We start from the raw sequence: 111,471 nt of genomic DNA, 5'->3' as shown, positions 1-111,471 counted from the left end.
AGGACTTCGCCCGCTCCCAGTCGCAGTCCACCGAGGACGCCGACCTGGCGCGCGCCGAGCCGCGCTTCAACTTCGACAACAAGAGCTGGGCGCTGCCGTCCTCGGAGTCCGAGTACGCCGAAGGCATCAAGTCCCTGGACCGCTACCTCGGCCGCCTGTCCGCCGATCCGGCCGGCGCGCAGTTCTACGCCCGCGCCGACAGCCTGAACAACTGGCTGGGTGACGTCTCCACCCGCCTGGGCTCGCTGTCCCAGCGCCTCTCGGCCAGCGTTGGCCGGGTCAAGCTGAACACCAACATCACGCCGATGCAGCCGGTCGCGCCCGGCCAGGCGCCGCAGGTCGAGGAAGTGGTCCAGGAAACCCCCTGGATGCAGATCGACAACGTGTTCTACGAAGCCCGTGGCCAAGCCTGGGCGCTGTCGCACATCCTGCGTGCCATCGAGGTGGACTTCGCCGACGTGCTGGCGAAGAAGAACGCTACCGTCAGCGTGCGCCAGATCATCCGTGAACTGGAGGCCGCCGAGGCGCCGCTGTGGAGCCCGATGGTCCTCAACGGCAGCGGCTTCGGCGTGCTGGCCAACCACTCGCTGGTGATGGCCAACTACATCTCCCGCGCCAACGCCGCGATCATCGACCTGCGCCAGCTGCTGGCCCAGGGCTGATCGATGGAAGGCATCAGCCGCAAGGAGGCCGCCCACCGGGCGGCCTCGGACGCCGAGAAGATCGCCTGGGTCGACGATGACGACCAGTTGCTGGGCAGCCTGCCGCGCGCCGAACTGCGCGCGCGCGGGCTGATCGGCCGGGGCACCTTCATCCTGCTGTTCAACTCTGCCGGCGAGCTGTGCGTGCACCGCCGTACCCTGAGCAAGGCGGTCTACCCCGGCTACTGGGACCCGGCAGCCGGCGGCATGGTCCAGGCCGAGGAAAGCTACGCCGAGTCCGCCGCCCGCGAGCTGGAGGAAGAGCTGGGCATCGCCGGCGTCGAGTTGCGTCCCCACGGCACGTTCTTCTTCGACCAGCCGGACAACCGCCTCTGGTGCGCGGTGTTCTCCGCCGTTTCCGATGCGCCGCTGACATTGCAGCCCGAGGAAGTGCTGGAAGCGAAATTCATCGACCCGCACCAGGCGCTGGCCGAGGCCAAGGCGGGCACACCTTATTGCCCGGATTCGCTGGCGGCGTTGCGCAAGTACCTGGTCAGTTTCTGACGTCGGGTTGCTTTTCGTAGTAGCGAGCCTGCTCGCGAACTGAGCCCCGCTGCGGGGTTTGTTCGCGAGCAGGCTCGCTCCTACAGGCACCCCAAGACTCCGGCCGGGTTGGGCATGTCGCCAAACCACCGATCAATGACGCATTTTCGCTCTTAGCATTTGCCTCCAATGCTGCTAAATTGCGCGACCTTTCCGGCAGGGTCCTCCGCCGGGAATTGCGCAGCCCCTGCCTGAGTGGGGCGTCGCGGTCGGTACCCGCCGGCCATTCGTTGACCTGGCCCGAAGAGGCCAATCCTGGGGAAACGCCCGGTGGTCAAGAAAGCATCCTCCCTGTCCGCCCTCGGCGGGCTCGTCTACTCCACTGATTCCGGCCGGCATTGCCCGGACTGCAATCAGCCCGTTGGCGCGTGCATCTGCAAGCAGGCCGAAATTCCGGCCGGCGATGGCATCGCTCGCGTGCGTCGTGAAACCAAGGGCCGCGGTGGCAAGACCGTGACCACGGTGACCGGCGTGCCGCTGGCGGCCGATGCGCTGAAAGACCTGGCGACCGCGCTGAAGAAGCGCTGCGGCACGGGTGGCGCGCTGAAGGACGGCATCATCGAAATCCAGGGCGACCACGTCGACCTGCTGCTCGAAGAGCTGACCAAACGCGGCCTCAAGGCGAAGAAATCCGGCGGCTGAGCCGTCTCTCCCGAACGATTCTCCTCTGCAGAGAAGGGGTTCCAGGCGATGTGCGTTGCGTGCATTGCCGGCAAGCCCTTTCCCTAGATGGGAGATTTATCGGCGCGCCCTGGGCGTGTCGTCGGATTTTCCTAAACTTACCGCCAACCCCGGCGGTCAACACGGCAACGTCACGAGGCCCGGCTAGGTTTACACCACCAGGCTTTGACGACTCACCCGCACGCCGGGCGGGCGCCTGCACACATTCGCGCAATTCATTCGTGCTACTTGAGGAGACCACCCCGCATGGCCGCTAGACGGACCCGCAAAGACGACGGCAGCAACTGGACCGTGGCAGACAGCCGCAGCATCTACGGAATTCGCCACTGGGGCGCTGGCTACTACGCCATCAACGACGCCGGTAACGTGGAAGTTCGCCCGCAGGGCGCCGATGCCCAGCCGATCGATCTGCACGGGCTGGTCGAGCAGCTGCGCGAGGCCGGCCTGTCGCTGCCGCTGCTGGTGCGTTTCCCGGACATCCTGCAGGACCGCGTGCGCAAGCTCACCGGCGCCTTCGATGCCAATATCGCGCGTCTGGAATACACCAGCCGCTACACCGCGCTGTACCCGATCAAGGTGAACCAGCAGGAAGCGGTGGTGGAAAGCATCATTGCCACGCAGAACGTCTCCATCGGCCTGGAGGCCGGCTCCAAGCCAGAGCTGATGGCCGTGCTGGCGCTGGCGCCCAAGGGCGGCACCATCGTCTGCAATGGCTACAAGGACCGCGAGTTCATCAAGCTGGCGCTGATGGGGCAGAAGCTCGGCCACAACGTGTTCATCGTGATCGAGAAGGAATCCGAGGTGCAGCTGGTGATCGAGGAAGCCGCCGTGATCGGCGTGCTGCCCCAGGTCGGCCTGCGCGTGCGCCTGTCCTCGCTGGCGTCCTCCAAGTGGGCCGATACCGGCGGCGAGAAGGCCAAGTTCGGCCTGTCCGCCGCGCAGCTGCTGTCGGTGGTCGAGCGCTTCCGCGCGGCTGGGCTGGACCAGGGCGTGCGCCTGCTGCACTTCCACATGGGCTCGCAGATCGCCAACCTGGCCGACTACCAGCACGGCTTCAAGGAAGCCATCCGCTACTACGGCGAACTGCGTGCCCTCGGCCTGCCGGTGGACCACGTGGACGTCGGCGGCGGCCTGGGCGTGGACTACGACGGCACCCACTCGCGCAACGCCAGCTCGATCAACTACGACATCGACGACTTCGCCGGTGTGGTGGTGGGCATGCTCAAGGAATTCTGCGACGCGCAAGGCCTGCCGCACCCGCACATCTTTTCCGAGAGCGGCCGCGCGCTGACCGCGCACCACGCGGTGCTGATCACCCAGGTCACCGACGTCGAGCGCCATAACGACGAAGTGCCGAAGATCACCGACCTCGCCGAGCAGCCGGAGATCGTCCAGTGGCTGGCCGACCTGCTCGGCCCGACCGATGCCGAGATGGTCACCGAGACCTACTGGCGCGCCACCCACTACATGAGCGACGCCGCTGCGCAGTACGCCGAGGGCAAGATCAGCCTGGCGCAGAAGGCCCTGGCCGAGCAGTGCTACTTCGCCATCTGCCGCCGCCTGCACAACCAGCTCAAGGCACATCAGCGTTCGCACCGTCAGGTGCTCGACGAGCTCAACGACAAGCTTGCCGACAAGTACATCTGCAACTTCTCGGTGTTCCAGAGCCTGCCCGACACCTGGGCCATCGGCCAGGTGCTGCCGATCCTGCCGATCCACCGCCTGGGCGAGGAGCCGACCCGCCGCGCGGTGCTGCAGGACCTGACCTGCGACTCCGACGGCAAGATCACTCAATACGTCGACGAGCAGAGCATCGAGACCAGCATGCCGGTGCACGATGTGAAGGAAGGCGAGGACTACCTGATCGGCACCTTCCTGGTCGGCGCCTACCAGGAAATCCTCGGCGACATGCACAACCTGTTCGGCGATACCGATTCGGTGAACGTCTACCAGAACGCCGACGGCAGCTACTACCACGCCGGCATCGAGACCCACGACACCATCGAGGACATGCTGCGCTACGTGCACCTGTCGCCCGAGGAGCTGATGACCCACTACCGCGACAAGGTGGCCGGGGCCAAGCTCACCGTGCGCGAGCGCACGCAATTCCTCGACGCCCTGCGTCTGGGGTTGACCCGGTCGGCTTACCTGTCGTCCTGATGGAGTAGCAGTCCGCGAGAGAAAAGCCCCGCATCAGCGGGGCTTTTTTTCTTCAGGGGCGTCCCAGAAAGCTAGGTTGTAGGGCAACTCTTGTTAAGTATTGAGATTCTTCCTTGAAGTTGCTTGACCACTTTGAATTGATTTTCTCCGCACCAGTATTGGCAGGGCCAGAATACGCTGGCGCTTTCAGTAGGGACCCATTATGAACAAGGCACCTTTGGCTACTACCACAAAGACTGGTGAAAAATGTCCAGTGAGTGGTATCTGGACGTCTGAAAACTCTCCTTCCAGGGCCGTGCCGATTGCGAAGGGGAACGTAATGCCTTCTCACAATGGAATAGCGGTTGTATGGCGCTTAATTCAACACGCTTAAGGGGGCGGTGTAAGGGTGCCTTAGTCAATGTGCCCCACCAATGTGGGGCACATTGAGGCCTGCAATGGCCTCTGCATATGGTCTGGAGAAGCGTCCAGGTCTCAGTCGCCGCGTAACTCAAAACTTGGGAAAAGCGCTGCTAGCTGCTGCCAAAGCTCCTGGGTTCCTTGAGGAGCTGGTTTGGCAATCAACTGACGATCAAATTGCCGTCCGCTTCGTGCCAACTGCACCACGAACCTCTCCACCCCCGCCTTGCGCAGATGCAGCGCCAACTGACGCAAGCGCTCCAGATCGAACAACTGCCAATGCACGGTCGTCCGGCATTCGTGGTTCACGCCGCTCTCCAGCAACAGTTCCAGGCTGCGCCAGTTGGCTAGTCCACTGCGTTTTACGCCGGTGATGGCGTCCATGTTCTCGGCCAGCCCCTTCACGTCGAACCCGACCCAGTCTGCCTGGGGCAGTGCACGGGCAAAGGAATCCGGACGGATACCGGCGCTGTGCAGGCCGATGCGAAACCCCATCTCGCGGACGTTCGCCATGGCATCGGGCAGGGCGTTCTGCAACGTTGCTTCGCCGCCGCTGAAGACGACGCCCTGCAACAATCCCTGGCGACGACGGAGGAAGGCGAGGATGTCGTCCCAGTGGATTTCCGCTGGGCCCCGCGCCGGGATCAGCCCCGGGTTGTGGCAGTACCGGCAGCGCCACGCGCAGCCCTGGCAGAACAGCACGCAGGCGAGCAGGCCGGGATAGTCGAGGGTAGTCAGGGGCACCAGGCCCCCGACCCTGAGCGTGGCGCTCATCGCGTCTCGCGGAAGTGGCGGCGCTCGCGGTGCTCGGATTGCTTGCCGGCGTTGAAGGCCGACACCGGGCGGTGATAACCCATTACGCGGGTCCACACCTCGCAGCGCTGGCGCTGGCTTTCGGGCAATTGGTTCGCGGTCATCGGTAGTGCTCCTTTTTGCGGGGATGAAAGTGAACGGAGGATCAGCCGCCACAGCAGCTCTTGGGCGCGGCCTTCTGCAGCGCGGCTTCGTCGCACCTCGGGCAGAACTCGTGTTCGCCGGCGAGGTAGCCGTGTACGGGGCAGATGGAGAAGGTCGGCGTCACCGTCAGGTAGGGTAGGCGGAAGCGCCCGAGGGCGGTGCGCACCAGGGTCTTGCAGGCCTCGGCGCTGGAGATGCGTTCGGCCATGTACAGGTGCAGCACGGTGCCGCCGGTGTACTTGCACTGCAGCGCGTCCTGCAGCTCCAGCGCCTCGAACGGATCGTCGGTGAGGCCCACCGGCAACTGCGAGGAGTTGGTGTAGTAGGGCGCATCCGGCGTGCCGGCCTGGAGGATGCCGGCGTGGCGCTTGCGGTCCTCGCGGGCGAAGCGGTAGGTGGTGCCTTCGGCCGGGGTGGCTTCGAGGTTGTAGAGGTGGCCGCTGTCTTCCTGGAAGCGCACCAGTCGCGCCCGTACATGGTCCAGTAGCTCCAGTGCGATCTGCCGGCCGGACTCGGTGTGCAGGCCTTCGCGGCCACCGGTGAAGTTGCGCACCATCTCGTGCAGGCCGTTCACACCGATGGTGGAGAAGTGATTGCGCAGGGTGCCGAGGTAACGTTTGGTGTACGGGTAGAGCCCGGCATCCATGTGCTGCTGGATGACCTTGCGCTTGACCTCCAGGCTGTCGAAGGCCAGCTCCAGCAGGTAGTCGAGCTGGGCGTAGAGGGCGGCAGCGTCGCCGCGATGGCGATAGCCCAGGCGCGCGCAGTTGAGGGTCACCACGCCCAGCGAACCGGTCTGCTCCGCCGAGCCGAACAGCCCATTGCCGCGCTTGAGCAGCTCGCGCACGTCCAGTTGCAGGCGGCAGCACATGGAGCGCACCTGGTTGGGCTGCATATCCGAATTGACGAAGTTCTGGAAGTACGGCAGGCCGTAGCGCGCGGTCATCTCGAAGAGGCGCGTGGCGTTGTCGCTGTCCCAGGGGAAATCGTGGGTGATGTTGTAGGTCGGGATCGGGAAGGTGAACACCCGGCCGTGGGCGTCGCCGGCCTGCATCACTTCGATGTAGGCGCGGTTGATCAGGTCCATCTCGGCCTGCAGGTCGCCGTAGGCGAACGGCATCTCCACGCCGCCGACGTAGGGAACCTGCTCGCGCAGGTCTTCCGGGCAGACCCAGTCGAAGGTCAGGTTGGTGAAGGGCGTCTGGGTGCCCCAGCGCGACGGCACGTTGAGGTTGTAGATGAACTCCTGCAGCGCCTGGCGCACCTGTTGATAACTCAGGCCGTCCTTGCGCACATAGGGCGCGAGGTAGGTGTCGAAGGAGCTGAAGGCCTGGGCGCCGGCCCACTCGTTCTGCAGTGTGCCGAGGAAGTTGACCATCTGCCCCAGCGCGCTGGACAGGTGCTTCGGCGGCCCTGCCTCGACCCGCCCCGGTACACCGTTCAGGCCTTCGCTGAGCAGGGTGCGCAGCGACCAGCCGGCGCAGTAGCCGGCGAGCATGTCGAGGTCGTGGATGTGCAGGTCCGCCTCGCGGTGGGCGACGGCGATGCCCTCGCTGTACACCTCGTCCAGCCAGTAGTTGGCGGTGACCTTGCCCGACACGTTGAGGATCAGCCCGCCCAGGGAGTAACCCTGGTTGGCGTTGGCGCGCACCCGCCAGTCTTCGCGCGACAGGTATTCGTTCATCGAAGCGGCGACATCCACCAGCGTCTTGCGCTCGCGCCGCAGGCGTCCGTGGCGTTCGCGGTAGACGATGTAGGCGCGCGCGGTGGGGTAGTGGCCGGCTTCCATCAGGGCGCGCTCGACCACGTCCTGCACCTGTTCCACGTCGAGATCATTCTGCGCGGGCAGGCGCGCCAGCACGCGGCGGGTCAGCTCCTGGGCGTGGGGCGCGGAGAACTCGCCGCTGGCTTCGCCGGCGGCGGCAATGGCGCGTTCGATCTTGCTCGGGTCGAAGACTACGGCGTTGCCATTGCGCTTGCGCAGGCTGGCGGGAAGGGGGGCGGTCCGTGTCAGAGGCATTGGCTGGATTCCACAACATGATGTGTCTCGATTTATTCAAGACAACAAGATGTTGTGGAAATCTAACGACTTCGTCTGAAGGGAAATTGACCTCGGTCAACGTCACCTGTCAGCCAAGTTTCGCCATCGGAGGTATTGACCGCTGCTCGGCGTGAATCAGTCCAGCAACGGCGCCAACCGCTCTGCCAGGCGTCCTGCGAGCTTCTCGTCGCTGACGTTGGTGAAGCTCATGAGCAGTGCCGGCTCGCGCCTGGCCTCCACGCACCAGGCGTTCAGCGCTTGCAGACCGAGACCGTCCGCGTGGGCGCGGCGGGCGACGGCGAGGTCATCCTGTTCCAGCGCGCCGACCAGGTGCAGGCCCCCGGGCGTGTCGGCGAAGCGCAGGCGCTCGCCGAGGCGATCTTCCAGCGCGCTGCGCAACCACTGGCGGCGCAGTGCGTAAAGCGTGCGGGTGCGCTTGAGGTGACGGGCGAAATGGCCTTCCTGCATGAAGTCGCAGAGGGTCGCCTGGAGCAGCTCGGCGCAGCCTGAGGTGAATACCTGCTGGGTGCGCACGAAGTCTTCCACCAGTTCCGCCGGTACCACGAGATAGCCCAGGCGCAGCGCCGGGTAGAGCACCTTGCTGAAGGTGCCGGTGTAGAGCACGCGGCCTGCGCGGTCGAGGCTTTTCAGCGCCGGCAGGGGGAAGCCGGCATAGCGGTATTCGCTGTCGTAGTCGTCCTCGACGATCCAGGCGCCGCTGCTCGCCGCCCAGTCCAGCAGGGCCAGGCGCCGCGGCAGGCTGAGGGCGACGCCGGTGGGGCTTTGCTGCGACGGCGTGATCAGGGCGAAGCGCGCATCCGGCGCGCGGGCAATGCCGTCCTCCACACGCAGGCCGTCTGCATCCACCGCGACCGGCACCGGCACGCCGCCGGCGCGGCGCAGCAGTTCGCGGCCGCGCGGGTAGCCGGGGTCCTCGTGCCAGAAGCGCTGGCCGGGCTCCAGCAAAGTGCGGCTGATCAGGTCCAGCGCACCCTGGTAACCCGCGCAGATGAATACCTGTGCCGGGTCGCAGGCGATGCCGCGGGAGATGCCCAGGTAGCCCGCCACCGCCTCGCGCAGCGGGCCGTAGCCGCAGGGTTCCGGGTATGCCAGCATCGAGGCGCCCTGCTGGCGCAGGCGGCGTGCGCACAGGCGTGACCAGAGCGCGCGGGGGAAGGCGTCCAGCGCCGGCACGCCGAGCTGGAACGGCCGCAGGGCTGGGCCGTGGGCGATCAGGCCGGGCAGACTGCGCTCTACGGTCGCAGGGGGGGCGACGATGGGCAGGGCAGCCTCCGTGCGGCCGGCGAGTTGCGGGGAGACCACGGTGCCGGCCGGCCCGCGCGCTAGCAGGTAGCCTTCGCTGGTCAGCAACTGGTAGGCCAGTTCGACGGTGCCGCGCGCCACGCCCAGGTCGCCGGCCAGCCCTCGTACTGGGGGCACCCGCTCGCCCGGCCGCAGTGCGCCACGGGTGATGGCGTCGCGGATGCGCCCATAGAGCTGCCGATAGATCGGCAGCTCATGGCTGGGGTCCAGCGGCTGGCGGAACGAGTCGGTGGGTGTGCTCATGGCCTGGAAGGTTCGTGGCTAGGTGGGGGAAATGACTATGCCATGACCGGTATCAAGTCGTCCCGGCAGACCCGATGCAGGATCAGCGTCTAGGCTTGCAGGCAGTGTTGAAAAGCGGGCGCGACGCCTCCATCTGGTAGGTCAGAACCTGCTTTTCCCACCTGTTCGCCTCGCAGTGCGCGCAGCGGCTTCGGCTGCCCGCGCGAATCCCCCGTGTCCCAGGCGCCGACAGGTCCAACGCATGTGAGGAGTGACCGCTACCGATGGAATTCAAGGATTACTACGCGGCGCTCGGGGTCGAACCCGACGCCGATGAGAAGGCGATCAAGACCGCCTACCGCAAGCTCGCGCGCAAGTACCATCCGGACGTCAGCAAGGAGCCGGACGCCGAGACGCACTTCAAGGAGGTCTCCGAGGCCTACGAAGTGCTGAAGAGCCCGGAAAAGCGCGCCGAGTACGACGAACTGCGTCGTTACGGTCCGCAGGGGCCGCAGTTCGAGGCGCCCCCTGGCTGGCAACCGCGCGGAGGCTTCGACGGCCCGCCGCCAGGGCACGAGCAGGACTTCAGCGACTTCTTCGAGCAGATTTTCGGCGGCCGCGCAGGTCCCCAAGGCGGCTTCGGTGGCGCTCGCCAACCGCGCCAGCACCGTGGCCAGGACATCGAGATGGAGGTGCCGCTGTTCCTCGAGGAGACCTTGTCCGGCGAGAGCCGGCCGATCAGCTTCAGCCTGCCCAGCTACGACGAGTACGGTCGCAAGCTGCCGCCGCAGAACAAGTCGCTGAACGTGAAGATCCCCGTGGGCACCGCCGACGGCGAACGCATCCGCCTCAAGGGGCAGGGCGCGGCGGGTATCAACGGCGGGCCGGCGGGCGACCTGTACCTGGTGATTCGCCTAGTACCGCACCCGGTGTTCGACGTCGATGGCCGCGACCTCATCGTCACCGTACCGGTGGCGCCCTGGGAAGCGGCGCTCGGTGCCAAGGTGGAAGTGCCCACCCTCGGTGGCCGAATCAACCTCGGCATCCCGGCCAACAGCCAGGCCGGCCAGCGCCTGCGCATCAAGGGCAAGGGCCTGCCGAACAAGGGCGATGCCGCCGCCGGCGATCTCTACGCCGTGCTCAAGGTGGTGATGCCGAAGACGGCGGACGAGGCGACCCGCAAACTCTGGGAAGAACTGGCTGCCAAGGCGGCCTTCGACCCCCGTGCCGAATGGGGTAAACGCGCATGACGACGACAGTGATGGTGGTGGACCTCGACGAGCTCTGCCAGTCGGTGAACCTCCCCCGCGACGTGCTCGTCGAGATCGTCGAGGTGGGCATCGTGGAGCCCCGTGAGCAAGGCGCAGGGCACTGGGTTTTCGATTACCAGGCGGTCAGCGTGGTGCGCCGTGCCGTGCGCCTGCGCCGCGAGTTCGAACTGGACTGGCCGGGCATCGCGCTGGCGCTCCGGCTGCTGGACGAAGTCGACGAACTGCGCGCGGAGAACCGTTATCTGCGCCAGCGCCTGGCGCGCCTGCTGGAAGACTAGGCCGCTACTGCGATGCCGCCGCCGTGGCGGCATCCAGCGGGATGAACTGCACCAGACCGATGATCGGCGCGGCGAGGATACCTTGCACATAGTTGATGCCGCTGCGGCGCAGGCTTTCGTCGCTGGTTTGGGCGAGCAGCTCCAGACGCCCGATCATGCGGCCGAACTCGCGCTCGAAGGACAGGTTGCGCCCGGCGGCACTGATCTCGTTGGAGAGCAGCAAGGGTTGGCCACTGGTATCGGTCCGGCTGGCCAGCAGCCAGGCGGCGACCTCGATGTTCCAGGCCGCGTTGGCGGTCTTCTGCGAATTCAGCCCGCTGAGCAGGTGCTGGGTGGTGGTGCCGCCATAAAGCTCCATCAGCATGCTGCCGATCCCATAGATCAGGGCGCCGGCGCGATCGCCCTGGAACTCCATTTCGAAGGCCACCGGCAGGGCGGCGACGGAACGCTTGTCGCCCAAGCCGATCAGCGGGCGCTGCTCGACGATGGCCTCCATCACGTTCTGGTGCGCCTCTTCGCGCGACCGGGCGCCGGTTTTCCTCCACTCCCTCGGGTTGCGCTTGTAGAGCTTGTCCAGCAGCCGTGAGAGGCTTTCCAGGTTATCGCCCATCGCCAGGTTGGCGGCGCGGTTGGCATCGTTCTGTAGCAGCTGCCCGGCCTTGAAGCTTTCACCATCGATATCCTTCTTCACCGGCGGCGATGTGCAGCCAGCGAGCAGGGCAAGGGCGAGGGTGCAGAACGAGACGTGGCGGGGGAACATGGATGGTCCGGGCGGGAAAGGCGAGCCTGAACCATGGCGCGCGCGAGGCTGTGCAGCCAGTTGGATCAACGGTGAATGGCAATCTGAGCAGAGGCCTGCGACCGGCTGCTCAGATTGGTGAGGCGGGAAGGCGCCGGCGAGTGTCGGTGCCTGCGGTGTTCAACGTGGCTGGTTCTGTTCGATCCAGCCGGCGAAGGCGTCGATGATGCTCTGCAGGAAGGGCTGGGTCTTTTCCGACAGCTTGCCGGCTTCGTCGAAGAAGCCGCCGGCACCGCCCAGGTAGGCCTCGGGTTGCTGCAGCACCGGCATGTTGAGGAATACCAGGGACTGGCGCAGGTGGTGGTTGGCGCCGAAGCCGCCGATGGCGCCTGGCGATGCGCTGACCACGGCGCAGGGCTTGGCGTTCCAGGCGCTCTTGCCGTACGGCCGGGAGCCGACGTCGATGGCGTTCTTCAGCACGCCCGGCACCGAGCGGTTGTACTCGGGCGTGACGAAAAGCACCGCGTCGGCTCGGCCGATGCGCTCGCGAAAGGCAGCGTAGCTGGCGGGCGGGGTGCCTGCGTCGAGCTCTTCGTTGTACAGCGGCAGGTCGCCGATCTCGACGATTTCCAGCTTCAGGTTGGTCGGCGCCAGTGCGGCGAATGCCTTGGCGATCTTGCGATTCAGGGATTCCTTGCGCAGGCTGCCGACGACCACGGCAACATCGAAGACTTGGCTCATGACGACTCCTCGGGAAAGCGGTAGTTGAGTCGTTTGTTATAGACGATGCCGGCGGTCCTGGCCGGACCTGGATCAAGAAGGCCGGTCGCATGTCCCAGTCATTCGGCGCGATCTTGGCTCTGTGGGGTAGGGCATCACGCTCCTAGAGTGAGGCCATGTCCTGAATTGCCCGAGTCGAGGTCCACCATGTGCATGAAAGTGTTTTTCGCCGGCGCCAGCGGTGCCATTGGCCAGCGCCTGCTGCCCTTGTTGCTGGAGCGTGGCTATGAGGTGCTGGCGATGAGCCGCTCGCCCGAGCGCGCCGCTCGCATCGAGGCTGCCGGCGCTCGGGCGCTGGTGCTGGATGTCTTCGATGGCGACGGTCTGCGGGACGCCGTACAGGCGTTCGGACCGCGCTGGGTGATCCATCAGCTGACCGATCTGCCCGCCGGTCTTGATCCGGCGCAGATGCCCGCCGCCCAGCCGCGCAATGCCCGCGTGCGCCGCGAAGGCACTGCCAACCTGGTGGCGGCTGCGCGTGCCGCCGGCGTCGAGCGCATGGTCGCGCAGAGCATCGCCTGGGCCTACCGGGCCGGCGAGCAGCCATTGCACGAGGAGCAACCGCTGGACCTTGGCGCCGAAGGCCCGCGCGCCATCAGTGTCGGCGGCGTAGCAGCGCTGGAAAATGCCGTGCTCGGCGCCCAACCGATGGAAGGCATCGTGCTGCGCTACGGCCGGCTCTATGGTCCCGGAACAGGAGCTGAAACGGCTGATCCGCGGCTATCCGTGCATGTCGATGACGCGGCTCGTGCCGCGCTGCTGGCGCTGGAGTGGGGCGCTCACGGTGTCTACAACATCGCCGAGCAGGACGTCGAGGTCAGCTCTGCCAAGGCCCGCCACCGGCTTGGCTGGCAGCCGGGCTTTCGCCTGGCGGGGACACCGGCATGAATCCGGCCGCGGGCCGCGAGTGGCGCATCGGGCTGGCGCTGGCGGCAGCTGTTGCGGCGGGTGCATTGCTCTGGCATCCCGCATCGCGCCCCGTGATGCTTCTTGCCGAAAGCCATGGCGGGCACTCCGCCGACGTGCGGCCGGCTACGCAGGTGAAGCGCCTTTCCTGCGAGCCGCTGGCGGATATGCCCGGCAAGGTCGTCACCACGTTGCAGGTGGATTTCCCGCCCGGGGGCTTCACGCCCGCTCACCGCCATCCCGGCGCGGTGACTGCCATCGTGCTCAGCGGCCAGGTCCGCTCGCAGATGCAGGGCCTGCCGGCGCAGATTTACGGACCGGGGGAAACCTGGTTCGAGCCCAGCCGCGAGCTGCACCTCTTCGCCGAGAACCCCAGCGCCAGCGAACCCGCGCGGCTGCTGGCGGTGATCGTCAGCGAGGAGAATTGCGGGCCGCTGGTGATTCCCGAACCCACTGCCCGGAGCACGCCTTGATGCTTCGCGAAAGGAGACTCGCATGACCCCGCTCACCCCCTTCGACACCGCCCAGCTCGATGCCACCCTGGCGCGCCTTGGCCTGTCGTCGGAGCGCCCCGCCCCGACCCTGGAGAACCTCGACCGGCTGATCGTTGCGGCATTGCACCGGTTGCCCTTCGAGAACCTCGACGTCCTGCTGGACAAGCCGGTGTTGATCGAGCCGGACGCGGTGTTCGAGAAAGTCGTCGAGCGCCATCGCGGCGGCTACTGCTTCGAGCTCAACAGCCTGTTCGCGCGCCTGCTGAACAGCCTGGATTACCGGGTGACGCTGCTGGTGGCGAGGGTGCGCTGGGGGCTTGCGGCGGATGCGCCGCTGACGCCGCAGACCCACCTGCTGCTGCGGGTCGACCTGGAGGAAGGTGCGCACCTGGTGGATATCGGTTTCGGCGGTCCGGCCTCGCCGCGTGCCCTGCCGTTGCGCGTGGATGTGGAGCTGCCCGGCGGGTGGCGCATCAGCCAGAGGGGAGATGGGGAACTGGCGATGGCGACGCGCTCTGCCTCCGGCTGGCAGACGCTTTACCGCTTCACCCTGGAGGCCCAGCACTGGGCCGATTACACCATGCGCAACTGGTACACCTCGACCTACCCGCAGAGCGTGTTCCGCAATTCCCTGCGCGTGGCGCTGAGCGAAGAGGGCGCACGGTTGTCGCTGCTCAACGGGCAGTTCAGCCGGCGGACGACGGAAGGTGATGTCGAGCAGTCCAACATCGCTGATGTGGATGAACTGCTGGCAGTCCTGCGCCAGCGCTTCCACCTGCAGCCCGTGCCGGCAGAGATCGAGCCCCTGCGCATGCGGCTGGCGCAACTGTTGCCGCCGAACAGCTGAGAGGGGTTATTGACCGGAAGCGGTGACGGTGGCGGGTACGTCGGGTGCCGCACCGATGGCCAGGCGCACGGTCCGGCCCGCCAGGTCACTGCGTCGCAGCGTACCGCCCGGCGTGGCATCGAACCAGCGGCCTTGCAGGTCTGATGCACTGCATTGCAGTCGCCGCTCGATGGTGCTGCCCGCTTCGGCCGGCGGCAACAGCCAGCGGCATTGGCCATCGAAGATGATCGCTCCTTGGCGCGGTGGTTCCCAGGCGGAGGCAGGCAGGTGATCGCGGAATGACAGGATGGCGAAGGCCTGGTCCGGTTGGACCACATCGTTGGGGTGAGAGGCGGACTCACCGTCGAGCTGGATCTGGATGCGGCTGAGCTGGCGCGTGCAGCCGTCAGCGCGAGCGATCAGTGGCACCTGGAAACTGACGCGCTGGGGTCGCGCAGCATGCCCCGGCGTATTGAACAGGTGATGACTGACGCTCTGCTTCGTCGCTCCGGAGCAGGTACCGCCTGGGGACGGAAGATATTGGGCGTCGCCGCGGAGTTGGAAGTCTCCCGGCAGGTCTGCTTCCAGCGTGAATTCATCGCTGGCGCAGCCGCCCAGGACGGCGAAGGCCAGGAGGATACTGAAGCGGAAGGCGAAGTGGGGCATGTATGAAGCCTGCGGCAGTCGTAGCTGCGCAGAAGCATCCACTCCTCGCGGAAGCGCCTGAAGCGGATCAGTCCTTTTCAAATGTAGGAAAGTGGCAAACCGCACGAGTCATGTGACTCGGCTCAACCGATCATCCCGAAACCGCGCGCCATCAGGCTCGCCAGCAGCGGCAGGATCAGCAGCGCGAGCAGTTCGACGCGGATGGTCATGATCACCCGCTTCGCCTGGCGCTCGCTGGGCGCCGGCACGCGCCCGGCCTTGAGCTCGTTGCGCCAGTTGAGGAAGGTCATGGTTGGCAGGATCGACAGCAGCGCCACCAGGACGAACAGGCCGATCTTGGCGTGGAAGATACTGTTGTGCAGGTAATACTCGGTGCCCTTGGCGAACCACACCACGCGTGCCGCGCCGGTCAACAGGACCAGGCCGGCGCAGGCGCCGTAGGCGAGGTCGACGATGACCAGGCTGCGCGCCCGCGACAGGTCCAGGGGCAGGCGGAACAACTGGTGCTCCAGCACCAGCAGGGCGAACAGGATGAAGATCGACAGGTAGTGCAGGTACGCGGCAATGGCTTGGGCCATGGAGGCTTCCTCGGATGGGGCCTTCTTATTGGGGATTCAGGCTTGGGCCGATGACGCGTGGAAAACCACCCGGTTGCGTCCGGCCTGCTTGGCACTGTAAAGCGCGGCGTCGGCGCGTTCCAGTGCCTGGTCCACGGCTTCCTCGCCGACCAGCAGGGTGCAGCCGATGCTCAGGCTCACCGGCAGTGGCCCGCTGGCCAACGGCACCGGCTCGTTGCCGATCAACTGGCGCACGCGTTCGGCGACCCGCTGCAATTCCTCGCCGTCCTTCACCTTGAGCAGCGCGACGAATTCCTCTCCGCCCTGGCGCACCAGCAGGTCGTCGGGGCGTAGCGCGGCGCGCAGGCGTCGGGCACATTCGCACAGCACCTGGTCACCGGCGGCATGGCCATGCTGGTCGTTGATCGACTTGAAGAAGTCGAGGTCGGCATACAGCACGCCCAGCTGCGCATGGCTTTCCCGCGCCATCCGGCATTCGCGCTCCTGGAAGGTCAGCAGGCCGCCCCGGTTCCACAGCTGGGTCAGCGGGTCGAGCAGGGCCTTGCGCTGTTCGCGGTCCATCTCCACGCGCAGGTCGCGGTTGTTCTGGATCAGTGTGCGCAGTTGCAGGTAGCCCTCGGCTAGGGTGGCGAGGTCGCGGAAATTTGCCTGTTGCGCCTGGGTCATGCTGCGCGGGCGCGGGTCGACCATGCACAGGGTGCCGATGGCCTGCCCATTGCCGGCGCGCAGCGGGCGCCCGGCGTAGAAGCGGATGTAGGGCGGGCCGAGCACCAGCGGGTTGTCGGCGAAACGTGCGTCGAGGGTGGCGTCGGGTACCAGCAGGGTGTCCTCGCCAAGAATCGCGTAGCCGCAGAAGGACACGTCGCGCGTCGTCTCGTTGGCGTCGAGGCCGACGCGGGCCTTGAACCACTGGCGGTCCTGGTCGATCAGGCTGATCAGAACCGTGTCGACCTTCACCAGGTCCTGGGTCAGCTGGACCAGCGTGTCCAGGTAGTGCTCGGCCGGGGTGTCGAGCAGGTTCATCTCATCCAGGGTCTGCTGACGCAGGGTTTCGTCAACGGGAATGGGACAAGCCGGCATGGCGTCTCCTCAACTGGTCAGGGGCTGGCAGGCACCTGCCAGGCATCTTGGCGCGTGAGCCTCCAGGCGTAGAGGGCGAGGATCACGCCGCGCAGCAACATGAAGCATAGGAAGGTTAGCCATAAACCGTGATTTCCCCAGCCCTGCAGCGCGATGCCCAGCGGCAGGCTGGCGGCACAGGCGAGCAGCATGGCGTTGCGCATCTCGCGGGCGCGGGTGGCGCCGATGAACAGGCCGTCGAGCAGATAGCTCCACATGCCGATCAGCGGCAGGCAGGCGAGGTAGGGCAGGTACTGGTCGGCGGTGGCGCGTACTTCGGGGATGTCGCTCTGCAGGGCGATGAACAGGTGCCCGGCGAAGGTGAAAAGGGCAACGAACAGCAGGCTGGCGATCAGTGACCAGCCGCAGGCGACCACCAGCGAACGACGCAGCGCGGTGCGGTCGCGGCTGCCGATGGCATGCCCGCACAGGGCCTCCACCGCATGGGCGAGTCCGTCGAGGGCGTAGGAGGTGACCATCAGCCCGTTCAGCAGCAAGGCATTGGCGGCCACCGTGGCGTCGCCCAGGCGGGTGCCCTGCACCGTCAGCAGGAAGAACACGCCCTGCAGCGCCAGGCTGCGGATGAATATATCGCGGTTGACCATCAGCAGTGGGCGCCAACTGGCCCAGGCGCGCAGGCGAGTCCAGTCCGGCTGGCCGGAGTAGCGCGCCAGGGTCCCGCGGGTCAGCGCCAGGCCGAGCAGGGCGCCACTCCATTCGGCGAGCACGGAGGCCTTCGCCGCACCGGCGACGCCCCAGCCCAGGCCGATCACGAACCAGAGGCTGAGAACGATGTTGATGACGTTGGTGGTCAGCAGGATCGCCAGTGGCGCGCGGGCGTTCTGCGTCCCGAGGAACCAGCCGACCAGCGCGTAGGTGGCCAGCGCTGCCGGCAGGCCGAACAGGCGGATGTGGAAGAACTCGCGAGCCAGGGAGTCCAGCTCTGCGGAGGGGCGCATCAGCGCGAGCACGGGGCCGGTCAGCGGGATCGCCAGCAAGCCGAGCAGCAGCGCCAGACCCAGGGCCAGCAGGAGACTCTGGCCGAGTATCCGCCGCAGCGCGCCGCCATCGTCACGCCCGGTCGCCTGCGCGGCAAAACCGGTGGTGCCCATGCGCAGGAAGCCCAGTACGCCCACCAGCAGGGTATAGAGCCCGCCGCCGACGGCCACCGCGCCGAGTTGGTGCGCGTGCGGCAGGTGACCGATCACCGCGCTGTCGACCAGGGTAACCAGCGGCACGGAGACGTTGGAAAGGATCATCGGCGCGGCGAGCGCCCAGACACGGTGGTGGGTTGGCGAATGCCGCCAGGCTTCGAGCAGGGAATTCATTCGGGGCTCCTGAGCAGGCCCGCAGTATAGCGAGCCGGGAGCCACCGATTTCAGCGGACGAAGGTCAGCCGGTTCTCTTGCGATAGGCGCAGTAGCCAGGGCGCGGGCCGACCTGCGGGTGGTTGCGACAGGTGTCCGGGCGCTTGGCGTAGACACTGCAGAGGCGGGTCTTGCGGTCGAGGAAGTAGCAGTCGCCGTTGCTGGTGCGGGTCAGGGTGAAGATGCCGCTCTTCTGGTTGAAGCGCTCGACGATGCCTTCCTTCAGCAAGCGTTTGGCGATGTTCTTTGCCGGCTCGTCGCGCTCGAATTCGTCGACGACGCCGATCCGGATCAGGTCGTTGACGTTGACTTCCGCCGGCATAGTGCAGCAGGTGGCGTTGCAGTCCTTGCACAGGCCCGAGGTGTACTTGGCCCAGGTTTCCAGGCGGTCCAGTTCAGCGTTGGCGATCAGCGGTGGTTTTCTCATGGGGGCATTCGGCGGGGCGTTGCAAAGGTGCGCATCATAGTGGTGAGGCAGGGCAATTGCGCGCTCTTTCGACGAAGGGCCTCAGAGTGCCGTCAGCCCGCCGTGCTCCCGAAGGTGGGCGTTGAGCGCTGGATAGCAGAGGCGGAACCAGGGGGTGAAGCGGTCCGGGGCGGCGGCCATTTCCATTTCCAGGTCGGCCAGGGTGATGTAACGAAAATCGTCGGCCTCCTCCGGATCGGGGTGGGGTGGCTGATCGTCCACGGCGGCGAAGATATGCCCGTACTCGTTCTCGATGAGGCCGCCGGGCAGCTCGAGGCAGTAGCTGAACTCGAACAACTTGTGCAGGTGTACATGGACACCCATCTCCTCGCCCAGCCGGCGTTCGGCGGCGTCGAGGGCGGTTTCGTCGGGGTAGGGGTGACCGCAGCAACTGTTGCTCCACAGTCCGCCGCAGTGGTATTTGGCTTGCGCGCGGCGTTGCAGCAGCAGTTCCCCTGCCGGATTGAACAGATAGACCGAGATTGCCCGATGCCGCAGGCCCTGTCGGTGCGCCTCGAGTTTTTCCAGTGTGCCGACGGGGTTGTCGTGCTCGTCGACCAGAATCACCTGGATATCCGTCATGCAAGATCTCCCTCGGGGAATCCGAAACGCAGCCGGCCCAGACGCATCAGACCCAGTAGCAGGCAACTGAGGTGGCCGTTGTCGAGCAGCGAGCCGTCCAGCAAGCGCGTCTGCACCTCCGCCAGCGGCAGCGTCAGCACGACGATGTGCTCGTCGTCGTCCGGCTGCGGTTCGCGTACGCGTTGCCCGCTTGTGGCGAGGAAGGCATGCAGCAGGTTGTCATGGGTGCCGGGGTTGGGTGAGAGCGACAGCAACGGCTCGACCTGGTCGAACACATAGCCGGTCTCTTCCAGCAGCTCGCGCCGAATGGCTTGCTCGCGGTCGGCGTCGTCCGGCTTGACCCAGCCGCCGGGCAGCTCCACTACCCAGCCTCGAACGCCATGGCGGTACTGGCGCACGAGGAGCAGCTCGCCATCGCGGGTCAGCGCCGTGGCATTGACCCAGTCCGGGTACTCGAGAACGTAGGCGGTTTCCGGCTCGTCACGGCCGGGCCAGCGCAGGCGGTCGCGACGCAGGTTGAAGGTGCGGGAGCCGAATAGCCATTCCGACGGCTCGTCGCTGTGCGGGAGTGTATCCATGACGTGACTCGGCACGGTCCGGGTCCCAGCAGCATAGCCAGTGTGGCTTGGTTGTCGGGCCCGCCCGTCGGTCCGCTCAGCCCCTGCGGATCATCCAGATACCGATGGCGATGGCGACCATGCCGGCGACCTTCATAGCGCTGACCGGCGCTTCCTTGAAGCCGGCCCAGCCGAAGTGGTCCAGGGCCAGCGCCATGCCCAGTTGCCCGGCGAGCACCAGCACCATGAACATCAGCGCACCGACGCGCGGCGCGGCGAAGGCGGCGATGAAGATGAAGAACATCCCCAGGAAACCGCCGCACCACTGCCACCAGGGCATCCCGCGCATCGCTGCGAGGCTGGGGAATTCACGGTTGGCCAGGGTCAGCGCGAGCAGGCCGAGCATGCCGACAAAGAAGGAAATCAGCGCGGCGGCCAGTACGCTGGACACTTGCTTGGCCAGTTGACCGTTGATGCCCGCCTGCAACGGCAGGCAGGCGCCGGCGATCAGCGGCAGGACGAACATCCACCAGGGCGGCGTAGGCATGGGAAACTCCGGAAACGGCTCGCGGGCAGGGCGGCGAAGGGCCGTCCTGCGATCGAACGATGAAATGTAGCCGCGTAGTATGCACCAGACCGGAGCATTGCTCCCGTCCCGATGGAGGTGCCGATCATGGCCACCCGCGCTTCCCGCGTCCTCAGCGTCCGCATCGAGCGGACTCGCGATGCGGCCTACGACTTCCTCGCCGACCCGAATAACTTCCCTTACTGGGCTTCCGGGCTGTGCAGCGCCATCGCGCCGCTTGAAGGCGACCTGTGGCTGGCGCAGACACCCCAGGGGCCCCTGCGCGTGCGTTTTTCGCCGCGCAACGGGTTCGGCGTGCTGGACCACGACGTGCTACCCGAGCAGGCTCCGGCCATTCATATCCCGCTGCGGCTGATCCCCAATGGCGATGGCTGCGAGTTGCAGTTGACCCTGCTGCGTCAGCCGCAGATGGACGACGCCACCTTCGAGCGCGATGCGCAGTGGGTGGAGCGCGACCTGCAGGCGATCAAGGTATTGCTTGAGTCGGCGTGAATCAGCGGGATCAGGCGACGGCTTTCAGCCGAGCGATGGGCGGGTGAGCTTGCTGGCTGACCTGCCAGAGGTCGTATGCGGCCTGCATGGCCAGCCAATGGCGGGCAGTCCCCAGGCCCGCCTGCTCCAGGCGCCAGGCCAGGTCGGCGCTGATCGGCGCGCGGCCATGGAGAACCTTGGACAGGTGCGGGCGGCTTATGCCGAGGTGGGTTGCCAGTGCCGTCACGGACAGGCATAGCTCCGGCAAGACATCCTCGAGCAGGACTTCTCCGGGATGAGGCGGATTATGCATCGCCATGCTCTGCTCCTTCGGTCAGTGATAGTCGAGATAGTCCAGCAACTCTGCGTCGCTGTCGATGAAGCGGAAAATCACCCGCCAATTGTCCGAGACATTGACGGCCCAGTAACCGGCCAACGAGCCTTTGAGTCCATGCAGGCGGTAACCGGGCAGGTCCATATCTCTGGGGCCATTGGCTGTATCCAGAGCGGCGAGGATGCGTTGCGCCCGCACGCCGCGAGGATCACCGTACTGATAAAGGGCGCGCAGCCCTTTGTGGCGGGAGCTCCTGAACATCGCTGGACTGTAATCTAACAGATTACAGTCTCCCTGGCTGAGATACTTGTGGGAAGTCTTCACTGGCCGGGCGCATGTCCTACAACCGCGCGGCCAGTTCGGCGCCCTCGCGGATGGCCCGTTTGGCATCCAGCTCCCGCGCCACGCTGGCGCCGCCGATGACGTGGTAGCGCAGGTTCTCCGCCGCCAGTGTCGGTTGCAGTTCCAGCAGGGGTTCCTGGCCGGCGCAGATCACCACATTGTCCGCGGCCAGGCATTGCTCTTCGCCATCGATGCGGATGTGCAGGCCGTCATCGTCGATGCGCAGGTACTCGACGCCGCCAAGCATTCGTACACCGTGATGCCTGAGGTGCGCGCGGTGCACCCAGCCGCTGGTCTTGCCCAGCCCGGCCCCCGGTTGCCCGGCCTTGCGCTGCAGCAGCCAGAGCTGCCGGCGGGGAGCGGCGGCGACCGGCGGGATCAGCCCGCCACCCGTGGCATTGTCCAGATCGATGCCCCACTGGCCGAGCCATTCGCCCAGCGGTTGCGGCCCATCGCGGTCGGTCAGCAGGAAGCTGGCGACGTCGAAGCCGATGCCGCCGGCGCCGATCAGTGCGACCTTCGCGCCCACCGGTGCGCCGCGCAGCACGTCGAGGTAGCTCAGCACCTTGGCGTGGGCGATGCCCGGGATCGACGGCGTGCGCGGCTGGATGCCGGTGGCGACTATCACCTCGTCGTACTCGCCGCTCAGTTCGCCGCGCTGGATACGCCGGCCCAGTTGCACCTGGACGCCCAGCTCGCCCAGTCGCACGGCGAAGTAGCGCAATGTCTCGTGGAATTCCTCCTTGCCCGGCACGCGCTTGGCAAGGTTGAACTGCCCGCCGATCTCCCCGGCAGCCTCGAACAGCGTCACGCGATGGCCGCGCTCGGCGGCGACGCAGGCGGCGGACAACCCGGCCGGTCCCGCGCCGATCACCGCGATGCGTTTGTGGACGCGCGCCTTGCGGTAACGCAGTTCGGTCTCGAAGGCTGCACGCGGGTTGACCAGGCAACTGGCGCGGCGATTGGCAAAGGCGTGGTCCAGGCAGGCCTGGTTGCAGGCGATGCAGGTATTGATCGATTCCGCGCGGCCGGCGGCAGCTTTTTCCACGAACTGCGGATCGGCCAGCAGCGGACGGGCCATTGAGACCAGATCGGCGTGGCCCTCCGCGAGCAGGCGTTCGGCGACTTCCGGCGTGTTGATGCGGTTGCTGGCGATCACCGGCACACGCAACTCCCGGCGCAGGCGTGCGGTGACGTCGGCGAAGGCGGCGCGCGGCACCGAGGTGACGATGGTCGGCACCCGCGACTCGTGCCAGCCGACGCCGGTGTTGAGCAGGTCGATCCCCGCGCCTTCGAGGGCTCGTGCAACGGTGCGGACTTCGTCCCAGTTGTTGCCGCCTTCCACCAGGTCGAGCAGCGACAGGCGGTAGCTGATGACGAAGCGTTCGCCCAGCGCGCGACGCGTGCGGCGCACGATCTCCAGCGGCAGGCGCATGCGGTTGCCCAGGTCGCCACCCCAGCGGTCGTGGCGCTGGTTGGTGCGTGGGCAGAGAAACTGGTTCAGCAGGTAGCCCTCGCTGCCCATGATCTCCACGCCGTCGTAGCCGGCGGCGTGGGCGAGCTTCGCGCAGCGCACGAAGGCGGCGATGGTCCGCAGGATGCCGCGCTCGGAGAGCTCGCGCGGGGCGAACCAGCTGATCGGCGATTTCAGCGGCGAGGCCGAGACCACCAGCGGGTGATAACCGTAGCGCCCGGCATGGAGGATCTGCAGGAGGATGCGCCCGCCCTCGCGGTGCACCGCCTGAGTCAGGCGGCGGTGCGCCGGCACCTGCAGGCCGCTGGTCAGGCTGCTGCCCAGCGGCAGCAGCCAGCCTTCGCGGTTGGGGGCGAAGCCGCCAGTGATGATCAGACCGACGCCGCCGCGCGCGCGCTCTCGATAGTAGGCGGCGAGCTTGCCGAAGTCCCAGAGGCGATCTTCCAGCCCGGTATGCATCGAGCCCATCACCACGCGGTTGCGTAGCTGGAGGGCGCCCAGGTCGAGCGGGGCGAGCAGGTGAGGAAAAGGCGAGGCGGCGGACGGCATGGAAGCACTCATGGGCAATCAGGTCCTGCCACCCTAATGGGCCGGCGGTGGGTCGGTTAACGGCCCGGCTGCCGTTCCGTTCGGGCATTTCGGTCAAGCGTTTCGATTTGACAGACTGGCCACAGGTTCCAGACTTGTCCCATGGCAGGGCTTCGTGCCCCGAACGCTGGCTGAAGTGACGGAGGTCGTCATGAAAGCGATAAGAACAAGACATGCGCGCCATTACCTGCTCGCTGCCCTCATCGGTGTGGCACTGCTCGGACTGCACGAAACCCTCCAGCCGGATCGCGCGCAGTCCGCCTGTCGTTTCGATGGGGCCTCTATCTCCTGCGCCTACCCGCCCGTTGCCCATTTAGGGGTACTCGCCAGTCCGTTCTGAGTGACGCACTGACGCGCGTCAATGCGCCGCAAAGTCTCCGCGTGCATGGTCTGCCCCGCTCAAAGCTGGCGCATTGCGTCCGCTTGGCTATCTTTTAAGCAGCAAGGGTCCGGCTATGCACCGGACGTACGCTGCCTGATCAGGAGACGCACGATGGATATGAACCGTCGGCAATTTTTCAAGGTCTGCGCCGTGGGCCTTGGAGGATCGAGCCTGGCGGCACTCGGGATGGCACCCCCGGATGCATTCGCCGACCAGATCCGCCATTTCAAGCTTGCGCGCACCGTCGAGACCCGCAACACCTGCCCGTACTGCTCGGTAGGCTGCGGCATCCTCATGTACAGCCAGGGTGATGCGGCGAAGAACGTCTCGCAGAACATCATCCACATCGAGGGTGATTCCGATCACCCGGTCAACCGCGGCACGCTTTGCCCAAAGGGCGCCGGCCTGCTCGATTTCGTCCACAGCCCCAATCGCCTGAAGTACCCGCAGATTCGCGAAGCGGGTTCGAGCGAGTGGAAGCGCATCGGCTGGGACGAAGCGCTGGACCGCATCGCCAAACTGGTGAAGGAAGATCGTGACGCCAACTTCATCGAGAAGAACGCCCAGGGCCAGACGGTGAACCGCTGGCTGACCACCGGCTTCCTGGCCGCGTCGGCGTCTTCCAACGAAGCGGGCTACATCACCCACAAGGTGATGCGTTCCCTGGGACTGCTGGCATTCGACAACCAAGCGCGTGTCTGACACGGCCCGACGGTGGCAAGTCTTGCCCCGACGTTTGGCCGTGGCGCCATGACCAACCATTGGACCGACATCAAGAATGCCGATCTGATTCTGATCATGGGCGGAAACGCCGCTGAAGCGCATCCGTGCGGCTTCAAGTGGGTGACCGAAGCCAAGGCGCACAACAAGGCGCGCCTGCTGGTGGTCGACCCAAGATTCACCCGTTCCGCTTCGGTGGCCGACTACTACGCGCCGATCCGTACCGGCACGGACATCGCCTTCCTCGGTGGCCTGATCAATTTCCTGCTGGAAAACGACAGGTACCAGAAGGAGTACGTGCACAACTACACCGACGTCTCCTTCATCGTGAAGGAAGGCTTCGGCTTCGACGACGGTCTGTTCAACGGCTATGACGCCGAGAAGCGCACCTACCCGGACAAGTCCTCCTGGCAGTACGAGCTGGGTGAGGACGGCTTCGCCAAGGTCGACCCGACCCTGACGCATCCGCGCTGCGTGTTCAACCTGATGAAGCAGCACTACAGCCGCTATACGCCGGATGTGGTGAGCAACATCTGTGGCACGCCCAAGGACATGATGCTCAAGGTGTGGGAGGAGATTTCCACCACCGCCGCACCGGGCAAGGTGATGACCATCATGTACGCCCTGGGCTGGACCCAGCACTCGGTGGGCGCGCAGATGATCCGTACCGGCGCGATGGTCCAACTGCTGCTGGGCAACATCGGCATGCCCGGCGGCGGCATGAACGCCCTGCGCGGTCACTCCAACATCCAGGGCCTGACCGACCTCGGGCTGCTGTCCAACTCGCTGCCCGGCTACCTGACCCTGGCCGGCGATGCCGAGCAGGACTTCACCGCATACCTCGCCAAGCGTACGTCCAAGCCGCTGCGTCCGGGGCAGTTGTCCTATTGGCAGAACTATCCCAAGTTCCACGTCAGCCTGATGAAATCCTGGTTCGGCAAATCCGCGACCAAGGAAAACAACTGGTGCTACGACTGGCTGCCCAAGCTGGACATGCCCGGCGCCGGCTACGACGTGCTGCGCTACTTCGACATGATGTACCAGGGCAAGGTCAACGGTTACTTCTGCCAGGGCTTCAATCCCATCGCCTCGTTCCCCAACAAGGCCAAGGTCAGCGCTGCGCTGGCCAAGCTGAAGTGGATGGTGGTGATGGACCCGCTGGCCACCGAAACCTCCGAGTTCTGGCGCAATGCCGGCGAGCACAACGACGTCGACACCCAGGCCATCCAGACCACGGTGTTCCGCCTGCCCACCAGTTGTTTCGCCGAGGAGGACGGCTCCATCGTCAACTCCGGCCGCTGGCTGCAATGGCACTGGAAGGGCGCCGAGCCGCCGGGTGAAGCGCGCACCGACATCGCCATCATGAGCGGCCTGCTGCATCGCCTGCGCGAAGCCTATCGCAAGGACGGCGGCAAGTTCCCAGACCCGATCCTGGGCCTGGACTGGCCGTACCTGACGCCCGACGAACCGACTCCGGAGGAGATCGCCAAGGAGTACAACGGCAAGGCACTGGCCGACCTCGTCGACCCCGCCAATGGCATGGTACTGGCGAAGGCGGGCGAGCAGTTGCCCGGCTTTGCGCTGCTGCGTGACGACGGCAGTACTGCCAGTGGCTGCTGGATCTTCGCCGGCTCCTGGACGCAGCAGGGCAACCAGATGGGCCGCCGCGACAACAGCGATCCCTACGCCATGGGCCAGACCCTGGGCTGGGCCTGGGCGTGGCCGGCCAACCGGCGCATCCTCTACAACCGCGCCTCGGCCGACGTCAGCGGCAAGCCGTGGGACCCGCTGAAGAAGCGCCTGGTGTGGTGGAACGGCAAGGCCTGGGGCGGCACCGACATCCCGGACTTCAAGCCCGACTCGGCGCCGGAAGCGGGGATGAACCCGTTCATCATGAACCCCGAAGGCGTGGCGCGCTTCTTCGCCGTCGACAAGATGGCCGAGGGCCCGTTCCCCGAGCACTACGAGCCGTTCGAGACGCCGATCGGCGTCAACCCGCTGCACAAGAACCCGCAGGCGATCAGCAGCCCGGCGGCGCGGGTGTTCAAGAACGACATGGAGCTGTTCGGCACGGCGAAGGAATTTCCGTACGCCGCGACCACCTACCGGCTCACCGAGCACTTCCACTTCTGGACCAAGCATTGCCGCCTGAATGCCATCGTCCAGCCGGAGCAGTTCGTCGAGATCGGCGAGGCGTTGGCCAAGGAAATCGGCATCAAGGCCGGCGACCGCGTGAAGGTGTCCTCCAACCGCGGCTTCATCAAGGCGGTGGCGGTGGTGACCAAGCGCATTCGTCCGCTGCAGGTCAACGGCCAGACCGTGCACCACGTGGGCATTCCCCTGCACTGGGGCTTCTCCGGCGTGGCGCGCAACGGCTATCTGACCAACACCCTGACCCCCTTCGTGGGTGACGGGAACACGCAGACGCCGGAGTTCAAGTCCTTCCTCGTCAACGTGGAAAAGGCGTGAGGTGACCCATGAGTAGCCAAGACATCTACGCCCGCTCCGCCACCACCTTGCCGTCACCCTCGGTGCGTCACGAGGAGGAAGTGGCCAAGCTGATCGACGTGTCCAAGTGCATCGGTTGCAAGGCCTGCCAGGTCGCCTGCTCGGAATGGAACGAGCTGCGCGACGAGGTGGGCCACAACCATGGCACCTACGACAACCCCATCGACCTGACGGACCAGTCGTGGACGGTGATGCGCTTCACCGAGTACGAAGCGCCAGCCGGCAACCTGGAATGGCTGATCCGCAAGGACGGCTGCATGCATTGCGCCGAGCCCGGCTGCCTGAAGGCCTGCCCGAGCCCCGGGGCGATCGTGAAGTACGCCAACGGCATCGTCGACTTCAACCAGGACCACTGCATCGGCTGCGGCTACTGCATCACCGGCTGCCCGTTCAACATCCCGCGGATCTCGCAGAAGGACCACAAGGCGTACAAGTGCACCCTGTGTTCCGACCGCGTGGCCGTGGGCATGGAGCCGGCCTGCGTGAAGACCTGCCCGACCGGCGCCATCGTCTTCGGTACCAAGGAGGACATGAAGGAACACGCTGCCGAGCGCATCGTCGACCTGAAGTCCCGTGGCTTCGAGCACGCCGGCCTGTATGACCCGGAAGGCGTCGGCGGTACGCACGTGATGTACGTGCTGCACCATGCCGACCAGCCGTCGCTGTATGCCGGGTTGCCCGACAAACCGGCGATCAGCCCGCTGGTCAGCCTGTGGAAAGGCCTGACCAAGCCGCTGGGCCTGCTGGCCATGGCCGGCGTGGTGCTGGCCGGGTTCTTCCACTACACCCGCATCGGCCCCAACCGGGTCGAGGAGGACGAGGAAGACGGCCCCGACCCGCAGGCGCCGGTGCACAAGGTCGACCCATCGGTGCATGACTATGATCCGCGCGATCCCCGCTGACTGACGTCCGCCCTCCTCGCGGGGGGGCGGAAAAGGGCAGCAAGGAGCCCGACGACATGAAAAAAGATATCCAGCGTTACAACGCCAACGAACGGAGCAACCACTGGATGGTGGCCATTCTGTTCTTCCTCGCCGGCCTCTCGGGGCTGGCGCTGTTCCATCCGGCCATGTTCTGGCTGACCAACCTGTTCGGCGGCGGGCCGTGGACGCGCATTCTCCATCCCTTCCTCGGGGTGGCGATGTTCCTGTTCTTCCTCGGCCTGGTGATCCGCTTTGCCCACCACAACCTGGTGGAAAAGCGCGATGTGCAGTGGCTGAAACAATGGCGCGACGTGGTGACCAACCGCGAGGAGAACCTCCCCGAGGTCGGGCGCTACAACGCCGGGCAGAAGCTGCTGTTCTGGACCCTGCTGCTGTGCATGCTGGTGCTGCTGGTGACCGGCTTCGTGATGTGGCGGGCGTACTTCAGCCACTTCTTCGGCATCGACATCATCCGCATCGCCTCGCTGCTGCATGCCTTCGCCGCCTTCGTACTCATCTGCAGCATCCTGGTGCACATCTACGCCGGCCTCTGGGTGAAGGGTTCGATGGGCGCCATGCTCTACGGCTGGGTCAGCCGCGGCTGGGCGCGCAAGCACCACGCTGCCTGGCTCAAGGACGTGGACAAGGGCAAGGGCCACTGACCCTCGACGTAATCGCCGGCTGAGGCCAGTGCACTCGCCGGCACGAACCATACCCTCTCTCTTCCGGGAGAGGGCTAGGGAGAGGGGCTATTCAGGCCCCGCTCCGAACCCAACAAGGAGTCCTGCGTGTCAGGCCGAATTCTTGAACCCGGGCAGATCGAAGCTGCCGCAAACATCCCGCCGCTGTTCAATCTACCTCTCCAAGACCTGTTCTCCCGCCGCGCCGCACGCCTGCGCGAACTGGCACCGGATAATCCGCTGCAGGGCTACCTGGAGCTGATTGCCGGGGTCTGCGACGCTCAGCAGGTGCTGCTGGACCGCAAGCTGTTCCTGCCCACGCCGGATGCCGCCGCGCTGGCCCGCAGCCAGGAACACCGCATGCCGCCGCTGGCCTACGAAGTCCTGGTGCGCGAAGGTGCGTGGCTGCCGCTGCTGGATGCTTTCCTCGATGCCTATGAGCTCACCGCCAACCCGGCCGTGGTCGAGGCGCTGAAGACACTGCGCAACGCCGACTCCGGCCAGCGCAAGGCCTGGGCACTGGGCCTGCTCAACGGCCAGTTCGACCTGCTGCCGCCAGCCCTGGTGCCCTTCCTCGGCGCCGTACTGCAGGTCGCCTTCAGCCAGTGGCTGCTGCAACTGCCGGAAGACACCCTGGTGGAAACCGACAGCCAGGCCCTCTGCCCGGCCTGCGGCGCGCCGCCGGTGGCCGGGATGATCCGCCACCAGGGCAAGCACGCCGGGCTGCGTTATCTGGCCTGCTCGCTGTGCTCCTGCGAATGGCACTACGTGCGCGTGAAGTGCAGCCACTGCGCCGAGAGCAAGGGGCTGGCCTACTACTCATTGCAGCGCGAAGGCGTGGCCAGCGACCAGGCGCCGCTCAAGGCCGAAACCTGCCCTGGCTGCCAGTCCTACCTCAAGCAGTTCTACCTGCAGCACGACAAGCACGCGGAACCCCAGGCGGACGACCTGGCCAGCCTCGCCCTGGACATTCGCCTCGCCGAAGACGGCTATCTGCGCACCGCACCGAATCTGCTGCTCGCACCGGGTGGCTCTTCGTAGGATGCGGTGAAGCGAAGCGATACCCATCAAGCACAGCATGGGTATCGCAGGCTCCACCCATCCTATGAACGCCGAGCGACAACGGCGGATAACGCGTTCCGCGTTATGCGCCCTACACTGACTCCAGCCATCGACTCCGCATTAAGGTTCGTCCATGACCTCGGTACGTTTGCCCTCCATCGACCGCCTGCTGCGCAGCCCGGCCTGCCAGCCTTTGCAGCAACGCTATGGCCGTGAGGCCCTGCTCAAGACCCTGCGCGACCTGCTAGACGAGCTGCGTGACCCCGCGCGCCATGGCCAACTGGCAGCAGTCGAGTTGGAAGAGTCCGTGCTCGCCGGCCGTGCCGGCGAACGCCTCGCCGCGCACCACGCCAGCCGCGTGCGGCGGGTATTCAACCTCACCGGTACCGTGCTGCACACCAACCTCGGCCGCGCGCTGTTGCCGGAGGAGGCCATCGAAGCCATCACGATGGCGGCGCGCTACCCGCTCAACCTCGAATTCGACCTCGCCACCGGCAAGCGTGGCGACCGCGACGACCTCATCACCGGGCTGATCCGCGAGCTCACCGGCGCCGAGGCCGTCACCGTGGTCAACAACAACGCCGCCGCCGTGCTGCTGGCGCTCAACAGCCTGGGCGCGCGCAAGGAAGGGGTCATTTCCCGTGGCGAGCTGATCGAGATCGGCGGCGCCTTTCGCATCCCCGATATCATGTCCCGCGCCGGGGTGAAGCTGGTCGAGGTCGGCACCACCAACCGCACCCACGCCAAGGACTACGAAGCCGTCATCGGCCCGCGCTCCGGCCTGCTGATGCGCGTGCACACCAGCAACTACAGTGTGCAGGGCTTCACTGCCAGCGTGTCGACGCCGCAACTGGCACAGATCGCCCACGCCCATGGTTTGCCGCTGCTGGAGGATCTGGGCAGCGGCACCCTGGTCGATCTCACCCGCTGGGGCCTGCCCAAGGAGCCGACCGTGCAGGAGGCTCTGCGCGACGGTGCCGACATCGTCACCTTCAGCGGCGACAAGTTGCTTGGCGGCCCGCAAGCCGGGCTGATCCTGGGCAGCAGGGAGCTGATCGGTCGGATCAAGAAGAACCCGCTCAAGCGCGCCCTGCGCGTGGACAAGCTGACCCTTGCCGCGCTGGAGGCCGTGCTCAATCTCTACCGCGACCCCGACCGCCTCGCCGAGCGCCTTACCAGCCTGCGCTTGCTCAGCCGGCCGCAGGCCGATATCCGCACCCAGGCGCAACGACTTGCGCCGGCCTTCGCTGCGCTGCTTGGCGATCGCTGGAGCGTCAGAGCCGTGGATGCCCTGGGCATGATCGGCAGCGGCGCACAGCCGGTTGCGCGGCTGCCCAGCGCTGCATTGTGCCTGCGACCGAACCAGCCCAAGCGCCAGCGTGGCCGCGCATTGCTGGACCTTGAAGAGCGCCTGCGCTGCCTGCCGATCCCGGTGCTCGGCCGCATTGACGACGACGCGCTGTGGCTCGACCTGCGCCAGCTCGACGACGAGCCCGGCTTCGTCGGGCAACTGCCTCTGCTGGCCGAGGGCGAGGCGTGATCGTCGGCACCGCCGGGCACATCGACCACGGCAAGACGTCCCTGCTGCGCGCCCTCACCGGCGTCGAAGGCGACCGCCGCCCGGCCGAACGCGAGCGCGGTATCACCATCGACCTGGGCTATGTCTACGCAGAGCTCGGCGACGGTGCGTTGACAGGTTTTATCGACGTGCCGGGGCACGAGCGCTTCGTCCACAACATGCTCGCCGGCGCCAGCGGCATCGACCTGGTGTTGCTGGTGGTCGCCGCCGACGACGGCGTGATGCCGCAGACCCGCGAACACCTGGCTATTGTCGAACTGCTCGGGATACGCCGCGCCATCGTTGCGCTGACCAAGGCCGACCGCGTGCTGTCCGAGCGGGTGGAGCAGGTTACGGACGATCTGCACGAACTGCTGGCGGCCGGGCCCTTTGCCGGTGCACCGGTCATTGCGGTTTCCAGCGTCAATGGCGAGGGCATCGACATCCTGCGCGACGCTCTTCGCGAGGCGGCCCGCGAGACTCGCGAGCTGGCGGCGAACGGTGGATTCCGCCTGGCGGTGGATCGCGCGTTCAGCGTCAGCGGAGCGGGCATCGTCGTGACCGGAACGGCTTTTGCCGGCCACGTCCAGGTCGGCGATGAGCTGTTGCTGGGCACTGCCGGCCGCCGCGTTCGCGTGCGTGGCCTGCATGCACAGAACCGCGAAGCGCAGCAGGCCCACGCCGGCCAGCGGGTGGCGGTGAATATCGCCGGCGAGCGGCTGAGCCTCGAGAAGATTCACCGCGGCGACTGGCTGATCGCCCCGGAGCTTTACGCACCCACCACGCGCATCGATATCGACCTGCAGTTGCTGCCCGGCGAAAGCCGTGCCTTTGCACACTGGACGCCGGTGCATGTCCACCTTGGCGCGCAGGACGTCACCGGCCGCGTCGCACTACTGGAAGGCGAGCGACTGCAGCCTGGCGAACGTGCCTTCGCGCAGCTGGTGCTGAATGCACCCAGCCATGCCGTACACGGCGACCACCTGGTGCTGCGTGACCAGTCCGCGCAACGCACCCTTGGCGGCGGCCGTGTGCTCGACCCGTTCGCCCCGGCGCGCAATCGGCGCAGCCCGGAGCGCCTGGAGCAGTTGCGCGCACTGCAGGGCGACAGCCTTGAAGGTGCCTTGCCAACACTGCTGGCGCACGCCGGCAATGGCCTCGATCCGGCGCTCTTGGCGCGCCAGTTCAATCGCCCGCGCGAGGGCTGGCAACTGCCCGGCGAACTGGTTGAGATCCATACACGGCTCGGAGCACGGCTGTTCGCAGCCGAACGCTGGTCTGCACTGCAGCAGCAACTGCTCGATGCCCTGCAACGCTTCCACGCCGAAGCCCCCGACGAACTCGGCCCCGACCGTGATCGCTTGCGCCGCTACGCTTTCTCTTCTCTGGAACGGCCGGTCTTCATCGCCCTGCTGGAAAGCCTGCTGGCGACCGGGCAGGTTGCCAGCAGCGGTCCCTGGCTGCACTTGCCGGATCACCGGGTACAACTGGTCGAGGCCGACGAGAAGCTGCGCGAACGCCTCTGGCCTTTGTTGCTGGCGGGCTCCTTCGACCCGCCCTGGGTACGCGACCTGGCGCGGGAGCTGGAGGAGGAGGAGGCCGACGTGCGCCTGTTGTTGCGCAAGCTCGCCCGCCTGGGCCAACTGCACCAGGTGGTGAAGGACCTGTTCTACCCCGAGCAGACCCTACGCGAACTGGCCGGCCACGCCCTGCAACTGCGCGACGAAGCCGGCATCATCCGCGCCGCCACCTTCCGCGACCGCATCGGCATCGGCCGCAAGCGCTGCATCCAGTTGCTGGAGTACTTCGACCGCATCGGCTTCACCCGCCGCTTCGGCAATGAGCGAGGGATCAGGGAGGATTCGGCGTTGGCGCAGGGCCCGTCCGACGACAATTCCTGACTATTGGTCGGAAGCGGATTCCGCTGAACAGCGGGGATCGCCTACAGTGAGGTGGGTGTATACAAGGTATATACTTTTTCATCACCAGGTAATTCCCCATGAGCAAAGAAGCCGTATTCACCATGAAGCTCGAGCCCGAGTTGCGCGCCGAGTTCATGGCCGCCGCCGAGGCGGCTCATCGCCCTGCGTCTCAGGTCATGCGCGAACTGATGCGGGATTTCATACGCCAGCAACGCCAGGCTCAGGACTACGACGAGTACTTGCAGGCCAAGGTCGAGGCGGGGCGTGCTTCGATGGCTGTGGGAGACGGGCGTTCGGACGAAGAAGTCGAGGCGGTATTTGCGGCGCTTCGATCAAGGGCAACCGAGCGTAAATGAAGGTCTTCTGGACGCGGGATGCCCAGCAGGATCGCCTCGATATCTGGGAATACCTTGCCTCCGAAAACCCAGGCGCAGCCGCGCACATGGACATCCTTTTCAGCACTACCGCCGCCAGGCTCAGGAGCTTCCCGATGATGGGCAAGCCCGGCCGAATTCCCGGCACGCGTGAGCTGATCCCCCATGAGAGCTACCGGCTGGTCTATCAGATCGAGGCCGACGTCCTGTGGGTTCTCGCGCTGGTGCACACATCCAGGATGTGGCCGCCGTTGGGCGATGATCAACGCCATCAACAGTGAGCCGCGCGGTTAGCGCCAATGCTCGGTTGGTACCGCCGAAGATGCCTTCTGAACACTCTATTCCCCGCATCCTTCGAGAGCCTTGTTCTCTAGCGGGAAGTGGGCCCAACGCGTTCCTGGCTGATTCGGCGGTTCATCACCGACAGCTGACTGCCGCCTTTCCGGACATGGGCAGGCGTTAGCGTGATGGCAAAACCTGATCCACCCGCTGCACGAGGTAGTCATAGAACGGGTTGGACGTCACGCGCTGGAACAGGTCCAGCCCGACGATCAGTACGCCCCGTTCACCGCGGGGCGTGAGGGTGCCCAGGTGGATGCCGAAGTCTTCCGATGGGTCCGGGTGCTGGCCATACAGCGCATCGTTGGGCGGGAAGGGCAGCGCCACGTGGGACAGAGAGAACAGGTCCGGTGGGTAGCTTACCGCTAGCGGCTGGCTCTCCTGTCGCTGGCTGTGGGTAGGCGTATGCAGAGCTGCAACCTGGCTGCCCAGCGGGCTGTTGGAGATTACCGTCAGGTCGTAGTTGCGCTGGCGCTCCGGCAGCAGGCGGTCGCCCAGTGTGGCCATTTCCGGGCGCAGCAGTGGGCCGTAGTTCAGCGAGCGGTTGAGGTCGAACAGCACCAGTTCGCTACCGTTGTCCGGCAGCCGGTCGTACAGGTTGCTGATCACCGCTGGAGTGCTGACGGTGCTGTCGGCCAGGGACTGGAACGTGAGGATCGATGGCAGGCGAGCGAGGCTGCCGCGGCGATTGGCGCTCTCCAGACTGCGCTGGACAGCGTCGGTCAACTCCACCGTCTGGCGTGCTGCGGCGATGGGGAAGGAGTTGTATTTGAAGGGGTTGAACTCCGGGAGTACGTTGAGCCACGCCGCCTTGGCGAAGGCCGGCAATAGCGCTGGCAAACCGGCGAACCCGGCGAACTGGGCGTAACGGGTGACGCCGATCATCGGCGAGATCAGCACCAGTTGCTTCGGCATGACCAGGCTCGCGTCGTCCAGTGCATCCAGGCTGTACTTCATCGCCAGTGCGCCACCGTTGGAGAAGCCCACCATCAGCAGCGGTGCGCCCTTGGGCAATTGCGCCGATGCCTCGCGCACAGCCAGCCGGGTGGCAGCCATCCAGTCTTCCCAGTCCGCATCGGTCAGCCCGGCGGGTACCGTGCCGTGGCCCGGCATGCGGATCGCGATGACCACGAAACCCTGTTGCCGCAGGTGCTCGCCCAGGTGGCGCAGGCTATAGGGTGAATCGGTCAGCCCATGCAACAGCACTGCCGCGCCGCGCACTTCGCCGGCTGGATGCATCTCGTAGGAACGGTTCCAGTCGGTGGCGAAGTGGCCGGGGTAGACCTCGCTCTTATCGAAATAGCGGTTGTAGGCCACCCGCTCGAAGGGCTGCAGGCTGGCCGCCATTTCCTTGCGCATGGCCTGCATGAGCCTGTCTTCGGCGGCCAGGTAACCGGTCCAGTCCAGGTGGTCGATTTCGTTGCTGCGCAGGTCGTTCGGTACCCAGGTATGCCAGGGCTCCAGCGGCGGGATGTTGCGCAGCGCGGCGACCCGCAGCCCCAGTGCCAGTACGACGATGGCGAGGATGGCGATGACTACCCAGAGCAGTGCCCTGGTGAGTTTGGCGTTCAGCATGGAGTTCCCTTGTCAGCGTGCGGGACAAGCATAGAGCCCCAGTCGCCACAAAGTCCGCCAGTGGCTCAAATGGCCGCGATCGCTTCGGCATAAGCGGAGTTGCCGATGCCCACCTGGGCCCCAGACAGGGCGCGTCTCGTTGCCCTGGCGGTCGTATTGTTCGTCCGCATCCCACAACGTGATGATCTGGCCGGGGAACAGGTATTCACTGTCGGTGAATTCGTGGGCGCCGGAGTCATCCGTCGAGGCGATCAACGAGAACAGATCGCCGGCTGACAGCGAAAACACGTCCACACCCTGGTAGCGAGCGAGGTATCGCTCGTTCTGGGAGATACCGATGAACCAGACCAGCCCTTGCTCATCGCATTCGGCCTGGATCGCCGCCTGGCAGAAGTAGTCCGTTGGCCCGTTGGACGATTCCAGCGGGAAACCGGCGGCAGCCAGCGCGTCGCGCGCCATGGCTCGCGTGTCGCCCAGACAGACCGGGCCGATGCCCTGATGTGGGCAAATCTCGAGGATGGGTAGAGTGGGCTTCATGCCGTTGTAGCTCCCTGGGTTACTGCTAGCGAGGTTAGAGCACGGGCAGCCAGATTGCCGTCTTTTTCTGGCCAGTAAATAGCAATTTGATTGTACTTGGCCATATTTGTATGACGGACTGCGGGGAATGGCGTCACGTTCCAGCTAGCGTTGCGGCATCACTGCGCTGGCATCCAGCGTGGCAACAATGGCAACATCCGGGCTCCCGCTTTCGCCGCTGCATTCGCGCAGCCGGCTTCTGACCAGGGAAGGCAATCACGCCCGGTGGCGTGGCCGGGCTTCAAACCCGGTGGGGGACGGCAGCCGTTCCTGGGTGAGTTCGACTCTCACTGCCTTCCGCCAATTCCCCAGTTTCGACTTCTTCCTCCCTCGGCACAGGCTGAGCAGGCATGAGCTATTGTCTGCCTGGGATCATCAAGGCTGCGCCGTCAGGAGGGCTCTGGCCATGGTCAGGCTGGACCAGTTCACCGAAGAGCACCTGGAGTTGGGCGATCTTTGGCGGTTGCAGGATGGGCGACGGGAAGAATGTTTTCTGATCCCGCTGATGGCGACTCAGGCCGGGCAATTGGGCCCCTTGCTTGTTCGCGCATTGTTTCGATTACCGTCCGGTGCTCAGCTACAGGGCTTGATGGCTTATGACGCAGAGCGCGATGACGTCTACGCGCTGCAGGTGCTGATTGGCGGAGAAAGTTTCTCCTTCAACAAGTACCTGCCGGAAGTGTCCTTCGAAGAAGTACTGGCGCTGGCTGATCGTCTGGGCGTCGGAGCGGGTGGGGTCCTGCCCGTGCGTTACAGCGTTGTACGGGGCGCCATGCCCATTCGCGACGGCCGCTTTACTCTGTGGATCGGTTGTTAACGAGTGGTCGCGCAGCCCCTGCGCCGCCGCCACTCATCGACCACCGCGCCCATGTCCGCTGGCGCGCCGCTGCGTATCCAGGTCATGAAGGCGCGGTCGAAATGGAAGTCGTCGCCGCAGTGCTGGGTCATGAAGCGGCGGACGTTCTGGGTGTTGCGGTAGTGGCTATCCAGCGGGGTCTGCCGGGTGATCGGGGCGCTGTGCCAGTCGAAGGCCATGGCGTCGATTCCTGTGCCTTGGGGAGTTGCCGTTATAGCGCACTCGGCAGCCGCTGGCGCGGTCTGCCGAGGTGTTGCGACGTCACTCGCCCCACATCATCCGCTGTTGCTGCGCCGAATAATCGTCGCTTTGCAGGCGCACGCGGGTGGGCTGGCGTTCGAGGTTGTCTTCGCCGAAGGATTCGCGCACGGGCGATTCGATGGCACCGAAGTGGTTGTAGTGCGGGGCGTCGGCGCAGCCGACCAGGGTGAAGCAGGCGAAGGTGACCACGGAGAGCTTGAGCATGGGACTTCCTCCTGAGGGGAGCCCCGAGCTTCGGCCGGCTGGATTAACGGCGGATTAACGCCGGCTGTCCGGTCCCTGGATTTCGCCGCCGTGGGCTGCGTCGCCGTCGCGGTGGTGCTCCGGCGGGTTGAGCGCGCGCCCCAGTATCTGCGCGACGACCTCGTCCTTGCCTTCGGTGTAGGCGTCGCGGTCGGTGGGGAAGCGCTGTGCCAGGTCGTGTTTCACCTGCGCGTAGAGTCGGGCGTCGTCGGGGTGGGTGCGCAGCCAGTCGCGGAACAGCAGCCGCCGCGAGGCTTCGTTCAGCTCCATGACGTGGACATGATGGGTGCGCCCGCTGCCCAGCGGCGGCATGCCTTTGACGAAGAACAGTCGCGAGGTGTCGGGATTCTCCGCCCAGTACTGGTAACCCAGCCCTTGCAGCGGTTCGATGAGCCGGTGCGGGTCGCTGCCCGGCGGCGGCAGCAGGAGGATGTCGATGATCGGCTTGGCATCCATCCCCGGTACGGCGGTGCTGCCGATGTGCTCGATACCCAGGCCGGGGAGCTCGACCTGTTGGGCGATGGCGGCGGCTTCCTCGGCGAATCGTTGTGGCCAATGGGGATCGGCTGCAACGACTTCGATGCGGTCGTCTTCGGCGTTGCTCCAGCGCTGGCCGTCGAATTCGGGGGCTTGCGGGCTCATGTGGAAACTCCGGCGATAGCGGTGGGAGGGCGAGGATTGGAGGCTGATCGGGCCGACGGAGTTCCGAGTCAATCCTGCAGGAGCGCCCCGTGGTCGCGATCGCGGCATCACCCTCTCCTGCAGCTCAAACCAATCAATCCAGCACGTTATGCAGCACTTCGTAGATGACGCCGGTGGCGATGGTCACCAGCAGCAGGTCGGTGCCTGCCTGCTGCCACTCGTAGCCGTCGTAGTGGGGCAGACGGCCGATCAGGCGGCCGTCGAGCTTCTTCGCGATGCCTGGTGGCAGAGGCTTGCCGCGCGCGAGGTTCTTCTGGATGCCCGGCGGTAGCGTGGCGCCCGGATTCCAGTAGTTGCGGTTGTCGTTGAGGATGACCTGCACGCCGCTGACGTCGATGCTCGGGCCGCCGCCCTGCCAGTTGTTGCCGCCCTGGCCGGCGTTGCCCCGATTGCCGTGCTGAGCGTTGTTGCCGTGCCCCTTGTTCTTGCCCGGGTCGGCCAATAGCAGTGGGCCGCTACCCAGCAGCGTGAAGCCGATGACGGCAGCCAAGAGGGTGTTGAGTCTGGACATATCCGTGTTGCTTCCCTGTTTAAGTTCCTGTGAGGTACAGCGTAGCCGTTATGACGCTACCGCGGCAGCGATGGAGTTGGCACCGGCGTGCTGGCATTTCGTCGGCAGGCCACGAACTGCGGGGGCTGTAGCAAGTCATACAGGTATCTCAACCCCCCGCCCCTGGAGGCGATAACAAGATGAAAATGTCCCTGGTTGTTGCGGTAGCCTGTGCATTCGCACTCGGCACGACAGCCTTGCTGCCCGCCGACCTCTCGCCGATCGGTTCGGTCTATGCCAAAGGCGGTGGCGGTGGTGGAAACGGTGGTGGTAATGGCGGCGGTCACGGCGGTGGCAATGCCGGCGGCAACGGTGGTGGCCATGGCGGCGGCAAGGGCGGCCCCGGCGGTAACCACGGCAGCAACAGCAATGGCGCGAACGATGGCGGCGAGCATGCCGGCAAGGCCACCCGCGACCATGGCCTGAGCGGTAATCACTACGGCAGCACCAAGAACGACAGCAAGGGCCACGGCCAGACGACTTCCTCGGTGGCGCATTCCAAGGACACCCGTGGCCTGTCCAAGGCGACGGCGATTTCCGCGACGACGCCGGGCACCCACAACACCAAGGGACTGGACGGCGCTGGCGACAACTCCAGCAAGCACGACGACGATTGATTTCCCGCGGCCAGGGAAGGCCGCTATCGCTTACTGCACCGGGAAATCGAAGTAGGTCTTCGGGTAGGGCTCGGCCTTCAGGGTGTAGTGCCACCACTCGGCGCCATAAGGCTCGAAGCCGTGGCGCAGCATGGCCTGGCGCAGGGTTTCTCGGTTGCGCGTCTGCTGCACGCTGACCAGCGCGGTGCCGTGATGGGAGATGGGCCCGAAGAAGTCGAACGGGCTGCCCATGTCCAGTTCTTCCCCGGAGCTGGAGTCCACCAGCGTGAGGTCGACGGTGCTGCCGCGCGAGTGGCCGGAATGCTTGGCGATATAGCCGTCGCGGAACAGTGCAGGCTTGTCCAGCGCGGGGTAATAGCGGGCCTTCTGGCGAATGTCCTGCGGGTCGGCGGCCCAGCGGCGGAACTCATCCACGGCGCGCTGCGGGCGATAGCCATCGAAGATCTTCAGTGCCAGACCGCTCAGGGCGACGTCCTTCTCCACCGCCGCCAATGCGCTGGCTGCTTCGCGGGTCAGGATGATCCGCGCTTTCTGGTAACCGTCGATGGGCTCGCCGACGAAGTTGTCGGCGCCGGCGTAGCGCACCTCATAGCGCGCGGACTTCAGTACCTGGTCGAGATAGACGAAGCCGTCCTGCGTGGGCTGGTCTGCGTACAGTGCCGGGCTGGCCAGCAGGCAGAGCAGTAGCGCGAGGCATCTGCCTTCCCGGCTCATGGGCGCAGCGCCTGGACCCCGTCGTCATCCGGGTCGAAATTGTCCAGGTGCATGCGCTGCTCGAAGGCTTTCAGCGCGGCCTCGCCGTACAGGAAACGGCCACGGGCGCTGGCCCAGTCGTCGGGCTTCAGGCGCACCATCCAGCCCTCGCCGTAGCAGTCCTGGTTGATCAGGCCGGGGCGACGCACCACGGCTTCGTTGCTGGCGAGAACGGTACCGTCCAGCGGGCTGCGCGCCGAGGAAGCAGCCTTGGCGAACTCCACCACGCCGAAGCTGCGGTCGCAATCGATGTGCCAGCCATCGCGCTTGGGGGTGAAGGCGAATATCTGCCCGTAGATCGCACAGCCGTATGAGGTGAGGCCGAGTGTGACGGCGCCGCTTCCTTCCTCGCGCAGCCAGAGGTTGTACTCGGGGGCGTAGAGCAGCTGATCCGGGAATTCGAGGCCTTGCAGCTTCACAGGGTCAGTACCCGGTCATACTCGAGGATCATGCGCGCCATCTCGCCGCCGCTGGCGATCTCGTCGACCTCTTCGATCAGTCGGCTCTCATCGATGTTGATACCCGGTGCGCGGCACATCAGCAGGCGCGCGCCGGCTTCCTTGGCCTGCTGGATGAAATGGCTGATGGGCTCGCCACCCTCCGCGGCATAAAGGTGATCGGCGATGTCCTGAAAGGCCAGGCGCGTGCCTTCGCCACTGAGGAACAGGGTGACCTGTGCGTCCATGCAGGCCAGCAGCGTGGCGGTGTAGAAAGGCGCGGCGCAGCGCGCCGGGGTGCTCGGGCCGCTGCTGACGATGATCAGCACCCGCTGGACTTCAGGCGTGGACAAGGGATTTCTCCAGTTGGACCAGGGCGACGCGCCGGCCTTGCGGGTCGGCGCGCTCGACGATGCCCTGCGGCCGATAGCCCAGGCGTGCGTAAAGCAGCAGGCCGGCGGCGTTGGCGTTGAAGCAGGACACTTTCATGACCTGTGCCTTGTACTGGTCGCGGGCGAGATGCTCCATGACCTCGATCAGGTACTGCGCCACGCCGCTGCGCCGTGCCCAGGGCGCGACCATCATGTTGCCCAGCGCGCAGGACTCATTGGCTTGCCACTGGTAGAAGTTGGCGAAGCCGGCGACCCGGCCATCGAGCAGCGCCACGGTGCTTGCGCGCCGTTCGGCCATGGCGGCGGCGAGCTGGCCGATGGTCAACGGCCAGCTCGCCTTGGGGTAGCAGTAGAAGAGTTCGTCGGCGTCCCGGGGAAAGCCGACCACCTCGCCGAGGTCGTCGGCGAGGGCGGGGCGGTGTTGCAGGGCGGGTTGCTTCACGTGCTCACCAGACTCAGTGCGGCGGGTACTGGGCGATGATCTTCTGCACCGTCTCGCGGATTGCCGCTTCGCGCTCGGCGGGCGTCGGTGGGCTGCTGCGCATGATCTGCTCGCCGCTGCCGCGCCAGACCAGCTTGCCGTCCTTGCCGTCGAGCATGTCGACCTGGATGGTGGCGACCTTGTAGGTCACGCTGCGGGTCTCGGCCATGGGCGGCGGGCCCCAGTAGCCACCCCAGTAACCGCCCCAGTAGCCGCCGGTGTAGGTGGTCACCTGGTCCTGGCGCTGGTCGACGATCAGGTAGGCGCGGATCTTCACATCGCCCGGGTTGCCGTCCTGGGCCTTGCGCAGGCCGCGCTGGTCGAACTGGTCGGCAACCGCATCGCTGATGCGTTGCTCGGTGAGGTCGCTCTTGATGCGTGGGTCATCCGGGCGGTATTCGAACGCTGGCTGAGCCCAGCTCCAGGTCTGGTAGCGCGAGAAGTCGCGGGTGGTGTCGTAGTCGCGGCTGACACTGGTGGTTTCGCAGGCGGCGAGGCCGAGCAGCAGGCCTAAGAGCAGCAAACGGCGGATCATGGTTGGATTACTCCTGACAGAGCTTTCATCCAAGCGCAGAGTCCGCGCAAAGGCAAGCGGCAGACGGGGCGCGGCGCGAAGGATGAATTCTGGCAAGGTTTCCGGCCAGCCGGCGATCAGCCCGGCGGGTAACCGTCCATGGCCTTGCGCGCGGCTTCGCGCAGCGCGCGGGCCTGGTCGGCCTGGCTGCTGCCGTCTTCGTACTCGGCGCTGCCGCTCCATACCTGCTGGCGGTTGTGCGCATCGAAGAGCGCGATGCGCACCACGCTGACGGTGACCACGTAGGTGCGGGTGACCGGGTAGGAGGCGCCGTAGCCGCCATACCACGGGTCGTTCCAGCGGCCGTATCCGCCGTAGTAACCGCCGTTGTAGTAGTCGGTGGTCTGGCGGGTGCGCTGCTCGCTGTATAGATGGGCGCTGACGGTCAGGTCCGCCGGCGTATTCGGGCGAGCCGGGCGCAGGCCGCGCTGATCCAGTGCCTCACTGACGGCATCCTGCAGCGGGCCACCGAAGCCGGTGCCGTCCATCCAGCTCCACGAGCGGAAGCGCCCGTAGTCCAGCGGCGGCGCGGGATAGCTGCCCGGATCGAGACCGGGATTGGCCGCCTGCGCGGGTGCCGGTGGCATCGGCAGCGAGGTGGCGGTGTAGGGGTTCTGGCCCTGGCAGGCGGCGAGGGCGGCGAACAGTGGCAGGACCAGCAGATGACGCGGCATGACGGACTCCCGCACGCTCACTTCGATTGGCGTGCGCAGTGGCAACTATGCACCTAATCCTGCGGCCGGCACAGCCAGTGCAGGTAACGGCCGAGGCCGGCGAAGGCAGGATGTCGACGGTATTGCAGTTCCATCTCCACCAGGTCCAGCGGCTCGGCCTTGTGCTGGAATTCCACCGGCATGTAGTCGTGGAACACCCGCACGCCGCTGCGCACCTCGATGCTCCAGTGACCGGCCATGGCAGCCTCCAGTACGCGCGGATCGAGCGGTTCCTGCGGGGTCAGGCTTTGGCCCTCGCCGGCGAAGCGGTTCTTGCGCAGCTTGCGGAAATGCCCCTTGAGCAGGTTGCGGTAGATCAGCGCATCGCGGTTGTAGAAGGCCAGGGACAGCCAGCCATCGGCGCGGGTCAGTTGGTGCAGCACGGGAAGTATGGCCAGCGGCTCGGCCAGCCATTCCAGCACGGCGTGGCAGATCACCAGGTCGTAGGGCTCGTTGAGCTGGCCGAGCAGGTCCTGCCAGGGAGCCTCGATGAAGGTGGCGTTCAGACCCGCTTCCTCGAAACGCTGGCGCGCGGCCACGAGCATCGGTGCGGCCGGTTCGGCGAGGGTGACTTCATGGCCGCGCCCGGCCAACCACAGCGACATGTGGCCCAGGCCCGCGCCGATGTCGAGTACCCGCAGCGGGCGATCGGGCAAGGCTTCGGCCAGGTCGGCCTGGAGCACGGCGAGGCGGATGGCGCCCTTGGCGCCGCCGTAGATCTTCTCGGCGAAGCGGGTGGCCAGTTCGTCGAAGTGACGGTCGCCGGTCTTCGGGGATTCGCTCACTTGGCGCCTCCTTCGATGAAGCGCCGTTCGCTGTCGGCCAGCTTGGCGAGTACCGCCTGGTTCATGTCGATGCCCAGTTCTGCGCACATCAGCAGCAGGTAGAGCACGATATCGCCGACCTCCTGGCCGGCGTGGGCGAGTTTCTCCGGTGGCAACTGGCGCGATTCGTCCTCGCGCAGCCACTGGAAGATTTCCACCAGTTCGGCCATTTCCACGCTGGCCGCCATGGCCAGGTTCTTCGGGCTGTGGAAGCGACTCCAGTCGTTGTGGTCGCGGATGGCGTGCAGGCGTGCGGTGATGGCTTCGAGGTTCATTGCAGATGGGGCTCCAGCGTCAGCCCCATAGCTTCAAGCCTGGCGCTTCAAACGTCCAGCGGGCCCCAACTGCCGGCCATATGCGGCAGGTCGTCCTTGCCGCGCAGGCTGAATTGCCCGACAGGCGCGGGCTCGCTGGCCAGCAGGGTGACGGAGGAGGGCAGCAGGACGGGCTTCTGGAAGCGCACATCGACCCGATAACCGGCGGCCGGCAGACGCTCGCCCAGGGCGGCCAGGCTGCGCGCCTTGTTCCACAGGCCGTGGGCGATGGCGCGAGGGAAGCCGAACAGTTTTGCGCTGGCAGCCGACAGGTGGATCGGGTTGTAGTCGCCGGCGACGCGGGCGTAACGCCGGCCGATGTCCGCCGGGCAGTTCCACGCGTCGATCTGCTCCAAAGGCAGCTCGGCCTCTTCGTGGCGCGCCGCTGGCGAGCCGTCCAGGCGCATGCCGCGGAACAGGATGCGGCTGTCGCCTTCCCAGAGCAGGCCGAGCTGGTCGTGCAGCTGGGTGATGATGCTGAAGGTCACGCCTTTCTCGTGGGGCTGCAGGTCCGCCACCCGCACGCTGACGTTGAAGGGGCCCAGCCCGCCCAGCGGTCGCAACACGCTGATACGGTTTTCCAGGTGTACCAGGCCCAGCAGAGGGAACGGGAAGCTCGCGTCGGTGAGCAGTCCCATCTGCAGGCCAAAGGCGAGGATGTGCGGATAGGTAGGCGGCAACAGGTGGTTATCGGTGAAACCGCAGACCTTGCGGTAGCGCTCCAGCTGCTTCGGGTCGACCGTGACCGGGCAGCGCACGCCGCGGGTTGGCAGGCTGCGGCCACGCACGCCACGGCGCAGCGCCGCGCGAACGAACAGGCCGGTGAGGGCGGGTGGGGCGGACAGGTCGAGCCAATCGCGGGGCATCGGGTATCTCCTGAGGGGCATTCATTCAGCTTAGCCAGTGCTCGGCCCCAGGCATTGGCCGTGGCAACGCGGCGCGCGGCAGGCAAGTCAATCTGACCCGCCATTGCCTGGATATTTCCCTCAACCTGCTTCCTGATTCTCTTGAGGGGCGATAAGAAAGCTGCCTAAGATGGGCCCGCCCCATGGATAACTAGAAAAAACACCATGCGTGATCTGACCGACGATGTGGCGCTGATGCGCCCGGTGATCGACGCCCTGCGCGCCAGCGGTACCGACCCCGACCGCGTGCTGGCCCGCGTCGGCCTGCCCGCTGGCAGCCTGCCTGCCGGACGATTCCCCCACAGCGCTCAGAACCTGTTCTGGAAAGCCGCCGCCGAAGAGTGCGGCGAAGAGCATGTCGGCCTCTACCTGGCCGGACACCTGCCCGCATTCCATGGCTTGCTGCTGGAATACCTGTTCCTGTCCAGCGCCACGTTCGGCGAAGGGCTGCGCCATGCCCTGCGCTACGTGCGCCTGCTCTCCGACACCCTCAACGCGCGCCTGGAAGTCGAGGGCGAGAAGGCCGTGCTGCTGCTCGGCCACAGCGCCGGGACCAACCGGCACTTTCCCGAAATGCTGGCCGGTGCGGTCGTGCGCCTGTTCCACGCCCTCACCGAAGGTGACTTCAAGCCCCACGAAGTGCAGTTGATGCATGCGGAAGGCGCGCCGGCCGGGCGTTATCGCGAAGTCTACGGCTGCCCCGCCGTGCTGGGTGCCGAGCGTTATGCCCTGGTCTTCGACGCCGCCGTGCTGGACAAGGCCTCGCGCCATGCCGCTCCCGAGCTGCTGCGCATGCACGAGTCACTGGCGCGCCGGCAACTGGCGGAAGTGGAACGGCTGGACCTGGTGCGCAAGGTACGCGAGCTGATCGGCGTGCTGCTGGTGGATGGCGGCGCAACGCTGGAACAGGTCGCCGCGCGGCTGGACATGCCGGCCCGCCGCCTGCGCGAACGCCTGGCCATGGCGGGAGTGCGTTTCAATGACCTGGTGACCGACTACCGCTGTCGCCTGGCCAAGGAACTGCTGCTCAAGACCGACGAGCGCATCGAGGTGATCGTCGAGCGGACCGGCTTTTCCGAGCCCAGCACCTTCTACCGTGCCTTCAAGCGCTGGGTCGGCGAGACCCCCGTGGAGTTCCGCCGCCGCGGTCGCCCGCAACCGCCGGCGGAGTGATCGAACCCTTTCGAGCCCGCCTGTGGATAGGCTTTGCCGGTCAGTCCCACCTTGGAATCACCGATGCAAAGCCGAATCCGCCACGCCTTCCTGCTGTCTGCCGCTCTGTTGTCCGCGCCCTGCGCCTTTGCGGGAGAAATGGGCGAAACGGCCTTCTCCCGCCTGGATGCCAACGGCGACGGTTACATCGAGGCCAGCGACATGGCGCCGATGCGCGCGCGCATATTCCACCGGCTGGACCGTAATCAGGACGGCTTGCTGACCCGCGAGGAAGTGACGCCGCCAAATCCCAGCGTGCAGGTCTCGCCCAATGCCATCGCCTGGCCGGACCATGACGGTGACGGCAAGGTCAGCCAGGCGGAGTTCATGACCCAGGAGCCGGCGTTGATCGTGCGTGCGGACCGCGATGGCGACCACCGGGTGAGCGCGGAGGAGTTTCGCGAGTTGATCGCGGCGCGACATTGACCGGCCGGCGCGACAGATGACCGGTTTGATGGCCGGATCGAGAGCATGGCGGGGGCAGGGGAGAGCGGCTTTATGTAGGGCGAATAACGCGCCAGCGTTATCCGCCATCAAGGGGCCGGCGGATAACCTGTTCCAGGTTATCCGCCCTGCGGCCTGTGGCGTGGTTCGTAGGATGGGTGGAGCCCAAGCGATACCCATGCTGTTGCAGGGATTGATGGGTATCGCTTAGCTCCACGCCATCCTGCAGATGGAGTCAATTGGAGCGGATCAGGCGCCCAGCAGACTCTGCCCACACACCCGCAGCACCTGGCCGCTCACCGCGCCGGAGCCCGGCTGGGCGAACCAGGCCACCGCTTCGGCGACGTCCTGCGGCAGGCCGCCCTGGCCCATGGAGTTCATCCGTCGGCCGGCCTCGCGAATGGTCAACGGGATGGCGGCGGTCATCTGGGTTTCGATGAAGCCCGGCGCCACCGCGTTGATGCTGATGCCCTTCTTGCCCAGCGTCGGCGCCCAGGCCTGCGCCAGGCCGATCAGGCCGGCCTTGCTCACCGCGTAGTTGGTCTGGCCCATGTTGCCGGCGATGCCGCTGATGGAGGCGAGCAGCACCACGCGGCCATCGTCATGCAGCTTGTTCGCGTCCAGCAGGGCCTGGGTCAGCACCTGCGGCGCCTTGAGGTTCACCTCGATCACCGAATTCCAGAACGCTTCGCTCATCTTGGCGACGGTCTTGTCGCGGGTGATGCCGGCGTTGTGCACCACGATATCGACGCCATCGGGCAGCGCCGCCACCAGTTGCTCTCCAGCATCAGCGGCGCAGATATCCAGCGCCACGCCACGGCCACCCAGGCGCGCGGCGAGGGCGTCGAGCGCGTCCTTGGCCGGTGGCACATCCAGCAGCACCACCTCGGCGCCGTCACGGGCCAGGGTCTCGGCAATGGCCGCACCGATACCGCGAGCGGCGCCGGTCACCAGTGCGCGCTTGCCCACCAGCGGGCGGCTCCAGTCCTGCACCTGCTTGTCGTAGGCAGACAGGCGCACGACCTGCCCGGAGACATACGCGCTCTTTGGCGAAAGGAAGAAGCGCAATGCACCTTCGAGCTGGTCCTCGGCTCCCTTGCCGACATACACCAGTTGCACGTTGCCGCCGCGGCGGATTTCCTTGCCGAGCGAGCGGCTGAAGCCTTCGAGGCTGCGCTGCACGCTGGCGGCGATGGGGTCTTTGATCGATTCCGGCGCGCGGCCGAGGATCACCACGTGCGGGCATTTATCCAGGCCCTTGAGGGCGCCCTGGAAGAAGGTGCGCAGTTCGATCGTCTGCTCGAAACGGGTCAGGCCGCTGGCATCGAAGACGATGGCCTTGAGCTTGGGGCCGTGCTCGGCGGTCCAGCGCGGCAGGCCGTACTGGCCGTCGCTGAAGGCGAAGATCGAATCGGTCAGGCACTCGGCGAAGGGCAGCACGGCCTCGTTCAGGTTGCCCTCGCCACCGAGCAGCAGCGCCCCATCCACCGGCCGCGTGCGCCCGGCGCTCCAGCGCTCCAGGCGAACCGGCGCAGGCAGGCCGAGGGCGCCGACCAGGCGGCGGCCGACGTTGGAGTTGGCGAAGGCAATGTAGCGATCGGTCATGGAACGGGCTCCTGAACGGATTCTCTAAAGTGCTGACCACTCTACGCAGGCAGGGGTTCGACGCAATTGACCGCGCTGACCTGCGCAACGGCGGGGCGGCCAATGCGACACAAGCGGCTAAGGTTAGCCTTGACCGCACTTTAACGCTCATCCATCCAGGAGCTCTGCATGACCCAATTGCGCCGGGTCGCCATCGTCGGCGGCAACCGTATTCCCTTCGCCCGCTCCAACACCCTGTACTCCACGGCGAGCAACCAGGAGATGCTGACCTCCGCGCTGGACGGCCTGATCGAGCGCTACAAGCTGCACGGCGAGCGCCTGGGCGAGGTGGTCGCCGGCGCAGTGCTCAAGCATTCGCGCGACTTCAACCTGACCCGCGAGTGCGTGCTGGGCACGCGCCTGGCGCCGGAAACTCCGGCCTATGACATCCAGCAGGCCTGCGGTACCGGCCTGGAAGCGGCGATTCTCGTGGCCAACAAGATCGCCCTCGGGCAGATCGACTGCGGCATCGCCGGCGGCGTGGACACCACCTCCGATGCGCCCATCGGCGTCAACGAAGGGCTGCGCAAGATCCTGCTGGAAGCCAACCGCGGCAAGTCCAACGCCGAGAAGATCAAAAGCCTGCTGAAGATCCGCCCGCGCCACCTGATGCCGCACATCCCGAAGAACGGCGAGCCGCGCACCGGGCTGTCGATGGGCGAGCACTGCGAGCTGATGGCGCAGACCTGGGCCATTCCCCGCGACGAGCAGGACAAGCTGGCCTACGAGAGCCACCACAAGCTGGCCGCCGCCTACGACGAGGGCTGGCAGAACGACCTGATGACGCCGTTCCGCGGCCTGGTGCGCGACCAGAACCTGCGCCCGGATATCAACCTGGAAAAGATCGGCACCCTCAAGCCGGTGTTCGAGAAGGGCCCGCGCGGCACCCTGACGGCGGCCAACTCCACACCGCTGACCGATGGCGCTTCCGTGGTGCTGCTGGCCAGCGAGGAGTGGGCGAAGGCGCGTGGCCTGCCGATCCTGGCGTACTTCAAGGATGGCGAAGCTGCGGCGGTGGACTTCGTCGGCGGCCACGAAGGCCTGCTGATGGCGCCGGTTTACGCAGTGCCGCGCCTGCTGGCGCGCAACGGCCTGACCCTGCAGGACTTCGACTTCTATGAAATCCATGAAGCCTTCGCCGCCCAGGTGCTGTGCACCCTCAAGGCCTGGGAAGACGCGGACTACTGCAGGGAGCGCCTGGGGCTGGATGCGCCGCTGGGTTCCATCGACCGCAGCAAGCTCAACGTGAAGGGCAGTTCGCTGGCAGCCGGCCACCCGTTTGCCGCCACTGGCGGGCGCATCGTCGCCAACCTGGCCAAGCTGCTGGATGCCGCCGGCAAGGGGCGCGGGCTGATCTCGATCTGCGCCGCGGGCGGCCAGGGTGTGACCGCGATCATCGAACGGTAATCCAATACAACGGGGCGGCCCTCTTCGCCGCCCCGCGATGTAGCAACTCCGTGACTTCAGGCGGCACCGCGCGAGCGGCGCCGCCTTTTTTTATCCTACGAAGAGCAGAGCGTAGGGCGCATAACCTGGAACAGGTTATCCGCCGATAGGGGAGTGGCGGATAACGCTGGCGCGTTATGCGCCCTACGAAACTGCGAGGGAGCTGTAGGAGCGAGCTTGCTCGCGAATACCGGTTACGCCGAAGTTCGGGCTGCTCGCGAGCAAGCTCGCTCCTACAGAAAGCCGGCGAGCGGGGCCTCGCCAGGTCGCTTCCGTAGGAGAGAGTCTTCCCCCTGCAATTGCCTTCTAGAAAGGTCCTCAGCCACCCTGCAACATCGCCGGATGGATTCGCCGGGAGAAGGGCGTGGAGAGCACCAGTGAAGTCTTGCTGGTGCCGAACTGGGCGAGGCGGTCGATCAGCTCTTCCAGTTCCTGGGTGCAGCTCACCGCCACCTTGAGCATCACGCAGGCTTCGCCGGTGATGCGGTAGCAGTCGATGATCTGCGGGATTTCCAGCAATGGGTCGAGCATGGTCTTGCTGCGATGGTCGTTCAGGCGCAGTTCGATCAGGCACTGGATCGAACGGCCCATCTTCGACAGGTCTACGCTGGCGTGGTAGCCGGTGATCACGCCTTCGGCCTCCAGGCGCGCCACGCGGTCGGCCACGGCGGGAGGCGAGAGGTTGATGCGTCGGGCCAGTTCGGCGAAGGACAGGCGGCCGTCTTCCAGCAGGGCGGCGAGCAGGGCGCGGTCGTATTTGTCCATCAGTCTTGCCTCGGCATTCTGGTTAAAACAGATTCAACGGAAAATGACCGGAAAATCCATCGATTGAAAAGTGTTACGCCGCTATTGGCGTTGTCTGTGCCTTATCCGTGGGTGGATGCCTGCATAAAATGAATCGCCCCACCCGCCTTGTCGAGCCCCTTTCATGACCACCCTGCCCATGCCCAGAGCCCGCGTCTCCCTGACCCTGATCGCCGCGTTTTTCGCCCTCTATTTCATCTGGGGCTCGACCTACCTGGTCATCCGTATCGGCGTGGAATCCTGGCCGCCGATGCTGATGGCCGGCTGCCGCTTCATCATTGCCGGGGCGATCCTGTTCGCCTGGATGCTCTGGCGCGGCGCGCCGCTGCCGAGCCTCAAACAGTGCTTGTCGGCGGGCGCCATTGGCATCCTGCTGCTCAGCTGCGGCAATGGCGGGGTGACGGTGGCCGAGCACTGGGGCGTGGCTTCGGGTGTGGCGGCGTTGGCCGTGGCAACCGTGCCGCTGTTCACCCTGGTGTTCGGGCGCTTCTTCGGCAACAGGACCAACGCGCTGGAGTGGGCCGGCATCGCCCTGGGCCTGCTCGGCATCGTGCTGCTCAACCTCGGCTCGAACCTGCAGGGCAGCCCGGCGGGCGCGGCGCTGATCATCTTTGCGGCGGCCACCTGGGCCTTCGGCTCGGTGTGGAGCCGGCGCCTGGACCTGCCCGCCGGCGCCATGGCCAGCGCGGTGGAGATGCTGGTGGGTGGCGGCGTGCTGCTGCTGGGCAGCCTGCTCAGCGGCGAGCGCCTGGAGCAGATGCCCACCGCCGCCGGCTGGGGCGCGCTGGCCTACCTGGTGGTCTTCGGCTCGATCATCGCCTTCAGCGCCTACATGTACCTGCTGGCCAATGTGCGCCCGGCGGCGGCGACCAGTTACGCCTACGTCAACCCGGCGGTGGCGGTCATGCTCGGCGTGGTATTCGCCGGCGAGCACATCGGCCTGGCGGAATCCCTGGCGATGGCGGTGATCATCAGCGCGGTGGTCTTGATCGGCCTGCCGCAGTGGCGACGCGGCCCCGCGAACTGATCCCGGAACGCAAAGCGCCCGCCCACAGGAGGCTGTGGGCGGGCGCTGTGTTTTCCGGCTCAGGTCAGATCACGAAGAAGCCGTGGGTGCCGTCGCGGCCCAGTTGCTCGACCAGGCCGAACTCCCAGTCCAGATAGCCCTGCATGGCTTCTCGGGGGTTGTCGGTGCCTTCGTACGGACGGCGGTAGCGGTCGATGCGCGGCGCCGCCAGATGGCTTTCGCCTTCCTCGGTGGGCAGGCCGGCGGCGACCCAGGCACCGGTGCCGCCATCGAGCAGGAACACCGGCTTGTTGCTCAGGGCCTCCACTTCCGCCACGGCGAAGCGCGCCAGCAGGCTGCTGCCGCAGGTGAGCACATAACGCTCGGCATTGCCCAGTTGCGCCACTGCCTGCTTCAGCTGGCTGCGCAGGGCCCAGGCGGCGCCGGGGATGTGGCGCTTCACGTAGTTGGCGCTGGCGGTGAAGTCGAGCACGGCGGTGCCCGGTTCGCGCAGCCAGTCGGCCAGGGTCTGCGGGCTGATGGTCTCGGCCTGCGGCTTGGGCGGCAGCGGTGCACTCCACGCGCCCTGTTCGCTGAAGTCGGCGGCAGTCAACCCGTCCAGCACTGCCACCTGCCAGCCCATCTGGGCCAGCCAGGAAGCGCTCATGTTGGCGCGTACGCCGTCGTTGTCCACCAGCACCAGACGCGCACCGCGCACGCTGGCGACGTGGTCGGTTTCCTGCACCAGCTGGCCGCCGGGAGTCGAGCGCGAACCCGGCAGGTGGCCGGCTTCGTATTCTTCCGGCGTGCGCACGTCGAACAGGTAGGTGGTGCGCTCGGTTTCGCCCTGCCATTGGCGCAGGCCGGCCAGGTCGATACGCGCGACGTTTGCGCGGTCGGCCACGGCGCGGGCGCGCTGGGCGGCGGATTCGCGGGTACTGGCGGAAACCTCGGCGAAGCGCCGTGCCTGCCCGTGTTCCAGCTGCTGGCCGGCCAGGGTCCAGCCGATGGTGCCGTTGCGCAGCGCCGACACCGGGTTGGGAATGCCGGCGTTCACCAGCGACTGGGTGCCGATGATGCTGCGGGTGCGCCCGGCGCAGTTGACGATGACGCGGGTGGCCGGGTTCGGCGCCAGCTCGGCGACGCGCAGCACCAGTTCGGCGCCCGGCACGCTGACGCCGCTGGGGATGCTCATGGTCTGGTATTCGTCGAAGCGGCGGGCGTCGAGCACCACCACGTCGGCCTGGGCGTCGAGCAGCGCCTTCACTTCCTCGGCGGCCAGCGACGGGGTGTGGCGCTCGGCCTCCACCAGTTCGCCGAACGACTTGCTCGGGACGTTCACGTCCTTGAACAACTCGCCACCGGCCTCGCGCCAGCCGGCGAGCCCGCCGTCGAGAATGGCCACGTCGCTGTAGCCCAGCGCCAGCAGGCGCTGCGCGGCGATCTGCGCCAGGCCTTCGCCGTCGTCATAGACGGTGACCGGCGTATCGCGGCGCGGCACGCGGGCGTAGATCTCCAGCTCCAGCTTGGACAGCGGCACGTTGGCGGCGAACAGCGGGTGTTCCTGGGCGAATGGGTCTTCCTCGCGCACATCCAGCAATGCCAACTCCTGGCGGGCGAGGAGGGCGGCGCGGATATCGTGGAAGGAACGACGGATGATCTGGCTCATGCAGGGTTCTCTTTCGACAGGTCCCAGATATTGGGCAACTGGCTATTGGAATAGCCGGAGATGAAGGGTTTCTCTTCACCTTCGGCACTGAAGACAGCACGCCGAACCGCGCCGATGTTGGCACCGTAGACGTGGATGCTGATGGACGGCCGGTCGGCGAAGGCGTTGCTGACCTGGTGGATGTCGCCGATGCGGGGTGACACTGCCTCCACTTCGCCCGGCTCCAGGCGATGCGGCTCGCCCACGGGCTGCAGGCGGCCATCGGCGGCGAAGGCGAACGGCTGCGAATACTCGGCGCCGCGCAGCATGCCGATCAGACCCCAGACGCGGTGGTCGTGCACTGGCGTGCGCTGACCCGGGCCCCAGACGAAGCTGACCACCGAAAAGCGCTGCCGCGAATCGGCGTGCAGCAGGTACTGCTGGTAGCGCTGCGGGTCGGGGCGGGCGTAGTCCTCGGGTAGCCAGTCGTCATGGCGCACCAGTTCGGCGAGCAACGGGCGGGCTTCGGCCAGCAGCGCGGCTTCGTCGGGAGCGGTGTCGATCACGGCTGCCAGATCGCCGATGAACTGGCGCAGGCGGTCGAGGCGAAGGGAGGCTGACATGCGGGGGATTCACTCCGGAAGGTTCTGGCGCTACGGTAGCAAACGCATTTTTATTCCTGAAATGCATTTTGAATCTAAGCTAATATGCGAGAAATGCAATTGGTGCCAGCCCCATGAAGATCGACGACATCGATGCCTTCGTCGCGGTGATCCGCAACGCCTCCCTCAGCCAGGCCGCCGAGAGCCTTGGCCTGACCCAGTCAGCCATCACCCGGCGGGTGCAGAGCCTGGAGGAGTCCCTCGGGGTGGAGCTGCTGGACCGCAACACCAAGCCGCTCAAACCCACTGCCGCCGGGCGCCGCGTGTTCGAGCAGTGCTTGCGGGTGATGCGCGAGGTGGACGGCCTGCGTGAGCTGGTGGCCGGCGACAGCGCGCCCAGCGGCGTGTTGCGCCTGGGCGTGCCGCAGAGCATCGGCGAGGTGGTGTTGCTGGAGGCCCTGCGGCGGCTGACCGGTGAATACCCGGAGCTGCGCGCGCAGGTCAGCAGCGGGTGGGGCAGCCATCTGCTGGCTCGGCTGGAGAATGCCGAGCTGGACGCGGCCGTGGTGCTGTTCCCGCCGAGCAAGGTGTTCCCCGATGACCTCGGCGCCACCGCGCTGGGCCGCATGGAATTGTGCGTGGTGGCCGCGCGCGACAGTGAGGTGAAGGCCCGCCGCCTGCTCGACTGCTACCAGCACGGCTGGGTGCTCAACCCCGACGGCTGTGGTTTCCGCGCCGGCCTGCAACGCGCCTTGGCCGACCAGGGGCTGGGGTTGCAGCTGAACCTGGAAACCTTCGGCAGCGAGCTGCAGCTGGGCCTTGTGGCCGAAGGGCGCGGGCTGGGCCTCGTGCCGGCGCCGGCCCTGGCGCGCAGTCGCTACCGCGACCAGTTGCGCGTGCTGCAACTGGACGACTTCCAGCCGCTGATCCAGCTCTGGCTGGTGCGCCCGCGCCTGCTGGGCAATCTCGAATCGCCGGCGCGGCTGTTCGGTGATGCGGTGGCTGAAGGTCTCGACATCGCGGCGGCCTGATTCGCCGCACCTGCTGCCCTTGTAGAAACGCAGAAAATCCCGCTCTGCAACTTGGTCGCGCCTGAATATGCGTATTTAGCATATTAGGATATGACAAAAATGAATTTCCATCATGAATAACTTGCCTATAGCTTCTAAGAACAACGTCAAAACCGACGCTTTCCTTATAACGAAAGCCGCCGACCTTATGCAGCGGCCCAGGCGAGGGCAACACAGTGAGCGTGGAAATTCTCGGCATGATCACCGCCACCCCGAGTTCCGAGGTGGACCAGCCGCTGGGGGAGGCGGTGGATGCCGGATTCGTCCGGCGCTTTGCCCAGGCCCATGAGGACGCTGGTTTCGACCGCGTGCTGGTGGGGTATTTCAGCAATGCCGCCGAAGGAGCGGTGGTCAGTTCCTTCGTCGCTGCCGCTACCCGGCGCCTGGGCATCCTGCTGGCCTATCGACCCGGAGTGATCGCGCCGCCCCTGGCTGCCCGGCAACTTGCCACTCTCGATCAGTTCAGCGATGGGCGCCTGGCCCTCAACGTGGTCAGCGGCGGCAACGACGAAGACCTCGCCCGCGACGGCGACTACCTCGAACACGACCGCCGCTACGCCCGCACCGATGAATACCTGCAAGCGCTGCGCGACATCTGGAGCGCTGAAGGCCCGGTGGACTTCGATGGCGAGTTCTATCGCTTCCAGGGGGCCTCGCCCGCCGTGCGCCCGCAGCAGAAGCCGCACATCCCGATCTACTTCAGCGGCTCCTCGGATGCCGCCATCGACGTCGCGGCGAAGCACGCGGACACCTACATGCTCTGGGGCGAACCGCTGGCCGCCGTCGACGGTCACATCCGCCGCGTGCGGGCTGCCGCGCATGCCCAGGGGCGTGATCCACGCTTCTCGGTGTCCTTCCGCCCCATCGTCGCCGATACCGAGGAAGCTGCCTGGAAGCGCGCCGCCGAAGTGCTCGAACAGGTGCGGGAGAACCGCACCCGCCTGGGCCTGCCGCTCAATGACCACCAGCCGGAAAACGTTGGCTCCCAGCGCCTGCTGGCCGCGGCGCAGCAGGGCGAGGTGCTCGATACACGCCTGTGGACCGGCGTGGCCCGGCTTACCGGTGCGCGCTGGAACTCCACCGCGCTGGTCGGCACGCCCGAGCAAGTCGCCGCCGCGCTGGGCGAGTACTACCGCCTGGGCGTTTCCACCTTCCTGATCCGTGGCTTCGACCCGCTCGGCGATGCCGTGCGCTACGGCCAGGGTCTGATTCCCGCCATCCACGACCATATCGCCCGTCTGCCGCAACTGCGGCGCGCCGGCTGAGGAGCTTTTCGATGAACCTGAAGCAACGCCTGCGCGCCACCTTCGCCGCGCTCATCCTGGGCGCGCCGTTGGCCCAGGCCGCCGACCTGCCGACCTTGCGGGTGGGCGACCAGAACTACTACAACGTGCGCGCATCGATGGAAGCGTCCGGGGTGCTTGAAGGCGCGCCCTACACCGTCGACTGGAAGCACTTCCAGTCCGCCGCGCCGGTGGCCGAAGGCCTGCAGGCCGGTGCGCTGGACCTGGGCTTCCTCGGCGACTCGGGCTTCATCTTCCTCGCCGCCAAGGGCGCGCCGGTGAAGCTGATCGGCATCTCCCGGCAGAACCCGGACACCATTGCCCTGCTGGTGCCCAAGGATTCGCCGGTGAAGACCATCGCCGACCTCAAGGGCAAGAAGGTCGCCTACTGGCCGGGCGCCTGGAGCCAGCAATTGACCCTGCGTGCGCTGGAGAAGGCCGGCTTGCCCAGCGATTACGTGGAGTTCGTCAAGCTGATGCCCATCGACGCCGCCGCCGCATTGCCACGCGGCAGCATCGATGCCTTCCCGGTGTGGGAGCCCTACATCTCGCAGCAGATCGTGTTCTCCGGCGCGCGCCCGATCCTCACTGCCCGCGACCTGATGCCGGGGCTGTCGAGCATCGCTGCCAACGCCAATTCCATCGATCCCAAGCGCGAGCAGATCGCCGATTTCCTTGGCCGCCTGCAGAAGGCCCGCGCCTGGGTCGAGGCGCACAAGGAGCAGTACGCCGAAATCTGGGCGAAAAAGGCCAACCTCGACCAGTCCGTGTCGCGCCACTGGATCGGCCAGGCCGCCATGAGCGTCGGCCCGGTGGATAAACAGGCCGCCGCCGATTACCAGGGCACCGCCGACTTCCTCCTGCAGACCGGCGCGCTGCCCAAGGCTTTCGATACCTCCAGCGTGATCGATACCTCCTTCGCCACCTCATTCCACTGAGTGGCGGGTTCTCAGCTAAGGCAAAAAGGTTATTTAACCTTGTGGCGGTGCTTGGATATGGTTCTAAGTGCCGCCCTGGCCGTCGGCTCTGCCCGACGGCGTAACGGGGTTGTTCCAGGCTCCGTTTCCGCTTCAGTCCACCCGCGCGCCCAACGCCCAGGCCACTGATCCTCGCGTCTTTCCAGAGGTGTCCATGAGCGTTGTTCCATTCCGGCTGGCTGCGACCCGGCCGGTCGCACCGCCTGTTCCCAGCACGGCCGGAACCTGGGCTCGCGCCCTGCGCGAGTCCGGCCTGCTGCGGCTGTCCCTGCCGGCTCAACTGGGCGGTAGCGCCAGTCCCTGGCAGGACATCCTGCAAACCCTGCGCGATCTCTGCGAGCGGGACGGCGGGCTGGCCCGGCTGTTCGCCGTCCACCACCTGCAGCTGGCGCGGGTCAGCCTGCTGGGCAGCCGCGAGCAGGTGCAGCGCCTGCTCAACCTGACGCTGTTGCGCGAGCCGCTGTGGGGTGCGCTGGGGGACGGGCAGTCGCTGCAGGCCGCCGAACATGTGCGCGGTGGTTTCCGCGTCAATGGCGCGGAGTGGGACGCCTTCACCGTCGAAGCCGCCGACTGGCTGGTGCTGCGCGCCTGGTACGAACCCGGTCGCGATTTCCTCCTCGCCGCGCTGCCCGGCGCCCGTGCGGGCCTGGTGCTGCGCGGCGGTGCGCAGTGCAACGAACTGCGTCTGCACCCGGAAGACATCCTCCTGCCGCCGGGGCTGGCGATCACGCCTCGGCGTTCGCTGTGCGATGGCCTGGCCCTGCTGCTGGAAGCCAACGTCGCCCTCGGTCTTGCACTGCATGCGGCAGAGCGGCTGGAACTGGCGCAGAGCTCTGAGTTGTTGCGGCTTCTCGGGCTGGGGCTGGTGCTCAGCGAACAGGCCGCCGCGCAACTGGACGACGACATCGCCGCTGGCGCCGGGCTGAGCTTCAGCCGCAGCAGCCATTTCTCCAACCTGGCCATCCAGGCGCTGGCGGTGGCTCGTGAGGCCGCGCAGTCGAGTCTCCGCGCGGAAGGCTTGAGGGCCCGGCTGCTGGGGGCTGCGCACTGATCGGCGGGTAAATCCGTCCGGCATTAGTTAAGAACTAAAAATTATTTATTTTAGATTTTTTATACCTGTAATCTTCGCTCTACCGGACCACCGGACTCATCCAGCATCACCTGACCTGTCCAGTGGTCCGCCTCGCTCTGCGGGCGGCCAACCCGTACCCGAGGAGCCGTATCCATGTCCCGCAGTCATTTCCTGCGCCGTTTCGCCGTTGGCCTCAGCGCGTCGGTCGCCCTGTTCGGCGCCCTGTCCGCCCAGGCTGAGCAGACCCTGCGCATCGGCTTCCAGAAGTCCTCCACGCTGCTGACCGTGGTGAAAGCCCAGGGCAACCTGGAGCGCGAGCTGGGCAAGCAGGGCATCAAGGTCACCTGGCATGAGTTCCCCAGCGGCCTGCCGCTGCTCGAATCGCTGAATGTGGGCAACGTCGACCTGTCCGCCGACGTCGCCGATACCGTACCCGTCTTCGCCCAGGCCGCCGGCGCGCAGCTGACCTATTTCGCCCGCGAAACCCCGTCGCCCACCGCGCAGTCGATCCTCGTGCCGCACGATTCGCCGCTCAACTCCCTGGCCGATCTCAAAGGCAAGCGTGTGGCCGTGACCAAGGCCGCCGGCAGCCACTACCTGCTGATCGCCGCCCTGCAGAAGGCCGGGCTGAAGTTCTCCGACATCCAGCCGGCGTACCTCACTCCCGCCGATGGCCGTGCCGCCTTCGAGAACCACAAGGTCGATGCCTGGGTGACCTGGGACCCGTACGTGGCCAGCGCCCAGCGTCAGCAGAACGCCCGCGTGCTGGTCGATGGCAAGGGCCTGGCCAGCTACCAGCGCTACTACCTGGCGTCCACCGAGTACGCCAAGGCTCACCCGGAAGTGCTCAAGCAGGTCTTCGCCGAACTGCAGAAGACCGGCCGCTGGGTGAAGGAGCACCCCAGCGACGCCGCCAAGGTGCTCGGCCCGCTGTGGGGCAACCTCGATGTCGCCACCGTCGAACAGGCCAATGCCCGCCGCAGCTATGACGTTCAGCCGGTGCGCAAGGACGGCCTCGACGAGCAGCAACGCATTGCCGACGCCTTCTACGCCGAAGGCCTGCTGCCCAAGCCTGTCGATGCCCGCGCGGTGCCGGTGTGGCAGCCGGACGTGGCGAGCAACTGATCCCCTATTTCCCGCCGCTCTCCCGAGCGGCCCGTCACGGCCCGGCCGGCCGCCTTTGTACGCATTTCCAGGAGCTCCACATGAAACACATCAGTGCCCCGCGCCGCCTGCTGGCCGCGCTTGCCCTGGTCGGCGTCGCTGGCGCCGCCCAGGCCGATATCACCCTCGGCTACCAGACCGGCATCGACCCGACCAAGGTGCCCCAGGCCGACGGTACCTACGAGAAAGTCATCGGCGAGAAGCTCGACTGGCGCCGCTTCAACAGCGGCCCGGAAGTGGTCGCCGCCATTGCCTCGGGCGACGTGCAACTGGGCAACCTCGGCTCCAGCCCGCTGGCCGCCGCGACTTCCCGTGGCCTGCCGATCGTCGCCTTCATCGTCTCCGCGCAGATCAACGCCGCCGAGGCCCTGGTGGTGCGCAACGGCAGCAAGATCGAGAAGCCCGAGGACCTGGTCGGCAAGACCATCGCCACGCCCTTCGTGTCGACCTCGCACTACAGCCTGCTGGGCGCGCTCAAGCACTGGAACATCGACCCCGGCAAAGTGAAGATCGTCAACCTCAACCCCACCGAGATCGCCGCCGCCTGGCGCCGTGGCGACATCGATGGCGCCTTCGTCTGGTCGCCCGCCCTGGGCGAGATCAAGAAATCCGGCAAGGTACTGACCGACGCCGCCGAAGTCGGCAAGTGGGGCGCACCGACCTTCGAGGTCTGGGTCGCTCGCAAGGACTTCGCCGAGAAGCACCCGGAAGTCATCGCCAAGTTCGCCAAGGTCAGCCTGGACTCCTTCGCCGACTACAACGCCCACAAGGCCGAGTGGACCGCCGATTCCGAACAGGTGAAGAAGATCGCCAAGCTGACCGGCGCCGATCCGAAGGACGTGCCCGAGTTGCTGGCCGGTTCGGCCTTCCCCGAGTCCCAGGCGCAGCTGTCTTCCGCGCTGCTGGGTGGTGGCACCGCCAAGGACATCGCTGGCACCGCTGCCTTCCTGAAAGAGCAGAAGCGCGTGCCTTCGGTACTCAAGGACTACTCGCCCTACGTCAGCGCGGAATACGTGCGCCAGGCGGAGAGCGTGCAGGTGGGGCAGCGCTGATCGACCTGCAGCGGGGCACCCTCTCCCCAACCCTCTCCCTTCCAGGAAGAGGGTTGGGCGGAGGGTTGGCACCGCAGCATCCCTTTCTCACCCTACGGAGGGCAGAACATGAGCCGTCTGACGGCCGAGGCGGTCAGCCTCACTTTCCAGCAGCGCGGACGCGAGCGCGTCGTGCTGCAGGACCTCACTCTCAGCCTGGCCAAGGGCGAATCCCTGGTGGTGCTCGGCCCGTCCGGCTGCGGCAAGTCCAGCCTGCTCAACGTGCTCGCGGGCTTCCAGGCGCCTGACAGCGGTCGCGTGCAGATCGATGGCCGGACCCTCGAAGGTCCTGGCGGCGAACGCGGCGTGGTGTTCCAGGATGACGCCCTGATGCCCTGGCTCAACGCCCTGGACAACGTGGCCCTGGGCTTGCGCATTCGCGGCGTCGGCGCTGCCGAGCGCAATGCCCGTGCCCACGAAGTATTGAAGCTGGTGGGCCTGGGCGAGCACGCGGACTACCGCATCTCGCAACTTTCCGGCGGCCAGCGGCAGCGCCTGGGCCTCGCCCGCGCACTGGCGGTGGAACCGGATTTCCTCCTGCTCGACGAACCCTTCGGCGCGCTCGACGCGCTGACCCGCGAACGCATGCAGGTGCTGACCCTCGACCTGTGGCGCAAGACCGGCAAGGGCCTGTTCCTGATTACCCACAGCGTCGACGAAGCGCTGTTCCTCGCCACTGACCTGGTGGTGATGGACGGGCCACCGGCGCGCATCGTCAAGCGCCTGTCGCTGGACTTCGCCCGCCGCTACGCCGCCGGCGAGCCGGTGCGCAGCATCAAGTCCGACCCGGAATTCGCGCGTCTGCGCCAACTGCTTCTCGATGAGTTCCTCGAAGAACCGGAGGCCGAGCATGCCCACTGAAACCCTCGCCGCCAAACTCCCCGCCGCCGCGCCGAAATCCCGCAGCGTACCGGGTGATTACCGCCGCTGGGCTGCCGCCGGCAGCATCGTCGGCGTCTTCGTGCTCTGGTGGCTGGCCACGCATCTGGGCTGGGTCGACACCCTGTTCCTGCCGGCCCCGGAGCAACTGGTGGAGGCCTTCCAGCGCGTGCTGGCCGAAGGTTACGTCGACGCCTCGCTGTGGCAACACGTCGGCACCAGCCTGATGCGTGTGCTGCTGGCGCTGGGCGCGGCGGTGCTGACGGCGATTCCGCTGGGCATCCTGATGGGCCTCAATCCGCTGGTCAGCGCGGCGTTCGATCCGCTGGTGGAGTTCTATCGCCCGGTGCCGCCGCTGGCTTACCTGCCGCTGATCGTCATCTGGTTCGGCATCGGCGAGCTGTCCAAGGTGCTGCTCATCTACCTTGCCCTGTTCGCCCCGCTGCTGATCGCTACTGCCGCCGGTGTCCGCCGCGTGGACAAGTCGCGCATCCAGGCCGTGCGCTGCCTGGGCGCGAGCCGCCTGCAGGTGGTGCGTCACGTCATCCTCCCCAGCGCGCTGCCGGAAGTCCTGACCGGCCTGCGCATCGCCCTGGGCGTGGGCTGGTCGACCCTGGTCGCCGCCGAGCTGATCGCCGCCAACCGCGGCCTGGGCTTCATGGTGCAGTCCGCCGCGCAGTTCCTCGCCACCGACGTGGTGGTGCTGGGCATCCTGCTGATCGCCGCCATCGCGCTGAGCTTCGAGCTGGGGCTGCGCTGGCTGCAGAAACGGTTTGCTTCCTGGGAATAACCGCTTCCTTCTTCGAGAACACTGATCCGACGCCCTCACCACGCAGGTGAGGGACAGGGCAGAGCACGCCTCTTCCCGTGAACCTCACGAGAGAACACGAACATGACCACCCTGAGCATCGAACCCATCAGCCCGGCCCTGGGCGCCGTCGTTTCCGGCGTGCGCCTGGCCGATCCGCTGGACGACGCGGCGCAGCGCCAGATCGAGCAGGCCCTGCTCGATCACCACGTGCTGTTTTTCCGCGATCAGCCGCTGACGCCGAGCCAGCAGGCGAACTTCGCCGCGCGCTTCGGTGACCTGCACATCCACCCGATCTACCCCAGCTCGCCGGAACAGCGCGAAGTCATCGTCCTCGATACCGCCGTCACCGATGTGCGCGACAACGCTATCTGGCACACCGACGTGACCTTCCTGGAAACCCCGGCCCTGGGCGCAGTGCTCGCCGCCAAGCAGCTGCCGCCCTACGGTGGCGATACCCTGTGGGCCAGCGGCATCGCGGCGTTCGAGGCGCTGTCGAAGCCACTGCAGCAACTCCTCGACGGCCTTACCGCGACCCACGACATCAGCAAGTCCTTCCCGCAGGAGCGCTTCGGTGCCACCGACGCGGATCGCGCGCGGCTGGAAGAGGCGCGGAGGAAGAACCCGCCGCGCAGCCACCCGGTGATCCGTACGCACCCGGTCACCGGGCGCAAGGCGCTGTTCGTCAGCGACGGCTTCACCACCCGCATCAACGAGCTGGAGCCGGCGGAAAGCCGCGCCATTCTCGACCTGCTGTTCGCCCACTTCGCGCGTCCTGAGTTCACCGTGCGCTGGCGCTGGAAGGAAAACGACGTGGCCTTCTGGGACAACCGCGTGACCCAGCACTACGCGGTGGATGATTACCGCCCGCAGCGGCGGGTGATGCACCGGGCGACGATTCTCGGGGACAAACCGTTCTGACCGGCTCTTCTGTAGGAGCGAGCTTGCTCGCGAACGGATTTCATCGGTGTGTCGGTGTTGTGCGGTTCGCGAGCAAGGACTGGGCGTCCCTCTCGCTCCTGCAGGGGCAATTTCCCTTCATCCCCGTGACTTAAGGCAACAAAGCCGCACGGCAGACCGCATTCGTCGCCATTCTGGGTCGCGGCGGCTGGCGCACTGTCCTACGCTTTGGCAGTTGCGCTTTATGAAGAGACTGCCTACATGCAAGAACGGATTCCCGACGAGTCCAACCTCGCCGAGCTGACGGTTCGCGGCCTGATCCTCGGCGCGCTGATCACCGTGGTGTTCACCGCTTCCAACGTCTACCTCGGCCTCAAGGTCGGCCTGACCTTCGCCTCGTCGATTCCCGCGGCAGTCATTTCCATGGCCGTGCTGCGCTACTTCTCCGGCTCCAACATCCTCGAGAACAACATGGTGCAGACCCAGGCCTCGGCGGCCGGCACCCTGTCCTCGATCATCTTCATCCTTCCGGGCCTCTTGATGATCGGCTACTGGAGCGGCTTCCCGTTCTGGCAGACGGCGGCCATCTGCTCCATCGGCGGCATCCTCGGCGTGCTCTACACCATCCCGCTGCGTCGGGTCATGGTGGTGCAGAGCAGCCTGCCCTACCCCGAGGGCGTGGCGGCGGCGGAGATCCTCCGTGTCGGCAGCCAGGACGAGGAAGAGGAGAAGGCCGGCAAGCCCGCGAAAGCCGGCGGCCCGGGCCTGCGCGACATCCTTGCCGGCGGCGTGGTCGCGGCGGCCTTCAGCCTGTTCAGCAGTGGCTTCAAGGTGCTCGCCGAAGGCTTCAGCTTCTGGATCACCGCCGGGCAGGCGGCGTTCCGCCTGTCCACCGGCTTCTCCCTGGCGCTGGTCGGCGCCGGCTACCTGATGGGCATCACCGCCGGCATCGCCATCCTGATCGGCGTGGTCATCGCCTGGGGCGTGGCCGTGCCGCTGCTCTCGGTGAACAGCGTGCTGGCGGCGGGGCAAACGCTGCCGGAGCTGGCCACCAAACTGTGGAGCAGCCAGGTGCGCTTCCTCGGCGCCGGCACCATCGGCATCGCCGCACTGTGGACCCTGGCGACGCTGTTCAAACCCATGGTGCAGGGCGTCTGGTCGTCGCTCAGTGCCGTGCGCGGCCGCGGCGAAGCCAGCGACCTGCGCACCGAGCAGGACCTCTCCGCCAAATGGATAGTCGCCATCGCCGGCTTCCTGCTGGTAGCGCTGTTCGTGGTCTTCTCCTACTTCCTCAGCGACGCCGCGCCGGACCTGAAGGGCGTCGGCTTCTGGGGACTGGTGGCGGTCTGCGTGATCTTCGCCTTCTTCTTCGGCTTCCTGATCGCCGCCGCCTGCGGCTACATGGCGGGCCTGGTCGGCTCGTCGAGCAGCCCGATCTCCGGCATCGGCATCATCGCGGTGATCCTGGTGTCGCTGCTGATTCTCGGCGTCGGATCGCTGGAGACCGGTTTCCTCGACCAGCAGGGCGGCAAGCTCGCCATTGCCCTGGCGCTGTTCACCACCTCGGTGGTGATCGCCATCGCGGCGATTTCCAACGACAACCTGCAGGACCTGAAGACCGGTTATCTGGTCGGCGCCACGCCGTGGCGCCAGCAGGTGGCGCTGATCGTCGGCTGCCTGGTCGGCGCGCTGGTGATCCCGCCGGTGCTGGAGCTGCTGTTCAACGCCTATGGCTTCACCGGCGCATTGCCGCGCGAGGGCATGGACCCGAACGCCGCCCTGGCTGCACCGCAGGCAACGCTGATGACCGCCATCGCCAGCGGGATTTTCCACAACGCGCTGAACTGGAACATGATCCTCATCGGCGTGGCGCTGGGCATCGCGCTGATCCTGGTGGATGTGCTGCTGCGCCGCACCGGCAAGGCCAGCCTGCCGGTGCTCGCCGTCGGCCTGGGCATCTACCTGCCGCCCACCATCGGCATGACCCTGGTGGTCGGCGCGGTGATCGCCTGGCTGCTGGAAACGGCGCTGGCCAAGCGCGCGGCAGCCGCCGGCAAGGATGTGGAGAAGTACTCCGACGAGCCCAAGCGCCGTGGCGTGCTGCTGGCTTCGGGCCTGATCGTGGGCGAGAGCCTGATGGGTATCTTGCTGGCGGCCGTGATCGGCACCACTGGCACGGACGCACCGCTGGCGCTGGTCGGCGGCGGCTTCGAGGACACCGCGCAGTGGCTTGGCTTGGTGGTCTTCGTGGCGATCTGCGTGCTGTTCTACCGCAAGGTGCTGGGCGGCGCACGCGGCTGATCCATCGCCGTGATGTGAAAAAGGCGCCTGTGGGCGCCTTTCTCGTTTCAGCCTGGTTCAACGTACCAAGTGCAGGAACTGCAGGTGCCGCTCGTACTGGTCGAGCATGTCGTTGATGATCTGCTCCTTGCTGTAGCCCATCAGGTCATAGTCCTGGCTGCCTTCGGAGAGGTGCACCTCGGCGCGGAAGTAGCGGCGGTTCTTCAGGTGCAGGCCGCCCATGCCGGCGCGGGCGAAGGACGGGGTGAAGTAGCCGCGCATCGACACTTGGTAGAGGAACGTGTGCTGCTCGCCGTGGCCGATTTCCAGGACCAGCTCCAGGTTGCCCAGGTCGAGATCGGATTCCACCTGCAGGCCCTTCTCGCGGAAGACCTCGGAGACCTCGGCGATCGCCGGGCTGACCACATCGACCATGAAGCGGTACACCTCATCCCGCGTGGGAAAGTGCACGGCCTGGGAGATACGCCGCTTCCAGCCGCCGGGCTTGGCCGAGGGCGGTGGCGCCAGGGAGTGGGTGCGCGCGCGCTGGCGCTGGGATTCGAGGTAGAACGCCTTGTGCAGGCCCCACATCATCAGCAGCAGGATCAGCGAGAAGGGCAGCGAGGTCAGCACCACTGCGGACTTCAGCGCATCGATGCTGCCGGCGAACAGCAGGCCGCCGGTGACCAGCGCGGTGGCCACGCCCCAGAACACCCGCAGCCACTTCGGGCCGTCATCGTCGGCGTTGCCGCCGTGGGCGGAGAGCGTGGAGAGCACCACGGTGCCGGAGTCCGCCGAGGTGACGAAGAAGACGAAGCTGACCAGCACCGTCACCGCGATCACTACACGGCTCGCGGGGTAGTTCTGCAGCATCTGGTACAGCGCCATGGACGGATCGGCAATGGCCACGCGGCCCAGTTCGCTGAAGCCATGGTTGAGTACCTGATCCAGTGCGCTGTTGCCGAAGATCGACATCCACGCCAGGGTGAAGCCCAGCGGGATGAAGAGCACGCCGAAGACGAACTCGCGGATCGTCCGCCCGCGCGAGATGCGCGCGATGAACAGCCCGACGAAAGGCGCCCAGGCGATCCACCAGGCCCAGTAGAACACCGTCCAGCCACCCAGCCAGTCGCTGCCGTCCTTGCCGTAGGCGTAGAGGTCGAAGCTCTTGGTCGGCAGGCTGCCGAGGTAGTCTCCGATGTTCTGCACCAGGGTGTTGAGCAGGTGCTGGGTGGGGCCGGCGAACAGCACGAAGAGCAGCAGCGCGCAGGCCAGCAGCATGTTGATGTCAGAGAGCAGGCGGATGCCCTTGTCCACGCCTGATACAGCGACCAGGATCGCCGCGCCCATCATCAGCGCGATCAACGTCATCTGCACCGGATGGCTGTGGGCGATGCCGAACAGGAAGTCCAGCCCGGCGTTGAGTTGCAGCACGCCGAAGCCCATGTCCGCGCCCAGGCCGAACACCGTGGCGATGATGCCGAAGCAGTCCACGGTGTAGCCGATGGGGCCGTTGATGCGCTTGCCGATCAGCGGGTAGAGCGCCGAGCGCAGCGCCAGCGGCAGGTTGTGCCGGTAGGCGAAGTAGGCCAGGGCCATCGCCACCAGGGCGAATACTCCCCAGCCGTGCAGGCCCCAGTGCAGGAACAGCAGCTGCATCGCCTGCCGCGCCGCTTCCGGCGTGCCGGCTTCGCCTTGCGGTGGCTGGGCGAAGTGGGTCAGCGGCTCGGAGACGCAGAAGAAGAACAAAGTGATGCTGATGCCGGCGGCGAAGAGCATGCCGGCCCAGGACAGGTAGCTGAATTCCGGCTCGTCGTGGTCGGCACCGAGCTTGATCTTTCCGTAGCCGGAAAGCGCGGTGACCACCACGAAGATCAGGTACAGCGTCATCGCCAGCAGGTAGTACCAGCCGACGGTATCGGCGGCCCAGGACTGTGCGGCGAGCAGCCATTCACCGGCCCGTTGGGGCTGGCTGATGACGATCAGGGCGAAGAGAAGGATCAGCGCGGCCGCACCGTAGAAGACCGGTGGGTTCATGCGCATGGAGGGTGAGGGTGTTACGGACGGGGGCGATTGTGCAACGGACAAAACGGGCGGGGTCCCTCTGACTTTTCCTTGAACAAGCATTCAATGAAAACACGGGATGGCCCTGGAAAGCCAATCGGCGGGACCGATGGTCCCGCCGCCGGCCCTGTCAAAAGGGCCGAGCGGAGCGGGTACTGCTTACTTGCGGCGGTTCTTTTTCGCCTCACGGATCTCACGGCGTTCCGGGTCGGCCTTCGCGGGCGCAGTCAGGAAAGCGGTGGCGGCGAAGAAGTTAGCAAGAGCGGCAAAGCTGGTCACGATAGTCTCCAATGGCGCCGGGGAAAATGGGTCCCGACCGCCTGTTAGCCATTTTCCCTGAAGATTGTGACAAAAAGAAGTGAATGATCTCGATGGCAGGTATTGATATGGTCGATGAGACTGATTTTTACGATATTTGCGAGTAATAGTCATGTTTTTGACTGTTTGCTCAGGATTCCCTCCTGCCGACCTGCGGGTCGGCCCGGCCTTTCACTGCGACCATTCGTCGCCAAAGGTGAAACGGTTCAGCGCAGGCTCTGGCTTTTACGCGATAGACGGCTGTCAACGGCGAGAAACAGGTATTCCCTTAGCACAATCGCCGAAATAGAGCGGGTTCAAGTCTGGAAGCTTGAACGAGTGTGCAGTTTTTCGTGAAAAACTTGTGAATCGGCTATGGCGATTGACTTGTTGATTCCGTTAGTCTCCCCCGGCAGGACAAAAAACCACCAACAGGGAGCATCATCGAGATGGACTTCAAACGCATCGCCCTTGCCACTGCACTCTTCGCTTCGCTGGCTGGCTGCCAGACCATGACCACCAACCAGGCCATCGTTCCGCTGCAGGCCGCCACCGCCCAGATGATCGGTCTGGCTTCCTCCGACGAGTTGGTCGTCAGCGACGTCAAAGCCGGTCAGCCGGACGCCCTGGGTGGCCAGGAACTCTCCTACGTCGCCACCACCACCAAAGGCCGCGTGTTCAACTGCACCTCGCGCATGATGCCGGGCCTGCTGACCGATCCGGCCAAGCTGACCAACCCGTCGTGCACTCCAGTGGTCGCGCACTCCAACACCGCCACCAAGTAAGACTGCCCCGTCGCCCGTGCGCGGCCCTTCGGGTCGCGCTGGCGACTACAGCGCGGCATCAGCCGCGCTCGCGCTCCAGGCGTTGCAGCAGCGCACGCAACTGCGCCTCGACGCCGGGCTGGCGCACCAGGCGCTCCAGTGCCGCTTCGTTCACTTCCGTTTTCCCGCCTGGCCCCGCTACGCCGCCTGACCCGGCCGCGCCGCCCGAAAAATTCAGGTGCTCCGGGCGAATCTCTTCGTCCGGGCTGACCAGCAAGGCGAAGTGGATGACGTTCTCCAGCTCGCGGATATTGCCCGGCCACGAATAGCTTTCCAGCGCGCGCTGGGTGTCGCTGGCGATCTGTGGCACCGACAGTTCCAGGCGTTGCGCGTGCACGCCTAGGAAGTACTCGGCCAGCGGCTGGATATCGCCGATGCGCTCGCGCAGCGGCGGCAAGGTCAGGTTGCCGTCGTGCAGGTATTGCTGCAGTCCTTCGAGGAATTTCCCCGCCTTCACCGCCTGCCCCAGGTCGATACTGGTGGCGGCGACCAGACGCACGTCCACCGGCACCGGCTCGCGCGCGCCGACGCGCAGCACTTCACGTTCCTGCAGCACGCGCAGCAGCTTCTGTTGCAGCGACAGCGGCAGGTCGGCGATCTCGTCGAGATAGAGGGTGCCGCCATTGGCCGAGCCGAACCAGCCGGCGCGGCTGCCCACCGGGCCGTTGTGCGCGCCTGGCGCGTAGCCGAAGAGCTCGGCGTCGGCGTAGTTGCGGCTCAGCGCGCTGCAGCTCACCGCGACGAACAGGCCGGGGCGCTCGCTGGCGCGGTGGATGTGACGGGCCAGCAGCTCCTTGCCGGTGCCGGTCTCGCCATGGATCAGCACCGGTTGCGGCAATGGCGCCAGGCGCTCTACCTCGTCGCGCACTTCGTGGGAGCGAGGGTCGAAGAACACCAGCGCCTTGGCGCGGATGCTCAGCGGGCTCTTGTCGGCGTCGGGGAAGGTCAGCAGTGGTAGCGGTGCGTGGGGGGCGTTCATGGAAAATCTCCTTCTGCTCTTACAGCGCGTCCAGCGCCTGCAGGAAGTCACTGACGATGTCCTCGCTGTCCTCGATGCCCACCGAGACTCGGATGGTGCCGTCGTGGATATCCAGCGCGGTCAGCGCCTCGGCGGACAGCGCACGGTGCGAGGTCTTGCCGGGGTGGGTGATGCTGCTGGCGACACCGGCCAGCGACGGGGCGAAGGCGGCCAGTTGCAGCGCGCCGATCAGCGCGTCGACCTGGTCCAGGCCGCCCTTCAGGGTGAAGCTGAGCATGCCCGAGTGGCCTTTGCGGAACAGGCGTTGCGCCAGTGCGTGGTCCGGGTGCGAGGGCAGGCCGGGATAGTAGACGCGCTCCACCTGCGGGTGCGCCTCGAGGGCCTCGGCCAGTGCCTGGGCGTTCTGCGAATGCGCGCGCATGCGCAGTGCGAGGGTTTTCGCGCCACGGAAGTTCAGCCAGCTCTCGAAGGGACTGGCGCTGCCGCCGGCGTTGATCTGGAAACGCCGCGCCGCGGCGATCCATTGTGCGTCGCCGACCAGTGCGCCACCCATGGCGTCGCTGTGGCCGTTCAGGTATTTGGTCGTGCTGTGGATCACCAGGTCGGCACCATCGCGCAGCGGCTGGTAGAGCACCGGCGAGAGGAAGGTGTTGTCCACCACCAGCTTGAGGCCCTGGCGGTGGGCGAGATCGGCCAGCGCCGGGACATTGCTCACGCGCACCAGCGGGTTGGAGGCGGTCTCGGTGTAGATCAGTTTCGTGGTCGGGGTGATCGCCGCTTTCACCGCGGCCAGGTCGTTGAGGTCGACCAGGGTGGAGGCGATGCCGAAGCGTGTCAGCTCTTTCTCGATCAGGCTCTGGGTGGTGCCGTACAGCTCGCGGCTGGCGATCAGGTGATCACCGGCGCCGAGCACGCCGAGCAGCGCGGCGGAAATGGCCGCCATGCCGGAGGCGGAGAACAGCGCGTCCTCGCCGCCTTCCAGGTCGCGCAGCAATTCCTCCACGGCGCTGTGGTTGGGGTTGCCGATGCGCGTGTACATGTAGTTGTCGGGGTTGCCGGCGAGAAAGTCGTCGACCTGCTCCAGGGAGTCGTAGACGAACACCGAGCTCTGGTAGATCGGCTGGCTCTTGGCACGGGTGACCATGCGCCGGTCGGCGTCGTGGCCGCTGTGTACGGCGCGGGTGGAAGGGCCTTTGGCGTGGTCGCTCATGGCAAGTCCTTGGGAAAGAAAAACGCCGGTGGAACCTGCCCACCGGCGTTGAAGCGGGTGCGCCAAGGGCGCGCCCAGCGTGGGAGTCGTTGCGCCCGGCGGATGGCCGGGCGACGGATCAGAAGGCTGGCACCACGGCGCCGTTGTACTTCTTCTCGATGAAGGCTTTGACTTCCGGGCTGGTCAGGGCGGCGGAGAGCTTCTTCAGCGCATCGCTGTCCTTGTTGTCCGGTCGCGCCACCAGGTAGTTCACGTAGGGCGAGTTGCGGTCTTCGAGGATCAGCGCGTCCTTCACCGGGTTGAGCTTGGCTTCCAGCGCGTAGTTGGTGTTGATCAGGTCCAGGTCGACCTGGTCCAGCACGCGCGGCAGCAGGGCCGATTCCAGCTCCTTGAACTTCAGGTGCTTGGGGTTCTCGGCGATGTCTTTCGGGGTGGCCAGGGCGTTGCTCGGGTCCTTGAGCTTGATCACGCCGGCCTTCTGTAGCAGGAGCAGGGCGCGGCCGCTGTTGCTGCCTTCGTTGGGCAGGGCGACGGTGGCGCCGTCCGGCAATTGGCCGATGGACTTGTATTTCTTCGAGTAGCCGCCGAAGGGCTCGACGTGCACGCCGGTCACGGTGACCAGGTTGGTGCCCTTGCCCTTGTTGAAGTTATCCAGGTACGGCTTGGTCTGGAAGTAGTTGGCATCCAGGCGCTTTTCGGCGACCTGCACGTTGGGCTGCACGTAGTCGGTGAAGACCTTGATCTCCAGGTCCACGCCTTCCTTGGCCAGGGTCGGCTTGATCAGCTCGAGGATCTCGGCGTGGGGGATCGGGGTGGCAGCGACAACGAGCTTCTCGTTGGCGAAGGCAGAGGTGCTGAAGGCAGCGGCGAGGGCGGTCAGAAGCAGCAGCTTTTTCATTGCGATGTCCTTGTGGGGCAGATGACCGCTGGCGTCCGGGCCGGCCGGGATGGGGCCTTCGTACGGGCGGTGGATTCTAGTTCCGCAGCTCACTTGGCAGCGGTTGAGACGAAAGTTACCCGGCTTTTTTATTCCAATAAAATATTAATTTTTCATTTTCATATTCGATTTTGTTCATATCGAACGGCCTGATCGGATGAGACATCCTGTCGCGCGACACCCCGTCGCGCGGCAACCCACCACTCCAGCCCGCGCCGCGGGCACGCGTAAAATCGAGTCGTTTTCTTGAGCGGCGTCAATGCGGATGGCGGTCCATTCTGATTGGGCGGCAAAAGAAACCCGAACCGACAGGAGATCGGCGGCTCGAAAAAGATCCATCAAGCAACACAGACATCACGCAAGAACGCCCTGCGCATGCGCAAGGTACGGTGCCGACCCTCCGTGGGGTGGGCGTCAGCCTGAAGAGGAATCGTCATGTTCGGATTAGAGGCGCTCGACCTGGCCCGGATCCAGTTCGCCTTTACCGTGTCCTTCCACATCATCTTCCCTGCCATCACCATCGGCCTCGCCAGCTACCTGGCAGTGCTCGAAGGGCTGTGGCTGAAGACCCAGGAGGAGGTCTACCGCGACCTCTATCACTTCTGGTCGAAGATATTCGCCGTCAACTTCGGCATGGGCGTGGTCTCCGGCCTCGTCATGGCCTATCAGTTCGGCACCAACTGGAGCGCCTTCTCGGCGTTCGCCGGGAGCGTCACCGGCCCGCTGCTGACCTACGAAGTGCTGACCGCCTTCTTCCTCGAGGCCGGCTTCCTCGGCGTCATGCTTTTTGGCTGGCACCGCGTCGGCCCCGGCCTGCACTTCTTCGCCACGGTGATGGTGGCGATCGGCACGCTGATCTCGACCTTCTGGATCCTCGCTTCCAACAGCTGGATGCAGACCCCGCAGGGCCACGAGATCGTCAATGGCGTGGTGGTGCCGGTGGACTGGGTGGCGATCATCTTCAACCCGTCCTTCCCCTATCGCCTGCTGCACATGGCGATCGCCTCGTTCGTTGCCACCGCCTTCTTCGTTGGCGCCTCGGCGGCCTGGCACCTGCTGCGTGGCCGCGACAACCCGGCGATCCGCAAGATGCTCTCGATGGCGATGTGGATGGCACTGATCGTCGCGCCGATCCAGGCCATGGTCGGTGACGCCCACGGCCTCAACACGCTGAAGCACCAGCCGGCGAAGATCGCCGCGATGGAAGGCCATTGGGATAACAGCAGCGGCGAACCGACCCCGTTGATCCTGTTCGGCTGGCCGGACATGGAGCGTGAGGAAACCCGCTTCAAGATCGAGATTCCGGTACTCGGCAGCCTGATCCTGAATCACAGCCTGACCGAGCCGATCCCGGCGCTGAAGGATTTCCCGAAGGCCGACCGGCCCAATTCCACCATCGTGTTCTGGTCGTTCCGCATCATGGCCGGCCTGGGGATGCTGATGATCTTCGTCGGCCTGTGGAGCGCCTGGCTGCGCTGGCGCAAGCGGCTGTTCGAGAGTCGCGCCTTCCTCAAGCTGGTGCTGTGGATGGGGCCGTCCGGCCTGATCGCGATCCTCGCCGGCTGGTTCACCACCGAGATCGGTCGCCAGCCGTGGGTGGTCTACGGGCTGATGCGTACCAGCGACGCGGTGTCCAACCACAGCGTGACGCAGATGAGCATCACCCTGGTGATGTTCGTGGTGGTGTACTTCTCGCTGTTCGGCGTGGGCATCGGCTACATGATGCGCCTGGTGCGCAAGGGCCCGATCACCCATGAGGGGCGCGAAACCAGCCAGGGTGGCGCCGGCCAGCAACGCACTCCGGCGCGGCCGCTGTCGGCGACCGCCGAGGGCCTCGACGACGATGAAACCGACAGTCCGGCAGGGAGGAACTGAGCATGGGCATCGACCTTCCGCTGATCTGGGCGATCATCATCATCTTCGGCGTGATGATGTATGTGGTGATGGACGGCTTCGACCTGGGGATCGGCATGCTCTATCCGTTCTGCCAGGACGAGGGCGACCGTGACGTCATGATGAACACCGTGGCGCCGGTCTGGGACGGCAACGAGACCTGGCTGGTATTGGGCGGCGCGGCGTTGTTCGGCGCCTTCCCGGTGGCCTATTCGGCGGTACTCTCGGCGCTGTACCTGCCGCTGATCCTGATGCTGATGGGGCTGATCTTCCGCGGCGTGGCCTTCGAGTTCCGCTTCAAGGCCCGGCCGGCGAAACGGCACATCTGGGACAAGTCGTTCATCGTCGGTTCGCTGGTGGCGACCTTCTTCCAAGGCGTGGCGCTGGGGGCCTTCATCGAGGGCATCCCGGTGGAAAACCGCGCCTTCGCCGGCGGCGCGCTGGACTGGCTGGCACCGTTCCCGCTGTTCTGCGGCCTGGGCCTGGTGGTGGCATACACCCTGCTGGGCTGCACCTGGCTGATCATGAAAACCGAGGGGCCTCTACAGCAGCGCATGCATGACCTGGCGAAGCCCCTGGCGTTGGTGCTGCTGGCAGTGATCGGCATCGTCAGCCTGTGGACGCCGCTGGCCCACGAGGACATCGCCCAGCGCTGGTTCAGCCTGCCGAACCTGTTCTGGTTCCTGCCGGTGCCGCTGTTGGTGCTGCTGACCTTCTACAGCCTGCTGCGCTCGGTGGCGCGCAATGACCATGTGAAGCCGTTCCTGCTCACCCTGGCGCTGATCTTCCTGGGCTACAGCGGGCTGGGCATCAGCCTGTGGCCGAACATTATCCCGCCGTCGATGTCGATCTGGGACGCCGCGGCGCCGCCGCAGAGCCTGGGCTTCATGCTGGTGGGCGCGCTGTTCATCATTCCCTTCATCCTCGTCTACACCGCGTGGAGCTACTACGTGTTCCGCGGTAAGGTGAAGCACGGCGACGGCTACCACTAGAGGTGCGCGTGATGACCCATGAAGAGCAGGAGAAGGCGCCGCTGCGCAAGCGGCTCGGCTGGCTGGTACTGATCTGGGCGCTGAGCGTCGCCGGCCTGGGCGTCGCAGCCTGGCTGATGCGCCTGTTCATGAGCGCGGCGGGGCTGGGCACGCCGCACTAGCCGCGCAATCGATCCCATCCGGGCGCCGTCCCCCGGCGCCCGTTCCCACATCCCTCGCCGGTGCTTCCAGCGGGGGATTTTTTTCAGTGCAGCTTGTCGCGCTTGGCCAGGGTGGGGAACAGCTTCATCCAAGCACCGGTGACGACCAGTGTGCCGACGCCGCCGAGTACAACCGCCGGCACCGTGCCGAGCCAGTGCGCGGTGACTCCGGATTCGAATTCGCCCAGCTGGTTCGAGGCACCGATGAACAGGCCGTTCACCGCGCTGACCCGGCCGCGCATCTCGTCCGGGGTTTCCAGCTGCACGAAGGCGCCGCGGATGACCATGCTGATCATGTCCGCCGCCCCCAGCACTACCAGCACCGCCAGGGAGAACCAGAAGGACGTCGACAGGCCGAAGGCGATGGTGGTGACCCCGAACACGCCCACGGCGGCGAACATGATCCGCCCGACGTTGCGCTCGATGGGGAAGCGCGCCAGCCAGAACGACATCAGCAGTGCGCCCACCGCCGGGGCCGAGCGCAGCAGGCCCAGGCCCCAGGGGCCGGTCAGTAGGATGTCCTTGGCGAACACCGGCAGCAGTGCGGTGGCGCCGCCCAGCAGCACGGCGAACAGGTCCAGCGAGATGGCGCCGAAGATGTCCGGGCGGCTGCGGATGAAGCGGATGCCCGCCAGCAGCGACTCCAGCGTGGCCTTGCCCTGGGCGGCCGGCGCCTGGCGCGAGGGCAGGGTGAGCACCAGGGTGCAGGCGATGAAGTACAGCACTGCGGTGGGCGTGTAGACCCAGAAGGCGCCGAAGGCATAGAGGAAGCCGCCGAACGCCGGCGCGGCGATGGTCGCCGCCTGCATGGCCGAGGCGGACGCGGCGACGGCACGGGGGAACAGTGCCGTGGGCACGATGTTCGGCAGCAGCGCCTGGGTGGTCGGCATCTCGAAGGCCCGCGCGGTGCCCAGCAGGAAGGCCATCACGAAGATCATCTCGCGGGTCACGTTGTCGGTGCTGGCGCCCACCACCAGCGCCACGGCGATCAGGCCCTGGCCGACCTGGCAGAGCGAAGCGATGCGGCGGCGGTCGTAGCGATCGGCGACGTGACCGGTGTGCAGCATGAAGAGCACGCGCGGGGTGAATTCCACCAATCCGACCAGGCCCAGGTCGAGCACGTTGTGGGTCAGTTCGTAGATATGCCAGCCAATGGCCACGGTGATCATCTGGAAGGCGCTGGCGGTGCAGACGCGGGCCAGCCAGAAGGCGAGAAAAGGGCGGTGACGCAGCAGGGACGTGGCTTCGGCGGTCATCTTGGAGGCTTATCTGGAAGGTTCGTTAGGAGGCTAAGCAAGGGCCATGCAGCGTAGCACGGCGTAACACTTTCCCGCTTGTCGCCGAGGGTTTTTGCTATTGGCGAATAGTCTCGACCCGTCGACTAAAATTTTCATCTCCGCGACAAGCTGTCCGATTGACTTTGCTTCGCACTATTGAGGTGCGTTAAAGTTGACAGAAGAGTCAGGTTTTCCTGCAGGATCTTTCCTCCGGCGCCATCCCCGAGACGCCCGCGATTCCGCGGCCTCCGAACTCTCTCCAGCACCGAAAAAACGACATGGGCGGGCCTTCACCGTCCAGAGGATGAACCATGTCCAACCGTGATATTTCCCGGCGCGCCTTCCTGCAGGGCGGGCTGATTGCCGGTGTCAGCGTGACCATGGCGCCGCTCGGCAGCCGGGCCTTCGCTGCCCTGATGGAAAACTCCGTCACCGTCTCCCCGCAGCAGTGGATGGGCCACGACGGCAAGGCGCGCTTCCGTAACGATGCGCTGTCCAAGGTCTGCGGCAACAAGGTGTTCGCCCGCGACATCCGCTCCAAGGACATGCCCGGCTGGCCGCAGCAGCAGGGCCACGCCATGCTGCTCAAGACCATCAAGGCCGACCGCATCTTCGACGGTATCGACCTCGCCTGGCTGGGCGCCGAGCTGCAGCCCGACCGCATCGTCACCGCCGAGGACCTGGACAAGGACGGCATCGTCTTCCCCGAAGCCCATGCCCCGGACCCGCTGCTGCCGCGCGGCAAGGTGCCGATGTTCATTGGCCACCCGGTGGCGATCCTGATCTGGAACGACTTCGAGCGCTTCCGTCAGGCCAAGCTGAAGATGAAGTTCAACGACAAGGCGATCCGCTACGGTGCGCAGGCCCCGCTGTACCAGGGCGACCCCTACGGCAGCTTCCGCTACGTGCGTGTGGGCGGGGCGACTTCGGCCGATCCGGACGAGTTTTCCAGCCTCAAGGACTCGATCCTCTTCCCGATGATCCGCGAGCGCAAACCGGTGTGGAACCAGCAGCCCAACCAGCACGGTGACCTCACCGAGCAGGGCCTGTTCTACGCGCAGAAGATCAAGGACCAGATCGAAAACCCGCCGGAGAACTGGCTGGTCTTCGACGAACGCTACAAGACCCCGTCCATCGAGCCGGCCGCCATGGAGCCGGACAACGGCAACGGCTGGTACGACCCGGCGAGCAAGACCCTGCACTTCGTGGTCGCCACCCAGTGCCCGTTCGAGGCGGCCTACGAGACGGCGCACATGATCGCCCCGTCGCGCTTCGGCCTGGCCAAACTGAACATGCACCCCGGCTACACCGTGGGTTACGGCTCCAAGGACCACAACATCTTCGTCTACTACGCGGCCCTCGCTGCGCTGTACGGCAACGGTGTACCGGTGCGCCTGGCCAATGACCGCTACGAGCAGTTCCAGAGCGGCATCAAGCGCCACCCGTTCGACATCCGCTACCAGCTCGCGGTGGACAAGAAGGACATGACCTTCAAGATCTTCCGCACCGAGATGAGCGTGGACGGCGGCGGCCGCATCAACTACAGCCCGTCCGTGGCCGCCGTGGGCGCCACCGCCGCGCAGTCGATCTACTACATGCCGCAGAACGACCTGCAGGTGACCGCCTACCATTCCCGCGCCGTCGAGGCCGGCTCCATGCGTGGCTACGGCACCCTGCAGAGCATGGCCGCCACCGAGATGATGGTGGACGAGATCGCCGGTCGCCTGGGCGTGGACGCCATCGAACTGCGCCGCGTCAACGCGCTGAAGTCGGGCATGAAGAACACCCAGGGCGCGATCCCTGCCGGTGCGCTGCGCCTGCACGAAATCCTCGACAAGGCCGCTGCCCACGAGTGGTGGAAGACCCGCGACGCACGCAAGCAGTCGATGGACGCCAAGGACCCGGACCACTGGTACGGCGTCGGCTTCGCCATCTGCCAGAAGGACTTCGGCACCGGCTCGGAAGCGCCCATGGCGAGCATCGAGTTCGATGCCACCGGCAAGGTGCACATGCGCCACATCGGCATCGAGATCGGTACCGGTATGTCCACTTCCCAGGCGCTGGTGGTAGCCGACTTCCTCGGCAAGCCGGCGGACGAGATGAAGACCGCCGAAACCGAGTGGCCGGAACTGCAGCTGATCAGCGGTGAAGACCCCTACACCATGAGCCAGCCGACCCAGGACGAGAAGCTGCGCAATCCGCGCTGGGTCGGCAAGTACGCCTCGGCGTCGTCGGCGACCAACTCGGCCTACTACTTCAGCCACGCCACCCGCGAAGCGGCACGCGTGCTGTTCAACCACGGCCTGTGGCCGGCGGCCCTGGAAATCTGGCGTCGCGGCCCGTTCAACGGCGCCGCCAACCCGCTGGTGGTGCGCCGCGAGGACGCCCACTGGGTCGACGGCAAGCTCACCGCCAACGGCCTGCAGCCACTGTCGTTCGCCGAACTGGCGCAGGTCGCCCACGAGAAGGGCCTGGTCACTGGCGCCACCGTCCACGGCTTCAACCGCTGGAGCTGGGCGGAGTGCGACTACGTCATCGATGGCGTGCGCGACCGCCTGCCGCTGGACGCCCTGGCCGTGAAGTACGGCGACGGCGCGCCGGGTGTGAAGAAGGCGCAGATGAACAGCGCCGGCTTCCACCTGCTGGATCGCCAGAACGTGGCCTATCCGCCGGTGCAGCTGAACAACGCCGCCGTGACCTACTACAGCCCGGTGGCGACCATCGTCGAGCTGAAGGTGAACAAGGGCAACGGCGAAGTCAGTGTGCTCAACCATCACAGCTGGATCGAGTGTGGCCGCGTGCTGGTGCCGGAACTGGTGAAAGGCCAGATCGAAGGCGGCACCGCCATGGGCATCGGCCACGCATTGCTGGAAGACATGCCGCTGTACGAGGGTGGCCCGGGCGAGGGCGACTGGAACTTCAACCGCTACCGTCTCCCGAAGGCGAAGGACGTGGCCGTCTGGCAGCAGAGCTCGGAAATCCTTCCGCCGCTCTCGCCCAGCGACCCGTCCAAGGGCATCGCCGAAGTGGTGATGATCCCGGTGGTCGGCGCCATCAGCAACGCCGTGGCCCACGCCATCGGCAAGCGCGTCCGCGACCTGCCCATCACCCCCGCTCGCATCAAGGAGGCCCTCAATGGCTAAGCGTCCGCTCAACTTGACCATCAATGGTCAAACCGTCGGTCCGGTCGAGGTTCCCGAGGACCTGCCGATGATCGACTACCTGCACGAATACCAGAATCTCACCGGTTCGCGCCTGGGCTGCGGCCAGGGCATCTGCCATGCCTGCGTGGTGATCGTCGACAACCCCGACGGCACCAGCGAGGAAGTGCGCACCTGCATCACCGGCGCGCACTACTTCGAAGGCAAGAAGGTGCGCACCATCGAGGGCCACGCCAAGCGCGAGGAAGACGGTTCGGTGAAGGAACTGAACCCGATCCAGCAGAAGTTCGTCGACCGCTTCGCCTTCCAGTGCAGCTACTGCGCACCGGGCTTCGTCAACGCCGCCACCGTGCTGGTGGAGAAGGCCCAGCGCCAGCCGTTGAAGAAGAGCGAACTGGAATCGACCATCGAGGCGAGCCTCGGCCACCACATCTGTCGCTGCACCGGGTACGTGCGTTACTACGACGCCACCCGCGAAGTGCTGACCGATCTCGGCCTGGTCAAGGAGGGTTGAGCATGCAGCGCATTCTTTCCGGCCTCGCGCTGGCCATTGGCCTTGGTCTAGCGCTCAGCGCACAAGCCGCTGACCAGGAGCTGATCAAGCGCGGCGAGTACGTCTCCCGCGCTGCCGACTGCATGGCCTGCCACACCGCCGAGGGCGGCGCGCCGTTCGCCGGCGGCCTGCCGATCCACTCGCCGTTCGGCACCATCTATGGCAGCAACATCACCCCGGACAAGGACTTCGGCATCGGCAACTACAGCGCCGACGACTTCTTCGCCGCCCTCACCGAGGGCAAGCGCAAGGACGGCGCCAACCTCTATCCGGCCATGCCCTACACCTCGTACCACCTCATCAAGCGCGAGGACAGCGATGCCCTCTACGCCTACCTGATGAGCCAGACGCCGGTGCACCGTGCCGCGCCGCAAACCAGCCTGAGCTTCCCGTTCAACGTACGGATGGGCCTGAGTGGCTGGAACATGCTCTACGGCAAGAGCGTCCAGCTGGAAAACACCGAGGGCAAGAGCGAGCCCTACAAGCGCGGCCAGTACCTGGTGGAAGTGCTCGGCCACTGCGGCGAGTGCCACACCCCGCGCAACCAGATCGGCGCCCTGGAGCAGGACAAGCGCCTGACCGGCGGCCTGCTCAACGGCTACAGCGCTCCGAGCCTGCTGGCCCAGGACCTGGCCGAGCGCGGCTGGACCAGCGCCGACCTGACCGGCTTCCTCAAGCACGGCATGAGCCCGCAAGGCAGCATGTTCAACGAGATGTTCCCGGTGATGCACCTGAGCACCCAGCACCTGGGTGACGAGGACCTCGCCGCCATGTCGACCTACCTGCTCGGCGAACAGCCGCCGCAGGCCAAGGTGGTCCAGGCGGTGGCCGAGGATCAGCTCAGCGACAGCGCCAAGCGCGGCCGCCAGCAGTACCTCAACGTCTGCGCCGGCTGTCACGGCAACGATGGCGAGGGCAAGCCGCACATTGCCGTGGCCATGCAGGGCAACACCACCCTGCGCCTGGCCGATTCGCGCAACCTGGCCAAGGTCATCGTCGAAGGCATCCGCGAGCAGCAGTTCACCGGTTTCGAGCGCATGCAGCCGATGCCGGGCTTTGCCGACAAGCTCAGTGACGAGCAACTCACGGACCTGATCAACTACCTGCGCCAGGCCTGGGGTGGCCTGCCGGGCGACATGGGCGTACAACAGATCGCTCAACTCAAAGCGGAGTGAGTCGTGCAGCATCTCGATCTGCAAGTGGTCCGGCAGGCGCTCCAGTGGTCCAACGCCGGCCAGCGCGTGTGGCTGTGCAGCGTGCTCTTCACCTATGGCTCGGCGCCCCGCGCGCCGGGCTCGTTGCTGGCGGTCAACGCCAGCGGCCAGTGGGTGGGTTCGCTGTCCGGCGGCTGCGTCGAGGATAACTTTCTCGAACGCGTCGCCGAAGGCGAGTTCAGCGAGCCGGTAGTCGTCGTGCGCTATGGTGACGGCACCGATACCCGCACGAATATCCGCCTGCCCTGCGGCGGCATCCTCGACGTCCTGGTGGAAAACCTCGCGCCCGATTGCGACGTGCAGGCCCACCTGCGCGAGCTGGAGTCGGCGCTGCTCGGCCAGCGTCGCCTGCTGCGCGAAGTGAACCTGCAGGACGGCAGCCGCCGTCTGAGTGACGACCATGAGCACGGCCCGCGCGTGGAGCGGGACGAAGCCAGTGTTCGCTTGCGCGTGGGTGCGGCACAGCGTCTGCTGCTGGCCGGTTATTCCAGCGTCGCGCATTTCTGCGCGGAGTTCGGCAAGGGCCTGGGCTTCGAAGTGATCCTCTGTGATCCCCGCGAAGAGGCGCTCGATGGCGTGGTGCTGGACGGCATCGAAATCCGCCGCGAGCTGCCGTCGATCTTCATCGCCAACGGCGGCTGCCACGCGGACACCGCCGTGGTGGCGCTGACCCACGATCCGAAGATCGACGACCTGGCGATGCTCGAGGCGGTGCGCACCGAAGCGTTCTACATTGGCGTCATGGGTTCGCGCACCACTTCCGACAAACGCCGCGAACGCCTGCACCGCATCGGTGGCCTGAACGAGACGGAGCTGGCGCGCGTGCACGCGCCCATCGGCCTCAATCTGGGTAGCAAGACCCCGGCGGAAATCGCCCTGGCCGTGCTCGCCGACATCCTGCGCACGCGCAGCGGCATTGCCCGCGAGGCGCTGTGACGGTGGTGGCGCTGGTCCTGGCCGCCGGCCAGGGCTCGCGCTTCGGCGCGGACAAGCGCCGCGCGGTTCTTCCGGATGGGCGCAGCCTGCTCGCGCAGAGCGTCGAGCGGGCCCAGGCCGTGTTCGACGACGTGCGGGTGGTGCTGCGTGCTGGCGAGCAGGCGGATGCCTTCGGCCTGCCAGCCGGCTGCCGCGTCATCCACAGCCCGGACGCAGCGCTTGGCATGGGGCACAGCCTCGCCGCGGGTGCAGCCTCATTGCTGGACTCCGACGCCCAGGCCGTGGCCATCCTGCTTGGCGACATGCCGTGGATCGCACCGGAAACCCTGCGTGCGCTGGCCGATGCGGCCGGTGCCTCGACCATTCTCTTTCCGCTTCACGATGGCCAGCGTGGCCACCCCGTGCTGTTCGGTCGTGACTTCTGGCCGGAACTGACGCAGCTCACTGGCGATGAAGGCGCCCGCGCGGTGGTGCAGGCGCATCGTGACAGTTGCGTCGTCGTCGAAGTGAAAGACGCGGGTGTCTTGCGAGACGTAGACACGCCGGAAGTCCTGCGCTCCTGAAGGGTTCGCGAGCAAGGACTGGGCGTCCCCCTCATTCCTGCAAGGTGGCGCTGGAGTTCTCCTGTAGGAGCGAGCTTGCTCGCGAGTCCCGGCAGCACCGAATCTCGCGGTTTCAGCGCTGTTCCAGCCACTGCGCGATACGCGGCCAGATTTCCTGGCTGGCATTGCGTGACAGCAGCAGTCGGTTATGGCTGTAATCCTCTTTCGCGCCGGTCGCCAGGCCGAACAGCTCCAGCTTCGCGTCGTTGCCGCCGAACGCTTCCACCAGGGCCTCGCACCCGGCAACCGGAGCGATGAAGGTATCGCCGCTGCCTGCCACGCCCAGCACCGGTAAATCGACGTTCGCCAGTCCCGCCAGATAGTCGAACCCCGCCAGCGAGTCGAAGCGCCGCCGCAGGTTCCACTGGCACCACTGGCGCATCAGCCGTGCGCTCTCTGCCTCCGGCCCGACGCTCTTCGCCCGGCTCGGCGCGACGCGCCGCCAGCGCAGCAGCCAGTCGTAGCCGAGCACGGCCAGCCGATGAGAAAGACTGGCCCCGGCCGCCGTGGCCTGGGAGCCGATCAGCACCATCGAGCGCAGCCGCCGCTGCGCCAGTTCGGGATGGCGCGCCGCCCACATCGAGACGATCAGCCCGCCGCCGGAATGGCCGATCCAGTGCAGCGCCGTTTGCCCGCTGCGCAGGCTCACCGCATCGAGAATCGCCGGCACGTCCTGCTCGGCGACATCATCGAAGCTGTGGATAAAACCGTTGCGCTCACTGTCGCCATGTCCGCGCCATTCGAACAGCCAGCAGGCGAACCCTTGTCCGGCGAGGTAGTTGGCCAGCCCCTGGCAACTTCGATGGTTGGAAAAGGTGCCGTGGGTCAGCACGACGGGCACGCCATCCGCAGGGCCCACGAGGCGCAGCGCCAGGTTGACGCCGTCGGCGCTGCGGATCAGTTCCGGTGTAGAGGGGGAGGGCTCTTGTGCGGTCATGGCGTGCGTCCTGGCGAAGGCGATCCATGCTGCTCCGGCGCGCGGGCCGGAGCAATGCCAGTCGCTTATTTGGTCGCTTTCAGCACCACGAATTTCGGATTTGCCGCCACCTGCTCCACGCCGCGGAACAGGCGCTTGAGCTTGGCGTGGTAGCCCAGGTGACGGTTGCCGACGATCCACAGCTCGCCACCCGTCACGAGCGCCGCGCGGGCCTGCTGGAACATGCGCCAGGCGAGGAAGTCGCCGACTACTTGCTGCTGGTGGAAGGGCGGGTTGCACAGCACCAGATCCAGCGAGTCGGCAGGTTGGCTGGCCAGGCCATCGTCGGGATGGATATCCACAGGTCGGTCGCCGAGGGCCGTTTGCCAGTTCTCGCGGGCCGACTGCACGGCCATGTAGGACTCATCCACCAGGGTCAGCTCGGCCTGCGGATTGAGCCGGGCGAAGGCAATGCCCAGCACGCCGTTGCCGCAGCCCAGGTCCGCTGCGCGCACGGTGTGGTGGGTCTGCGGCAGGTGCGGGAGGAAGGCGCGGGTGCCGATGTCCAGGCCGTCGCGGCAGAACACGTTGGCGTGGTTGACCAGCGTGAGTGCCGGTTTGTCCAGGCGGTAGCGCGTGGGGTAGGGCGACGCGGGGGCCGGGCGTGGTTCGGCGGTCGCGACCAGCAGGCGGGCTTTCTTCACCGCCAGCGAGGCCTGCATCGGGCCGATGTACTTCTCCAGCAGATCACCGGCGGCGCGCGGCAGGTGCTTGATCATGCCGGCGGCGACCACCTTGGCGCCCGGCGCGAGCTGGCCGTGCAGGCGGATCAGTTGTTCCTCCAGCAGCGCCAGGGTCTTGGGCACGCGCACCAGCACCTGGTCGAACGGGCCCTGCGGCGTTTCGCTGGCGGGCACGAAGGTCAGCGGGGCGTCGGTCAGGCCGTTGCGTTCCAGGTTGCGCTGCAGGGCGATGAAGCCCAGGTGTGAATCGCCGCTGCTGGTCAGACGCACATGGGGCGCGAGGCTGGCGGCGAGTGCGCCGAAACTGTCGTTGAGCACCAGCACCCGGCTATCCACGCCAACGCCCTGTTCGTGGAGGTGCGCGAGCAGGTATTCGTCCGCCGCATCGAAGGCCTGCAGCGGGTCTTCGCGCTGTTCGGGGTGGCGGACCAGGTCGAGCTGGGCGAAGGGGCTGGCGAGGACGGGCATGGGACTCTCGAACGAAGTAGGGCTGGGAACAGCTGGAGCTGGAAGTCGCAATGAGACGAGGCTGATTGCAATGAGATTGTCATCAAACTGCGAAGCAGTCGGCCATCATCCGCTTGTGCGGGGCGGCGTTATACCGAAAAATTATGACCTATCCGCCCGCTGTCGTCTTTGCATCGCTGCGCGGCGGCCTCCCAATAATAACCGGGCGCTCCAGGCGACCCGGTAGGGCCCGATCCCGGAGCTGCGCTCCGCCGACCGACGGCCACCACTCCAAGTCTTCACGAATCCTCGACACGCGACGCTCGTTCGCGCGCCGGGCTATTGCCATTGCATAAGGATGTCGATGTACAAGTCATTGCTCGGGGTGGCCCTGTCCGCCCTTTTCCTCGTGGCTCAAGCGGCCTTCGCCGATGCGCCCATCGTGATCAAGTTCTCCCACGTCGTCGCCGACGACACGCCCAAGGGCCGTGGCGCGCTGCTGTTCAAGAAGCTGGTGGAGGAGCGCCTGGCCGGCCAGGTGAAGGTCGAGGTATTCCCCAACTCCACGCTGTTCGGCGATGCCGACGAACTGCAGGCGCTGCAGGACGGCAAGGTGCAGATGCTGGCGCCATCGCTGTCGAAGTTCGAGGGCTACACCAAGCAGCTGGAGGTCTTCGACCTGCCGTTCCTGTTCGATGACCTGGAGGCGGTGAAGCGCTTCCAGAAGCGCGACAAGAGCCGTGAGCTGCTGCACTCCATGGCGCGCTCGGGCATCTACGGCCTGGGCTACTGGAACAACGGCATGAAGCAGCTTTCCGCCAACCGCGAGCTGCGCGCGCCGGCCGATGCCAAGGGCCTGGCCTTCCGCATCCAGCCGTCCTCGGTGATCAACGCGCAGTTCGGCCTGCTCGATGCCACGGCGGTGAAGATGCCCTTCGCCGAGACCCTCAAGGCGCTGCAGGACGGCAAGGTGCAGGGCACCGAGAACACCTGGTCGAACATCGGCAGCCAGAAGCTGGATACCGCGCAGCCGTTCATCACCGAGACCAACCACGGTGTGCTCAGCTACATGGTGATCAGCAACCAGAAGTTCTGGAACAGCATGCCGTACCCGGTGCGCACCCAACTTGAGAGCATCGTCGAAGAGGTCACCGTCGAGGTGAACAAGGACGCCGAGGCGCTGAACCAGAAGGAACGTGACCATGTGGTGGCCAACGGCAAGGCGCGCATCATCGCCCTGACGCCGGCCGAGCGTGATGCCTGGCGCACCGCCATGCAGCCGTTGTGGAAGCAGTTCGAAGGGGAGATCGGCACCGACGTGCTGCGCGCCGCCCAGGTGGTAAACCGCAAGCACTGATCCCCTGGCAGTGATCTGGAGCAGGCTTGTGGCGATCTCCCCGGATAGCCACAAGCCTTGCGGGTGTTTCTATCGCCCTGAATACGGGAAAATGGGCCGTTGCCTGCAAAGGAGCGGACGATGACCGCCAGCGAAGAGAAGTTCACCCGCCAGACCCTGGTGGAGGTGCAGACGCTCACCCCGAGCCTGTTCACCCTGCGCACCACCCGCGACAGCGGCTACCGCTTCCGCGCCGGGCAGTTCGCCCGCCTGGGCGTGTACAAGCCCGGCGGCAGCATCGTCTGGCGCGCCTATTCGATGGTCTCGGCTCCCCACGACGACTTCCTCGAGTTTTTCTCCATCGTCGTTCCCGGCGGCGAATTCACCAGCGAGCTCAGCCGCTTGTGCGTCGGCGACCAGTTGCTGGTGGATCGCCAGGCTTTCGGTTTCCTCACCCTCGATCGCTTCCCCGATGGTCGCGACCTGTGGCTGCTGTCCACCGGCACCGGCCTGGCGCCGTTCCTGTCGATCCTGCAGGACTTCGAGGTGTGGGAGCGCTTCGAGACCATCAAGCTGGTCTACAGCGCCCGCGAGGAAAAGGAGCTGGCCTACCGCGACCTGATCGCCAGCTTCGGCGCGATGGAGCACCTGGCCGAACATATCCACAAGCTGCAGTTCATTCCGGTGGTCACCCGCGAGCAGGTGCCCGGCTGCCTGAATGCGCGGATCACCACGCTGATCGAGAACGGCGAGCTGGAACGCGCCGCCGGGCTGGAACTCACCCCTGAGCATTCGCGGGTGATGCTCTGCGGCAACCCGCAGATGATCGAGGACACCCGTGCGGTGCTGAAGGCCCGCGGCATGAGCCTGGCGCTGACGCGCAAGCCCGGCCAGATCGCCGTGGAAAACTATTGGTAAGTGTCGCTCGATAGATTTTGAAAAGATTGTCCGCTGAGGGCGCCCCGTCTTTGCCCTTAGGATAGGCGTCCGTTTCCCCTTTTTCGGACCTCGATGGACAGTCAAAGTACGAAGCCGACCCCGGTGCCTACCCCCGTAGAGCCGGTGATCGGCGAACCTCCCCCGGCACCCGCGCTCGCGGATGCTGCTTCCCGGCCTGCCATGGCGCGCACCCAGCGAGGTGAGTCCACATGGAATGGCTGATGGACCCCACGGCCTGGCTTGGCCTGCTCACCCTGATCCTGCTCGAGCTGGTGCTTGGCATCGACAACCTGGTCTTCATCGCGATCCTCGCGGACAAGCTGCCGCCGCACCTGCGCGACCGCGCGCGGCTGATCGGCCTGTCGCTGGCGCTGCTGATGCGCCTGGGCCTGCTGGCGAGCATTTCCTGGCTGGTCACGCTCACCGAGCCGTTGATCGAAGTATTCGGCAAGAGCTTCTCGGGCCGTGACCTGATCATGCTGTTCGGTGGCCTGTTCCTGTTGTTCAAGGCGACCCTGGAGCTGCACGAGCGCCTGGAAGGCCGCGTGCACACGTCCAATGGCAAGCGCGTCTATGCCGCCTTCTGGCCGGTAGTGGCGCAAATCGTGGTGCTGGACGCGGTGTTCTCCCTCGACGCGGTGATCACCGCCGTGGGCATGGTCGACCAGCTGGAAGTGATGATGATCGCGGTCATCTTCTCCATCGGCCTGATGATGGTCGCGAGCAAGCCGCTGACCCGCTTCGTCAACGAGCACCCGACGGTAATCATGCTCTGCCTGGGCTTCCTGCTGATGATCGGCTTCAGCCTGACCGCCGAAGGCCTGGGCTTCCACATCCCGAAAGGCTACCTGTACGCCGCCATCGGCTTCAGCCTGCTGATCGAGATGGCCAACCAACTGGTGCGCTGGAAGCGCCAGAAGAGCCAGCGTGGGCAACGCGGCCTGCGCCAGCGCACCGCGCACGCCGTGCTGCGCCTGATGGGTGGCAAGGTGGATGCCGACGAGGTGGGCGAGGAGATCGCTGACCTGGTCGGCCCGGCGGAGGGCAGCGAGGCGCCGTTCGACCGCCGCGAGCGGGTGATGATCAGTGGCGTGCTGGGCCTGGCCGAGCGCCCGGTGAAAGCCGTGATGATCGACCGCCAGCGGATGCACCGCGTGGACGTCGCCGACAGCCCGGAGGACATCCGCCGCGCGCTGCTGGAGTCGCCGTACTCCCGATTGCTGGTGATCCGCGCAGGCAATATCGACGAGCCGCTGGGTTATGTGCACAAGAAGGAACTGTTCGCGGACCTGTTGCAGGGCCGAGAGCTGGACATCCTGCCGCTGTTGCGCGAGCCGTTGAGCCTTCCGGACAGCAGCACCGTGCTGGGCGCGCTGGAACTGATGCGCGAGGCCTCGACCCACCTGGCCTTCGTGGTCAACGAGTTCGGCGGCTTCGAAGGCATGCTGAGCATGACCGACGTACTGGAGGCCATCGCCGGCGAGCTGCCCGATGCCAGCGAAGTCTCCGGCACTGATATCGAGCCCGATGCCGCTGGCTACCGGGTGGACGGTGCGGTGACGCTCAGTGCGCTCGCCGAGCGGGTCGGCTTCTACGCGCGCCCGACAGCGGAGTACCAGACTCTCGGCGGGCTGGCGCTCAAGCACCTTGGCCGCTTGCCGGCCAAGGGAGACACGCTGGAGCTGGGCGGCTGGCGCCTGGAAGTGACGGACGTCAGCGAGCGGCGCATAGGCCGCGTGCTGCTGACGCCGCCAGCCTGACCCGGCTGATGGTCAGCGATCTGCTCAGGGAGCGCGGTTGTTCTGCTGCTTGAGCAGGTCGCGGATCTCGGTCAGCAGGGTTTCCTCGGGGGTCGGCACCGGCGGAACGCTGGGCTCCACGGCCTCTTCGCGCTTGAGGCGGTTGATCGCCTTCACGCCCATGAAGATGGCGAAGGCGACGATGATGAAGTCCAGGCAGGTCTGAATGAACTTGCCGTAGGCCAGGACCACCGCGGGCACGTCGCCTTCGGCGGCCTTGAGCGTGATCGCCAGGTCGGAAAAGTCCACGCCTCCGATCAGCAGGCCGATGGGCGGCATGATCACGTCGCCGACGAAGGACGAGACGATCTTGCCGAACGCGGCGCCGATGATGATACCGACGGCCATGTCGACGACGTTGCCCTTGACGGCGAAGGCCTTGAATTCGCTAAGCAGACTCATGCACTGACTCCTTGTTACGCAAGATAGAGAGGGACAGGCGCAGTTTAGCGGCCTGTCGTCGTCTGAGCACCCCGGTGGCGTCCAATTCACACCGTATGACCGGCGGCGCTGGGCGGGTTCACAACCTGGTCTAGGCTTACCGGGCAACCCATCTACGCCCACGGATCCACAAAAGGAGGCCCGCCATGCCGCTCGAACATCATCCGCTGTCCCGCGAATTTCCCGAGCAGAAGGCCCTGATGACCCGCTTGCACGGCAAAGACGCCAATTTCACCCGCATGGCCGCCAGCTACGAGGAACTGGACAGGAAGATCTACGACATCGAGGACGGCCGCGAAGCGATGGACGATCTCGCTCTCAACTCCCTCAAACTGCAACGCGTGACACTGAAGGACGAGATCGCCGACCTGCTCAAGCGATCCGGTTGAGCTTGACCAGAGTCAAGGGTGTTGGATGGAGCAAGGCGTAGGCTCCTGTCATCCTTTTCCAACCGGTGCCACCGCCATGCGTAAAGTCATTTCGTCCTCTGGCAAGTCCGTCACCAAGCCCTGCAAGCGTAATGTCGAAGCCCTGCGTGCCCAGGAGCGCCTGGTGCGCATGAAGTTGCAGTACGAATTGCTGGATCAGCGCATCGGCCGCGTGGAGGAGGGCATAGAACGCCCCGACTGCACGCTGGCTTCGCTGCTGATGCGCCGCGAAAGCCTCAAGCACGACATGGAAAGCCAGTACCGCCGCCTGGCGAGCTGAAGCGCCTGGCCCGATTGGCTATGATGCGGGCTTTGTCTTTGACGGAGTCCGCCCATGGCCAAGGCCAAGCGCATGTACGGCTGCACCGAGTGCGGCGCCACCTATCCCAAATGGGCCGGGCAATGTCCTGACTGCGGCGCCTGGAACACCCTGGTCGAGGCCGTCATCGACACCACGCCCACCGGTGGCTCGGGCAACAGCTCCGGCCGCGGCGGTTGGGCTGGCCAGCAGGCCAACATCAAGACCCTCGCCGAAGTCAGCGTCGAGGAGATGCCGCGCTTCTCCACCGCCTCGGCGGAACTGGACCGTGCCCTGGGCGGCGGCCTGGTCGACGGCTCGGTGGTGCTGATCGGCGGCGACCCCGGTATCGGCAAGTCCACCATCCTTCTGCAAACCCTCTGCAACATCGCCACGCGCCTGCCGGCGCTTTATGTCACCGGCGAGGAGTCCCAGCAGCAGGTCGCCATGCGCGCCCGCCGCCTGGGCCTGCCCGAAGACAAGCTCAAGGTCATGACCGAGACCTGCATCGAGACCATCATCGCCACGGCGCGCCAGGAGCAGCCCAAGGTGATGGTGATCGACTCGATCCAGACCATCTTCACCGAGCAGTTGCAATCCGCGCCCGGCGGCGTCGCCCAGGTGCGCGAGAGCGCGGCGCTGCTGGTGCGCTTCGCCAAGCAGAGCGGCACGGCAATCTTCCTGGTCGGCCACGTCACCAAGGAAGGTTCGCTGGCGGGCCCGCGCGTGCTGGAACACATGGTCGACACCGTGCTGTATTTCGAGGGCGAATCCGATGGCCGCCTGCGCTTGCTGCGAGCGGTGAAGAACCGCTTTGGCGCGGTGAACGAGTTGGGTGTTTTCGCCATGACCGACCGCGGACTCAAGGAGGTTTCCAACCCGTCGGCAATCTTCCTCACCCGTGCTCAGGAGTCGGTGCCGGGCAGCGTGGTCATGGCTACCTGGGAAGGTTCGCGGCCGATGCTGGTGGAAGTGCAGGCGCTGGTCGACACCAGCCACCTGGCCAACCCGCGCCGGGTGACCCTGGGCCTGGACCAGAACCGTCTGGCCATGCTGCTGGCGGTCCTGCATCGCCACGGCGGTATCCCCACTTACGACCAGGACGTATTCCTCAACGTGGTCGGCGGGGTGAAGGTGCTGGAAACCGCATCGGACCTGGCGCTGATGGCGGCGGTGATGTCCAGCCTGCGCAACCGGCCGCTGGATCACCAGTTGCTGGTGTTCGGCGAGGTCGGCCTGTCCGGCGAGGTGCGCCCGGTGCCCAGTGGTCAGGAGCGTCTGAAGGAAGCCGCCAAGCACGGCTTCAAGCGCGCCATCGTGCCCAAGGGCAACGCGCCCAAGGAGTCACCGCCCGGCCTGCAGGTCATCGCCGTAACGCGCCTGGAGCAGGCGCTGGATGCGTTGTTCGAATAGAGGCTCTTTGTAGGATCGGCTCAATGCTCGCTGAGCAACATCAGCTCACGCTCCAGCAGCGATTCGTCCCCCAGGTTCAGCTCCACCAGGCGGCGCAGATGGCTGATGGAGTCCAGGTCGATGTGCCGGCAGTTGAACCCCAGCAGGCCTTCACGCTCCCAGGCGAGGGCGGCCTCCATATAGACGTTGACGTCGAAGCCCAGGTAGATGCGCACCTGCACCGGTTCTTGCGCGACTATGTTCCAGTGCTCCGGACGTTGCACCAGCAGCCCTTGGAGGGACAGGTCCAGCAGCGTCACCTTCCAGCGCAGGTCGCCCTGGCTGATCTCGGTGCCGGCGTCGAAGGCGATGCGCTGGAAGCGCCGGCGCTCGTCGTGATCGTCAGTCATGTCGTGGCTCTCCGGCCGTTTCTGCTTCGCCTCACTATAGACGTAAGCCCTTACTGACGCGTCGTACACCGGTTGCTGACGTTTCGTCCGTCAGACGCTGCTCGCGCGGGTTTGACAGTCAGCTGACCCTCGCCAAAGCTCCATGTGCGTCTAACCACTACAACTGCGGAGTGCAGAGCATGGACAATAAACTCATCAAGGGTCTGATCTTTGGGGTTATCAGCGTTGCCAGCCTGGCAGCGCACGCGGACGAAGCCGGCCAGAGCGGCAAAGGCTGCGGCTGGGGCAACATGGTCTTCGACGGTCAACGAGGCCTGTTCCCGCACCTGCTGGCCACCACCACCAACGGCACCTCGGGTAACGCCACCTTCGGCCTGACTTCCGGTACCAACGGTTGCGACGCCAGCCAGCGCATCACCTACGGCGGCCGCTCGATCTTCGCCATGAACGGCATGCTCGACAACATCGCCGAGAACATGGCGCAGGGACATGGCGAGGCTCTGGATGCCTACGCTGTTCTGCTGGGCATCCCGGTGCAGGATCGCGCGCACTTCGCTCAAGTCACCCAGCAGCATTTCGGGGAGATCTTCGCTTCTAAGGACGCCACCGGCGAGCAGGTGCTGAACAACACCCTGGCGGTGATGAGCCGCGATCAGGTACTGGCGCAGTACGCCAAGCAACCGGCCTGATCCCTCCGTGCACCACCCAAGGCCCGCCTTTCGGCGGGTCTTTTCATTTCCTGACTCCAGGGTCGGAACGCGTTGACCTCCGGCAATAAGCGCGTAACCGCCCTAGACTAAGGTCGTATGAATGGGTCGCTGGAAAAGACTAGAATTTTTCTGCGAATTCTCGCCTTCAAACTGTCGGAAGCCTCGCTATGAACAATAACAACAGCCTGCTACGTCACCTTGCCTGGCTGGCGGTGGCGATAGTCGGTGCATTTGCCTTGGGAGTCGTGGCGCTACGCCGCGGCGAAGCCATCAACGCACTGTGGATCGTCGCCGCAGCCGTCGCCATCTATCTGGTCGCCTACCGCTACTACAGCCTGTTCATCGCCACCAAGGTGATGCAACTGGACCCCAATCGAGCGACCCCTGCGGTCCTCAATAACGACGGCCTGGACTACGTCCCGACCAATAAGCACATCCTCTTCGGTCACCATTTCGCCGCCATCGCCGGCGCCGGCCCGCTGGTCGGCCCCGTGCTGGCAGCGCAGATGGGCTACCTGCCCGGCACGCTCTGGCTGATCGCCGGCGTCGTACTGGCCGGCGCCGTGCAGGACTTCATGGTGCTGTTCATCTCCAGCCGCCGCAACGGGCGCTCCCTGGGTGAACTGGTCCGCGAGGAAATGGGGCAGGTGGCGGGGACCATCGCCCTGTTCGGCGCGTTCCTGATCATGATCATCATCCTTGCGGTGCTCGCGCTGATCGTGGTGAAGGCCCTGGCCGAAAGCCCGTGGGGCATGTTCACCGTACTGGCGACCATCCCGATCGCGCTGTTCATGGGCGTGTACATGCGCTACATCCGCCCGGGCCGTATCGGCGAGATTTCCGTGGTGGGCATCGTGCTGCTGCTGGGCTCCATCTGGCTCGGTGGCCAGATTGCCGCCAGCCCCGAATGGGCCCCGGTGTTCACCTTCCATGGTGTGCAGATCGTCTGGATGCTGATCGCCTACGGCGCCATCGCCTCGGTGCTGCCCGTGTGGCTGCTGCTGGCGCCGCGTGACTATCTGTCGACCTTCCTCAAGATCGGCACCATCATCGCCCTGGCCATCGGCATCGTGATCGTCTCGCCGGAGCTGAAGATGCCGGCCCTGACCCAGTTCACCGACGGCACCGGCCCGGTGTGGAAGGGCGGCCTGTTCCCGTTCCTGTTCATCACCATCGCCTGTGGCGCCGTGTCCGGCTTCCACGCGCTGATCTCCTCGGGCACCACGCCCAAGCTGCTCAACCGCGAGCCCGACGCCCGCTACATCGGCTACGGCGGCATGCTGATGGAGTCCTTCGTGGCGATCATGGCGATGGTTGCCGCTTCGGTCATCGAGCCGGGCATCTACTTCGCCATGAACAGCCCGCCGGCCGTGGTCGGCACCGACGTCACCGCAGTGGCCGCGACCGTCAGCAGCTGGGGCTTCACCATCACTCCGGAAGTACTGGCCCAGACCGCCAAGGACATCGGCGAGACCACCATCCTGGCCCGTGCCGGTGGTGCGCCGACCCTCGCCGTTGGGATCGCGCACATCCTTCATCAGGTGCTGCCGGGTGAGAACACCATGGCCTTCTGGTACCACTTCGCGATCCTCTTCGAGGCGCTGTTCATCCTCACCGCGGTGGACGCCGGCACCCGTGCCGGGCGCTTCATGCTGCAGGATCTGCTGGGCAACTTCGTCCCGGCGCTGAAGAAGACCGAATCCTGGACCGCCAACATCGTCGGCACCGGCGGCTGCGTCGCGCTGTGGGGCTGGCTGCTGTACCAGGGCGTGGTCGATCCGCTGGGTGGCATCAACACCTTGTGGCCGCTGTTCGGCATCTCCAACCAGATGCTCGCCGGCATCGCGCTGATGCTTGCCACCGTCGTGCTGATCAAGATGAAGCGCCAGCAGTACGTCTGGGTCACCGCCCTGCCGGCCGCCTGGCTGTTGATCTGCACCACCACCGCCGGTCTGATCAAGCTGTTCGACAGCAACCCGGCCGTGGGCTTCATCGCCCTGGGCAAGAAGTACTCCGCCGGCCTGGACGCCGGGCAGATCATCGCCCCGGCCAAGGATATCGGCCAGATGCAGCACGTGATGATGAACGCCTACATCAACGCCGGCCTCACCGTGCTGTTCCTGCTGGTGGTGTTCAGCGTGCTGGTGTACGCGATCAAGGTGGGCGCCAGCGCCTGGACCAAGAAGGAACGCACCGACAAGGAAGCTCCGTTCCAGCCGATCCCGGACGCCTGACGGAGGTTCATCATGTTCAACGACCTCAGCCGCATGGGTAAGTATCTCGGGCAGGCCGCGCGCATGCTGGTTGGCATGCCCGATTACGACACCTATGTTCAGCACATGCAGAACAAGCATCCGGACAAGACTCCGATGACCTACGAGGAGTTCTTCCGCGAGCGCCAGGAAGCGCGCTATGGCGGCGGCAAGGGGAGGCCGATCCGCTGCTGCTGATGCGATGAAACTGGCTGCGTGGCCGATGCTGCGTTGCCAGCGGCCGGAAAAATGCTCATCTACTGAAGTAGACTCCGCTTTTTCCGGCCACTGGCGCCTTGCCTCGCCTGCCTCGTCGACGTTTCATAAAATAGAAATGCGGGCCGCGAGCGATCGCGGCCCGTTTTCTTTTCCGATTGCCTGGATGTTCCCATGACCGATTCCGCAAGCGTGCCGCAGATACCGGTGACTGTTCTCACCGGCTTCCTCGGGGCCGGCAAGACCACCCTGCTCAAGTACATCCTCAAGGCCGAGCACGGCCTGAAGATCGCCGTGATCGAGAACGAATTCAGCGAGACGCCCATCGATGCCCAATTGCTCGGCGACGATGCGGTGCAGGTGACGACGCTGTCCAACGGCTGCGTCTGCTGCACCATCAATAACGACCTCGAGCGTGCGCTCTACGTCCTGCTGGAGCGCCGCGACAACGGCGAGCTGGACTTCGACCGCCTGGTGATCGAGTGCACCGGCCTGGCCGACCCGGCGCCGGTGGCGCAGACTTTCTTCGTCGACGAGACCCTGCGCGAGCGCTACCTGCTCGACGGCATCATCACCCTGGTAGACGCCGCCAATGCCGACCGCCACCTGCAGGAAGCGATCGCCCAGGCCCAGGTCGGTTTCGGCGACCGTATCCTGGTGAGCAAGCGCGACCTGGTGTCGCCGGAGCAATACGAAGCATTGGTCGAGCGCCTGCAGCGCATCAATCGGCGCGCCGAAATCCACTCGGTGGAGCACGGCACCATCGAACTGGAGCGCCTGCTCGACGTGCGCGGTTTCAACCTCAACGCCGACGTTGGCCTGCGCCCGTTGCTGCGCCCGGTGCGCCCGGCGGCGGCTACCACCGACCGCATCACCACCCTGGTGCTGCGCAGCGACCAGCCGCTGGAAATCGAACGTCTCAGTGAGTTCATGGACGACCTGTTGCAATGGCACGGCAACTCGCTGCTGCGCTACAAGGGCGTATTGAACATCGCCGGCGAGGAGCGCCGCCTAGTGTTCCAGGGCGTGCTGCGGCTCTATGGATTCGACTGGGATACCGAGTGGAAAGGCGACGAGCAGCGCGAGAGTGTCATCGTCTTCATCGGCGACAACCTGCCTGAAGAGGAAATTCGCCGGGGCTTCGATCGCATCACGGGCGGCCCGACCGCTTGAATGACGAACGCCCGCTGGAAGTCGGGCGTTTTCTCTGCACGCTTTTCGTGGGGCGGATAACGCGCCAGCGTTATCCGCCGGACTGTATCTGGTGCATAACCTGTTCCAGGTTATGCACCCCAAGCCCCATGTTCTTGTGCGGGCAGCCCCTCAGCCACCAATCAGATGCTTGAGCGGGTGGTAATCCGCCTTCAGGTTCCCCGCCGCCTTGATGATCGCCTGCTCGATGGCGTTCAGGTGCATGCAGGTCAGCTCGATGGCCGCCGCCTGGTTGCCCGCCTCGATGTACTCGATCAGCCGCTGGTGCTCGTTGCCGCGGCAGGTCTCGTGCTGGTCGTCGTCCAGGGTCGTGGCATAGAGCGAGGCGCGCTCGATCAGCTTGCGGAAGAAATCCAGCAGCACCGGGTTGTTCAGCGCCGCCGCCAGCTTGAGGTGAAACTCGCCGAGCAGATGGACGAACCGCGCGTGGTCGTGGTCGTGGGTCGCCTCTTCCAGCGCCACGTGGTCGCGCAGGTCCTGGATGATCGCGCTGTCCGCGCGGCGGCAGAGTTCGCTGACGATACCGATCTCGATCAGCCGCCGGGTTTCGAACAGGGAGCGGATCTCCTCGTCGCTGGGTAACGCCACCCATGCACCCTTGTTGAGCGCGCTGGACACCAGCCCATCCGCTTCCAGATGTTTCAGCGCCGCGCGCACCGAAGTGCGGCTGACCTTGAACAAATCCGCCAATGCCGCCTCGCCGAGCTTCATGCCCGGGCGCAGGCTGCGCTTGCTGATCGCCTCGTAAACCCCTTGGTAGACGCGTTCCACCGTGGATTCGGGGTGCTTCTCCGTCATGAGCGACTCCGCCTCTTGCTTGACCCGTCAAAGGATGCCGCAAAACCGTCCGTGCAAAACCAGTTGCAGAAGAAAAATACATCAGCTATTTCTAGATTGCATTCAAATATTGCATACAAAAACAAGAGGAATGCACCAAAATGAATCACTCGTCGTCAGTCGAGGTGCGTCGGGTCAGCAAGCGTTACACCGATGATCCCAGCGTCGCTCCCGCCCTCAACGAAGTGTCGGTCGACATCGCCCATAACGAGTTCTTCACCCTGCTGGGGCCGTCCGGCTGCGGCAAGACCACGCTGCTGCGCAGCATCGCCGGGTTCGAGAACGTCACCTCCGGCGACATCCTCGTCGGCGGCGAGCGGGTCAACGACCTGCCGCCCTACCGTCGTCGTATCAACACCGTGTTCCAGAGCTATGCGCTGTTCCCGCACATGTCGGTGAGCGAGAACATCGCTTTCGGCCTGGAGATGCAGGGCCTGCAGCGCTCGGAGATTCCGAAGCGGGTGAAGGAAATGCTCGCGCTGGTGCAGATGGAACACCTGGCGCGACGCAAGCCGGCCGAGCTGTCCGGCGGTCAGCAACAGCGCGTGGCCCTGGCCCGGGCGCTGGCGCCCAAGCCATCGGTCCTGCTACTCGACGAACCGCTGTCCGCGCTGGACCTGAAGCTGCGCAAGGAAATGCAGGTCGAGCTCAAGCGCGTGCAGGAAGAGGCGGGCATCACCTTCATCTTCGTCACCCACGACCAGGAAGAAGCGCTGACCCTGTCCGACCGCATCGCCGTGATGTCCCACGGCAACATCATGCAGATCGGCACGCCCAACGAAATCTACGAACGCCCGACGCATCGCTTCGTCGCGCAGTTCATCGGCGACATCAACTTCCTTCCCGGCCAGATGCGCCAGGGCGGCTTCCACCCCAACGCCATGGCCGCGGAAATCCCCTGCGAGATGCCGGCGGGCCTGAGCAGCGCCAGCGTGCAACTGGCCTTCCGCCCGGAGCGCTCGAAGTTGGTCGACCCGTCGCAGCCGCACCACCTGCGTGCGGTGATCGAGACGGTGATGTACGTCGGCACCGCCACGCTGTATCGCTGCCGCCTGCCCGATGCCTCGCAGATCACCCTGCGCGAGAGCAACGAGGGCGGCCGCGCCCGTGACGTCGGCGAGGCCGTGGCGGTGCACCTGCCGCCGCAGGCCTGCCTGCTGATGGAGGCTTGAGATGAAGGAGTCGCCCACCACCCGACGCCTGTTGCTGCTCAGCCCGGTGGCCCTGACGCTGCTCGGGCTGATTGCCATCCCGCTGGCGATCATGGGCTACATCAGCCTGCTGCCGCGCAACCTCTACGGCGGCGTCGACTGGCACGCCGACTGGCAGATCCAGAGTTACGTGCAGCTGTTCTTCCAAGAGGATTTCGACGGCAACCTGGAGCTCAACTGGGTCTACGCCCAGGCGCTGCTGCGCTCGCTGTTCCAGGCCGGCGGCACCACGCTGCTGTGCTTCCTCTTCGGCTTCCCGGTGGCGCTGTGGATGACCAGCCTGAGCGAGCGCTCGCGCAACCTCATGGTGCTGCTGATCACCATCCCGTTCTGGACCAACCTGCTGATCCGCAACTACGCCTGGCTGATCATCCTGCGCGAGCACGGCTGGATCGCCCAGACAGTCAATGCGCTGTTTCCCCAGGCTGGCGGCATCACCCTGTTGTACAACGACTTCGCGGTCTGCGTCGGGCTGGTCTACAGCTTCCTGCCGTTCATGATCCTGCCGATCTACTCGACCCTGGAGAAGCTCGACTGGCGCCTCGTCGAAGCCGCCTACGACCTCGGTGCCAACCGCTGGAAGGCACTGCGTCGGGTGATCCTGCCGCTGTCCATGCCGGGCGTGATCGCCGGCTCCCTGTTGGTGTTCGTGCCAAGCCTGGGCGCCTTCATTACCCCCGCCATCCTCGGCGGCGGCAAGACGCTGATGATCGGCAACCTGATCCAGCAACAGTTCGGCACCGCGCGCAACTGGCCCCTGGGCGGTTCGCTGTCGTTCCTGCTGCTGGCGATCATGCTGCTCGCGCTGATCGCGTTCGCCCTGTACAGCCGCCGCGCGGCCAAGGCCGTCCACCTGGGAGCCTCGACATGATCGCCCAGCACCTGAAGAAACTCCCCGGCACCCGCGAAACCAGCTTGCTGGTGCTGGCCTATCTGTACCTGCCGATCTTCGTGTTGATCGCCTACAGCTTCAACGCCAACCGCTCGGCCACGGTGTGGACCGAATTCTCCTTCGCCTGGTACGGCAAGATCGTCGCCAACCCCTCGATCCAGGCCGCTGCATTCAACTCGCTGGTGGTCGCCGGCTTCGCTACCGTGCTGTCCACGGCGATTGCCCTGGCGGCGGCGCTGGCGACCTCGCGGCCGTTCTACGGGCGGCGGCTGGTGGAAGGCGGGATCAACCTGCCGCTGATTCTGCCGGAGATCGTCATCGCGGTGGCCACGCTGCTGCTGTTCATGTCGCTGGGCATCAAGCTTGGCCTGCTGACGGTGATCGTCGCCCATGTCGGCTTCTGCATTCCCTTCGCTTACCTGCCGATCCGCGCGCGCCTGAACGATCTGGACAAGAGCCTGCTGGAAGCCGCCGGAGATTTGTACGCCAGCCCGTACCAGGTGTTCCGCCGGGTGACGCTGCCGCTGCTGTGGCCGGCGGTGCTGTCCGGTGCGGTGCTGGCGTTCGTGGTCAGCCTCGACGACTTCATCATGACCTTCTTCGTCGCCGGCCCCGGCTCGACGACGCTGCCGGTCTACATCTTCTCGGCCATCAAGGCCGGGGTGACGCCCGAGATCAATGCCATCTCGACTCTCATGCTGGTGATTTCCATCGTCCTCGTGGTGCTGTCGTACTGGCTTGGCCAACGCGGCAAACCCGACGCTTGATAACGACTGCCGACCCTGACCTTTAGCTTTTCGGAGAGCCCTATGAAGTTGAATGCCCTGCGTCACGGCCTTGCCGGTTTGTCCCTCGTCCTGCTGGCTGCGGGCGTCGCCCAGGCCGAGGAACCCAAGCAGCTGTTCTTCTACAACTGGACCGACTACTACCCGGTGGAACTGCTGGCCAAGTTCGAGAAGGAGACCGGCATCAAGGTCACCATGGACGGCTACGACAGCAATGAAACCCTGCTGGCGAAACTGCAGGCCGGCGGTGCGGCATACGACGTGATCGTGCCGTCGCACTCGATCATGCAGACGCTGATCAATCAGGACCTGCTGCTGGAAATCGACACGCCCACGCTGGCCAACTTCCAGTTCGTCAAGCCGGCCTTCCGCGATCCGGGCTTCGATCCCGGTCGCAAGTACTCGGCGCCCTACCTGTGGGGCACCACCGGTTTCTCCTACGACAGCGCGCGGGTGCCGGGCGGCAAGCTGGATGACTCGTGGAAGGAGTTCTTCGAGCCGCGTCCGGAGCTGCAGGGGCAGGTCGCCGCGCTCGACACGCCGAGCAGCCTGATCAACGCCGCCGCGCATTACCTCAACGTCGACGAGTGCACCGAGAACCCGCAGGATGCGAAGAAGATTCTCGAACTGCTGCAGAAGCAGAAGCCCTTCCTGAAGATGTACAGCTCGGACAACACCGTGGACCGAATGGCCTCCGGCGAAGTGGTGCTGATGCAGAACTGGAACGGCTCCACCGCGCGCGCCACGCTGCAGAAGAGCACCATCAAGTACGTCTACCCGCGCGAGGGCGTGGCGTCCTTCCAGGACAACTTCGCCGTGCCGAAAAGCGCGCCGCACCCGGAGAACGCCAAGGTCTTCATCAACTGGATGATGAAGCCGGAGAACGCCGCCGCGGTGACCAACGCCATCGCCTATTCCAATGGCATCCAGACCGACCAGTTGCTCGACGCCAAGTGGAAGGTCATGGACGCCATCAACATGCCCGAGGAATACGCACAGCGCCTGCGCCTGGAAAAGGAATGCAGCAACAAGTCCCGCGAGCTGCAGGACCGCATCTGGTCCAAGCTGAAGGGCTGATGGTCCGATCGGGCTCCGTACCCGGGGCTGCTCTTCGTAGGACCGAGGGGGCGCCTAGTCCTTGCTCGCGAACAGACTCCGGGTTGACCGACGTTGTGCGGTTCGCGAGCAAACTCGCTCCTACCAGTTTGAACCCGGAGCGCGCGCCTTCGAGCTCATTGGCGGATAACCGCAAGCGGTTATCCGCCTACGTTTTCAACAAGATCCGAGGTCCCCATGACCGACAGCTACTGGCTGCGCAACATCCGTCCGCTCGGTAACGCGGCGGAAGATTTCCTGATCCACAACGGCCGCATCGCCGAGCGCCGCCCGGCGAGCGGCGTCGCCATTGCACCGGACGACGTCGACGGTGCCGGCCAGCTCCTGCTGCCGCCGCTGGTAGAGAGCCATTGCCACCTGGACAAGACACTCTGGGGCCAACCCTGGCGGCCTAACAGCGCCGGGCCGACGCTCAAGGACTACATTGCCAACGAACGCCGCGTTCTGCGCGAGATCGAGGCGCCGATTTCCGAGCGTGCCGGCGCGCTGCTGGAGCAGTGCATCGCCCGCGGCTCGCTGACCTTCCGTTGCCACGTGGACATCGACCCCGAGCTGGGCCTGCGCCATGTGGTCGCCATGCAGGCGCTACGCGAACGGTACGCTGATCTGATCGACATGCAGTTCGTGGTCTTCCCGCAGACCGGCCTGGTCAGTCGCCCTGGCACCGCCGAGCTGATGCGCGAGGCGATGCAACTGGGCGTGGAAAACGTCGGCGGCCTCGACCCCTGTGGCATCGACGACGACCCCATCGCCCAGCTGGATATCGTCTTCGGCCTGGCCGTGGAATTCGGCCGGGGCGTCGATATCCATCTGCACGACAAGGGCGAGCTGGGTCTCTGGCAGATCGCCCGCATCGCCGATTACACCGAGCGCCACGGTCTGCAAGGCAAGGTCATGATCAGCCACGCCTACTGCCTGGGCATGGCGCCCTGGGAGCAGGTCGAGCCGCTGGCCGAGCGGCTCTCCGAGCTGGGCATTTCCCTGATGAGCTCCGCTCCGGCCGATACCCCGGTGCCGCCGTTCCTCGCCTTGCGCGAAGCCGGCGTGAACCTGTGCCTGGGCAGCGATGGCATCCGCGATGCCTGGTCGCCCATGGGCAACGGCGACATGCTCGAACGCGCCATGCTGCTGGCCTTTCGCTTCGACCTGTGCAAGGACGACGACCTTGCCGCCGCCTTCGCCGCTGCCACTGCTAACGGCGCTCGCGCGCTGGGCCGGGAGCCGGCGCGTATCGAGGTCGGTGCGCCAGCGGACTTCCTCCTGCTACCGGTCGAATCCCTCGGCGAGGCCGTGGTCGCGCGTCCAGCGCAGCGTCAGGTATTCAAGGCCGGCAGGCTGATCGCCGAGCATGGGCGGCTGCTGGAGTCGCGCCTGTGAGCAGTGCGCGCCTCGGCCTGAAAGCCAGCTTCGTGGTCGGCTTCGACGGCACGCAGCATGTGCTCTGGCGTCACGGCGAAGTCGTGTTCGAGGACGGGAAAATACTCTTCGTCGGACGCGGCTTTCCTGGTGACGTCGGCCAGTGGATCGATTACGGCCACGCGCTGGTCGGCCCCGGTTTCATTGATCTTGATGCGCTGGGCGATCTCGATTCCACGGTGCTCACCCTGGATAACGGCGCCGAATGGAACATGGGCCGCGTCTGGTCCGAGGATTATCTGCGCGCCGGCCCGAGCGAGTGCTACAGCGCGGACGAGGAGCTGTTCAAATACCGCTACGCCTTCACCCAACTGATCCGCAACGGCATCACCACCGCCATGCCGATCACCTCCATGTACTACCGGCGCTGGGCCGAGCACTACGACGAATTCGCCGGGGTTGCCGCGCTCTCCGGTGAGTTGGGCCTGCGCACCTATCTCGGTCCCTGCTACATGAGCGGAGCATCAAGCCCTCCGCGCGAGGCGAGCTGGAGATCACCGACGTCAACCGGATCTACCTGGAACAGGACAGCCTTTCGGTGGAAATCATGGGACGCGGCTACGCCTGGCTCGACACCGGTACTCATGACTCGCTGCTGGAAGCCAGCCATTACATCGCGACCATCGAACACCGTCAGGGCCTGAAGGTCGCCTGCCCTGAGGAAGTGGCATTCCGTCAGCAATGGATCACGGCCGAGCAACTGGAAGAGCTCGCTGCGCCCATGCTGAAGAACGGTTACGGCCAGTACCTCAAGCGCCTGCTCCAGGAGACTATCTACGGATGAAAGCGACCCCGATGGCCATCCCTGACGTGGTGCTGTTCGAGCCTCGCGTTTTTGGCGACGAACGCGGTTTTTTCTTCGAGAGCTTTAACCAGAAGGTCTTCGATGAGGTAGTTGGGCGTCCCGTGACCTTCGTCCAGGACAATCACTCGCGCTCGATCAAGGGTGTGCTGCGTGGCCTGCATTATCAGGTGCAGCAACCCCAGGGAAAGCTGGTGCGAGTGGTGCAGGGTGAGGTGTTCGATGTGGCGGTGGATATCCGCCGTGGCTCGCCCACCTTCGGCCAATGGGTCGGTGCTCACCTGTCTGCCGATAACAAACATCAGCTCTGGGTTCCGGAAGGCTTTGCCCATGGCTTCGTGGTGCTCTCAGAGACCGCCGAGTTCCTCTACAAGACCACCGATTATTACGCCCCGGCGCATGAGCGCTGCATTGCCTGGAATGATCTGCAGATCGGCATCGAGTGGCCGATTGAGGGTGAGCCGCAGTTGTCGTCCAAGGATCGTGCCGGGTTTTCTCTGGCAGATGCCGAAGTTTTTAAATGACTGTCAGCACCGTACCCGACACCAAACCACTGGCCGCTGCCGATGCCTTCGAGCTCGCGCTCAAACCCATGCGGGAAAAGCGCTGGGCTGATGCCTCGGCTCTCTGGAAAGTCTTTCGCGAGCAGTACCGGGGGCACCCAGCACCCTGGATACAAGGTGCCATCAGCCTGATGCGCCAAGGCGATATGACCGCAGCCGGAGAGTTGCTCGCCTTCGCGCGCGAGCATTTCGCCAAGCACTCCAGCGCTTGGCTGAGCAGTGCAGAGTGGGCGCGTCTGCAGAAGAACCCGGCTTTGGAGCGAGAGTTGCTGGCGCAGGGTTGCAGCCAATGCCCTGATCACTGGGAGTTGCTCGGCAAATCTGCTGATCTTGAACTGCGAACTGGCAATATCCGTGAAGCCGAGAGCTTCAACAGTCGAGCCCGTGAGCACGCCCAGGGGCGTATCGAACCCTTGTTGCAGCATGCGGAGATTGCGGAGCACTGTGAAGACTGGGAGCAGGCAGAGTCGCGTTGGCGTCGGGTTATAGAGACCAAGCCAGAGTACGCACGGGGTTATACACAGCTTTCGAATGCCTGCAAGCAGCAGGGGAAGATGGCGGAAGCGAAGAAGTTTCGCCTGGCCGCGCTGTACGGTGTCGATTGTGTGAGTGCCCCAGCGGCTGCACAGGCTGTGGAGCGCAATAGTCAGGCATCTCAGGGGGGGAGGCACTTCATTCAGCTTGTCTTGATTAAGGCGCTGCTCAACCTTAAGTCCGAGTCGTCACGAAACCACCTGAACTATGCATGGGTGGTCATCGAGCCACTGTTGCATCTGGTTATCTACTACTTGCTGTTCTCCCAAGTGCTCAATAGCGGCGGCGAGAACTACGGGTTGTTCCTGTTGTGTGGCCTGGTGCCATGGATGTGGTTCTCCAAGGCTATTTCCATGAGCGCGAACAGCATTATTGCCGGCCAGGGCCTGATGCTGAATACCGGCATCCTGCCGTCGTTCTTCCCACTGGTCGCAATAGTGCAAGCGACAATGAAACAGCTGCCGGCGTTGCTTTTCCTGCTGGCTCTAGGGCTTGCAGTTGATGAGAAGAGCATGAGCCTGAATATTCTGTGGCTACCCGGAGTATTGCTCATCCAGTTTCTTTTGACGCTCGCCTTGGGGTTATTGCTGGCGGCAGTTATCCCATTTCTCCGGGATCTTGCAAATTTAGTCGCGACTGGCTTGACGTTGCTGATGTTCTTGTCCGGGGTTATTTACGATTATCGCCATATACCTGGCGGCGTCGCCCAGATACTGGAGTACAACCCCATGGCCGTGCTGATCGCCTGTTATCGCGCAGTAGTGCTGGACGGTCGGCCGCCGGAGTGGACGGAATTGATATATGTAGGGTTTGTCGCGTTGGTTGTGATGGCTTTTGATTATGTGTTGTATCGCCATCATCGGCGGACGTTCGTGCGTCGGTGTATGCGTTGATGGCTAACAGGTTTCTATCGCTACGGAATGTAGGTGTACGTTTTTCCCTAAGTGGAAAAACTAATCGCAATGGCTTCGTTGAGCCATTGAAAGACATAACCCTAGATGTGTATCGCGGGGAGACACTGGGAGTATTGGGGGGGAACGGAGCTGGTAAGTCGACGTTGCTCAAGGTGATGTCCGGAGCGCTTCGCCCTGATCGCGGAGAGGTGATTAATCATGGAGCCACGATTTCATTACTTGCGTTGCAGGCCGGCTTCGATCTGAACCTGAGCGGACGGGACAACGCACTGTTCGGTGGCATGTTGCTGGGTTACAAGCGCCAGGAAGTCCTCGCCCGTCTGGAGGAGGTCAAGGTCTACTCGGAGTTGGGCAACTTTTTCGACGAGCCGTTACGGACATATTCCAGTGGTATGGCGTCAAGACTGGGGTTCGCAATCAGCACCATCATAAGCCCGGAAGTCTTGTTGGTTGATGAGGTCCTGAGCGTCGGCGATGCACATTTCAAGAAGAAGGCCGAGCGCACCATGATGCAGAAGATCTCTGCTGGCCAGACTGTGGTGTTGGTTTCGCACTCCAGAACTCAAGTAGCCAACCTCTGTGACCGCTGCGTGATCTTGTATCAGGGTACGTTGATTGAATGTGCCTCAGTGGATGAAACATTGAGGCGCTACGACCAAATCATGCAAGTGCAATAGCTCAGGAGCAGTTGGATGTTCAGCAAGAACGTGGGTTTTCTGATTTCTGTGATTTTTCTGATGCTGCTCGCGGGTTGCGGTCAGGAAATCGAGCGCAAGGCTACAGTGCTAAAGAGCCATAAGTGTGCGGTGGACATTATTGCGGGTGAAAGGCGCAGTGTCGTCTGGACTAAGCCGGGTGTCATCGGATTTAGCGGATGGGCGGCGGACAGCGACACTAATACTGTCCCTGCTGCGCTCAATATTGTTATCACTGATCTGAACAGCAATGTCCCGACTACCTACAAGGTATCCGCTAGGCTCGATCGTCCGGATGTCGTCAAGTACTTCAATCAGCCGGCGCTGCTCAAGTCAGGCTTTAAGGCCAATATTGACCTGGGTGGCTTAGCGAAAGGGATATATGGAATTGCGTTGCAGATGCCAGTGAAGCATGGGGTAATCATGTGCTCCACCAAGAAGGCCGTTCGCATTATTTAGGGATTCTTGCTTTGGGCGACGTCTGTTCCCTCCAATTTTCGGTGGGGTAAAGAGGACGCTTCGTTCAATTAAAAGTCATTAGATACGCGCAGGATGGGTGGTGCTTTCGAAGCAGCTGCTTGGTGGGTCGTTTATTTGACTGAGCGCTACATATTTGTAAATTTGAGTTGAATTAGATCAGCATGAAAAAGACTGCAAGGAAAAAGCAAATCAGGCAGCCGAAGCTTAATGGCATCGCTGTATTAGGGAATAGGGACGCCGCGGCCGACAACGACCCGATCGTCCACCTGAACATGCTGCTGCACGACGAACTTGCAGAGCGGAAAAAGGAAAATGCTCTGCTGGAAGCCAAAATGCTTGATTCCGAAGAGAGCATCAAGGCCGAGCGCGAAAAGCTGCGATTGCAGAAAAAACAGGCCGACGACGAAATCATTCGGCTGCGCCACCAAATCGTTTCACGCGAGCGAAAGTATTCAGCGCTGCGCAAGGAGTTCCAGGAGTCGACCAGTTGGCGGCTCACTCGGCCTGTTCGCAAGTTTGGTGCAATGACTCGCCGTGCCCGCTTGCTGAAAGCAACTATCACCTCCGTGTTCACCCGTGGCGGTGGGCTGAAGCAGAGCGTTCGCAAGGCTCTGGAGATTTACCGACGGGAAGGTTGGGGCGGTATCCGCTCGCGGCTGCGGCGCCATGCCTCGGAGCAGTCGATTCTTGCCGCTCATAATCTCAGCGGTGTATCGATCAAGCCTGCCCAAAAGGCAGTGAGCTCACCTCAGGAACGGAGCGTCTTCCTGTCTCAGGCGGTATCGCCGGAAATTCTCGTGGCCAGTGAGAAGTTCGCACAGGCCGACGCCGGCTTGCGCATCGCTGTCGTCATTCACGTGTTCCACCTGGATGTTCTGCCAGAACTGATCGGGCGTCTGAGCAACATCAAGGTCGAGCACGATGTGATCATGACCGTGGCGCCTGACAAATACGAAGCCCTCGAAGCATGGTTGGCTGATGTGTCTGTCGCTCGGCAGAACATCGAGATCGTGCAAGTCGAGAATGGCGGTTACGACATCTTGCCCTTCATCAAGGTGCTGCCCCGTGTAATCGAAGGCAAGTACGATCTAGTGTGCAAATTGCACACGAAGAAGGGGTTGGCCAATCTCGAAAAGCTCTATCCCGAAGCGGGGAATGTCTGGCTGGATATGCTGCTCAATCCTCTGATGGGCAGTGAAGAGGCTGTGCGTCAGGTGTTGCACGCTTTCGCGACTCGACCAGACCTGGGTATGGTTGGATCGGCTGATTGCTATAAATCAGTGCGCCATCTGATGTATGGCAACGAGGTGGAAGTTTCTCGCTTCGTTCAACTGTTGCAGCCTTCGGCTGACCCAGGACAACGCTGGGGCTTTTTTGCAGGCAGCATATTCTGGTCTCGGCCGGTGCTGCTCAAAGGCCTGATCGACCTGATTCCGGCGCTCGAGCAACTGACCGCATCCAACGAGCAGACAGGCAACATCAGTTCCACCTGGCATGCTCTGGAGCGGGTGATGGGGCTGCTGCCCTCGCTGAGTGGTCTACACACTGCGCTCGCCTACAGTGCGAATGAAGCAGGTGAGACGACACGAGTCATGCTCGCGCAAGACAGTCCCCTGGTGAGTGGCAGCCCCTATCCCGTCGGCGCGTCGTTGGCAGGTTATATAAACCTGAAGAAGAACGCCGAGTTTCTTCAGGAACGCGTTGAGTTCAGTCAGCAGTTTTACCTTGAAGCCTATCCGTATGTGCGAACACTGGGCATCGAGCCCATTGTCCATTACCTGCGATATGGGGTCTACGAGCGCTGCAACCCTAGCCCGAATTTCGATTCGGCATGGTACTGGGATGAAAACAAGGACATTCTGAACAATCGTTGCAGCCCTTTGGTTCATTATCTGCAGCATGGCGCCAAAGAAGGTCGCAGTTGCTTCCCGGCCTCTGAAAACATCACGGCGCTCATGGCCCTGATCAGCGCGACTGGATATTTCGATAGCAAGTCCTATCTACAGGCCAATCCTGATGTCGCGCGCTCCAAGATCGAGCCATTAAGGCACTATAGCCAGTTTGGCTGGCGGGAACTTCGTCAGCCTGCTAGTGGCACGGATTTCGATGCGGTCTGGTACGCGTCCGAATATCTTGAGGGCTGGCGCAGCCCTATTAACCCGTTGTTGCACTATGCGGTATGCCAACAGCGCCGTGAGCTGCTGCGCCGGCCGGTACAAAAGATGTTGGATATGTCGTCTGGGCATCGACTACCAATAGAGCGAAAAGCCAAGCGTGTATGTCTGTTCGCAGGTTATGACCCTGATGGTCTGATTGACCAGTATGTTCTGGACTTCATTGAGGAACTGCACAAGCACGCCGACGTTTATTACCTTGCGGATGGTGATCTGCAGCCAGGTGAGTTGCAGAAGCTAGCGCCTATTACCAAAGGTGCTTGGGCCTTCCGCCATGGCGAGTATGACTTCGGTTCATATTCCCGCCTAGCTCGGGATCTCGTCGGTTGGGAGTCGATTCGGGCCTACGACGAACTGCTCTTGGTCAACGACAGTAGCTACCTACTTGGTAGCCTTCAACCCATCTTCGACAAGATGGATGTGAAACACTGTGACTGGTGGGGGCTCCAGGCAACTAAAGGGCTGAGCGCGACCCGCCATATAGCAACCAATCGCTTCGACGAAAAGATCCCCATGGATACTGTACTTCGCCGTCTCGTGCCAAGTTATGAGAAGGACGAATTTTACGATTTTCTTATTGGCTCTTATTTTCTCGCTTTTCGGGCGCCTGTTCTGGCGGAAAAGGGCGTGCTACAGCAGTTGCTAGATGGCGTTCACAAGGAGCGGAACAAGAAAAATGTTATTGTTCGTTATGAAATTGGCATAACCCGCAGGCTGTTGTTGGCTGGGCACAAGCCGGCCACCTTTATCGATCATCTTTATCCGTTTCATCCAATATATACAAGGTACCATTACAACCTGATTGCCGATGGGTTCCCCTTGTTCAAACGGTTCTTCCTGACCGAAAACCACTACCATGTTCCAGAACTGTGGCGCTGGAAACAATGGGTCCATGAGGTGCTGCCAGGTGCTGATCTGCGTGCGGCTGAAAGCAACTTGTTACGTATCGGTAATGCCGACAAGCTCTATCGCAGCCTGCATATCCCGGCAGATGGGAGGCAGTGGCCTGAGCCGTTGCTGAGCGACGCGCAGTTCATCAAGGAAGATGCGGCGACGGTCAAAGATGACCGCTGCTGGGCGTTCCCGGTGTGTGCTTACGATCATTCGCTGGGTGGTAATGAGCGCATGGTGTTCGAGGCGGTGAAGAATGATCCGCATATTCGCAAGGTAATTCTGACCCGTAGCAAGTCCGTTCAGACAGATGGCGTCAACGTGGACATTGTGCCGCTCAAGAGCCTCGCTGGGCAGCGCTTGCTGATGCAGTCGCGCTATATATTCGTCAAGCATGTACCACGTATCAATACGATTTTCCCTCTGGATGCCAAGCAACATCGTTTCATCAATCTCTGGCATGGCATTCCGTTGAAACGTATTGGCTATGCATCGCTCGATCTGCAGGACAAGTTGCAGTCCGTTTCCGCGGAGCACGCGCGCTGCCACTCGGTCATCGCCTCTTCGAAAATTGATCGCATGGCGATGGCATCGGCGTTCTATCCGCTGAACTTCCACAATATCTGGGTGACCGGTCTACCACGTAACGATGTCATCTTGCGTGAAGAAGCATTACTGCCCGCTGACTTCCAGGAACAATTGGTTCGCCTGCGCCAAGTGCTGGGGGGGCGTCGACTGGTGCTATTCGCTCCTACATTCCGTAATGCACAGGCTGAGGCTTATTACGCCTTCAGCGAAGCGGAGCGAGAGGCTTTAGCCGAGTGTCTGCGGGCGAACAATGCGGTGTTGGGAATTCGCGAACATATGGCGGATAAGGCTCAGAGTTACTGCAAGACCTTGGGCGGTGCCGATGCTCCTGTAATTAGTCTGGATCGACGTTACTTTGTCGATATCGAACTTCTTTATCGCGAAGCTGATCTGTTAATTACCGATTATTCAAGTTGTTTTATCGACTTCATGCTGACGGGAAAGCCGGAAATCTGCTTTGCCTATGATTACGAATCCTATGCGAGTACGGAGCGTGGATTGTTCTACGAGTTGGCGGACGTTTTCCCAGGGCCGGTGTGTCATGACTTCAGTGCATTGCTGCAGTCTTTGCAGGATACATTGTCCGGGCAAAAGCTGGAAAGTCAGATGTCGTACGAGTTCAAGCGTAAAATATTCTTTGACCATATAGATGATGGCAATACTCAGCGTGTGCTCGAGCATGTTGCAAGAGATATAGAGAGGGGGAGCGTATGAAAACTGTTATTACTTACGGTACTTTCGATGTCCTTCATGCAGGGCATATCCGTTTGCTGCAACGTGCTCGGGCTTTGGGTGACCGCCTAATCGTTGCCTTGTCCAATGATGAGTTCAACGCCGGAAAACATAAAAGCGCATTACTGGACTATAGCAACCGCAAAGCTGTGCTGGAGTCTATTCGATATGTCGACCTGGTTGTGGAAGAGGCGAACTGGGAGCAGAAGGTTGGCGACGTCAGCAAGTACTCCGTGGATGTTTTCGTTATCGGTGACGATTGGAAAGGACACTTTGACTTTCTCAAGCCTCATTGCGAGGTCGTTTATTTGCCGCGGACGAGCGGTATCTCCTCGACGGAAATCCGTGACCAACTGAGTGAAGCTGTAGTGTAAAGAGCGGCACGATGACAGTCGCCCAATCAGGTCTCTGCAGACTGCTTGGGCGTTTACAGGTTAGTGGGTCTGCAGTGCCAGTTCTCGGCAAGCTCATGTCGCTGTGTAGAGCAAAAACGCCCGGCATCCCGCCGGGCGTTCTCATTTCACTCCAACACTTACTGCTGATGCAGCTTCCACGCATCCCCGTGGGGCGCGGTGCCCTTGTCGTAGGGTCGGAACAGGGTCATGTAGGCCAGGCCCAGGACGATCACGATGCCGCCCACCAGGATGATCCCGTAGTTCAGGTACCAGGGCGCATCCGGCGTGCGCGGCCAGGACATGTTGATGATCGCCAGCACGCCGTAGGTCAGCGCCAGGATGTTCACGATCCAGCCCCAGTTGCCCAGGGTGAAGGCGCCGCTCGGCTTCCAGCCGCGCAGGCGGGCGAACAGGGCGCCGCCGACGATCATCTGGAATGACAGGTAGATGCCGATGGCGGCGAAGCTCACCACCATGGCGATGGCGTTCTGCAGATAGAAACCGGCGCAGACGATCACGCTTGGGATCACGCCGCAGGCGATCAGTGCAGCCACCGGTACGTGGGTGTTGGGCGACAGGCGTTTGAGCAGGCCGCTGCCCATCACCATTTCGTCGCGGGCGTAGGAGTACAGCAGGCGGCTGGCAGCAGCTTGCAGGCTGAGCACGCAGGAGACGAACGAGACGATGATCACCGCCATCACCAGGCGCGCGCCGGCCACGCCGAAGGCGTTGTCGAGGATGGTGGT

Annotated in this window: 107 protein-coding genes, 1 tRNA gene and 6 pseudogenes (2 of these 114 running past the window's edge); 67 read left to right on the top strand and 47 right to left on the bottom strand. The window is 65.0% G+C overall.

The features are described from left to right. From LDJ84_RS26390 to speA, 4 genes are all read left to right on the top strand, one after another. On the top strand, positions 1–662 hold the 3' portion of the coding sequence (locus LDJ84_RS26390) for a DUF2333 family protein (RefSeq protein WP_024766968.1). Its footprint begins 403 nt before the window's first position; 662 of the gene's 1,065 nt are visible here — the last part of the coding sequence; its start codon lies off the left edge, out of view; its stop codon occupies positions 660–662. A gap of 3 nt (positions 663–665) precedes the next feature. Beyond that, positions 666–1,205 carry an NUDIX hydrolase gene (locus LDJ84_RS26385; RefSeq protein WP_065085527.1) on the top strand — a complete coding sequence of 180 codons (540 nt, stop codon included), beginning with the start codon at positions 666–668 and terminating at the stop codon, positions 1,203–1,205. Positions 1,206–1,514: 309 nt separating this feature from the next. Then, the gene (locus LDJ84_RS26380; RefSeq protein ID WP_024766966.1) at positions 1,515–1,886 is read left to right on the top strand and encodes a translation initiation factor Sui1; all 372 of its coding nucleotides are present in this window, start codon (positions 1,515–1,517) and stop codon (positions 1,884–1,886) included. A gap of 285 nt (positions 1,887–2,171) precedes the next feature. Next, positions 2,172–4,085, top strand: a complete 1,914-nt coding sequence (gene speA, locus LDJ84_RS26375; protein ID WP_065085526.1) for an arginine decarboxylase — start codon at positions 2,172–2,174, stop codon at positions 4,083–4,085. A 474-nt stretch (positions 4,086–4,559) separates the two neighbouring features. Here speA and LDJ84_RS26370 read toward each other — a convergent pair whose 3' ends face one another. The 4 genes from LDJ84_RS26370 to LDJ84_RS26360 form a co-directional block, all read right to left on the bottom strand. Next, positions 4,560–5,258 carry an anaerobic ribonucleoside-triphosphate reductase activating protein gene (locus tag LDJ84_RS26370; protein WP_065085525.1) on the bottom strand — a complete coding sequence of 233 codons (699 nt, stop codon included), beginning with the start codon at positions 5,256–5,258 and terminating at the stop codon, positions 4,560–4,562. Next, on the bottom strand, positions 5,255–5,401 hold the full coding sequence (gene nrdD, locus LDJ84_RS30750) for an anaerobic ribonucleoside-triphosphate reductase (RefSeq protein WP_024766965.1): 147 nt from the start codon (positions 5,399–5,401) through the stop codon (positions 5,255–5,257). The genes LDJ84_RS26370 and nrdD overlap by 4 nt, the downstream gene beginning before the upstream one ends. A 41-nt stretch (positions 5,402–5,442) precedes the next feature. Then, positions 5,443–7,461, bottom strand: a complete 2,019-nt coding sequence (locus LDJ84_RS26365; protein ID WP_065085524.1) for a ribonucleoside triphosphate reductase — start codon at positions 7,459–7,461, stop codon at positions 5,443–5,445. A gap of 156 nt (positions 7,462–7,617) precedes the next feature. After that, positions 7,618–9,048, bottom strand: a complete 1,431-nt coding sequence (locus LDJ84_RS26360; protein ID WP_065085523.1) for a PLP-dependent aminotransferase family protein — start codon at positions 9,046–9,048, stop codon at positions 7,618–7,620. Positions 9,049–9,311: 263 nt separating this feature from the next. On the opposite strand from LDJ84_RS26360, the gene cbpA reads away from it, so the two are divergent. Both cbpA and LDJ84_RS26350 read left to right on the top strand, forming a co-directional pair. Then, complete coding sequence (cbpA, locus tag LDJ84_RS26355) at positions 9,312–10,277, top strand: curved DNA-binding protein (RefSeq protein WP_065085522.1); 966 nt, start codon at positions 9,312–9,314, stop codon at positions 10,275–10,277. Continuing rightward, positions 10,274–10,576, top strand: coding sequence for a chaperone modulator CbpM (locus LDJ84_RS26350; protein WP_024766161.1), 303 nt, complete (start codon positions 10,274–10,276; stop codon positions 10,574–10,576). Before cbpA ends, LDJ84_RS26350 begins: the two co-directional genes overlap by 4 nt. Before the next feature lie 4 nt (positions 10,577–10,580). Here the strand turns inward: LDJ84_RS26350 and LDJ84_RS26345 are convergent, their stop codons facing one another. Beyond that, positions 10,581–11,336, bottom strand: coding sequence for a hypothetical protein (locus tag LDJ84_RS26345; protein ID WP_065085521.1), 756 nt, complete (start codon positions 11,334–11,336; stop codon positions 10,581–10,583). A gap of 330 nt (positions 11,337–11,666) precedes the next feature. Next, positions 11,667–12,056 (bottom strand): annotated as a pseudogene (locus LDJ84_RS26340) (NADPH-dependent FMN reductase); the annotation flags it as partial. A gap of 186 nt (positions 12,057–12,242) precedes the next feature. On the opposite strand from LDJ84_RS26340, the gene LDJ84_RS26335 reads away from it, so the two are divergent. Genes LDJ84_RS26335 through LDJ84_RS26325 form a run of 3 tightly spaced genes read left to right on the top strand, consistent with a single transcriptional unit; the run spans position 12,243 to position 14,342 of the window. Beyond that, on the top strand, positions 12,243–12,983 hold the full coding sequence (locus LDJ84_RS26335) for an NAD-dependent epimerase/dehydratase family protein (protein WP_037011683.1): 741 nt from the start codon (positions 12,243–12,245) through the stop codon (positions 12,981–12,983). After that, positions 12,980–13,474 (top strand): cupin domain-containing protein, encoded by a 495-nt coding sequence (locus tag LDJ84_RS26330; protein WP_065085520.1) that lies wholly within the window; start codon positions 12,980–12,982, stop codon positions 13,472–13,474. The genes LDJ84_RS26335 and LDJ84_RS26330 overlap by 4 nt, the downstream gene beginning before the upstream one ends. A gap of 22 nt (positions 13,475–13,496) precedes the next feature. Beyond that, positions 13,497–14,342: an arylamine N-acetyltransferase family protein gene (locus tag LDJ84_RS26325; protein WP_065085519.1), complete on the top strand. Its 846-nt coding sequence runs from the start codon at positions 13,497–13,499 to the stop codon at positions 14,340–14,342. 6 nt (positions 14,343–14,348) lie between these two features. Here LDJ84_RS26325 and LDJ84_RS26320 read toward each other — a convergent pair whose 3' ends face one another. The 8 genes from LDJ84_RS26320 to LDJ84_RS26285 form a co-directional block, all read right to left on the bottom strand. Continuing rightward, positions 14,349–14,987, bottom strand: coding sequence for a hypothetical protein (locus LDJ84_RS26320; RefSeq protein ID WP_024766167.1), 639 nt, complete (start codon positions 14,985–14,987; stop codon positions 14,349–14,351). Positions 14,988–15,109: 122 nt separating this feature from the next. Next, positions 15,110–15,565: a DUF2214 family protein gene (locus tag LDJ84_RS26315; RefSeq protein ID WP_024766168.1), complete on the bottom strand. Its 456-nt coding sequence runs from the start codon at positions 15,563–15,565 to the stop codon at positions 15,110–15,112. Between the two features lie 36 nt (positions 15,566–15,601). Continuing rightward, the gene (locus LDJ84_RS26310; protein WP_024766169.1) at positions 15,602–16,645 is read right to left on the bottom strand and encodes a sensor domain-containing diguanylate cyclase; all 1,044 of its coding nucleotides are present in this window, start codon (positions 16,643–16,645) and stop codon (positions 15,602–15,604) included. Positions 16,646–16,662: 17 nt separating this feature from the next. Next, positions 16,663–18,012, bottom strand: coding sequence for an MATE family efflux transporter (locus LDJ84_RS26305; RefSeq protein WP_065085518.1), 1,350 nt, complete (start codon positions 18,010–18,012; stop codon positions 16,663–16,665). 64 nt (positions 18,013–18,076) lie between these two features. Further along, positions 18,077–18,478, bottom strand: coding sequence for a YkgJ family cysteine cluster protein (locus LDJ84_RS26300; RefSeq protein ID WP_065085517.1), 402 nt, complete (start codon positions 18,476–18,478; stop codon positions 18,077–18,079). 81 nt (positions 18,479–18,559) lie between these two features. Next, positions 18,560–19,099 carry an isopentenyl-diphosphate Delta-isomerase gene (gene idi, locus LDJ84_RS26295; protein WP_065085516.1) on the bottom strand — a complete coding sequence of 180 codons (540 nt, stop codon included), beginning with the start codon at positions 19,097–19,099 and terminating at the stop codon, positions 18,560–18,562. After that, positions 19,096–19,677 carry an NUDIX hydrolase gene (locus LDJ84_RS26290; RefSeq protein WP_065085515.1) on the bottom strand — a complete coding sequence of 194 codons (582 nt, stop codon included), beginning with the start codon at positions 19,675–19,677 and terminating at the stop codon, positions 19,096–19,098. The genes idi and LDJ84_RS26290 overlap by 4 nt, the downstream gene beginning before the upstream one ends. A 76-nt stretch (positions 19,678–19,753) precedes the next feature. Further along, complete coding sequence (locus LDJ84_RS26285; protein WP_024766173.1) at positions 19,754–20,203, bottom strand: DMT family transporter; 450 nt, start codon at positions 20,201–20,203, stop codon at positions 19,754–19,756. A 126-nt stretch (positions 20,204–20,329) separates the two neighbouring features. Between LDJ84_RS26285 and LDJ84_RS26280 the strand changes: the two genes are divergently transcribed. Further along, positions 20,330–20,734, top strand: coding sequence for an SRPBCC family protein (locus LDJ84_RS26280; protein WP_024766174.1), 405 nt, complete (start codon positions 20,330–20,332; stop codon positions 20,732–20,734). A 10-nt stretch (positions 20,735–20,744) separates the two neighbouring features. On the opposite strand, the gene LDJ84_RS26275 is transcribed toward LDJ84_RS26280, so the two are convergent. The 3 genes from LDJ84_RS26275 to LDJ84_RS26265 all read right to left on the bottom strand — a co-directional run bounded on the left by LDJ84_RS26275 (position 20,745) and on the right by LDJ84_RS26265 (position 23,424). After that, entirely contained in the window at positions 20,745–21,032 is a 288-nt protein-coding gene (locus LDJ84_RS26275) for a HigA family addiction module antitoxin (protein WP_037011676.1), read from the bottom strand. 15 nt (positions 21,033–21,047) lie between these two features. Further along, on the bottom strand, positions 21,048–21,308 hold the full coding sequence (locus tag LDJ84_RS26270) for a type II toxin-antitoxin system RelE/ParE family toxin (RefSeq protein WP_065085514.1): 261 nt from the start codon (positions 21,306–21,308) through the stop codon (positions 21,048–21,050). A 79-nt stretch (positions 21,309–21,387) separates the two neighbouring features. Next, positions 21,388–23,424, bottom strand: a complete 2,037-nt coding sequence (locus LDJ84_RS26265; protein ID WP_141678470.1) for an FAD-dependent oxidoreductase — start codon at positions 23,422–23,424, stop codon at positions 21,388–21,390. Between the two features lie 520 nt (positions 23,425–23,944). Between LDJ84_RS26265 and fdnG the strand changes: the two genes are divergently transcribed. From fdnG to LDJ84_RS26225, 8 genes are all read left to right on the top strand, one after another. After that, the gene (gene fdnG / locus LDJ84_RS26260; RefSeq protein WP_141678469.1) at positions 23,945–27,022 is read left to right on the top strand and encodes a formate dehydrogenase-N subunit alpha; all 3,078 of its coding nucleotides are present in this window, start codon (positions 23,945–23,947) and stop codon (positions 27,020–27,022) included. A gap of 8 nt (positions 27,023–27,030) precedes the next feature. Beyond that, positions 27,031–27,963, top strand: coding sequence for a formate dehydrogenase subunit beta (gene fdxH / locus LDJ84_RS26255; RefSeq protein WP_065085511.1), 933 nt, complete (start codon positions 27,031–27,033; stop codon positions 27,961–27,963). Between the two features lie 56 nt (positions 27,964–28,019). Further along, positions 28,020–28,646 carry a formate dehydrogenase subunit gamma gene (locus LDJ84_RS26250; RefSeq protein ID WP_024766181.1) on the top strand — a complete coding sequence of 209 codons (627 nt, stop codon included), beginning with the start codon at positions 28,020–28,022 and terminating at the stop codon, positions 28,644–28,646. Positions 28,647–28,772: 126 nt separating this feature from the next. Beyond that, the gene (gene fdhE, locus LDJ84_RS26245) at positions 28,773–29,705 is read left to right on the top strand and encodes a formate dehydrogenase accessory protein FdhE (RefSeq protein ID WP_024766182.1); all 933 of its coding nucleotides are present in this window, start codon (positions 28,773–28,775) and stop codon (positions 29,703–29,705) included. 154 nt (positions 29,706–29,859) lie between these two features. Continuing rightward, on the top strand, positions 29,860–31,266 hold the full coding sequence (gene selA / locus LDJ84_RS26240) for an L-seryl-tRNA(Sec) selenium transferase (RefSeq protein ID WP_065085510.1): 1,407 nt from the start codon (positions 29,860–29,862) through the stop codon (positions 31,264–31,266). Beyond that, complete coding sequence (selB, locus tag LDJ84_RS26235; protein WP_065085509.1) at positions 31,263–33,185, top strand: selenocysteine-specific translation elongation factor; 1,923 nt, start codon at positions 31,263–31,265, stop codon at positions 33,183–33,185. The genes selA and selB overlap by 4 nt, the downstream gene beginning before the upstream one ends. 98 nt (positions 33,186–33,283) lie before the next feature. Then, positions 33,284–33,562: a hypothetical protein gene (locus LDJ84_RS26230; protein WP_024766185.1), complete on the top strand. Its 279-nt coding sequence runs from the start codon at positions 33,284–33,286 to the stop codon at positions 33,560–33,562. Further along, complete coding sequence (locus LDJ84_RS26225) at positions 33,559–33,861, top strand: type II toxin-antitoxin system mRNA interferase toxin, RelE/StbE family (RefSeq protein ID WP_065085508.1); 303 nt, start codon at positions 33,559–33,561, stop codon at positions 33,859–33,861. Before LDJ84_RS26230 ends, LDJ84_RS26225 begins: the two co-directional genes overlap by 4 nt. Before the next feature lie 178 nt (positions 33,862–34,039). Here LDJ84_RS26225 and LDJ84_RS26220 read toward each other — a convergent pair whose 3' ends face one another. Further along, positions 34,040–35,494, bottom strand: coding sequence for an alpha/beta hydrolase (locus tag LDJ84_RS26220; RefSeq protein WP_065085507.1), 1,455 nt, complete (start codon positions 35,492–35,494; stop codon positions 34,040–34,042). A 12-nt stretch (positions 35,495–35,506) separates the two neighbouring features. Further along, positions 35,507–36,031 carry a hypothetical protein gene (locus tag LDJ84_RS26215; protein WP_226045609.1) on the bottom strand — a complete coding sequence of 175 codons (525 nt, stop codon included), beginning with the start codon at positions 36,029–36,031 and terminating at the stop codon, positions 35,507–35,509. A gap of 246 nt (positions 36,032–36,277) precedes the next feature. On the opposite strand from LDJ84_RS26215, the gene LDJ84_RS26210 reads away from it, so the two are divergent. After that, positions 36,278–36,373 (top strand) — tRNA-Sec (locus tag LDJ84_RS26210). 103 nt (positions 36,374–36,476) lie between these two features. Then, positions 36,477–36,887, top strand: a complete 411-nt coding sequence (locus LDJ84_RS26205; protein ID WP_024766189.1) for a hypothetical protein — start codon at positions 36,477–36,479, stop codon at positions 36,885–36,887. Here LDJ84_RS26205 and LDJ84_RS26200 read toward each other — a convergent pair. The 4 genes from LDJ84_RS26200 to LDJ84_RS26185 form a co-directional block, all read right to left on the bottom strand. Then, complete coding sequence (locus tag LDJ84_RS26200; RefSeq protein WP_024766190.1) at positions 36,884–37,105, bottom strand: DUF6434 domain-containing protein; 222 nt, start codon at positions 37,103–37,105, stop codon at positions 36,884–36,886. The two genes, LDJ84_RS26205 and LDJ84_RS26200, sit on opposite strands and share 4 nt — an antisense overlap. 82 nt (positions 37,106–37,187) lie before the next feature. Beyond that, a complete protein-coding gene (locus LDJ84_RS26195) occupies positions 37,188–37,391 on the bottom strand; it encodes a hypothetical protein (RefSeq protein ID WP_065085506.1) in 204 nt (67 codons plus the stop codon). A gap of 54 nt (positions 37,392–37,445) precedes the next feature. After that, positions 37,446–38,072, bottom strand: coding sequence for a GrpB family protein (locus tag LDJ84_RS26190; protein WP_065085505.1), 627 nt, complete (start codon positions 38,070–38,072; stop codon positions 37,446–37,448). Positions 38,073–38,205: 133 nt separating this feature from the next. Then, on the bottom strand, positions 38,206–38,643 hold the full coding sequence (locus tag LDJ84_RS26185) for an anti-virulence regulator CigR family protein (protein ID WP_065085504.1): 438 nt from the start codon (positions 38,641–38,643) through the stop codon (positions 38,206–38,208). 179 nt (positions 38,644–38,822) lie between these two features. Here LDJ84_RS26185 and LDJ84_RS30990 point away from each other — a divergent pair. Beyond that, positions 38,823–38,969: pseudogene (locus tag LDJ84_RS30990) on the top strand (hypothetical protein); the annotation flags it as partial. 360 nt (positions 38,970–39,329) lie between these two features. On the opposite strand, the gene LDJ84_RS26175 reads toward LDJ84_RS30990, so the two are convergent. The 9 genes from LDJ84_RS26175 to LDJ84_RS26135 all read right to left on the bottom strand — a co-directional run bounded on the left by LDJ84_RS26175 (position 39,330) and on the right by LDJ84_RS26135 (position 44,653). Beyond that, positions 39,330–40,013, bottom strand: coding sequence for a M15 family metallopeptidase (locus tag LDJ84_RS26175; RefSeq protein WP_083196177.1), 684 nt, complete (start codon positions 40,011–40,013; stop codon positions 39,330–39,332). After that, on the bottom strand, positions 40,010–40,471 hold the full coding sequence (locus LDJ84_RS26170; RefSeq protein WP_065085502.1) for a glycine cleavage system protein H: 462 nt from the start codon (positions 40,469–40,471) through the stop codon (positions 40,010–40,012). The genes LDJ84_RS26175 and LDJ84_RS26170 overlap by 4 nt, the downstream gene beginning before the upstream one ends. Beyond that, positions 40,468–40,842: a DsrE family protein gene (locus LDJ84_RS26165; RefSeq protein ID WP_065085501.1), complete on the bottom strand. Its 375-nt coding sequence runs from the start codon at positions 40,840–40,842 to the stop codon at positions 40,468–40,470. The genes LDJ84_RS26170 and LDJ84_RS26165 overlap by 4 nt, the downstream gene beginning before the upstream one ends. Next, on the bottom strand, positions 40,829–41,323 hold the full coding sequence (locus LDJ84_RS26160) for a GNAT family N-acetyltransferase (RefSeq protein ID WP_037017383.1): 495 nt from the start codon (positions 41,321–41,323) through the stop codon (positions 40,829–40,831). The genes LDJ84_RS26165 and LDJ84_RS26160 overlap by 14 nt, the downstream gene beginning before the upstream one ends. 13 nt (positions 41,324–41,336) lie before the next feature. Next, positions 41,337–41,897, bottom strand: coding sequence for a DUF4136 domain-containing protein (locus tag LDJ84_RS26155; protein ID WP_037017378.1), 561 nt, complete (start codon positions 41,895–41,897; stop codon positions 41,337–41,339). 116 nt (positions 41,898–42,013) lie between these two features. Continuing rightward, positions 42,014–42,610: a DUF4136 domain-containing protein gene (locus LDJ84_RS26150; protein WP_065085500.1), complete on the bottom strand. Its 597-nt coding sequence runs from the start codon at positions 42,608–42,610 to the stop codon at positions 42,014–42,016. Positions 42,611–42,663: 53 nt separating this feature from the next. Beyond that, positions 42,664–43,434, bottom strand: a complete 771-nt coding sequence (locus tag LDJ84_RS26145; protein WP_065085499.1) for a methyltransferase — start codon at positions 43,432–43,434, stop codon at positions 42,664–42,666. Next, positions 43,431–43,748: a nucleotide pyrophosphohydrolase gene (locus tag LDJ84_RS26140; protein ID WP_024766201.1), complete on the bottom strand. Its 318-nt coding sequence runs from the start codon at positions 43,746–43,748 to the stop codon at positions 43,431–43,433. Before LDJ84_RS26140 ends, LDJ84_RS26145 begins: the two co-directional genes overlap by 4 nt. A gap of 47 nt (positions 43,749–43,795) precedes the next feature. Continuing rightward, positions 43,796–44,653: a MaoC family dehydratase gene (locus tag LDJ84_RS26135; RefSeq protein ID WP_065085498.1), complete on the bottom strand. Its 858-nt coding sequence runs from the start codon at positions 44,651–44,653 to the stop codon at positions 43,796–43,798. A gap of 204 nt (positions 44,654–44,857) precedes the next feature. On the opposite strand from LDJ84_RS26135, the gene LDJ84_RS26130 reads away from it, so the two are divergent. Both LDJ84_RS26130 and LDJ84_RS26125 read left to right on the top strand, forming a co-directional pair. After that, on the top strand, positions 44,858–45,865 hold the full coding sequence (locus LDJ84_RS26130) for an AraC family transcriptional regulator (protein ID WP_037017366.1): 1,008 nt from the start codon (positions 44,858–44,860) through the stop codon (positions 45,863–45,865). Between the two features lie 63 nt (positions 45,866–45,928). Then, positions 45,929–46,330: an EF-hand domain-containing protein gene (locus LDJ84_RS26125; protein WP_065085497.1), complete on the top strand. Its 402-nt coding sequence runs from the start codon at positions 45,929–45,931 to the stop codon at positions 46,328–46,330. 267 nt (positions 46,331–46,597) lie between these two features. Here the strand turns inward: LDJ84_RS26125 and LDJ84_RS26120 are convergent, their stop codons facing one another. After that, entirely contained in the window at positions 46,598–47,953 is a 1,356-nt protein-coding gene (locus LDJ84_RS26120) for a 3-oxoacyl-ACP reductase (RefSeq protein WP_065085496.1), read from the bottom strand. Between the two features lie 168 nt (positions 47,954–48,121). On the opposite strand from LDJ84_RS26120, the gene LDJ84_RS26115 reads away from it, so the two are divergent. Continuing rightward, complete coding sequence (locus tag LDJ84_RS26115) at positions 48,122–49,399, top strand: acetyl-CoA C-acetyltransferase (protein WP_037017360.1); 1,278 nt, start codon at positions 48,122–48,124, stop codon at positions 49,397–49,399. A 357-nt stretch (positions 49,400–49,756) separates the two neighbouring features. Here the strand turns inward: LDJ84_RS26115 and LDJ84_RS26110 are convergent, their stop codons facing one another. Further along, positions 49,757–50,203, bottom strand: a complete 447-nt coding sequence (locus LDJ84_RS26110) for an Lrp/AsnC family transcriptional regulator (protein WP_065085495.1) — start codon at positions 50,201–50,203, stop codon at positions 49,757–49,759. A gap of 178 nt (positions 50,204–50,381) precedes the next feature. Here LDJ84_RS26110 and yedA point away from each other — a divergent pair, with 178 nt between their 5' ends. Further along, complete coding sequence (gene yedA / locus LDJ84_RS26105; protein WP_024766206.1) at positions 50,382–51,269, top strand: drug/metabolite exporter YedA; 888 nt, start codon at positions 50,382–50,384, stop codon at positions 51,267–51,269. A 64-nt stretch (positions 51,270–51,333) separates the two neighbouring features. Here yedA and LDJ84_RS26100 read toward each other — a convergent pair whose 3' ends face one another. Then, positions 51,334–52,917 carry a rhodanese-related sulfurtransferase gene (locus LDJ84_RS26100; RefSeq protein ID WP_065085494.1) on the bottom strand — a complete coding sequence of 528 codons (1,584 nt, stop codon included), beginning with the start codon at positions 52,915–52,917 and terminating at the stop codon, positions 51,334–51,336. Next, entirely contained in the window at positions 52,914–53,519 is a 606-nt protein-coding gene (locus tag LDJ84_RS26095) for a 3-mercaptopropionate dioxygenase (RefSeq protein WP_065085493.1), read from the bottom strand. Before LDJ84_RS26095 ends, LDJ84_RS26100 begins: the two co-directional genes overlap by 4 nt. A 113-nt stretch (positions 53,520–53,632) precedes the next feature. Here LDJ84_RS26095 and LDJ84_RS26090 point away from each other — a divergent pair, with 113 nt between their 5' ends. The 10 genes from LDJ84_RS26090 (at position 53,633) to LDJ84_RS26045 (ending at position 65,043) form a co-directional block, all read left to right on the top strand. Next, entirely contained in the window at positions 53,633–54,529 is an 897-nt protein-coding gene (locus LDJ84_RS26090) for a LysR family transcriptional regulator (protein ID WP_065085492.1), read from the top strand. Positions 54,530–54,765: 236 nt separating this feature from the next. Next, positions 54,766–55,833: an LLM class flavin-dependent oxidoreductase gene (locus tag LDJ84_RS26085; protein WP_081754021.1), complete on the top strand. Its 1,068-nt coding sequence runs from the start codon at positions 54,766–54,768 to the stop codon at positions 55,831–55,833. 11 nt (positions 55,834–55,844) lie between these two features. Continuing rightward, positions 55,845–56,789: an ABC transporter substrate-binding protein gene (locus LDJ84_RS26080; protein WP_065085491.1), complete on the top strand. Its 945-nt coding sequence runs from the start codon at positions 55,845–55,847 to the stop codon at positions 56,787–56,789. Positions 56,790–56,982: 193 nt separating this feature from the next. After that, on the top strand, positions 56,983–57,879 hold the full coding sequence (locus tag LDJ84_RS26075; protein ID WP_052239088.1) for a hypothetical protein: 897 nt from the start codon (positions 56,983–56,985) through the stop codon (positions 57,877–57,879). A gap of 174 nt (positions 57,880–58,053) precedes the next feature. Continuing rightward, positions 58,054–59,025, top strand: a complete 972-nt coding sequence (locus tag LDJ84_RS26070; RefSeq protein ID WP_037015267.1) for an aliphatic sulfonate ABC transporter substrate-binding protein — start codon at positions 58,054–58,056, stop codon at positions 59,023–59,025. Between the two features lie 80 nt (positions 59,026–59,105). Continuing rightward, the gene (tauA, locus tag LDJ84_RS26065; protein WP_065085490.1) at positions 59,106–60,116 is read left to right on the top strand and encodes a taurine ABC transporter substrate-binding protein; all 1,011 of its coding nucleotides are present in this window, start codon (positions 59,106–59,108) and stop codon (positions 60,114–60,116) included. Between the two features lie 108 nt (positions 60,117–60,224). After that, positions 60,225–61,016, top strand: a complete 792-nt coding sequence (locus tag LDJ84_RS26060) for a taurine ABC transporter ATP-binding protein (RefSeq protein WP_037015270.1) — start codon at positions 60,225–60,227, stop codon at positions 61,014–61,016. Then, positions 61,006–61,824, top strand: coding sequence for an ABC transporter permease subunit (locus tag LDJ84_RS26055; protein WP_065085489.1), 819 nt, complete (start codon positions 61,006–61,008; stop codon positions 61,822–61,824). Before LDJ84_RS26060 ends, LDJ84_RS26055 begins: the two co-directional genes overlap by 11 nt. A gap of 102 nt (positions 61,825–61,926) precedes the next feature. Next, the gene (tauD, locus tag LDJ84_RS26050) at positions 61,927–62,763 is read left to right on the top strand and encodes a taurine dioxygenase (RefSeq protein WP_024764760.1); all 837 of its coding nucleotides are present in this window, start codon (positions 61,927–61,929) and stop codon (positions 62,761–62,763) included. 240 nt (positions 62,764–63,003) lie between these two features. Continuing rightward, entirely contained in the window at positions 63,004–65,043 is a 2,040-nt protein-coding gene (locus LDJ84_RS26045; RefSeq protein ID WP_024764761.1) for an OPT family oligopeptide transporter, read from the top strand. Between the two features lie 57 nt (positions 65,044–65,100). Here the strand turns inward: LDJ84_RS26045 and betT are convergent, their stop codons facing one another. After that, positions 65,101–67,059 carry a choline BCCT transporter BetT gene (betT, locus tag LDJ84_RS26040; protein WP_141678468.1) on the bottom strand — a complete coding sequence of 653 codons (1,959 nt, stop codon included), beginning with the start codon at positions 67,057–67,059 and terminating at the stop codon, positions 65,101–65,103. 773 nt (positions 67,060–67,832) lie between these two features. On the opposite strand from betT, the gene LDJ84_RS26035 reads away from it, so the two are divergent. Beyond that, positions 67,833–68,168: a hypothetical protein gene (locus LDJ84_RS26035; protein ID WP_024764762.1), complete on the top strand. Its 336-nt coding sequence runs from the start codon at positions 67,833–67,835 to the stop codon at positions 68,166–68,168. Between the two features lie 58 nt (positions 68,169–68,226). Here the strand turns inward: LDJ84_RS26035 and LDJ84_RS26030 are convergent, their stop codons facing one another. The 3 genes from LDJ84_RS26030 to LDJ84_RS26020 all read right to left on the bottom strand — a co-directional run bounded on the left by LDJ84_RS26030 (position 68,227) and on the right by LDJ84_RS26020 (position 71,294). Then, positions 68,227–69,186, bottom strand: coding sequence for a sigma 54-interacting transcriptional regulator (locus LDJ84_RS26030; protein WP_065085487.1), 960 nt, complete (start codon positions 69,184–69,186; stop codon positions 68,227–68,229). Positions 69,187–69,205: 19 nt separating this feature from the next. Further along, the gene (locus LDJ84_RS26025) at positions 69,206–70,396 is read right to left on the bottom strand and encodes a trans-sulfuration enzyme family protein (RefSeq protein WP_065085486.1); all 1,191 of its coding nucleotides are present in this window, start codon (positions 70,394–70,396) and stop codon (positions 69,206–69,208) included. A 118-nt stretch (positions 70,397–70,514) separates the two neighbouring features. Next, entirely contained in the window at positions 70,515–71,294 is a 780-nt protein-coding gene (locus tag LDJ84_RS26020; RefSeq protein WP_065085485.1) for a MetQ/NlpA family ABC transporter substrate-binding protein, read from the bottom strand. Positions 71,295–71,768: 474 nt separating this feature from the next. On the opposite strand from LDJ84_RS26020, the gene LDJ84_RS26015 reads away from it, so the two are divergent. The 3 genes from LDJ84_RS26015 to LDJ84_RS26005 are packed head-to-tail and all read left to right on the top strand — an operon-like array spanning position 71,769 to position 74,379. Then, entirely contained in the window at positions 71,769–73,208 is a 1,440-nt protein-coding gene (locus LDJ84_RS26015) for a cytochrome ubiquinol oxidase subunit I (RefSeq protein ID WP_065085484.1), read from the top strand. Between the two features lie 2 nt (positions 73,209–73,210). Then, a complete protein-coding gene (cydB, locus tag LDJ84_RS26010; RefSeq protein WP_024764767.1) occupies positions 73,211–74,218 on the top strand; it encodes a cytochrome d ubiquinol oxidase subunit II in 1,008 nt (335 codons plus the stop codon). Positions 74,219–74,229: 11 nt separating this feature from the next. After that, positions 74,230–74,379 (top strand): DUF2474 domain-containing protein, encoded by a 150-nt coding sequence (locus LDJ84_RS26005; RefSeq protein ID WP_037007166.1) that lies wholly within the window; start codon positions 74,230–74,232, stop codon positions 74,377–74,379. 83 nt (positions 74,380–74,462) lie between these two features. On the opposite strand, the gene LDJ84_RS26000 is transcribed toward LDJ84_RS26005, so the two are convergent. Next, positions 74,463–75,674, bottom strand: a complete 1,212-nt coding sequence (locus LDJ84_RS26000) for an MFS transporter (protein ID WP_024764768.1) — start codon at positions 75,672–75,674, stop codon at positions 74,463–74,465. A 332-nt stretch (positions 75,675–76,006) separates the two neighbouring features. On the opposite strand from LDJ84_RS26000, the gene LDJ84_RS25995 reads away from it, so the two are divergent. The 5 genes from LDJ84_RS25995 to LDJ84_RS25975 are packed head-to-tail and all read left to right on the top strand — an operon-like array spanning position 76,007 to position 82,122. Then, positions 76,007–78,838, top strand: coding sequence for a xanthine dehydrogenase family protein molybdopterin-binding subunit (locus LDJ84_RS25995; RefSeq protein ID WP_054906504.1), 2,832 nt, complete (start codon positions 76,007–76,009; stop codon positions 78,836–78,838). Beyond that, complete coding sequence (locus tag LDJ84_RS25990) at positions 78,831–79,370, top strand: (2Fe-2S)-binding protein (protein ID WP_065085483.1); 540 nt, start codon at positions 78,831–78,833, stop codon at positions 79,368–79,370. Before LDJ84_RS25995 ends, LDJ84_RS25990 begins: the two co-directional genes overlap by 8 nt. A gap of 2 nt (positions 79,371–79,372) precedes the next feature. Next, positions 79,373–80,584, top strand: coding sequence for a cytochrome c (locus LDJ84_RS25985; RefSeq protein WP_065085482.1), 1,212 nt, complete (start codon positions 79,373–79,375; stop codon positions 80,582–80,584). A gap of 3 nt (positions 80,585–80,587) precedes the next feature. Then, positions 80,588–81,559 (top strand): XdhC family protein, encoded by a 972-nt coding sequence (locus LDJ84_RS25980; RefSeq protein ID WP_065085481.1) that lies wholly within the window; start codon positions 80,588–80,590, stop codon positions 81,557–81,559. After that, positions 81,556–82,122: an NTP transferase domain-containing protein gene (locus LDJ84_RS25975; RefSeq protein WP_065085480.1), complete on the top strand. Its 567-nt coding sequence runs from the start codon at positions 81,556–81,558 to the stop codon at positions 82,120–82,122. The genes LDJ84_RS25980 and LDJ84_RS25975 overlap by 4 nt, the downstream gene beginning before the upstream one ends. 112 nt (positions 82,123–82,234) lie before the next feature. On the opposite strand, the gene LDJ84_RS25970 is transcribed toward LDJ84_RS25975, so the two are convergent. Both LDJ84_RS25970 and LDJ84_RS25965 read right to left on the bottom strand, forming a co-directional pair. Beyond that, on the bottom strand, positions 82,235–83,098 hold the full coding sequence (locus LDJ84_RS25970) for an alpha/beta fold hydrolase (protein WP_065085479.1): 864 nt from the start codon (positions 83,096–83,098) through the stop codon (positions 82,235–82,237). Positions 83,099–83,163: 65 nt separating this feature from the next. Next, the gene (locus LDJ84_RS25965; RefSeq protein ID WP_065085478.1) at positions 83,164–84,288 is read right to left on the bottom strand and encodes a methyltransferase; all 1,125 of its coding nucleotides are present in this window, start codon (positions 84,286–84,288) and stop codon (positions 83,164–83,166) included. A 343-nt stretch (positions 84,289–84,631) separates the two neighbouring features. Between LDJ84_RS25965 and LDJ84_RS25960 the strand changes: the two genes are divergently transcribed. The 3 genes from LDJ84_RS25960 to LDJ84_RS25950 all read left to right on the top strand — a co-directional run bounded on the left by LDJ84_RS25960 (position 84,632) and on the right by LDJ84_RS25950 (position 88,302). After that, positions 84,632–85,624, top strand: a complete 993-nt coding sequence (locus LDJ84_RS25960; RefSeq protein ID WP_065085477.1) for a TRAP transporter substrate-binding protein — start codon at positions 84,632–84,634, stop codon at positions 85,622–85,624. 120 nt (positions 85,625–85,744) lie between these two features. After that, positions 85,745–86,521, top strand: coding sequence for a ferredoxin--NADP reductase (locus LDJ84_RS25955; RefSeq protein WP_065085476.1), 777 nt, complete (start codon positions 85,745–85,747; stop codon positions 86,519–86,521). Between the two features lie 230 nt (positions 86,522–86,751). Beyond that, on the top strand, positions 86,752–88,302 hold the full coding sequence (locus tag LDJ84_RS25950) for a TerC family protein (RefSeq protein WP_065085475.1): 1,551 nt from the start codon (positions 86,752–86,754) through the stop codon (positions 88,300–88,302). Positions 88,303–88,326: 24 nt separating this feature from the next. On the opposite strand, the gene mscL is transcribed toward LDJ84_RS25950, so the two are convergent. Continuing rightward, positions 88,327–88,743: a large-conductance mechanosensitive channel protein MscL gene (gene mscL, locus LDJ84_RS25945; protein ID WP_024764778.1), complete on the bottom strand. Its 417-nt coding sequence runs from the start codon at positions 88,741–88,743 to the stop codon at positions 88,327–88,329. 185 nt (positions 88,744–88,928) lie between these two features. On the opposite strand from mscL, the gene LDJ84_RS25940 reads away from it, so the two are divergent. The 3 genes from LDJ84_RS25940 to radA all read left to right on the top strand — a co-directional run bounded on the left by LDJ84_RS25940 (position 88,929) and on the right by radA (position 90,921). Further along, positions 88,929–89,171, top strand: a complete 243-nt coding sequence (locus tag LDJ84_RS25940) for a YdcH family protein (RefSeq protein ID WP_024764779.1) — start codon at positions 88,929–88,931, stop codon at positions 89,169–89,171. A gap of 76 nt (positions 89,172–89,247) precedes the next feature. Then, positions 89,248–89,490 (top strand): hypothetical protein, encoded by a 243-nt coding sequence (locus LDJ84_RS25935; protein ID WP_024764780.1) that lies wholly within the window; start codon positions 89,248–89,250, stop codon positions 89,488–89,490. 54 nt (positions 89,491–89,544) lie between these two features. Next, complete coding sequence (radA, locus tag LDJ84_RS25930; RefSeq protein WP_065085474.1) at positions 89,545–90,921, top strand: DNA repair protein RadA; 1,377 nt, start codon at positions 89,545–89,547, stop codon at positions 90,919–90,921. A 20-nt stretch (positions 90,922–90,941) separates the two neighbouring features. Here the strand turns inward: radA and LDJ84_RS25925 are convergent, their stop codons facing one another. After that, a complete protein-coding gene (locus LDJ84_RS25925) occupies positions 90,942–91,310 on the bottom strand; it encodes a PilZ domain-containing protein (RefSeq protein ID WP_065085473.1) in 369 nt (122 codons plus the stop codon). A gap of 179 nt (positions 91,311–91,489) precedes the next feature. On the opposite strand from LDJ84_RS25925, the gene LDJ84_RS25920 reads away from it, so the two are divergent. The 4 genes from LDJ84_RS25920 (at position 91,490) to yjiA (ending at position 95,661) form a co-directional block, all read left to right on the top strand. Then, positions 91,490–91,999, top strand: a complete 510-nt coding sequence (locus tag LDJ84_RS25920; protein WP_024764783.1) for a DUF3015 domain-containing protein — start codon at positions 91,490–91,492, stop codon at positions 91,997–91,999. Between the two features lie 188 nt (positions 92,000–92,187). Continuing rightward, positions 92,188–94,254: a carbon starvation CstA family protein gene (locus LDJ84_RS25915; RefSeq protein WP_226045608.1), complete on the top strand. Its 2,067-nt coding sequence runs from the start codon at positions 92,188–92,190 to the stop codon at positions 94,252–94,254. Positions 94,255–94,266: 12 nt separating this feature from the next. Beyond that, complete coding sequence (locus LDJ84_RS25910) at positions 94,267–94,470, top strand: YbdD/YjiX family protein (protein ID WP_015478970.1); 204 nt, start codon at positions 94,267–94,269, stop codon at positions 94,468–94,470. Between the two features lie 192 nt (positions 94,471–94,662). Then, positions 94,663–95,661, top strand: coding sequence for a GTPase (yjiA, locus tag LDJ84_RS25905; protein WP_065085471.1), 999 nt, complete (start codon positions 94,663–94,665; stop codon positions 95,659–95,661). A 150-nt stretch (positions 95,662–95,811) separates the two neighbouring features. Here yjiA and LDJ84_RS25900 read toward each other — a convergent pair whose 3' ends face one another. Then, a complete protein-coding gene (locus LDJ84_RS25900; RefSeq protein ID WP_024764787.1) occupies positions 95,812–96,498 on the bottom strand; it encodes a GntR family transcriptional regulator in 687 nt (228 codons plus the stop codon). A 140-nt stretch (positions 96,499–96,638) separates the two neighbouring features. On the opposite strand from LDJ84_RS25900, the gene LDJ84_RS25895 reads away from it, so the two are divergent. From LDJ84_RS25895 to tagD, 13 genes and pseudogenes are all read left to right on the top strand, one after another. Beyond that, complete coding sequence (locus tag LDJ84_RS25895) at positions 96,639–97,709, top strand: ABC transporter ATP-binding protein (protein ID WP_193452953.1); 1,071 nt, start codon at positions 96,639–96,641, stop codon at positions 97,707–97,709. Between the two features lies 1 nt (position 97,710). After that, entirely contained in the window at positions 97,711–98,619 is a 909-nt protein-coding gene (locus LDJ84_RS25890; RefSeq protein WP_024764789.1) for an ABC transporter permease, read from the top strand. Then, complete coding sequence (locus LDJ84_RS25885) at positions 98,616–99,407, top strand: ABC transporter permease (RefSeq protein ID WP_038803366.1); 792 nt, start codon at positions 98,616–98,618, stop codon at positions 99,405–99,407. Before LDJ84_RS25890 ends, LDJ84_RS25885 begins: the two co-directional genes overlap by 4 nt. A gap of 42 nt (positions 99,408–99,449) precedes the next feature. Continuing rightward, positions 99,450–100,502, top strand: coding sequence for an extracellular solute-binding protein (locus tag LDJ84_RS25880; RefSeq protein WP_024764790.1), 1,053 nt, complete (start codon positions 99,450–99,452; stop codon positions 100,500–100,502). Positions 100,503–100,718: 216 nt separating this feature from the next. Continuing rightward, positions 100,719–101,918 carry an amidohydrolase family protein gene (locus LDJ84_RS25875; protein WP_024764791.1) on the top strand — a complete coding sequence of 400 codons (1,200 nt, stop codon included), beginning with the start codon at positions 100,719–100,721 and terminating at the stop codon, positions 101,916–101,918. Then, positions 101,915–102,481, top strand: a pseudogene (locus LDJ84_RS25870) (N-ethylammeline chlorohydrolase); the annotation flags it as partial. The gene LDJ84_RS25875 and the pseudogene LDJ84_RS25870, both read left to right, overlap by 4 nt. Further along, positions 102,415–102,741, top strand: a pseudogene (locus LDJ84_RS25865) (sugar phosphate nucleotidyltransferase); the annotation flags it as partial. The pseudogenes LDJ84_RS25870 and LDJ84_RS25865, both read left to right, overlap by 67 nt. Continuing rightward, positions 102,738–103,283: a dTDP-4-dehydrorhamnose 3,5-epimerase gene (gene rfbC, locus LDJ84_RS25860; RefSeq protein WP_226045607.1), complete on the top strand. Its 546-nt coding sequence runs from the start codon at positions 102,738–102,740 to the stop codon at positions 103,281–103,283. The pseudogene LDJ84_RS25865 and the gene rfbC, both read left to right, overlap by 4 nt. Next, positions 103,280–104,749 carry an ABC transporter permease gene (locus LDJ84_RS25855; RefSeq protein WP_226045606.1) on the top strand — a complete coding sequence of 490 codons (1,470 nt, stop codon included), beginning with the start codon at positions 103,280–103,282 and terminating at the stop codon, positions 104,747–104,749. Before rfbC ends, LDJ84_RS25855 begins: the two co-directional genes overlap by 4 nt. A 116-nt stretch (positions 104,750–104,865) precedes the next feature. Beyond that, positions 104,866–105,447 (top strand): annotated as a pseudogene (locus LDJ84_RS25850) (ABC transporter ATP-binding protein); the annotation flags it as partial. A 15-nt stretch (positions 105,448–105,462) separates the two neighbouring features. Further along, entirely contained in the window at positions 105,463–105,924 is a 462-nt protein-coding gene (locus tag LDJ84_RS25845) for a hypothetical protein (protein WP_226045604.1), read from the top strand. 182 nt (positions 105,925–106,106) lie between these two features. After that, positions 106,107–110,312 (top strand): CDP-glycerol glycerophosphotransferase family protein, encoded by a 4,206-nt coding sequence (locus tag LDJ84_RS25840; RefSeq protein WP_226045603.1) that lies wholly within the window; start codon positions 106,107–106,109, stop codon positions 110,310–110,312. Then, positions 110,309–110,704: a glycerol-3-phosphate cytidylyltransferase gene (tagD, locus tag LDJ84_RS25835; protein ID WP_226045602.1), complete on the top strand. Its 396-nt coding sequence runs from the start codon at positions 110,309–110,311 to the stop codon at positions 110,702–110,704. Before LDJ84_RS25840 ends, tagD begins: the two co-directional genes overlap by 4 nt. A 158-nt stretch (positions 110,705–110,862) precedes the next feature. On the opposite strand, the pseudogene LDJ84_RS25830 reads toward tagD, so the two are convergent. Further along, positions 110,863–111,471, bottom strand: a pseudogene (locus LDJ84_RS25830) (APC family permease); its annotated part runs 663 nt beyond the window's last position; the annotation flags it as partial.

The organism is Pseudomonas sp. HS-18 (genome assembly GCF_020401845.1).
Lineage (GTDB): Bacteria > Pseudomonadota > Gammaproteobacteria > Pseudomonadales > Pseudomonadaceae > Pseudomonas > Pseudomonas nitroreducens.
This window is presented reverse-complemented; position numbering and strand designations above follow the sequence as displayed.

Coding starts and splice junctions, on each gene's coding strand:
- LDJ84_RS26385 (WP_065085527.1), top strand. CDS start 666: ATGGAAGGCATCAGCCGCAAGGAGGCCGCCCACCGGGCGGCCTCGGAC.
- speA (WP_065085526.1), top strand. CDS start 2,172: ATGGCCGCTAGACGGACCCGCAAAGACGACGGCAGCAACTGGACCGTG.
- LDJ84_RS26370 (WP_065085525.1), bottom strand. CDS start 5,258: ATGAGCGCCACGCTCAGGGTCGGGGGCCTGGTGCCCCTGACTACCCTC.
- nrdD (WP_024766965.1), bottom strand. CDS start 5,401: ATGACCGCGAACCAATTGCCCGAAAGCCAGCGCCAGCGCTGCGAGGTG.
- LDJ84_RS26365 (WP_065085524.1), bottom strand. CDS start 7,461: ATGCCTCTGACACGGACCGCCCCCCTTCCCGCCAGCCTGCGCAAGCGC.
- LDJ84_RS26360 (WP_065085523.1), bottom strand. CDS start 9,048: ATGAGCACACCCACCGACTCGTTCCGCCAGCCGCTGGACCCCAGCCAT.
- cbpA (WP_065085522.1), top strand. CDS start 9,312: ATGGAATTCAAGGATTACTACGCGGCGCTCGGGGTCGAACCCGACGCC.
- LDJ84_RS26350 (WP_024766161.1), top strand. CDS start 10,274: ATGACGACGACAGTGATGGTGGTGGACCTCGACGAGCTCTGCCAGTCG.
- LDJ84_RS26345 (WP_065085521.1), bottom strand. CDS start 11,336: ATGTTCCCCCGCCACGTCTCGTTCTGCACCCTCGCCCTTGCCCTGCTC.
- LDJ84_RS26335 (WP_037011683.1), top strand. CDS start 12,243: ATGTGCATGAAAGTGTTTTTCGCCGGCGCCAGCGGTGCCATTGGCCAG.
- LDJ84_RS26330 (WP_065085520.1), top strand. CDS start 12,980: ATGAATCCGGCCGCGGGCCGCGAGTGGCGCATCGGGCTGGCGCTGGCG.
- LDJ84_RS26325 (WP_065085519.1), top strand. CDS start 13,497: ATGACCCCGCTCACCCCCTTCGACACCGCCCAGCTCGATGCCACCCTG.
- LDJ84_RS26320 (WP_024766167.1), bottom strand. CDS start 14,987: ATGCCCCACTTCGCCTTCCGCTTCAGTATCCTCCTGGCCTTCGCCGTC.
- LDJ84_RS26315 (WP_024766168.1), bottom strand. CDS start 15,565: ATGGCCCAAGCCATTGCCGCGTACCTGCACTACCTGTCGATCTTCATC.
- LDJ84_RS26310 (WP_024766169.1), bottom strand. CDS start 16,645: ATGCCGGCTTGTCCCATTCCCGTTGACGAAACCCTGCGTCAGCAGACC.
- LDJ84_RS26305 (WP_065085518.1), bottom strand. CDS start 18,012: ATGAATTCCCTGCTCGAAGCCTGGCGGCATTCGCCAACCCACCACCGT.
- LDJ84_RS26300 (WP_065085517.1), bottom strand. CDS start 18,478: ATGAGAAAACCACCGCTGATCGCCAACGCTGAACTGGACCGCCTGGAA.
- idi (WP_065085516.1), bottom strand. CDS start 19,099: ATGACGGATATCCAGGTGATTCTGGTCGACGAGCACGACAACCCCGTC.
- LDJ84_RS26290 (WP_065085515.1), bottom strand. CDS start 19,677: ATGGATACACTCCCGCACAGCGACGAGCCGTCGGAATGGCTATTCGGC.
- LDJ84_RS26285 (WP_024766173.1), bottom strand. CDS start 20,203: ATGCCTACGCCGCCCTGGTGGATGTTCGTCCTGCCGCTGATCGCCGGC.
- LDJ84_RS26280 (WP_024766174.1), top strand. CDS start 20,330: ATGGCCACCCGCGCTTCCCGCGTCCTCAGCGTCCGCATCGAGCGGACT.
- LDJ84_RS26275 (WP_037011676.1), bottom strand. CDS start 21,032: ATGGCGATGCATAATCCGCCTCATCCCGGAGAAGTCCTGCTCGAGGAT.
- LDJ84_RS26270 (WP_065085514.1), bottom strand. CDS start 21,308: ATGTTCAGGAGCTCCCGCCACAAAGGGCTGCGCGCCCTTTATCAGTAC.
- LDJ84_RS26265 (WP_141678470.1), bottom strand. CDS start 23,424: ATGAGTGCTTCCATGCCGTCCGCCGCCTCGCCTTTTCCTCACCTGCTC.
- fdxH (WP_065085511.1), top strand. CDS start 27,031: ATGAGTAGCCAAGACATCTACGCCCGCTCCGCCACCACCTTGCCGTCA.
- LDJ84_RS26250 (WP_024766181.1), top strand. CDS start 28,020: ATGAAAAAAGATATCCAGCGTTACAACGCCAACGAACGGAGCAACCAC.
- selA (WP_065085510.1), top strand. CDS start 29,860: ATGACCTCGGTACGTTTGCCCTCCATCGACCGCCTGCTGCGCAGCCCG.
- LDJ84_RS26230 (WP_024766185.1), top strand. CDS start 33,284: ATGAGCAAAGAAGCCGTATTCACCATGAAGCTCGAGCCCGAGTTGCGC.
- LDJ84_RS26225 (WP_065085508.1), top strand. CDS start 33,559: ATGAAGGTCTTCTGGACGCGGGATGCCCAGCAGGATCGCCTCGATATC.
- LDJ84_RS26220 (WP_065085507.1), bottom strand. CDS start 35,494: ATGCTGAACGCCAAACTCACCAGGGCACTGCTCTGGGTAGTCATCGCC.
- LDJ84_RS26215 (WP_226045609.1), bottom strand. CDS start 36,031: ATGAAGCCCACTCTACCCATCCTCGAGATTTGCCCACATCAGGGCATC.
- LDJ84_RS26205 (WP_024766189.1), top strand. CDS start 36,477: ATGGTCAGGCTGGACCAGTTCACCGAAGAGCACCTGGAGTTGGGCGAT.
- LDJ84_RS26200 (WP_024766190.1), bottom strand. CDS start 37,105: ATGGCCTTCGACTGGCACAGCGCCCCGATCACCCGGCAGACCCCGCTG.
- LDJ84_RS26195 (WP_065085506.1), bottom strand. CDS start 37,391: ATGCTCAAGCTCTCCGTGGTCACCTTCGCCTGCTTCACCCTGGTCGGC.
- LDJ84_RS26190 (WP_065085505.1), bottom strand. CDS start 38,072: ATGAGCCCGCAAGCCCCCGAATTCGACGGCCAGCGCTGGAGCAACGCC.
- LDJ84_RS26185 (WP_065085504.1), bottom strand. CDS start 38,643: ATGTCCAGACTCAACACCCTCTTGGCTGCCGTCATCGGCTTCACGCTG.
- LDJ84_RS26175 (WP_083196177.1), bottom strand. CDS start 40,013: ATGAGCCGGGAAGGCAGATGCCTCGCGCTACTGCTCTGCCTGCTGGCC.
- LDJ84_RS26155 (WP_037017378.1), bottom strand. CDS start 41,897: ATGATCCGCCGTTTGCTGCTCTTAGGCCTGCTGCTCGGCCTCGCCGCC.
- LDJ84_RS26150 (WP_065085500.1), bottom strand. CDS start 42,610: ATGCCGCGTCATCTGCTGGTCCTGCCACTGTTCGCCGCCCTCGCCGCC.
- LDJ84_RS26140 (WP_024766201.1), bottom strand. CDS start 43,748: ATGAACCTCGAAGCCATCACCGCACGCCTGCACGCCATCCGCGACCAC.
- LDJ84_RS26135 (WP_065085498.1), bottom strand. CDS start 44,653: ATGCCCCGCGATTGGCTCGACCTGTCCGCCCCACCCGCCCTCACCGGC.
- LDJ84_RS26130 (WP_037017366.1), top strand. CDS start 44,858: ATGCGTGATCTGACCGACGATGTGGCGCTGATGCGCCCGGTGATCGAC.
- LDJ84_RS26125 (WP_065085497.1), top strand. CDS start 45,929: ATGCAAAGCCGAATCCGCCACGCCTTCCTGCTGTCTGCCGCTCTGTTG.
- LDJ84_RS26120 (WP_065085496.1), bottom strand. CDS start 47,953: ATGACCGATCGCTACATTGCCTTCGCCAACTCCAACGTCGGCCGCCGC.
- LDJ84_RS26115 (WP_037017360.1), top strand. CDS start 48,122: ATGACCCAATTGCGCCGGGTCGCCATCGTCGGCGGCAACCGTATTCCC.
- LDJ84_RS26110 (WP_065085495.1), bottom strand. CDS start 50,203: ATGGACAAATACGACCGCGCCCTGCTCGCCGCCCTGCTGGAAGACGGC.
- yedA (WP_024766206.1), top strand. CDS start 50,382: ATGCCCAGAGCCCGCGTCTCCCTGACCCTGATCGCCGCGTTTTTCGCC.
- LDJ84_RS26100 (WP_065085494.1), bottom strand. CDS start 52,917: ATGAGCCAGATCATCCGTCGTTCCTTCCACGATATCCGCGCCGCCCTC.
- LDJ84_RS26095 (WP_065085493.1), bottom strand. CDS start 53,519: ATGTCAGCCTCCCTTCGCCTCGACCGCCTGCGCCAGTTCATCGGCGAT.
- LDJ84_RS26090 (WP_065085492.1), top strand. CDS start 53,633: ATGAAGATCGACGACATCGATGCCTTCGTCGCGGTGATCCGCAACGCC.
- LDJ84_RS26085 (WP_081754021.1), top strand. CDS start 54,766: ATGATCACCGCCACCCCGAGTTCCGAGGTGGACCAGCCGCTGGGGGAG.
- LDJ84_RS26080 (WP_065085491.1), top strand. CDS start 55,845: ATGAACCTGAAGCAACGCCTGCGCGCCACCTTCGCCGCGCTCATCCTG.
- LDJ84_RS26075 (WP_052239088.1), top strand. CDS start 56,983: ATGAGCGTTGTTCCATTCCGGCTGGCTGCGACCCGGCCGGTCGCACCG.
- LDJ84_RS26070 (WP_037015267.1), top strand. CDS start 58,054: ATGTCCCGCAGTCATTTCCTGCGCCGTTTCGCCGTTGGCCTCAGCGCG.
- tauA (WP_065085490.1), top strand. CDS start 59,106: ATGAAACACATCAGTGCCCCGCGCCGCCTGCTGGCCGCGCTTGCCCTG.
- LDJ84_RS26060 (WP_037015270.1), top strand. CDS start 60,225: ATGAGCCGTCTGACGGCCGAGGCGGTCAGCCTCACTTTCCAGCAGCGC.
- LDJ84_RS26055 (WP_065085489.1), top strand. CDS start 61,006: ATGCCCACTGAAACCCTCGCCGCCAAACTCCCCGCCGCCGCGCCGAAA.
- tauD (WP_024764760.1), top strand. CDS start 61,927: ATGACCACCCTGAGCATCGAACCCATCAGCCCGGCCCTGGGCGCCGTC.
- LDJ84_RS26045 (WP_024764761.1), top strand. CDS start 63,004: ATGCAAGAACGGATTCCCGACGAGTCCAACCTCGCCGAGCTGACGGTT.
- betT (WP_141678468.1), bottom strand. CDS start 67,059: ATGAACCCACCGGTCTTCTACGGTGCGGCCGCGCTGATCCTTCTCTTC.
- LDJ84_RS26035 (WP_024764762.1), top strand. CDS start 67,833: ATGGACTTCAAACGCATCGCCCTTGCCACTGCACTCTTCGCTTCGCTG.
- LDJ84_RS26030 (WP_065085487.1), bottom strand. CDS start 69,186: ATGAACGCCCCCCACGCACCGCTACCACTGCTGACCTTCCCCGACGCC.
- LDJ84_RS26025 (WP_065085486.1), bottom strand. CDS start 70,396: ATGAGCGACCACGCCAAAGGCCCTTCCACCCGCGCCGTACACAGCGGC.
- LDJ84_RS26020 (WP_065085485.1), bottom strand. CDS start 71,294: ATGAAAAAGCTGCTGCTTCTGACCGCCCTCGCCGCTGCCTTCAGCACC.
- LDJ84_RS26015 (WP_065085484.1), top strand. CDS start 71,769: ATGTTCGGATTAGAGGCGCTCGACCTGGCCCGGATCCAGTTCGCCTTT.
- cydB (WP_024764767.1), top strand. CDS start 73,211: ATGGGCATCGACCTTCCGCTGATCTGGGCGATCATCATCATCTTCGGC.
- LDJ84_RS26005 (WP_037007166.1), top strand. CDS start 74,230: ATGACCCATGAAGAGCAGGAGAAGGCGCCGCTGCGCAAGCGGCTCGGC.
- LDJ84_RS26000 (WP_024764768.1), bottom strand. CDS start 75,674: ATGACCGCCGAAGCCACGTCCCTGCTGCGTCACCGCCCTTTTCTCGCC.
- LDJ84_RS25995 (WP_054906504.1), top strand. CDS start 76,007: ATGTCCAACCGTGATATTTCCCGGCGCGCCTTCCTGCAGGGCGGGCTG.
- LDJ84_RS25990 (WP_065085483.1), top strand. CDS start 78,831: ATGGCTAAGCGTCCGCTCAACTTGACCATCAATGGTCAAACCGTCGGT.
- LDJ84_RS25985 (WP_065085482.1), top strand. CDS start 79,373: ATGCAGCGCATTCTTTCCGGCCTCGCGCTGGCCATTGGCCTTGGTCTA.
- LDJ84_RS25970 (WP_065085479.1), bottom strand. CDS start 83,098: ATGACCGCACAAGAGCCCTCCCCCTCTACACCGGAACTGATCCGCAGC.
- LDJ84_RS25965 (WP_065085478.1), bottom strand. CDS start 84,288: ATGCCCGTCCTCGCCAGCCCCTTCGCCCAGCTCGACCTGGTCCGCCAC.
- LDJ84_RS25960 (WP_065085477.1), top strand. CDS start 84,632: ATGTACAAGTCATTGCTCGGGGTGGCCCTGTCCGCCCTTTTCCTCGTG.
- LDJ84_RS25955 (WP_065085476.1), top strand. CDS start 85,745: ATGACCGCCAGCGAAGAGAAGTTCACCCGCCAGACCCTGGTGGAGGTG.
- LDJ84_RS25950 (WP_065085475.1), top strand. CDS start 86,752: ATGGAATGGCTGATGGACCCCACGGCCTGGCTTGGCCTGCTCACCCTG.
- mscL (WP_024764778.1), bottom strand. CDS start 88,743: ATGAGTCTGCTTAGCGAATTCAAGGCCTTCGCCGTCAAGGGCAACGTC.
- LDJ84_RS25940 (WP_024764779.1), top strand. CDS start 88,929: ATGCCGCTCGAACATCATCCGCTGTCCCGCGAATTTCCCGAGCAGAAG.
- LDJ84_RS25935 (WP_024764780.1), top strand. CDS start 89,248: ATGCGTAAAGTCATTTCGTCCTCTGGCAAGTCCGTCACCAAGCCCTGC.
- radA (WP_065085474.1), top strand. CDS start 89,545: ATGGCCAAGGCCAAGCGCATGTACGGCTGCACCGAGTGCGGCGCCACC.
- LDJ84_RS25925 (WP_065085473.1), bottom strand. CDS start 91,310: ATGACTGACGATCACGACGAGCGCCGGCGCTTCCAGCGCATCGCCTTC.
- LDJ84_RS25920 (WP_024764783.1), top strand. CDS start 91,490: ATGGACAATAAACTCATCAAGGGTCTGATCTTTGGGGTTATCAGCGTT.
- LDJ84_RS25915 (WP_226045608.1), top strand. CDS start 92,188: ATGAACAATAACAACAGCCTGCTACGTCACCTTGCCTGGCTGGCGGTG.
- LDJ84_RS25910 (WP_015478970.1), top strand. CDS start 94,267: ATGTTCAACGACCTCAGCCGCATGGGTAAGTATCTCGGGCAGGCCGCG.
- yjiA (WP_065085471.1), top strand. CDS start 94,663: ATGACCGATTCCGCAAGCGTGCCGCAGATACCGGTGACTGTTCTCACC.
- LDJ84_RS25900 (WP_024764787.1), bottom strand. CDS start 96,498: ATGACGGAGAAGCACCCCGAATCCACGGTGGAACGCGTCTACCAAGGG.
- LDJ84_RS25895 (WP_193452953.1), top strand. CDS start 96,639: ATGAATCACTCGTCGTCAGTCGAGGTGCGTCGGGTCAGCAAGCGTTAC.
- LDJ84_RS25890 (WP_024764789.1), top strand. CDS start 97,711: ATGAAGGAGTCGCCCACCACCCGACGCCTGTTGCTGCTCAGCCCGGTG.
- LDJ84_RS25885 (WP_038803366.1), top strand. CDS start 98,616: ATGATCGCCCAGCACCTGAAGAAACTCCCCGGCACCCGCGAAACCAGC.
- LDJ84_RS25880 (WP_024764790.1), top strand. CDS start 99,450: ATGAAGTTGAATGCCCTGCGTCACGGCCTTGCCGGTTTGTCCCTCGTC.
- LDJ84_RS25875 (WP_024764791.1), top strand. CDS start 100,719: ATGACCGACAGCTACTGGCTGCGCAACATCCGTCCGCTCGGTAACGCG.
- rfbC (WP_226045607.1), top strand. CDS start 102,738: ATGAAAGCGACCCCGATGGCCATCCCTGACGTGGTGCTGTTCGAGCCT.
- LDJ84_RS25855 (WP_226045606.1), top strand. CDS start 103,280: ATGACTGTCAGCACCGTACCCGACACCAAACCACTGGCCGCTGCCGAT.
- LDJ84_RS25845 (WP_226045604.1), top strand. CDS start 105,463: ATGTTCAGCAAGAACGTGGGTTTTCTGATTTCTGTGATTTTTCTGATG.
- LDJ84_RS25840 (WP_226045603.1), top strand. CDS start 106,107: ATGAAAAAGACTGCAAGGAAAAAGCAAATCAGGCAGCCGAAGCTTAAT.
- tagD (WP_226045602.1), top strand. CDS start 110,309: ATGAAAACTGTTATTACTTACGGTACTTTCGATGTCCTTCATGCAGGG.